General features: G+C 71.9%; 117 protein-coding genes, 6 tRNA genes and 1 pseudogene (1 of these 124 running past the window's edge). 59 read left to right on the forward strand and 65 right to left on the reverse strand.

Annotated features, from left to right (window positions below):
• The first annotated feature begins 695 nt into the window (after positions 1-695).
• Positions 696-908 (forward strand): hypothetical protein, encoded by a 213-nt coding sequence (locus ABD332_RS09665; protein WP_344501468.1) that lies wholly within the window; start codon positions 696-698, stop codon positions 906-908.
• Positions 909-942: 34 nt separating this feature from the next.
• On the opposite strand, the gene ABD332_RS09670 is transcribed toward ABD332_RS09665, so the two are convergent.
• The 7 genes from ABD332_RS09670 to ABD332_RS09700 all read right to left on the reverse strand — a co-directional run bounded on the left by ABD332_RS09670 (position 943) and on the right by ABD332_RS09700 (position 7,336).
• Positions 943-1,737, reverse strand: coding sequence for a carbon-nitrogen hydrolase family protein (locus tag ABD332_RS09670; protein ID WP_344501469.1), 795 nt, complete (start codon positions 1,735-1,737; stop codon positions 943-945).
• Between the two features lie 16 nt (positions 1,738-1,753).
• Positions 1,754-2,587, reverse strand: a complete 834-nt coding sequence (locus tag ABD332_RS09675; protein ID WP_344501470.1) for an EamA family transporter — start codon at positions 2,585-2,587, stop codon at positions 1,754-1,756.
• Positions 2,588-2,751: 164 nt separating this feature from the next.
• Positions 2,752-4,047 carry an ATP-dependent Clp protease ATP-binding subunit ClpX gene (gene clpX, locus ABD332_RS09680; RefSeq protein WP_344501471.1) on the reverse strand — a complete coding sequence of 432 codons (1,296 nt, stop codon included), beginning with the start codon at positions 4,045-4,047 and terminating at the stop codon, positions 2,752-2,754.
• Positions 4,048-4,320: 273 nt separating this feature from the next.
• Positions 4,321-4,980: an ATP-dependent Clp protease proteolytic subunit gene (locus tag ABD332_RS09685; protein ID WP_344501472.1), complete on the reverse strand. Its 660-nt coding sequence runs from the start codon at positions 4,978-4,980 to the stop codon at positions 4,321-4,323.
• Between the two features lie 11 nt (positions 4,981-4,991).
• Positions 4,992-5,642 carry an ATP-dependent Clp protease proteolytic subunit gene (locus ABD332_RS09690; RefSeq protein ID WP_344501473.1) on the reverse strand — a complete coding sequence of 217 codons (651 nt, stop codon included), beginning with the start codon at positions 5,640-5,642 and terminating at the stop codon, positions 4,992-4,994.
• A 174-nt stretch (positions 5,643-5,816) separates the two neighbouring features.
• Entirely contained in the window at positions 5,817-7,187 is a 1,371-nt protein-coding gene (tig, locus tag ABD332_RS09695; protein ID WP_344501474.1) for a trigger factor, read from the reverse strand.
• Positions 7,188-7,262: 75 nt separating this feature from the next.
• Positions 7,263-7,336, reverse strand: a tRNA-Pro gene (locus ABD332_RS09700).
• 142 nt (positions 7,337-7,478) lie between these two features.
• Here ABD332_RS09700 and ABD332_RS09705 point away from each other — a divergent pair.
• A tRNA-Gly gene (locus tag ABD332_RS09705) sits at positions 7,479-7,549 on the forward strand.
• Between the two features lie 236 nt (positions 7,550-7,785).
• Here the strand turns inward: ABD332_RS09705 and ABD332_RS09710 are convergent.
• Positions 7,786-8,598 carry an SDR family oxidoreductase gene (locus ABD332_RS09710; RefSeq protein WP_344501475.1) on the reverse strand — a complete coding sequence of 271 codons (813 nt, stop codon included), beginning with the start codon at positions 8,596-8,598 and terminating at the stop codon, positions 7,786-7,788.
• 128 nt (positions 8,599-8,726) lie between these two features.
• Here ABD332_RS09710 and ABD332_RS09715 point away from each other — a divergent pair, with 128 nt between their 5' ends.
• The 9 genes from ABD332_RS09715 (at position 8,727) to ABD332_RS09755 (ending at position 14,198) form a co-directional block, all read left to right on the forward strand.
• Positions 8,727-9,374 (forward strand): DUF2625 family protein, encoded by a 648-nt coding sequence (locus ABD332_RS09715; protein ID WP_344501476.1) that lies wholly within the window; start codon positions 8,727-8,729, stop codon positions 9,372-9,374.
• Positions 9,375-10,127 (forward strand): alpha/beta fold hydrolase, encoded by a 753-nt coding sequence (locus tag ABD332_RS09720; protein ID WP_344501477.1) that lies wholly within the window; start codon positions 9,375-9,377, stop codon positions 10,125-10,127. It begins immediately after the preceding gene.
• Between the two features lie 11 nt (positions 10,128-10,138).
• Positions 10,139-10,540, forward strand: coding sequence for a YciI family protein (locus ABD332_RS09725; RefSeq protein ID WP_344501898.1), 402 nt, complete (start codon positions 10,139-10,141; stop codon positions 10,538-10,540).
• Positions 10,524-11,711, forward strand: coding sequence for an RNA polymerase sigma factor (locus ABD332_RS09730; RefSeq protein WP_344501478.1), 1,188 nt, complete (start codon positions 10,524-10,526; stop codon positions 11,709-11,711). The genes ABD332_RS09725 and ABD332_RS09730 overlap by 17 nt, the downstream gene beginning before the upstream one ends.
• 90 nt (positions 11,712-11,801) lie before the next feature.
• On the forward strand, positions 11,802-11,957 hold the full coding sequence (locus ABD332_RS09735) for a hypothetical protein (RefSeq protein WP_344501479.1): 156 nt from the start codon (positions 11,802-11,804) through the stop codon (positions 11,955-11,957).
• Between the two features lie 99 nt (positions 11,958-12,056).
• Positions 12,057-12,491: a hypothetical protein gene (locus tag ABD332_RS09740; RefSeq protein WP_344501480.1), complete on the forward strand. Its 435-nt coding sequence runs from the start codon at positions 12,057-12,059 to the stop codon at positions 12,489-12,491.
• A gap of 48 nt (positions 12,492-12,539) precedes the next feature.
• Positions 12,540-12,731, forward strand: a complete 192-nt coding sequence (locus tag ABD332_RS09745; RefSeq protein WP_344501481.1) for a hypothetical protein — start codon at positions 12,540-12,542, stop codon at positions 12,729-12,731.
• Positions 12,732-12,845: 114 nt separating this feature from the next.
• Positions 12,846-13,643, forward strand: coding sequence for a hypothetical protein (locus ABD332_RS09750; RefSeq protein WP_344501482.1), 798 nt, complete (start codon positions 12,846-12,848; stop codon positions 13,641-13,643).
• A 66-nt stretch (positions 13,644-13,709) separates the two neighbouring features.
• Positions 13,710-14,198, forward strand: coding sequence for an SMI1/KNR4 family protein (locus ABD332_RS09755; RefSeq protein ID WP_344501483.1), 489 nt, complete (start codon positions 13,710-13,712; stop codon positions 14,196-14,198).
• 15 nt (positions 14,199-14,213) lie between these two features.
• On the opposite strand, the gene ABD332_RS09760 is transcribed toward ABD332_RS09755, so the two are convergent.
• Both ABD332_RS09760 and ABD332_RS09765 read right to left on the reverse strand, forming a co-directional pair.
• A complete protein-coding gene (locus ABD332_RS09760; protein ID WP_344501484.1) occupies positions 14,214-14,963 on the reverse strand; it encodes a tyrosine-protein phosphatase in 750 nt (249 codons plus the stop codon).
• Positions 14,960-16,648: a serine/threonine protein kinase gene (locus tag ABD332_RS09765; protein ID WP_344501485.1), complete on the reverse strand. Its 1,689-nt coding sequence runs from the start codon at positions 16,646-16,648 to the stop codon at positions 14,960-14,962. The genes ABD332_RS09760 and ABD332_RS09765 overlap by 4 nt, the downstream gene beginning before the upstream one ends.
• 119 nt (positions 16,649-16,767) lie before the next feature.
• Between ABD332_RS09765 and ABD332_RS09770 the strand changes: the two genes are divergently transcribed.
• Complete coding sequence (locus tag ABD332_RS09770) at positions 16,768-17,994, forward strand: GNAT family N-acetyltransferase (RefSeq protein ID WP_344501486.1); 1,227 nt, start codon at positions 16,768-16,770, stop codon at positions 17,992-17,994.
• A gap of 664 nt (positions 17,995-18,658) precedes the next feature.
• A complete protein-coding gene (locus ABD332_RS09775) occupies positions 18,659-19,081 on the forward strand; it encodes a hypothetical protein (RefSeq protein ID WP_344501487.1) in 423 nt (140 codons plus the stop codon).
• 284 nt (positions 19,082-19,365) lie between these two features.
• On the opposite strand, the gene ABD332_RS09780 is transcribed toward ABD332_RS09775, so the two are convergent.
• The 5 genes from ABD332_RS09780 to ABD332_RS09800 all read right to left on the reverse strand — a co-directional run bounded on the left by ABD332_RS09780 (position 19,366) and on the right by ABD332_RS09800 (position 22,033).
• Complete coding sequence (locus ABD332_RS09780) at positions 19,366-19,839, reverse strand: ribose-5-phosphate isomerase (RefSeq protein WP_344501488.1); 474 nt, start codon at positions 19,837-19,839, stop codon at positions 19,366-19,368.
• A 13-nt stretch (positions 19,840-19,852) separates the two neighbouring features.
• Positions 19,853-20,041, reverse strand: coding sequence for a hypothetical protein (locus ABD332_RS09785; protein WP_344501489.1), 189 nt, complete (start codon positions 20,039-20,041; stop codon positions 19,853-19,855).
• A gap of 56 nt (positions 20,042-20,097) precedes the next feature.
• Positions 20,098-21,264, reverse strand: coding sequence for a DUF1015 family protein (locus tag ABD332_RS09790; protein WP_344501490.1), 1,167 nt, complete (start codon positions 21,262-21,264; stop codon positions 20,098-20,100).
• Positions 21,265-21,281: 17 nt separating this feature from the next.
• The gene (locus tag ABD332_RS09795) at positions 21,282-21,458 is read right to left on the reverse strand and encodes a hypothetical protein (protein WP_344501491.1); all 177 of its coding nucleotides are present in this window, start codon (positions 21,456-21,458) and stop codon (positions 21,282-21,284) included.
• Positions 21,459-21,628: 170 nt separating this feature from the next.
• Complete coding sequence (locus ABD332_RS09800; protein WP_344501492.1) at positions 21,629-22,033, reverse strand: ATP-binding protein; 405 nt, start codon at positions 22,031-22,033, stop codon at positions 21,629-21,631.
• A gap of 151 nt (positions 22,034-22,184) precedes the next feature.
• On the opposite strand from ABD332_RS09800, the gene ABD332_RS09805 reads away from it, so the two are divergent.
• The gene (locus tag ABD332_RS09805; RefSeq protein ID WP_344501493.1) at positions 22,185-23,117 is read left to right on the forward strand and encodes a cation diffusion facilitator family transporter; all 933 of its coding nucleotides are present in this window, start codon (positions 22,185-22,187) and stop codon (positions 23,115-23,117) included.
• Here ABD332_RS09805 and ABD332_RS09810 read toward each other — a convergent pair.
• From ABD332_RS09810 to ABD332_RS09820, 3 genes are read right to left on the reverse strand one after another with little or no spacing between them, the layout of a single operon-like run.
• A complete protein-coding gene (locus ABD332_RS09810) occupies positions 23,085-23,402 on the reverse strand; it encodes a DUF3817 domain-containing protein (protein ID WP_344501899.1) in 318 nt (105 codons plus the stop codon). The genes ABD332_RS09805 and ABD332_RS09810 overlap by 33 nt on opposite strands.
• A 13-nt stretch (positions 23,403-23,415) precedes the next feature.
• Positions 23,416-23,781: a hypothetical protein gene (locus tag ABD332_RS09815; RefSeq protein ID WP_344501494.1), complete on the reverse strand. Its 366-nt coding sequence runs from the start codon at positions 23,779-23,781 to the stop codon at positions 23,416-23,418.
• A gap of 25 nt (positions 23,782-23,806) precedes the next feature.
• Positions 23,807-24,436, reverse strand: coding sequence for a mycothiol-dependent nitroreductase Rv2466c family protein (locus ABD332_RS09820; protein WP_344501495.1), 630 nt, complete (start codon positions 24,434-24,436; stop codon positions 23,807-23,809).
• Positions 24,437-24,596: 160 nt separating this feature from the next.
• Between ABD332_RS09820 and pepN the strand changes: the two genes are divergently transcribed.
• On the forward strand, positions 24,597-27,188 hold the full coding sequence (gene pepN / locus ABD332_RS09825) for an aminopeptidase N (RefSeq protein WP_344501900.1): 2,592 nt from the start codon (positions 24,597-24,599) through the stop codon (positions 27,186-27,188).
• 308 nt (positions 27,189-27,496) lie between these two features.
• Here pepN and ABD332_RS09830 read toward each other — a convergent pair whose 3' ends face one another.
• Together ABD332_RS09830 and ctaJ are read right to left on the reverse strand one after the other, a co-directional pair.
• A complete protein-coding gene (locus ABD332_RS09830) occupies positions 27,497-27,901 on the reverse strand; it encodes a DUF5130 family protein (RefSeq protein ID WP_344501496.1) in 405 nt (134 codons plus the stop codon).
• The gene (gene ctaJ / locus ABD332_RS09835) at positions 27,888-28,190 is read right to left on the reverse strand and encodes an aa3-type cytochrome oxidase subunit CtaJ (RefSeq protein ID WP_344501497.1); all 303 of its coding nucleotides are present in this window, start codon (positions 28,188-28,190) and stop codon (positions 27,888-27,890) included. The genes ABD332_RS09830 and ctaJ overlap by 14 nt, the downstream gene beginning before the upstream one ends.
• 116 nt (positions 28,191-28,306) lie before the next feature.
• Here ctaJ and kynU point away from each other — a divergent pair, with 116 nt between their 5' ends.
• Complete coding sequence (kynU, locus tag ABD332_RS09840; RefSeq protein WP_344501498.1) at positions 28,307-29,542, forward strand: kynureninase; 1,236 nt, start codon at positions 28,307-28,309, stop codon at positions 29,540-29,542.
• A gap of 5 nt (positions 29,543-29,547) precedes the next feature.
• Here kynU and ABD332_RS09845 read toward each other — a convergent pair whose 3' ends face one another.
• Positions 29,548-30,090 (reverse strand): HNH endonuclease, encoded by a 543-nt coding sequence (locus ABD332_RS09845; protein ID WP_344501499.1) that lies wholly within the window; start codon positions 30,088-30,090, stop codon positions 29,548-29,550.
• Between the two features lie 211 nt (positions 30,091-30,301).
• Here ABD332_RS09845 and ABD332_RS09850 point away from each other — a divergent pair, with 211 nt between their 5' ends.
• The 5 genes from ABD332_RS09850 (at position 30,302) to ABD332_RS09870 (ending at position 35,982) form a co-directional block, all read left to right on the forward strand.
• The gene (locus tag ABD332_RS09850; protein ID WP_486303840.1) at positions 30,302-31,327 is read left to right on the forward strand and encodes a mechanosensitive ion channel family protein; all 1,026 of its coding nucleotides are present in this window, start codon (positions 30,302-30,304) and stop codon (positions 31,325-31,327) included.
• 233 nt (positions 31,328-31,560) lie between these two features.
• Positions 31,561-33,150, forward strand: coding sequence for an MFS transporter (locus tag ABD332_RS09855; RefSeq protein ID WP_344501501.1), 1,590 nt, complete (start codon positions 31,561-31,563; stop codon positions 33,148-33,150).
• Positions 33,147-33,557, forward strand: a complete 411-nt coding sequence (locus ABD332_RS09860) for a globin (RefSeq protein WP_344501502.1) — start codon at positions 33,147-33,149, stop codon at positions 33,555-33,557. Before ABD332_RS09855 ends, ABD332_RS09860 begins: the two co-directional genes overlap by 4 nt.
• Before the next feature lie 75 nt (positions 33,558-33,632).
• Positions 33,633-34,886 (forward strand): delta-60 repeat domain-containing protein, encoded by a 1,254-nt coding sequence (locus ABD332_RS09865; protein WP_344501503.1) that lies wholly within the window; start codon positions 33,633-33,635, stop codon positions 34,884-34,886.
• 166 nt (positions 34,887-35,052) lie between these two features.
• Entirely contained in the window at positions 35,053-35,982 is a 930-nt protein-coding gene (locus tag ABD332_RS09870; RefSeq protein ID WP_344501504.1) for a hypothetical protein, read from the forward strand.
• A gap of 48 nt (positions 35,983-36,030) precedes the next feature.
• On the opposite strand, the gene ABD332_RS09875 is transcribed toward ABD332_RS09870, so the two are convergent.
• From ABD332_RS09875 to ABD332_RS09890, 4 genes are all read right to left on the reverse strand, one after another.
• A tRNA-His gene (locus ABD332_RS09875) sits at positions 36,031-36,106 on the reverse strand.
• 53 nt (positions 36,107-36,159) lie between these two features.
• A complete protein-coding gene (orn, locus tag ABD332_RS09880; RefSeq protein WP_425552165.1) occupies positions 36,160-36,777 on the reverse strand; it encodes an oligoribonuclease in 618 nt (205 codons plus the stop codon).
• A gap of 59 nt (positions 36,778-36,836) precedes the next feature.
• Positions 36,837-38,567, reverse strand: a complete 1,731-nt coding sequence (locus tag ABD332_RS09885) for a hypothetical protein (RefSeq protein WP_344501506.1) — start codon at positions 38,565-38,567, stop codon at positions 36,837-36,839.
• 1,212 nt (positions 38,568-39,779) lie between these two features.
• Entirely contained in the window at positions 39,780-41,555 is a 1,776-nt protein-coding gene (locus tag ABD332_RS09890) for a copper resistance CopC/CopD family protein (RefSeq protein WP_344501507.1), read from the reverse strand.
• Positions 41,556-41,686: 131 nt separating this feature from the next.
• Here ABD332_RS09890 and bcp point away from each other — a divergent pair, with 131 nt between their 5' ends.
• The 7 genes from bcp to ABD332_RS09925 all read left to right on the forward strand — a co-directional run bounded on the left by bcp (position 41,687) and on the right by ABD332_RS09925 (position 46,729).
• Complete coding sequence (gene bcp / locus ABD332_RS09895; RefSeq protein ID WP_344501508.1) at positions 41,687-42,160, forward strand: thioredoxin-dependent thiol peroxidase; 474 nt, start codon at positions 41,687-41,689, stop codon at positions 42,158-42,160.
• 58 nt (positions 42,161-42,218) lie between these two features.
• A complete protein-coding gene (locus ABD332_RS09900) occupies positions 42,219-43,793 on the forward strand; it encodes a circularly permuted type 2 ATP-grasp protein (protein ID WP_344501509.1) in 1,575 nt (524 codons plus the stop codon).
• A gap of 8 nt (positions 43,794-43,801) precedes the next feature.
• Positions 43,802-44,749 (forward strand): alpha-E domain-containing protein, encoded by a 948-nt coding sequence (locus ABD332_RS09905; protein WP_344501510.1) that lies wholly within the window; start codon positions 43,802-43,804, stop codon positions 44,747-44,749.
• Entirely contained in the window at positions 44,746-45,588 is an 843-nt protein-coding gene (locus tag ABD332_RS09910; protein ID WP_344501511.1) for a transglutaminase family protein, read from the forward strand. Before ABD332_RS09905 ends, ABD332_RS09910 begins: the two co-directional genes overlap by 4 nt.
• A 24-nt stretch (positions 45,589-45,612) precedes the next feature.
• Positions 45,613-45,685, forward strand: a tRNA-Leu gene (locus ABD332_RS09915).
• Between the two features lie 52 nt (positions 45,686-45,737).
• A complete protein-coding gene (locus ABD332_RS09920; RefSeq protein ID WP_344501512.1) occupies positions 45,738-46,469 on the forward strand; it encodes a DUF7873 family protein in 732 nt (243 codons plus the stop codon).
• Between the two features lie 111 nt (positions 46,470-46,580).
• Positions 46,581-46,729, forward strand: a tRNA-OTHER gene (locus ABD332_RS09925).
• A 136-nt stretch (positions 46,730-46,865) separates the two neighbouring features.
• Here the strand turns inward: ABD332_RS09925 and ABD332_RS09930 are convergent.
• Genes ABD332_RS09930 through ABD332_RS09940 form a run of 3 tightly spaced genes read right to left on the reverse strand, consistent with a single transcriptional unit; the run spans position 46,866 to position 48,913 of the window.
• Positions 46,866-47,357, reverse strand: coding sequence for a hypothetical protein (locus ABD332_RS09930; RefSeq protein WP_344501513.1), 492 nt, complete (start codon positions 47,355-47,357; stop codon positions 46,866-46,868).
• A gap of 27 nt (positions 47,358-47,384) precedes the next feature.
• Positions 47,385-48,074, reverse strand: a complete 690-nt coding sequence (locus tag ABD332_RS09935) for an HAD family hydrolase (RefSeq protein ID WP_344501514.1) — start codon at positions 48,072-48,074, stop codon at positions 47,385-47,387.
• A gap of 38 nt (positions 48,075-48,112) precedes the next feature.
• Positions 48,113-48,913 carry an MOSC domain-containing protein gene (locus tag ABD332_RS09940; RefSeq protein WP_344501515.1) on the reverse strand — a complete coding sequence of 267 codons (801 nt, stop codon included), beginning with the start codon at positions 48,911-48,913 and terminating at the stop codon, positions 48,113-48,115.
• 107 nt (positions 48,914-49,020) lie between these two features.
• Between ABD332_RS09940 and ABD332_RS09945 the strand changes: the two genes are divergently transcribed.
• The 7 genes from ABD332_RS09945 to hutH are packed head-to-tail and all read left to right on the forward strand — an operon-like array spanning position 49,021 to position 57,458.
• Positions 49,021-49,869 (forward strand): MurR/RpiR family transcriptional regulator, encoded by an 849-nt coding sequence (locus ABD332_RS09945; protein WP_344501901.1) that lies wholly within the window; start codon positions 49,021-49,023, stop codon positions 49,867-49,869.
• A 13-nt stretch (positions 49,870-49,882) separates the two neighbouring features.
• Positions 49,883-51,532 (forward strand): urocanate hydratase, encoded by a 1,650-nt coding sequence (gene hutU, locus ABD332_RS09950; protein WP_344501516.1) that lies wholly within the window; start codon positions 49,883-49,885, stop codon positions 51,530-51,532.
• Between the two features lie 2 nt (positions 51,533-51,534).
• The gene (locus ABD332_RS09955) at positions 51,535-52,740 is read left to right on the forward strand and encodes an allantoate amidohydrolase (protein WP_344501902.1); all 1,206 of its coding nucleotides are present in this window, start codon (positions 51,535-51,537) and stop codon (positions 52,738-52,740) included.
• Positions 52,737-54,086: a formimidoylglutamate deiminase gene (locus tag ABD332_RS09960; protein ID WP_344501517.1), complete on the forward strand. Its 1,350-nt coding sequence runs from the start codon at positions 52,737-52,739 to the stop codon at positions 54,084-54,086. Before ABD332_RS09955 ends, ABD332_RS09960 begins: the two co-directional genes overlap by 4 nt.
• The gene (locus ABD332_RS09965; RefSeq protein WP_344501518.1) at positions 54,083-54,775 is read left to right on the forward strand and encodes a hypothetical protein; all 693 of its coding nucleotides are present in this window, start codon (positions 54,083-54,085) and stop codon (positions 54,773-54,775) included. Before ABD332_RS09960 ends, ABD332_RS09965 begins: the two co-directional genes overlap by 4 nt.
• The gene (gene hutI / locus ABD332_RS09970) at positions 54,772-55,941 is read left to right on the forward strand and encodes an imidazolonepropionase (RefSeq protein WP_344501519.1); all 1,170 of its coding nucleotides are present in this window, start codon (positions 54,772-54,774) and stop codon (positions 55,939-55,941) included. Before ABD332_RS09965 ends, hutI begins: the two co-directional genes overlap by 4 nt.
• Positions 55,938-57,458 carry a histidine ammonia-lyase gene (gene hutH / locus ABD332_RS09975; protein ID WP_344501520.1) on the forward strand — a complete coding sequence of 507 codons (1,521 nt, stop codon included), beginning with the start codon at positions 55,938-55,940 and terminating at the stop codon, positions 57,456-57,458. The genes hutI and hutH overlap by 4 nt, the downstream gene beginning before the upstream one ends.
• Positions 57,459-57,640: 182 nt before the next feature.
• On the opposite strand, the gene rdgB is transcribed toward hutH, so the two are convergent.
• The 6 genes from rdgB to ABD332_RS10005 form a co-directional block, all read right to left on the reverse strand.
• On the reverse strand, positions 57,641-58,237 hold the full coding sequence (gene rdgB / locus ABD332_RS09980; protein ID WP_344501521.1) for an RdgB/HAM1 family non-canonical purine NTP pyrophosphatase: 597 nt from the start codon (positions 58,235-58,237) through the stop codon (positions 57,641-57,643).
• A complete protein-coding gene (rph, locus tag ABD332_RS09985) occupies positions 58,234-58,962 on the reverse strand; it encodes a ribonuclease PH (protein ID WP_344501522.1) in 729 nt (242 codons plus the stop codon). The genes rdgB and rph overlap by 4 nt, the downstream gene beginning before the upstream one ends.
• Before the next feature lie 13 nt (positions 58,963-58,975).
• Positions 58,976-59,791, reverse strand: coding sequence for an SGNH/GDSL hydrolase family protein (locus tag ABD332_RS09990; RefSeq protein WP_344501523.1), 816 nt, complete (start codon positions 59,789-59,791; stop codon positions 58,976-58,978).
• The gene (locus ABD332_RS09995) at positions 59,788-60,903 is read right to left on the reverse strand and encodes a glycosyltransferase (protein WP_344501524.1); all 1,116 of its coding nucleotides are present in this window, start codon (positions 60,901-60,903) and stop codon (positions 59,788-59,790) included. The genes ABD332_RS09990 and ABD332_RS09995 overlap by 4 nt, the downstream gene beginning before the upstream one ends.
• Entirely contained in the window at positions 60,900-62,039 is a 1,140-nt protein-coding gene (locus ABD332_RS10000) for a glycosyltransferase family 4 protein (RefSeq protein ID WP_344501525.1), read from the reverse strand. Before ABD332_RS10000 ends, ABD332_RS09995 begins: the two co-directional genes overlap by 4 nt.
• Positions 62,040-62,105: 66 nt before the next feature.
• A complete protein-coding gene (locus tag ABD332_RS10005) occupies positions 62,106-62,858 on the reverse strand; it encodes an MBL fold metallo-hydrolase (protein ID WP_344501526.1) in 753 nt (250 codons plus the stop codon).
• 315 nt (positions 62,859-63,173) lie between these two features.
• Here ABD332_RS10005 and ABD332_RS10010 point away from each other — a divergent pair, with 315 nt between their 5' ends.
• Positions 63,174-63,521 (forward strand): hypothetical protein, encoded by a 348-nt coding sequence (locus tag ABD332_RS10010; RefSeq protein ID WP_344501527.1) that lies wholly within the window; start codon positions 63,174-63,176, stop codon positions 63,519-63,521.
• A gap of 6 nt (positions 63,522-63,527) precedes the next feature.
• Here ABD332_RS10010 and ABD332_RS10015 read toward each other — a convergent pair whose 3' ends face one another.
• The 6 genes from ABD332_RS10015 to ABD332_RS10040 all read right to left on the reverse strand — a co-directional run bounded on the left by ABD332_RS10015 (position 63,528) and on the right by ABD332_RS10040 (position 67,817).
• Positions 63,528-64,478 (reverse strand): PLP-dependent cysteine synthase family protein, encoded by a 951-nt coding sequence (locus ABD332_RS10015; protein WP_344501528.1) that lies wholly within the window; start codon positions 64,476-64,478, stop codon positions 63,528-63,530.
• A 6-nt stretch (positions 64,479-64,484) separates the two neighbouring features.
• A complete protein-coding gene (locus tag ABD332_RS10020) occupies positions 64,485-64,796 on the reverse strand; it encodes a MoaD family protein (RefSeq protein ID WP_344501529.1) in 312 nt (103 codons plus the stop codon).
• Positions 64,797-64,862: 66 nt separating this feature from the next.
• Entirely contained in the window at positions 64,863-65,354 is a 492-nt protein-coding gene (locus ABD332_RS10025; RefSeq protein WP_344501530.1) for a M67 family metallopeptidase, read from the reverse strand.
• 80 nt (positions 65,355-65,434) lie between these two features.
• Entirely contained in the window at positions 65,435-65,935 is a 501-nt protein-coding gene (locus tag ABD332_RS10030) for a DUF2017 domain-containing protein (RefSeq protein WP_344501531.1), read from the reverse strand.
• A gap of 85 nt (positions 65,936-66,020) precedes the next feature.
• Positions 66,021-66,317, reverse strand: a complete 297-nt coding sequence (gene clpS, locus ABD332_RS10035; RefSeq protein ID WP_344501532.1) for an ATP-dependent Clp protease adapter ClpS — start codon at positions 66,315-66,317, stop codon at positions 66,021-66,023.
• A gap of 15 nt (positions 66,318-66,332) precedes the next feature.
• Entirely contained in the window at positions 66,333-67,817 is a 1,485-nt protein-coding gene (locus tag ABD332_RS10040; protein ID WP_344501533.1) for a dynamin family protein, read from the reverse strand.
• A 159-nt stretch (positions 67,818-67,976) separates the two neighbouring features.
• Between ABD332_RS10040 and ABD332_RS10045 the strand changes: the two genes are divergently transcribed.
• The 4 genes from ABD332_RS10045 to ABD332_RS10060 all read left to right on the forward strand — a co-directional run bounded on the left by ABD332_RS10045 (position 67,977) and on the right by ABD332_RS10060 (position 73,062).
• On the forward strand, positions 67,977-70,601 hold the full coding sequence (locus ABD332_RS10045) for a LuxR C-terminal-related transcriptional regulator (protein ID WP_344501534.1): 2,625 nt from the start codon (positions 67,977-67,979) through the stop codon (positions 70,599-70,601).
• Between the two features lie 14 nt (positions 70,602-70,615).
• Positions 70,616-71,902 carry a nicotinate phosphoribosyltransferase gene (locus tag ABD332_RS10050; protein ID WP_425552166.1) on the forward strand — a complete coding sequence of 429 codons (1,287 nt, stop codon included), beginning with the start codon at positions 70,616-70,618 and terminating at the stop codon, positions 71,900-71,902.
• Entirely contained in the window at positions 71,899-72,471 is a 573-nt protein-coding gene (locus ABD332_RS10055; protein ID WP_344501536.1) for an isochorismatase family protein, read from the forward strand. Before ABD332_RS10050 ends, ABD332_RS10055 begins: the two co-directional genes overlap by 4 nt.
• A gap of 213 nt (positions 72,472-72,684) precedes the next feature.
• Positions 72,685-73,062 (forward strand): STAS domain-containing protein, encoded by a 378-nt coding sequence (locus ABD332_RS10060; RefSeq protein ID WP_344501537.1) that lies wholly within the window; start codon positions 72,685-72,687, stop codon positions 73,060-73,062.
• 2,289 nt (positions 73,063-75,351) lie between these two features.
• Here the strand turns inward: ABD332_RS10060 and ctaD are convergent.
• Together ctaD and ABD332_RS10070 are read right to left on the reverse strand one after the other, a co-directional pair.
• Complete coding sequence (gene ctaD / locus ABD332_RS10065) at positions 75,352-77,088, reverse strand: aa3-type cytochrome oxidase subunit I (RefSeq protein WP_344501538.1); 1,737 nt, start codon at positions 77,086-77,088, stop codon at positions 75,352-75,354.
• Positions 77,089-77,227: 139 nt separating this feature from the next.
• Positions 77,228-77,566 carry a hypothetical protein gene (locus ABD332_RS10070; protein WP_344501539.1) on the reverse strand — a complete coding sequence of 113 codons (339 nt, stop codon included), beginning with the start codon at positions 77,564-77,566 and terminating at the stop codon, positions 77,228-77,230.
• 251 nt (positions 77,567-77,817) lie between these two features.
• On the opposite strand from ABD332_RS10070, the gene ABD332_RS10075 reads away from it, so the two are divergent.
• From ABD332_RS10075 to ABD332_RS10090, 4 genes are all read left to right on the forward strand, one after another.
• Positions 77,818-78,822, forward strand: a complete 1,005-nt coding sequence (locus tag ABD332_RS10075; protein WP_344501540.1) for a LacI family DNA-binding transcriptional regulator — start codon at positions 77,818-77,820, stop codon at positions 78,820-78,822.
• Positions 78,823-78,862: 40 nt separating this feature from the next.
• Positions 78,863-79,456 carry a transcriptional regulator gene (locus ABD332_RS10080; RefSeq protein ID WP_344501541.1) on the forward strand — a complete coding sequence of 198 codons (594 nt, stop codon included), beginning with the start codon at positions 78,863-78,865 and terminating at the stop codon, positions 79,454-79,456.
• 156 nt (positions 79,457-79,612) lie between these two features.
• Positions 79,613-80,359, forward strand: coding sequence for a carbohydrate-binding protein (locus tag ABD332_RS10085; RefSeq protein WP_344501542.1), 747 nt, complete (start codon positions 79,613-79,615; stop codon positions 80,357-80,359).
• A gap of 174 nt (positions 80,360-80,533) precedes the next feature.
• Positions 80,534-81,493 (forward strand): acetylxylan esterase, encoded by a 960-nt coding sequence (locus ABD332_RS10090; RefSeq protein ID WP_344501543.1) that lies wholly within the window; start codon positions 80,534-80,536, stop codon positions 81,491-81,493.
• Here the strand turns inward: ABD332_RS10090 and ABD332_RS10095 are convergent.
• On the reverse strand, positions 81,490-81,696 hold the full coding sequence (locus ABD332_RS10095; RefSeq protein ID WP_344501544.1) for an RNA-binding S4 domain-containing protein: 207 nt from the start codon (positions 81,694-81,696) through the stop codon (positions 81,490-81,492). The genes ABD332_RS10090 and ABD332_RS10095 overlap by 4 nt on opposite strands.
• Complete coding sequence (locus ABD332_RS10100; protein ID WP_344501903.1) at positions 81,693-82,043, reverse strand: ankyrin repeat domain-containing protein; 351 nt, start codon at positions 82,041-82,043, stop codon at positions 81,693-81,695. The genes ABD332_RS10095 and ABD332_RS10100 overlap by 4 nt, the downstream gene beginning before the upstream one ends.
• Positions 82,044-82,238: 195 nt before the next feature.
• On the opposite strand from ABD332_RS10100, the gene ABD332_RS10105 reads away from it, so the two are divergent.
• The 8 genes from ABD332_RS10105 to ABD332_RS10140 all read left to right on the forward strand — a co-directional run bounded on the left by ABD332_RS10105 (position 82,239) and on the right by ABD332_RS10140 (position 87,867).
• Positions 82,239-82,814 (forward strand): hypothetical protein, encoded by a 576-nt coding sequence (locus ABD332_RS10105; protein ID WP_344501545.1) that lies wholly within the window; start codon positions 82,239-82,241, stop codon positions 82,812-82,814.
• 112 nt (positions 82,815-82,926) lie between these two features.
• Positions 82,927-83,451 (forward strand): hypothetical protein, encoded by a 525-nt coding sequence (locus ABD332_RS10110; RefSeq protein ID WP_344501546.1) that lies wholly within the window; start codon positions 82,927-82,929, stop codon positions 83,449-83,451.
• A gap of 231 nt (positions 83,452-83,682) precedes the next feature.
• Positions 83,683-84,492, forward strand: coding sequence for a M20/M25/M40 family metallo-hydrolase (locus ABD332_RS10115; RefSeq protein ID WP_344501547.1), 810 nt, complete (start codon positions 83,683-83,685; stop codon positions 84,490-84,492).
• Between the two features lie 96 nt (positions 84,493-84,588).
• Positions 84,589-85,206, forward strand: a complete 618-nt coding sequence (locus ABD332_RS10120; protein ID WP_344501548.1) for a response regulator transcription factor — start codon at positions 84,589-84,591, stop codon at positions 85,204-85,206.
• Between the two features lie 47 nt (positions 85,207-85,253).
• Positions 85,254-85,916 carry a phosphotransferase gene (locus ABD332_RS10125; RefSeq protein WP_344501549.1) on the forward strand — a complete coding sequence of 221 codons (663 nt, stop codon included), beginning with the start codon at positions 85,254-85,256 and terminating at the stop codon, positions 85,914-85,916.
• Positions 85,917-86,061: 145 nt separating this feature from the next.
• Positions 86,062-86,283 (forward strand): hypothetical protein, encoded by a 222-nt coding sequence (locus ABD332_RS10130; RefSeq protein ID WP_344501550.1) that lies wholly within the window; start codon positions 86,062-86,064, stop codon positions 86,281-86,283.
• A gap of 43 nt (positions 86,284-86,326) precedes the next feature.
• On the forward strand, positions 86,327-87,199 hold the full coding sequence (locus ABD332_RS10135) for a dioxygenase family protein (RefSeq protein ID WP_344501551.1): 873 nt from the start codon (positions 86,327-86,329) through the stop codon (positions 87,197-87,199).
• 11 nt (positions 87,200-87,210) lie between these two features.
• Entirely contained in the window at positions 87,211-87,867 is a 657-nt protein-coding gene (locus tag ABD332_RS10140) for an MOSC domain-containing protein (protein WP_425552184.1), read from the forward strand.
• Here the strand turns inward: ABD332_RS10140 and ABD332_RS10145 are convergent.
• Positions 87,857-88,390, reverse strand: a complete 534-nt coding sequence (locus tag ABD332_RS10145; RefSeq protein ID WP_344501553.1) for a hypothetical protein — start codon at positions 88,388-88,390, stop codon at positions 87,857-87,859. The genes ABD332_RS10140 and ABD332_RS10145 overlap by 11 nt on opposite strands.
• A 12-nt stretch (positions 88,391-88,402) precedes the next feature.
• A complete protein-coding gene (locus ABD332_RS10150; RefSeq protein ID WP_344501554.1) occupies positions 88,403-89,368 on the reverse strand; it encodes a glycoside hydrolase family protein in 966 nt (321 codons plus the stop codon).
• Positions 89,369-89,470: 102 nt separating this feature from the next.
• Between ABD332_RS10150 and ABD332_RS10155 the strand changes: the two genes are divergently transcribed.
• Positions 89,471-91,699 carry a putative bifunctional diguanylate cyclase/phosphodiesterase gene (locus ABD332_RS10155; protein WP_344501555.1) on the forward strand — a complete coding sequence of 743 codons (2,229 nt, stop codon included), beginning with the start codon at positions 89,471-89,473 and terminating at the stop codon, positions 91,697-91,699.
• Between the two features lie 104 nt (positions 91,700-91,803).
• On the opposite strand, the gene ABD332_RS10160 is transcribed toward ABD332_RS10155, so the two are convergent.
• The 6 genes and pseudogenes from ABD332_RS10160 to ABD332_RS10185 form a co-directional block, all read right to left on the reverse strand.
• Entirely contained in the window at positions 91,804-92,409 is a 606-nt protein-coding gene (locus ABD332_RS10160) for a thymidine kinase (RefSeq protein ID WP_344501556.1), read from the reverse strand.
• A 71-nt stretch (positions 92,410-92,480) separates the two neighbouring features.
• A pseudogene (locus ABD332_RS10165) lies at positions 92,481-92,702 on the reverse strand (hypothetical protein); the annotation flags it as partial.
• Between the two features lie 146 nt (positions 92,703-92,848).
• Complete coding sequence (locus tag ABD332_RS10170; protein WP_344501557.1) at positions 92,849-93,628, reverse strand: hypothetical protein; 780 nt, start codon at positions 93,626-93,628, stop codon at positions 92,849-92,851.
• A 62-nt stretch (positions 93,629-93,690) separates the two neighbouring features.
• Entirely contained in the window at positions 93,691-94,470 is a 780-nt protein-coding gene (locus tag ABD332_RS10175) for a hypothetical protein (protein ID WP_344501558.1), read from the reverse strand.
• Positions 94,471-95,235: 765 nt separating this feature from the next.
• Positions 95,236-95,308 (reverse strand) — tRNA-Ala (locus ABD332_RS10180).
• A 72-nt stretch (positions 95,309-95,380) separates the two neighbouring features.
• Positions 95,381-95,935 carry a YqgE/AlgH family protein gene (locus ABD332_RS10185; RefSeq protein ID WP_344501559.1) on the reverse strand — a complete coding sequence of 185 codons (555 nt, stop codon included), beginning with the start codon at positions 95,933-95,935 and terminating at the stop codon, positions 95,381-95,383.
• A 328-nt stretch (positions 95,936-96,263) separates the two neighbouring features.
• Between ABD332_RS10185 and ABD332_RS10190 the strand changes: the two genes are divergently transcribed.
• Complete coding sequence (locus tag ABD332_RS10190) at positions 96,264-97,049, forward strand: S-methyl-5'-thioadenosine phosphorylase (RefSeq protein ID WP_344501560.1); 786 nt, start codon at positions 96,264-96,266, stop codon at positions 97,047-97,049.
• A 124-nt stretch (positions 97,050-97,173) separates the two neighbouring features.
• Here ABD332_RS10190 and ABD332_RS10195 read toward each other — a convergent pair whose 3' ends face one another.
• From ABD332_RS10195 to ABD332_RS10210, 4 genes are all read right to left on the reverse strand, one after another.
• Positions 97,174-98,178 (reverse strand): sensor histidine kinase, encoded by a 1,005-nt coding sequence (locus tag ABD332_RS10195; RefSeq protein WP_344501561.1) that lies wholly within the window; start codon positions 98,176-98,178, stop codon positions 97,174-97,176.
• A complete protein-coding gene (locus ABD332_RS10200; RefSeq protein WP_344501562.1) occupies positions 98,171-98,851 on the reverse strand; it encodes a response regulator transcription factor in 681 nt (226 codons plus the stop codon). Before ABD332_RS10200 ends, ABD332_RS10195 begins: the two co-directional genes overlap by 8 nt.
• 62 nt (positions 98,852-98,913) lie before the next feature.
• On the reverse strand, positions 98,914-99,309 hold the full coding sequence (locus tag ABD332_RS10205; RefSeq protein WP_344501563.1) for a hypothetical protein: 396 nt from the start codon (positions 99,307-99,309) through the stop codon (positions 98,914-98,916).
• A gap of 67 nt (positions 99,310-99,376) precedes the next feature.
• The gene (locus tag ABD332_RS10210) at positions 99,377-99,826 is read right to left on the reverse strand and encodes a MarR family winged helix-turn-helix transcriptional regulator (RefSeq protein WP_344501564.1); all 450 of its coding nucleotides are present in this window, start codon (positions 99,824-99,826) and stop codon (positions 99,377-99,379) included.
• Between the two features lie 61 nt (positions 99,827-99,887).
• On the opposite strand from ABD332_RS10210, the gene ABD332_RS10215 reads away from it, so the two are divergent.
• The 3 genes from ABD332_RS10215 (at position 99,888) to ABD332_RS10225 (ending at position 102,738) form a co-directional block, all read left to right on the forward strand.
• Positions 99,888-101,438, forward strand: a complete 1,551-nt coding sequence (locus ABD332_RS10215) for an MFS transporter (RefSeq protein WP_344501565.1) — start codon at positions 99,888-99,890, stop codon at positions 101,436-101,438.
• Between the two features lie 311 nt (positions 101,439-101,749).
• Positions 101,750-102,049 (forward strand): hypothetical protein, encoded by a 300-nt coding sequence (locus ABD332_RS10220; protein WP_344501566.1) that lies wholly within the window; start codon positions 101,750-101,752, stop codon positions 102,047-102,049.
• A complete protein-coding gene (locus ABD332_RS10225; protein WP_344501567.1) occupies positions 102,046-102,738 on the forward strand; it encodes a hypothetical protein in 693 nt (230 codons plus the stop codon). The genes ABD332_RS10220 and ABD332_RS10225 overlap by 4 nt, the downstream gene beginning before the upstream one ends.
• 207 nt (positions 102,739-102,945) lie before the next feature.
• Here the strand turns inward: ABD332_RS10225 and ABD332_RS10230 are convergent, their stop codons facing one another.
• A complete protein-coding gene (locus ABD332_RS10230; RefSeq protein ID WP_344501568.1) occupies positions 102,946-103,674 on the reverse strand; it encodes a substrate-binding domain-containing protein in 729 nt (242 codons plus the stop codon).
• Between ABD332_RS10230 and ABD332_RS10235 the strand changes: the two genes are divergently transcribed.
• Positions 103,627-103,815 carry a hypothetical protein gene (locus tag ABD332_RS10235; RefSeq protein ID WP_344501569.1) on the forward strand — a complete coding sequence of 63 codons (189 nt, stop codon included), beginning with the start codon at positions 103,627-103,629 and terminating at the stop codon, positions 103,813-103,815. The two genes, ABD332_RS10230 and ABD332_RS10235, sit on opposite strands and share 48 nt — an antisense overlap.
• 85 nt (positions 103,816-103,900) lie before the next feature.
• On the opposite strand, the gene ABD332_RS10240 is transcribed toward ABD332_RS10235, so the two are convergent.
• The 8 genes from ABD332_RS10240 to ABD332_RS10275 all read right to left on the reverse strand — a co-directional run bounded on the left by ABD332_RS10240 (position 103,901) and on the right by ABD332_RS10275 (position 110,581).
• Positions 103,901-105,199: a WD40 repeat domain-containing protein gene (locus tag ABD332_RS10240; protein WP_344501570.1), complete on the reverse strand. Its 1,299-nt coding sequence runs from the start codon at positions 105,197-105,199 to the stop codon at positions 103,901-103,903.
• On the reverse strand, positions 105,189-105,677 hold the full coding sequence (locus ABD332_RS10245; RefSeq protein WP_344501571.1) for an RNA polymerase sigma factor: 489 nt from the start codon (positions 105,675-105,677) through the stop codon (positions 105,189-105,191). The genes ABD332_RS10240 and ABD332_RS10245 overlap by 11 nt, the downstream gene beginning before the upstream one ends.
• A 42-nt stretch (positions 105,678-105,719) precedes the next feature.
• Positions 105,720-106,703, reverse strand: a complete 984-nt coding sequence (locus tag ABD332_RS10250) for an aldo/keto reductase (RefSeq protein ID WP_344501572.1) — start codon at positions 106,701-106,703, stop codon at positions 105,720-105,722.
• 73 nt (positions 106,704-106,776) lie between these two features.
• Positions 106,777-107,970, reverse strand: a complete 1,194-nt coding sequence (locus ABD332_RS10255; protein ID WP_344501573.1) for a hypothetical protein — start codon at positions 107,968-107,970, stop codon at positions 106,777-106,779.
• The gene (locus tag ABD332_RS10260) at positions 107,967-108,488 is read right to left on the reverse strand and encodes a SigE family RNA polymerase sigma factor (protein ID WP_344501574.1); all 522 of its coding nucleotides are present in this window, start codon (positions 108,486-108,488) and stop codon (positions 107,967-107,969) included. Before ABD332_RS10260 ends, ABD332_RS10255 begins: the two co-directional genes overlap by 4 nt.
• Positions 108,489-108,561: 73 nt before the next feature.
• Entirely contained in the window at positions 108,562-108,855 is a 294-nt protein-coding gene (locus ABD332_RS10265) for a dihydrofolate reductase family protein (RefSeq protein ID WP_344501575.1), read from the reverse strand.
• 380 nt (positions 108,856-109,235) lie between these two features.
• Positions 109,236-109,841, reverse strand: coding sequence for a pentapeptide repeat-containing protein (locus tag ABD332_RS10270; RefSeq protein ID WP_344501576.1), 606 nt, complete (start codon positions 109,839-109,841; stop codon positions 109,236-109,238).
• Positions 109,842-109,852: 11 nt separating this feature from the next.
• A complete protein-coding gene (locus tag ABD332_RS10275; RefSeq protein ID WP_344501577.1) occupies positions 109,853-110,581 on the reverse strand; it encodes a metallophosphoesterase in 729 nt (242 codons plus the stop codon).
• 124 nt (positions 110,582-110,705) lie between these two features.
• Here ABD332_RS10275 and ABD332_RS10280 point away from each other — a divergent pair, with 124 nt between their 5' ends.
• A protein-coding gene (locus tag ABD332_RS10280; RefSeq protein ID WP_344501578.1) for a DUF5937 family protein crosses the window boundary here: on the forward strand, positions 110,706-111,446 show its 5' portion. It continues 258 nt past the right edge of the window; 741 of the gene's 999 nt are visible here — the first part of the coding sequence; its start codon is at positions 110,706-110,708; its stop codon lies off the right edge, out of view.

Consider the following 111,446-nt stretch of genomic DNA (forward strand, 5'->3'; position numbering starts at 1 on the left):
GGCAACAAACAATCGTTTGTCACCAAAGGAATCCTCGGACACGACAACAAAGCCATGTCACGGGGTCAATCAATTGGCACTGGCTTAACAAGCACCCTGTTGAGTTCTCAAACAACCAACACACACCGCTGAAGCTCGCTCAGTTGAGCTTGCCTCATCCGGGGCAACTTCTCTACTTTACCAGGTCGCTCGCCGTTGTCAAGTCCGTATTTCCGGGCTATTCAACTTCAAGCGGCTTCCCGAGCATAACAAGGACACCGTTTCCGGTGATCTTGTTTCGGGAGATCCAGTAGGACCGGCCGGCACTGGAGCGTGTCGCTCGCTTGCCCGCCCGGCTCCCTGCCGGCTTTGTTACTTTACCAGCTCGTTCCTGCCTGTCAAGTTCGCGTTATCCGCTTGTCGACCTTCTGGAACGTTTCCCGCACACGCCAGCCACACCGTTTCCGGTGTGGAGACCTGCTCGGGATTCCGACTGGACCGGCCGGCTCGAGCCTCTCGGCTTTCACCCGCCCGGCTCCCTGCCGGCTGGATCAACTTACCTGGCCGGCTTCGCGATCGCAAATCCGGCTTACACCGGTTGAAACCGCACCACCCAGGAAGAAGTCCGGCGAACCGGTCGTTTCCGACCAGTCCCTCGGACCTGGAGAACCGTACGGGGAACGGCGAACCCGCGTCAAATCGGGGAGGATGACGGCATGACGCCGAGCCCCCACGCGGACGCACTGCTGGACATGCTCTTCCCGCTGTGGCAGTTCGTCATCGGGATCGCCGTGGCGTTGTTCGTGGTCGTGGCCACCTATCGGCTGGCGATGCGCGGGCCTTCACGGATGCGGGCCGCGATGCTCGTCACGGGCGCGGCGATCGTCGGGATCACCGTCGTCGGCATCCTGAGCAACCGCCACGCCTGACCCGGCGGCAACCGCCGGGCCGGCGCGGGGAGGGTCAGAGCCGGCGGTTGGCCAGGCTCGGCAACGTGGCGCGGATCTCCGCGAGCCGCGCGAAGTCGAGATCGGCGAACGTGACGCCCACGACATCGGGCGCCAGGGCGACGACCGTCCCCCAGGGGTCGATCACCATGCTGCGCCCGAAGCAGGTGCGGTCGGGGTCGTGGTTGCCGACCTGCCCGGCGGCCAGCACATAGCACTGGTTCTCGATCGCGCGGGCACGCAGCAGCGGCTCCCAGTGGTCGCGGCCCGTGTGGAGCATGAACGCCGCCGGCACCACGAGCACCGTCGCACCGTCGATCGCCAGCTGCCGGTACAACTCGGGGAAACGAAGGTCGTAGCAGATCGACAGGCCGAGAACGGCCTCGTCGACGTCGAGCAGCGTGGTCTGCGTGCCGGGCGCCACCGTCGCGGACTCGTGATAGGAGACGCGACCGGGGATCTCGACGTCGTAGAGGTGGATCTTCCGGTAGGTGCCGGCGAGTCCGCCCTGGCGGTCGAAGACGAGCGTGGTGTTGTACGTGTGCTCGGGGTCGGGCCCGACCTCGTGGAAGGAGCCGGCGTGCACCCACATCCCGAGCTCGCGCGCGGCGTCGGCGAAGAAGGCCGCGAACTCCCCGTCGATCGCCTCCGGCTTCGGCGCCCCGTCGGCGCGGCCGAGGTAGTCCACGTACTCCGGAAGCACCGCCAGATCCGCACCGCCCGCGGCGGCACGCTCCAGCAGGGTCCTGGCCACCCTCAGGTTGTCGGCCCGGTCGTCACGGGCGTTCAGTTGACACACCGCTACGCGCATACCCTCAGCCTATCGATCAGGCGGCGGTCAGGACGAGAGCAGCGGCGGCCAGACCGAGCCCGGTGATCTGCAGCGGCCGCATCCGCTCCCGGTCGACGGCCATCGCGAGGAAGACCGTGCTCACCGGGTACAGCGACGCGATCGGCGCGGTGATGCTCAGCATGCCCCCGCGGACGGCCACGAGGTAGAACGCGTTGGCGGTCACGTCGAACGCGCCGGCGGTGCTCGCGAGCGCCACCGACGTCCGGTCCATCCGCAGCGGCACGCGCATGACGCGCATCGCCACGAGGAGCCCGGCGACCCCGGCGACGCGGCCCGACAGCAGCGGCCACATCCCGGACGCGTGCGACGTCTGGGCGATGAGGGTGAAGTACCCACCGAACAGCAGCCCGGCGCCGAGCGCGGCGACGATCGTCCCCCGCGGGACGGTGACGCCGCCGGTCGGGCCGGCGCTGACGAGCGTGATGGCGACGACGGCGAGCACCGCGCCGCACAGGGCGAGCGCCGACGGGCGCCGGTCCAGGACGAGGCCGAGCAGCAGCGGCACCGCGGCCGTCGTCGTGGCGGTCAGCGGCGCGACGACCGACATGGCGCCGCCGGCGAGACCGCGGTAGAAGACGACGAGACCCGCGACGCCGACGACGCCGGCCGCGGCGCCCCACGTGAGGTCGGCGGCTGCCGGCAGGCCCGGGCGGGTGACGATCAGCCAGCCGACGACCAGTGGGATGCCGGCCAGCTCGGCCACGAGCGCGATGCCGAACGAGTCGGTGCGCTGACTCGCCTTGCCGCCGGCGAAGTCACCCGCACCCCAGACGAGCGCGGACACGGCGGCGAAGACGAGTGACAACACGCCGAGAACGCTATTGGTTGTTATCGTGCACCGCCACCGCGTTTTCCGTCGCGTTGCTGGCAGTGTGATCCGTATTCCGTTGCTCAGGTCGTACACATGCCGCAAACGCCACAAAGAGAAGCGCCGCCCACCCGTGGGGGTGGACGGCGCCGCGTCTCGTGCGGCTAGGCCGACTTCTCCTCGCGGTCCGCGCGGCGGCGGCCGGCCCGGTGGGCGGCGAGGTCGCGGGGAACGATGGTCGGGATGACCTTCTCGAGGACGACCTCGCGGGTGATCAGCACGCGGGCGATGTTGGGGTTGCTGGGCACCTCGTACATCACGCTGAGGAGCACTTCCTCCATGATCGCGCGGAGGCCGCGGGCGCCGGTGCCTCGGAGGATCGCCTGGTCGGCGATCGACTCGAGGGCCTCGGCGTTGAACTCCAGCTCGACGCCGTCGAGCTCGAACAGGCGCTGGTACTGCCGGACGAGCGCGTTGCGCGGCTCGGTGAGGATCTTGACCAGTGCGTCGCGGTCGAGGCTCTTGACGCTGGTGATCACGGGGAGGCGGCCGATGAACTCGGGGATGAGCCCGAACTTCAGCATGTCCTCCGGCATCACGTCGCCGAAGCTGTCGTCGAGCGTGCGGTCGGTGATCGAGCGCAGGTTGGCGCCGAAGCCGGTGCCGCCCTTGCCGACGCGTGCCTGGACGATCCGGTCGAGCCCCGCGAACGCGCCACCGCAGATGAACAGCACGTTGGACGTGTCGATCTGGATGAACTCCTGGTGCGGGTGCTTGCGGCCGCCCTGCGGCGGCACGTTGGCGACCGTGCCCTCGATGATCTTCAGCAGCGCCTGCTGCACGCCCTCGCCGGACACGTCCCTGGTGATGCTGGGGTTTTCCGACTTGCGGGCGATCTTGTCGACCTCGTCGATGTAGACGATGCCGGTCTCGGCGCGGCGGATGTCGTAGTCCGCGGCCTGGATCAGCTTCAGCAGGATGTTCTCGACGTCCTCGCCGACATAGCCGGCCTCGGTGAGCGCCGTGGCGTCCGCGATCGCGAACGGCACGTTGAGCATCCGGGCCAGGGTCTGCGCCAGGTGGGTCTTGCCGCAGCCTGTGGGGCCGATCAGCAGGATGTTGGACTTCGCGAGCTCGACGCCGTCGCTGGAGTTGCCGCCGGACTCGGCCTGGACCCGCTTGTAGTGGTTGTAGACCGCCACCGCGAGGGCCTTCTTGGCCTGGTCCTGCCCGACCACGTACTGGTCGAGGAAGGCGCAGATCTCCATCGGCTTGGGCAGCTCGTCGAACTTGACGTCACCCGACTCGGCGAGCTCTTCCTCGATGATCTCGTTGCAGAGGTCGATGCACTCGTCGCAGATGTAGACGCCCGGTCCTGCGATCAGCTTCTTCACCTGCTTCTGCGACTTGCCGCAGAAGGAACATTTCAGTAGGTCGCCGCCGTCGCCGATCCGTGCCACCTACGATCTCCCTGCATTCGGCCGGACTGACTGCCCGGATCGCGTCGCGCCTGTGCTTCGCGCTTTGCGCGCTTTGCGCTTTTGTTCAGCTCACGTGCGCGGCTTGCTGCCGGTCGCCGCTTGCGTCTTGCGTCGTGCGTGTTGCTTCGTGCTGCCTCGACGTTACCTGGTGGTCGGCCGTATTCCGACCCCCTGAGCGGTGGTGTCTTTCCGGATGGCCACATCGGCCCGCCAGACCGTGAGGTGAGGCGGGCCGACCGTGAACCTTGTGGGCTACGCCCCGGAAGCGACCAGCGCCGACTTCTTGCGGCTGACCAGGATGTTGTCGACCAGACCGTACTCCTTGGCCTCGTCGGCCGTCAGGATCTTGTCGCGGTCGATGTCCTTGCGGACCTTGTCGATCGGCTGCCCGGTGTGCCGGGACACCATCTCCTCGAGGTTCGTGCGCATCCGCATGATCTCGCGGGCCTGGATCTCGATGTCGGACCCCTGCCCGTAGCCGCCCTCGGTGGCCGGCTGGTGGATGATGATCCGCGAGTTGGGCAGGGCCAGCCGCTTGCCGGGCGTGCCGGCCGAGAGCAGGACCGCTGCGGCGCTCGCCGCCTGGCCGAGGCAGACCGTCTGGATGTCGGGCCGCACGTACAGCATCGTGTCGTAGATCGCCGTCATGGCCGTGAACGAGCCACCGGGCGAGTTGATGTACATGATGATGTCGCGGTCCGGCTCGTTGCTCTCCAGCGTCAGCAGCTGCGCCATCACGTCGTTGGCCGACGCGTCGTCGATCTGCACGCCGAGGAAGATGATCCGGTCCTCGAACAGCTTGTTGTACGGGTTGGTCTCCTTGATCCCGTACGACGTGCGCTCCACGTAGGACGGGAGGATGTAACGGTTGTGCACCTCGCGCATCGCCGGGGGCAGGCTCAGATCGGTCATCGCTTCGCTCCTCAAGCCAGGGTTCCGGCGCCTTCCGGAGCCTGCTGGGCCCCGGTGATCACCTTGTCGATGAAGCCGTAGTCGCGCGCCTCTTCGGCGGTGAACCAGCGGTCGCGGTCGGAGTCGGATTCGATCTGGTCCAGGCTCTGCCCCGTGTGGAACGACACCCGCTCCTGGAACATCCGCTTGGTGTAGAGCATCTGCTCGGCCTGGATGGCGATGTCCGAGGCCGTGCCGCCGATGCCACCCGAGGGCTGGTGCATCATGATCCGCGCGTGCGGCAGCGCCATGCGCTTGCCCGGCGCGCCGGCGCACAGCAGCAGCTGGCCCATCGACGCCGCCATGCCCATCGCGACCGTCGCCACGTCGTTGGTGACGAACTGCATGATGTCGTAGATCGCCATGCCCGAGTAGACGGAGCCACCGGGCGAGTTGATGTAGAGCCAGATGTCGCGCTCCTCGTCCTCGGCGGCGAGCAGGAGCATCTGGGCACAGATCCGGTTGGCGACCTGGTCGTTGACCTCGCTACCAAGGAAGATGATGCGCTCCTTGAGCAGCCGGTTGAACACCGAGTCGTCGAGCGTCAGGCTCGAGTCCGCGCCCCGACCGCGCCCCGAGGGCGCGGGACTGACTGGCGACGCTGGAATATGCAGGTCGGTCATGGCAGCCCTTCGCAAGAGTCTTGTACTTGCCGACCCTAACCGGTGTTGGGAGCGGGAGCTTCCCATGCTCACCGCATTTCGCTATGAGCGCACCGTGGTCGGCCGGGCCCGTTGTGCGTGCTTTGCCGCGTTGCGTGCCTCCACGCTGCGGCTCGGGCCCGGCCGGCTCCCAGATCAGTGGTTGTGACCCTCGTGGTCACCGTGGTCGTGGCCCTCGTGCTCGTCCACCGGGCCGCGCAGGTCGTCCAGCGACAGGGCGGTGCCCTCCGAGTCGACGATCTTCACCCGCTCGAGCACCACACCAAGCGCCTTGCCCCGCCGCACGTCGCCGAAGACCGCACCGGCGACGCCGGCCTGGACCAGCTGGTCGTAGTACTGCTGCGGGCCGACCCCGGCACGCTGCGCCCGGTGCACGATCTCGTGCCCGAACTCGTCGTCGCTCACCTGGATGCTCTCGGCGTCGGCCAGGGTGTCGAGCACCAGCTGCACCTTCACGCCCTCGACGGCCGCCTCGTTGAGCTCGGCGTCCATCTCTTCCTCGGTCTTGCCCTCGGTCGACAGGTAGTCCTCGAACGACGCACCGATGCGCTGGAGCTGGTCGTTCATCGACTCCTTGCGCGACTCCACCTCGTCCTTCACCACGCCCTCCGGCGCGGGGACCTCGGTGGCCTCGATGACGGCCTTCAGGGCCAGGTCACGAGCCGAGTAGAGCTGCTCCATCCGCTTCACCCGGGTCAGCCGGGTGCGCAGGTCGTCCTTGAGCTCGTCGAGCGTGTCGAACTCGCTCGCCAGCTGCGCGAACTCGTCGTCGACCGGCGGCAGCTGCTTGTCCTTGACCGACTTCACGGTCACCGACACCTCGGCGTCGCGCCCCTCGAAGTCGCCACCCACCAGCTGCGTGGTGAACGTCGTCGACTCACCCGCCGACATCCCCGCCAGCACGTCGTCGAGCCCCGGCACCAGCTGACCGCTGCCCACCTCGTGGGAGATGTTGGTGGCGCTGCCGCCCGGCACCTCCTCGCCGTCGACCGTCGCGACCAGGTCGATCTGCACGAAGTCGCCGACCAGCGCCGCCCGCTCCACCGTCTTCAGCGTCGCGAACCGGTCCCGCAGCCCCTTGAGCTGCTCGTCGACGTCCTCCTCGCTCACCACGAGCGCGTCGACCGTCACCTGGATCTCCGACAGGTCCGGCAGCGTGATCTCGGGCCGCACGTCCACCTCGGCGGTGAACTTCAACGGCTGCCCGTCCGCGAACTCGGTGATCTCCACCTCGGGCCGGCCCAGCGTCTTCACCTCGTGCTCACGCACCGCGGCCAGGATCTGCGTCGGGATGACCTCCTGCACCGCCTCGTTGAGCACGGCACCTCGCCCGACCCGCTGGTCGATGACGGCGGTCGGCACCTTGCCGCGGCGGAACCCGGGAATCACGACCTGCGAGCCGATCTCCCGGTAGGCCTTCTTCAAGCTGGGCTCCAGCTCGGCGAACGGCACCTCGATTTCGAGCCGCACGCGCGTCGGGCTCAGGGTCTCGACGGTGCTCTTCACAGAACTTCTCCTCATGGGTCGCGGTCAGCCGCTCCAACGGCTGGGGTGGACTGGCGGCTGCCTGGTATGTCCCGGTCGGGGTGGCGGGATTTGAACCCACGGCCCCTCGCTCCCAAAGCGAGTGCGCTACCAAACTGCGCTACACCCCGGTGCTGTGCGTCGGCAAGTGTATGCGTTGGGTCTGACAGTCCGCCGCTCGGTATGGCGGTGTCGCACTGCATGGACCCGCCATATGCCCTCCGGCGGAGGATTCGGTACGCTGGGAGGCGCACCCGGCAGCGCTGGGAGCACGCGGGCGTAGCTCAATGGCAGAGCTTCAGTCTTCCAAACTGACGGTGTGAGTTCGATTCTCATCGCCCGCTCTTAGCTCTTCAAGCAGGTCACAGGCTCCATCGTCCCACTGCCGCGACCTGCGCCTCTCACCCTTGGGCCGTTAGCTTCTCGCCCGCGCCCTGCTGATCCTCCGCACTCATCGCCCGCGGCGATCTCACGCGGCCCTGGTCGCTCGCGCGTGCCGGCGCTCCGGATCCCTGGTGCGCCGGCATCCGGGTTCCTCGTGCCTGTCAGGTCATCGACAGATCACCCCGTGCTGAGAAAGTCAGACGGAGACGGGGCGGGCGTTCAGGAGGGCGGTGTGGTCGCGGGCGGCGGCGTCGAGGAGGGCCTGCCAGGCGTCGGCGCCGATGGGGAGACGGGTGGGGCGGGCGTCGGAGGCGATCAGGCGCAGGACCTCGGTGGCGAAGAGGGACGGCGGGTTGGCCATCGGGAGGTCCTTCATGGCGCGGGTGCCGGCGAGCATGGGGGCGGTGACCGCGCGGTACGTGTCGAGGTGGTCCGACTCGGTCAGCGTGGCGCCCCACTCGGTGGCGAAGCAGCCCGGCTCGACGGCGACGACGTGGACGCCGGTGCCGGTGAGCTCCTGGGCGAGGGTCTCGACCATGCCTTCGAGGGCGTACTTGGCGGCGGCGTAGGCGCCCAGGCCCGGGTACGCGAGGCGGCCCGCGGTCGAGGAGACCATGACGACGTCGCCGTGGCCCTGGGCGCGCATGAGGGGCAGGACGAGGCGGGTCAGGCGCCAGGGGGCGAAAAGGTTGGTGGCGAACTGGGCCTCCAGCTCGGCGTCGGTGACCTCCTCGACGGCGCCGAAGTGGCCGTAGCCGGCGTTGTTGACCAGGACGTCGATGCCGCCGAAGCGGGCGACGGCGGCGTGGATCGCGTTGTGGCAGTCGTCGGGGTCGCGCACGTCGAGCGCGCAGGTGGCGAGCGTGCGGGGGTATGCCTCCCGGAGGTCCTCGAGCGTCGACGGCCGGCGGGCGGTGGCGAGGACCTGCTGTCCTGAGGCGGCGACGGCCTCCGCGAGGGCGCGGCCCAGGCCGGTGGAGCATCCGGTGATCAGCCAGCGGCGAGTCATGCCCGACATCGTGACGCTGAGTACGCGGCACAGGACAGAGCGAGAACGTGAATGATCGTCATTCATCACCGGAAATCCGTCGTTCGTGAATGCGAACGCGGCGGGGCGGGGCGTCGTACAGTTGCGGAATGCGCTCGCTCGCCGAGCTGATCTCCGAGGACCGGTCGGCGTGGGCCGAGGTCGAGGCGGCGGTCAGCGGGTCACCGTTCGCGGTGGAGATCCTGCCGACCGATCCCGACAGGGCGGCATCCAGCCTGGAGCGGCTCCAGGTCACCACCAAGTCGTGGCTCGGGTCGCTGGTGTACCTGTCCGGCGGGCTGGTCATCGACGACGGCTGGCTGCGGATCCTCGGCTCCGGACACCCCGAGCGGCGGCTGCCGGACATCCACACGGTCAACGCCGGGTTCGAGGGTGCGGGGCTGGTCGTCGCGCAGGACGTGATGGGCGGCGAGTTCGTGTGGCGGCAGGGTGACGGTCCGTCACCGTCGATCCACTACTTCGCGCCCGACACGCTCGGCTGGGAGGACCTCGGCCTCGGGTACACCGACTGGCTGTACGCGATGCTCGGCGGCGCGATCGACCAGTTCTACCTGAGCTGGCGCTGGCCGGGCTGGCAGGACGAGGTGGCCGCGGTGCCGTTCGACGCCGGGATCCACACGCTGCCGCCGCTGTTCGCCGCGGAGGGCAAGGACGTGGCCGAGGTGAGCCGCCGGCCGGTCCCGATGACCCAGCTGGTGAGCGTCCTGCACGACTTCGCCGACCAGCTCGGCGCGTAGGTGGAGCTGCACCATCGCGACCAGGGCCCGCGGGACGCCCCTGCGGTGGTCCTGCTGCACGGCGGGGGCAGCCGCGGCGCGACCTGGGACCTGTTCACGCCGGCGCTGATCGAGGCCGGGCACCGGGTGGTCGTGCCGGACCTGAGAGGTCATGGAAGCAGTCCGCGCTCCCGCCGGTACACGCTGAACTCCCACCGCGACGACGTGCTCGCGCTGCTCGACCGGCTCGGTCTGGACCAGGTGACGCTCGTCGGGCATTCGCTGGGCGGGTTCGCCGCGTCGCTGGTCGCGCAGGAGTGGCCGGACTGGGTCACGCGGCTGGTCCTCGAGGATCCGCCGGCGCCGCCGCGCATCTGCGAGGGCCGGTTGTCGCTGGGCCGGCTGTTGCTGCTGTCGATCGGGACCGCCGACCCGCGCCGCCGGTACGACCGGCTGGCGCTGACCTCCGCGATCGCGCAGCTCAGGCAGGCGCAACCGCAGTGGTGGGACGCGCTGCCGGCGATCACGGCGCCGACCCTGCTGCTGTCCGGCGGGCCCGCGAGCCACATCGCGCCGGCGCGGCTGGCCGAGGTCGCGGCGCGCATCCCGCGCTGTGAGCTGGTCACCCTCCCGGTCGGGCACCGCATCCACAGCACGGCCCCGGACCGGTTTCGCGAGACGGTCATGAAGTTTCTCGGCGATGCTGTCCGGGACGGCGCGCCCGCTCCGACGTCTCCGGCGTCACCGGTGGACGGTGCCGTTCGAGAGGAGTGACCGTGAAGTACATGATCCTGACGTACGCGTCGCAGCGGGACTACGACGAGATGGCCGGCAAGCCCGGCGACGCCCCGGTCTGGACCGCCGAGGACTTCGCCGCGATGGGCGAGTTCATGACGAAGTTCAACCAGGAGCTCGAGGCGGCCGGCGAGCTGGTCGAGACCCGAGCCCTGGGCGCCCCGGTGCACACCCGCCGCATCGGCGGGACGCCGCCGCTGGTCACCGACGGGCCGTACGCGGAGACGCAGGAGGTCCTCGCCGGGTACTGGATCGTCGACGTCGACAGCTTCGACCGGGCCACCGAGATCGCCTCCCGGCTCGGCCAGTGCCCCGCGCCGCCCGCGGCCGCCGCGACGGCCTACGCCGACGTGCGGCCGATCATCGAATCCGGCGATGAGATCGGTCTCTGAGGACGCATCAGGGGACCTGCTGCGTTCACTCGCGCCGCAGGTCCTCGGCGCTCTCGTGCGCCGGTACGGGCACTTCGACCACGCCGAGGACGCCGTGCAGGAGGCGCTCATCGCGGCCGCGGCGCAGTGGCCCGCCGGCGGCGTCCCCGAGTCCCCGCGCGGCTGGCTGATCACCGTCGCGTCGCGGCGGCTGACGGACCTGCTGCGCAGCGAGCAGGCACGGCTGCGCCGCGAGGCCGAGTGGGTGCCCCCGCCGCCGTCGGGCGCGGCGCACGACGACAGCCTGATCCTCCTGGCGATGTGCTGCCACCCGTCGCTGACCCCGCCCGACCAGATCGCCCTGACGCTGCGGGCCGTCGGCGGCCTCACCACCGTCGAGGTGGCGCGGGCGTTCCTGGTGCCGGAGGCGACGATGGCCCGCCGCATCAGCCGCGCCAAGCAACGGATCAAGGCCAGCGGCGTGCCGTTCGCGCTGCCGTCCGGCTTCTCCGGCGCCGTGCTGCACGTGCTCTACCTCATGTTCAACGAGGGCTACGCCGCCACGACCGGCCCGGACCTGCACCGGCCCGATCTGGCCGCCGAGGCGATCCGGCTGGCACGGCTCGTGCACCGGCTGATGCCCACCGACAGCGAGGTCGCCGGGCTGCTGGCGCTGATGCTGCTCACCGACGCGCGGCGGCCCGCCCGCACCGCGCCCGACGGCACCCCCGTCCCCATGGACACGCAGGACCGCACCCTCTGGGACGCGGCGCTGATCGCGGAAGGTGTCGCCCTCGTCACGGCGGCGCTGCCCCGCGGCCCGGTCGGCCCGTATCAGCTGCAGGCGGCGATCGCGGCCCTGCACGACGAGGCCCCCACCGCCGCCGAGACCGACTGGCCGCAGATCGTCGCACTGTACGAGCTGCTGCTGACCCTGACGGACAACCCGATGGTCGCGCTGAACCACGCGGTGGCGGTGACGATGGACTCGGGCCCCTCCGCCGGCCTGTCGCTGCTGTCGTCGCTGAGCTCCCTGGCGGGCGATCACCGTTTCCACGCGGTGCGGGGGCATCTGCTGGAGATGAGCGGCTCGCTCGCGGACGCCCGCGACGCCTACACGAAGGCCGCCGGCCTCACCGGCAGCGTGCCCCTTCGCCGGTACCTGCACACCCGCGCCGCCGCGTGCCAATGATCGGACGGTCCGGCACGTAGCGGGCGTTCCTCCTGGTCAATTCCATGATCCGGCTGATTTCGAACGCCTGTTCGACTACTGTCCCCACTCATGGAGATCACCTGCACCGCCGTGAAGCTCACCCCGACCGCCACCGGCGACGTCCCTGTCCGCTGCTCGAAACACCCCGACCACGTCGCTGCCGGCGACCCGGTCCACGAGTCCCGCGTCGGCGTCTTCCCGGTCCGCTGGACCTCCCAGGAATGACCGGCGCTGTCCGAACGTACTGGATCCTTGACTGAACGTGAATCCGATGACGTCCGCGCGACCGATCAACGATGGCGCTCCGCGGCGGAAGATCAGCGCATGAGCCGTCGCCGCCTCACCGTCGCCGTGATCGTCCTGCTCGCCCTCGCCGGCTGCGGCTCCACCGCGAAGCCGGGCACCCAGTCCGTGGCCGCGGCCGGCTCCGCGTCGCCGTCGGTGTCCGCGTCGGTGTCCGACTCTCCGTCTCCGTCTCCGTCTCCGTCCCCGTCCGCGTCGCCATCTGCGTCCGTTGCCGCGTCTGTACCGGCGACCGGCGTCCCCGCGCCGAAGACGACGACCGGCGCCGCGAAGCCGACCACGACGAAGCCGGCGCCTCCGAAGACGACCGCCCCGGCCGGCGGCGGCAACAACAACGTCCACCCGGGCGCCTTCTGCTCGCCCGAAGGTGCGATCGGACACACGTCGACCGGAACGCTGATGCGCTGCACCCGTAAGCCGGGCGAGGACCGCGCCCGCTGGCGCGCGGCGACCTGATCGCCGCAGCCCGGCGCGGGAGGCACCGCCGCCGCCTAGGCTTGATCCGTGCAGTCCGACCGTGCGAGCGAGCTCCGGGCGCGGCACCGGGAGGCCGGATCCCCACCGTGCGCCCACGCCGACCTCGCCAAGGAGTACTACCTCGGCGCCCAGACCGGCGACTACATCTGCACCGCGTGCGGGCGCGAGTTCGGCAGCGTCGCCGAGCGCGACGCAGCGGTGAAGAAGGACACGACCTGACGATCGCCTCGCCGCGATGCTTGACCTACGGCGAGGCATCCGCATGGACGGCGAAGCCTGCGAGCTGGGGCTGGCCCGCCGGCGGGACGGCGCGGCCGTATCGATGCTGGTTTGATGATCGGCGTGGCGAAGGATCTATGGTGGCGGATCGGTGTCCCCGCGGTGGGGCTGGTGGTCGCCATGGCGGTGGGGTGGCGGCTGGCGCACGGCGTCGTCGCGCCCGTCGTCGTCTGCGCATGGCTGCCCCTCGCCGCGTGGTGCCTGTTCGCGCCCCGCATCCGGGCGGCGCTGCCGATCGCGCTGGTCCTGCTCGCCGCGATCGCCACGATCCGGTGGACGCTGCCCGGGCAGCCCGGCGACCGGAGCATGGCGATCGTCGTGCCGACCCTGATCTGGTACCTCGTCCCCGGCGGTGTCGCGCTGCTGGTGGCGGCGACCCGGCGGTCCCAGCCGTTCCGGACCGTCCCCACGCTGGTCGCCTGCGGGGCGCTGGGGCTCGCCTGCGGCGTCGGTGTGCTCTCGTGGAACCAGGTCGGCGAACCGTCGCCGGACGAGCTGTTCCCGTTGCCCGCCGGGCTGACCGCGACCAGCGCCACCGGGCCTGACGGAGCCGACGGCTGCGACCAGGGCGGCCACGCCTGCTGGACGTACTACCGCGTCACCGGCACCGCGGGTGACTCCACCGCCGCCCTCACCGAGCGGCTCCGGCGGCACCTGCAGGAGACCAAGGGATGGGGCACCTTGGCGGTGCCGGGCGGGGCCTCGTCCGAGTCGTGCCGCCCGGTACGCCGCCTCGGCCAGTCCGCCACGACAGACCTCTGCGTCGCCGTGACGAGTGACCCGGCCGGCACCCCCGACCGCCCGGCCATCGGCGTGGAGCTGTCCATGTCGAAGATCGGCCGCGCGCCCTGAAGCTCGTGTCGCCCGCCGATGCGTGTTCGCGGAGTACCTCTGTTCGCCTGCCTAGGATCTCCGCTCGTGGACATCGCAACACTGCTGCGGGAGATCGGGTCGCGGGCCGGATGCCGGGTGTTCCCGCCGTCCGGCCCGATCCGGATCGAGCCGCACCACACCGCACCGCGGGACGTCATCGACTTCTATGCCGCATGCGGCGGCGCGGAACTGTTCGCCGACGAGTTCCACGGCGCGCTGATCCTGCCTCCGGACCGGGTCGTCAAGGCCAACCCGGCAATCGTTCGGGAGGAGTTCCCGGACGACCCGTCGGACGCCTGGTATCTCATCGCCAAGACCAACGACAGCTCGTATTCGTACATCTCCGCCGATTTCGGCGACATTCACAGTGGCCGCTGCTACGACAGTTCCTGGGACCAGCACGGCATCGTCGGGTCCATGGATGTCGTGGCGAGCAGCTTCACGGACCTGCTCGAGTGGATGCTGCGCGCCGAAGGGCGGGCGCTGCACTGGGACGACCCGTCGTTCCCGCGGCTGGGCGACGCCTACGACTGAGCGGGCCGGGACGGTTCAGGCGACCAGCGCGGCGCGCAGGGCGGACAGGTCGTCGTCCTTCAGCCCGTACGTGTGGGCCCAGTCCTGGATCGAGCCCCAGCGGTCCTTCACCAGCTCCAGCGTCCGCAGCATCATCGTCGCCTCGGGGGTCCAGTCCAGGACGGAGGCGGGGCGGGGCGGGAGGCCGAGGCGGTCGACGACGACCGAGACGCGCTCGTGGATGCGCGGCATCGCGGCGGCCGTGGCGGCGTAGTCGGCGGCGATGACCTCGTCTGGGACGCCCAGGAGGCCGAGGACCACCGCGGCCAGCACGCCGGTGCGGTCGCAGCCGGCCTCGCAGTGGAAGACGGCCGGCAGGGTCGAGGAGGTGGACAGGAGGCGGACCGTGGAGGCGAGGACGTCGCCCTTCTCGGTAAGCATCGCAACGTAGTGGCCCACGAGGTCGGCGGCGCCGCTGACGTCGGCGATCGGGGCGGAGACGTAGTCGACGGGGGCGGTCTCGACGAACCCGCGGCCCAGGTGGGCCACCTCGTACTCGCCGCGCAGGTCGATGACGGTGGCGACGCGCAGGTCCTTCAGGAGGTGGGTGGCGTCGGCGCCGGTGGCGTAGGCGAGGGAGTCGCTGCGGAAGAGGCGGCCGGGGCGGACCGCGCCGCCGGCGGCGGGCAGGCCGCCGAGGTCCCGGAAGTTGATCAGGCCTTCCAGGGTGTGGGTGGTGCGGCGGCGCCGCCAGCGTCTCCCCCGGCCGGGCTGCCAGCGCCTCACCCGGACAGGCCCGTCAGCCAGGTCCAGAACTGCATGAACCAGCCGACCTCGCGCAGGTAGGCGACGCCCGCCCCGGCCAGGAAGAGGCCGGTGAGCGCGTGGGCGCCCTTCGCGCTGCGGCGGATCCGGCCGAAGCGCTGCTCCAGGACGAGCCGGCCAACGAGCCGGGTGAGGGTGAACACACCCGCGGCGACGGCGAGGACGACCAAGAACGCGATGAAGGGGCCGCTGAGGCTGCCGTCGCTGTCCAGCGCCCAGAGGCCCCAGCAGATGAACGCGATGAACGCGCCGGTGCCGGTCAGCTCCCAGCCGATCTTGAGGGTGCGGGCGCGCTCGCCGGGCTCCGGCCGGTACATGGGGCGCTCGATCTCGGGATCGGAGGGCATCATGCCGGTCGGGTCGGGCGCCGGCCGGTGCACGACCTTGGCCCGGCCGCGCATCTGCGGCACGCCGGCATCGGAGACGGCGACGCCGGTCGCGCCGGGCGACACCGGTACACCGGACACAGGCGGTGCGGAGACAGGCGGTGCGGAAACGGGCGGCGCGGTGTAGAACGCGGTCGGGGCCGAGGAGCCGGCGCGAAGGGCGACCAGCTCCCGCTCCAGGCGTTCGATGCGCTGGTACGCGTCGGTCTCGGTGCCCGTGACGGACGGCCTGGCCCGGCCGACGGCCCGCGACGTCTCCGACGCCTCCGGCTCGACCCAGTCGCAGCCGACGTCGGGCAGCCCGGACCGGCGCACCAGCTCCGCCAGGTGGGCCAGCCACGACGGCAGCTCACGGGTGTCCGGGCGCTCCGCCGGGCGGTCGGCGAGCGGCGCGTGCAGGTGGTCCCGCAGGGCCGGGATGCGCTCCAGCAGCGGGTGGCGCCGCAGCACGTTCCACTGCGGCGGCGAGGCCTCGTGCGGGTTGCGCTGGTCGGTGCGGCCGTCGACCCGCGGATACGCACCGGTGACCATGAAGTAGGCGACCGCGCCGTAGCCGTGCACGTCGTACGCGGGACCGACGTACTTCACGCCGCCGAACGCCTCCGGGCCGCCGGACTCCGGGGTGTAGGCGATCTGGGTGATCTCCTCCTCGCGGAAGTACCGGGCGCCGGTGAAGTCGATCAGGCGCACCTCGCCGGTCGCGAGGACCATGAGGTTGGACGGCTTGACGTCCATGTGCAGGACGGCCGTCGCGCCGGATTGCTGCGGGTAGTGCAGCGCCTGCAGCACCGACCCGAGCGTCTTGAGCGCGCCGACGGCGTTGAGCCGGCGGCCACCGGGCGCCATGCCGGCCCGCTGCGCGATGTACTCGCGCAGGTTGACCCCGTGCAGGTAGTCGTAGACCTGGTACGGCACGGCGTCACCCGGCGCCGGCCGCTCCCCCGGACGGTGCGGTGGCGGCCCGTAGAAGCCGTCGGCGCGCCGGCAGATGCCGCCGACACCCCGGTTGTTGAGGTCCATGAGGGCGGCGTCGCCCTTGTCCCACGAGCGCAGCTCGTCGGCGATCGGCCGCTGCGGGTCGATCCGGAAGACCTTCACGGTCATCGGCGCCGACGTCACCCCGCCGCAGATGCGCACCGCGCGATAGACGTCCGCCTGACCGCCCGAGCCCAGATGGGCGACGAGCCGATAGCGCTGGAACGTCTCGGGCAAAGGGCTCGCCGGACCACATACCAGGTCCAGCAACGCACCCTGCGTCATCGTGCGACTCCCCCCAGACAGACTTCCGCCCCCGGATACTTGCCGTCGGTCACTTCCGAGAGTAACCACGCCACGAAATCGGTCGCGCTCAGTGGAGGTCACGAGGTAGACACGACTGCGTGACCGGATACACGCTGCGCGCCGCGACACCCGCCGACCTTCCCGCCATGCGCGAGGTGATCCGGTCCAACTTCAACGGGCTCGGCGCCCCCGACCCGGGCAGCAAGCTCCACCTGGTGCTCGACCTGGCGCGGTACCTGCTGACGGAGTCGGACGGGCGGATCGTCGGCACCGCCGGCGCGCTCACCCGCGACCTCGCCGTGCCGGGTGCCGTGATCCCCGCCGCCCACGTGACCGCGGTGACCGTCTCCCCCGTGCACACCCGCCAGGGCCTGCTGCGCCGCATGATGACCGAGCAGCTCACCACCGTGCCGGAGGCGGTCGCGGTGCTGTGGGCGTCGGAGGGGCGCATCTACCAGCGGTTCGGCTACGGCCTCGCGTCGCAGAACGTCACCATCCGCGCCGACCGCCGTGAGGTCGCGATCCGCGGCACCATCGGCACCGGCGCGGGGCACCTGCGCGGCGCGGCGCCCACCGAGGTGCTCAAGGAGCTGTCCGAGGTGTACGCCCGGTCGCTCGCCGGCCGGCCCGGCCTGTCGTCCCGCAGCGACGCCTGGTGGACGTTCCTCACCACCGACCTGGAGTCCGAGCGCGACGGGCACACGGCGACGCGTGCCGTGCTGTTCGAGAACGCGGACGGGGTCGTCGACGGGTACACCCGCTACCGCGTCCGCAGCCAGTGGGACGACAACGGCCCGAAGGGCGAGGTCAACGTCGTGGAGCTGGTCGCCGCGACGCCCCACGCCTACGCCGCGCTGTGGCGCTTCCTGCTCGGCGTCGACCTCACCCGCACCGTCGTCATGGGCCTCTCCAGCGTCGACGAGCCGATCTTCCACATGGTCGACGAGCCCCGCCGCCTGGCCGGCAAGGTCGGCGACGGCCTGTGGCTGCGGATCGTGGACCTCCCCCGGGCGCTGACCTCCCGCAAGTACGCCGCCCCCGTCGACGTCGTCATCGAGGTCACCGACGCCCTCCTGCCGGCGAACGCGGGCCGCTGGCGCCTGCGCGCCGGCGCCGGAGGCGCCCTGGTCAACTGCTCCCCCACCGACGCCCCCGCCGACCTCACCTGCGACATCCTCGAGCTCGGCGCCGCATACCTCGGCGGCACGACCCTCGGCACGCTCGCCGCCACCGGCCGCGTCCAGGAGCACCGCCCCGGCGCGGTCGCCGCGGCGAGCACCGCCTTCGGCTGGCACGTCGCCCCCGTATCGATCGAGATCTTCTGATCCCTCTGCTCCGGGCCCCGGAACGGGTAGGGTCTGTGCTGTGGGTGGGATCCAGCGCCGGCGGCGCCGCATGCGGCATCACCAACCGGTGACCACCGACGCCCAGCCACCCGCCATGGACGACCTGGACCCCGCCGCCGACACCGCTCCCGATGCGTCTGCGGCCGATGTACGACCAGCTGCCGCCACCCCCTCCGACGCCCCGCCGGCGGACATGCCTGCGGCGGAGCCGACGACGACGGAAGCAGCGGTGACGGAAGCGGCGACGGCTGGGCCGACAACGGCGGAAGCGGCGACGGCGGCCAAGCCCCACGCGCCCGTGCCCCGGCCGCCGATCCACCCCCCGGTCAGCACCCAGCCGACCTCCGGCCCGCCGGCCGCCGCCGCTCAGCCCGCCGTCTCCCCGGCAGATCTCGCATCGGCCGGCCGCTCCTCCGGCAGCGGCCAGGACGCCCCCTCACCCCCGCTACCGCTCGGCGCTCCTCCGCTGCCCGGCAGCCCTTCACATGGGGCGGGACCGAGCGCCACGCCTCCGCAAGGGGCGGGCGCGGCACCCTCGCCGAGCGTCCTGCCTCCGCAGGGAGCGGGACCGAGCGCCGCTTCACCGCAAGGACCAGCGCCCGCGCCGAGCGCCACGCCTTCACAAGGACCCGAAGGCACGCCTGTGCCGAGCGTCGCCCCGACCAGCCCGGCCCCGCCGAGCCCGGCCCAGCTCGCGGAGCTGTCGGGCGCGTTCGCCATGACCGCGAACGTCCACGACCCCGAAACCGCGGACACCGACCCCCACCACCACGCCGACCGGCACCCCGGCAACCCCAGGGACGACCAGGACCGCGACCACGACCACCACCACGACACCCACCACCATCACCACCACCACGACGAGGTGGTCTCCGAACGCGGCCTACGCGGCCTCGTCGGCGGCGGCGCGTCCCAGGTGAGCGTCTCCGCCGCCATGCGCGCCCGCGACGCCGCCCGCCCCACCGACGACGACCTGGCCGCCGCCGAGCGCGACCTGCAGATCATCCGCCGCGGCTGGGTCCCCCGCGAAGAACTGACCCGCCCCGGCCACCGCCCCCGCACCTGACCGGCCGGCCCCAACGACACGCAACACAGACGTTGGTCAATGCGCAGGTTGCGGCCCTCCACACAATGGACGGCGCACGGCCACCCCACCCGCCGACAGGGCGCAGCACAGACGTTGGTCAATGCGCAGGTTTGCGGCTTTTGTCCCATAGACAGTGCGCGATCCACCCCCGTTTCAGAGATCGAATTGGGGGTGGATCGCGCAGCGTCGATTCGGAAAAGGGGCATTTCAGGGCATTGACCAACGTCTGTACAAGAGCAGAGCAGCGCAGGGCAGAGCGGCTGTCAGGACTCGGGCAGGGGTGGCAGGACGCGGGTGGTGTCGTAGTCCAGGACCTGCGCGATCCGGCGGGCGTGCCGCTCGTTGCCGGAGAAGGACGTGGACAGGAACGCTGTCACGAGGGCGGTGGCCTCGTCGAGCGTGTGCTGGCGGGCGCCGACGGCCACGATGTTGGCGTCGTTGTGCTCGCGGCCGAGGCGGGCGGTGTCCAGGTTCCAGGCCAGGGCGGCCCTGACCCCGAGGACCTTGTTGGCCGCGATCTGCTCCCCGTTGCCCGAGCCGCCGATGACGACGCCGAGGCTGCCGGGGTCGGCGACGACGCGGGCGCCGGTGTGGAAGCAGAAGGCCGGGTAGTCGTCGTCGGGGTCGAACTTCGCCGGGCCGACGTCGACGACCTCGTAACCCTGCAGCTGCAGGGCGCCGACCAGGTGCACTTTCAGCTCATAGCCGGCATGGTCCGAACCAAGATAGACGCGCATACCGGGAAGTCTGTCAGAACTGGATCAGGCCCAGGCAGGAACCCACCACCAGGGCGAAACCGACGAAGAGCAGCCCGGACACCCATCCGGCGGTGGCGCCACCGGTGAGGCCCCAGTGCCGCCGCCGGTCCCAGACGAGGGCGGCGGCGGCGAAGGCGCCGATACCGAAGGCGGCGACCATCGCCGCGATGAAGATCTGCATGTGCACACCCCAGGCCGTAGACGAAGCGGCCTAGTGTCTACCACGATCGGGTGAAGCTACGACAGTTGGGCGACGACCAGCCCGGCGCGTGCTTTCGGGGTGAACCAGGTGCTCTTGCGGGGCATCTTCTGCCGGGCGAGGTTGACCGCGACGAAGTCGTCGACGGTGACGGGGGCGATGAGCACGGCCAGCTCGGCGCGGCCCGCGTCCACCTCGTCACGCAGCCACGACGCGGGATAGTCGCCGCCGACGTACGTGATGCGCTTGTCGCCCGGGTCGAGGCCGAGGGTCTCGGCGAAGAGCCGGCGCTCGACGAGGGCGTGGTCGAGGTTGTCGATGACGCCGCCGTCCGCGTCGCGGGGAAGCTCGACGGACCAGGCGCCGTCCCGCGTGTACAGGTGGACGCGCCCACCGGAGGCCGGCACCTCGGCGGCGTCCAGCGCGGTACCGCCGAACGACACGCCGCCGGGGAGCTCGGAGACCAGGCGGTTGTAGGGCTGGATCGCCACCGACTCGGGCGTGGTGACCACGGCGAGGAAGCGCGGGTAGCCCGCGGTCTGCGCGGCGAGGCTGCGGTGGTTGCCGTCGGCGACGACGAGCTCACCGCCGCCGGCCAGCGCCAGGAGCCGGTCGCGGGTCGTGCCGGCGCCGACGGCCCAGATCTCGTGGCTGCGGCCGGCGGGGTCGATGTCGGTGACCGCGGGGCTGCCGGCGTGGGTGACGGCCTGGGCGATGGCCGCGTGCAGCGCCTCGCCGTGCGCGGTCTGCAGCAGGAGCACCGGCGACAGCAGGTGCTGGGTGGCCTCGGCGAGGGCGACCCGCTCGCGGACCTTCTCGATGAAGACGTCCTCGTTGCGGATCACGGCGCCGGGCTCGTCGGCGCTGGTGGAGATCTGGTCGGTGGCGACCATGCACCACAGGCCGTAGGCCCGGGCGCCGTCGGGCGACGTGATCCGGTACAGCACGACCACGTCGTCGGCTGCGGTGTAGTGCCCGGCGTCCTTGGCAGCCTGGAGGCGGCTCACGGCGTCGGGAAGACTGTCGGTGAAGGAGCGGTCGACATTGTCCGGCGCCCGGTGGGGCATCTCGATGGCGAGCGCGCTGGACGGGTTGGCCGCGATGATCGCGGTGATCTCCGCGTCGTCGGCGAACTCGTCGTAATTCTGCGCGCCGGTGCCTCCGGCGGACAGCCAGGCGTGGGCGATCGGGTACGCAACCGTCATGAACGAAACGGTATAGCTCAGACATCCCGCGGGGAGGTGCGGGGGACGGTGCGTCCCGCGATGGTGGACGCGCTGACCACGACCGGTGGAGCCAGCAGCGCGATGACGTCGTCGGGCAGGTCGGGCAGCTCCTGCTTCCAGGCGCGTTCCTGCACCGTCCAGCGGGTCTCGACGGGGATGGTCGGCGTGGTCATGATGTTGAGCCCTCCGGCTTCGTTGGGTGACGTTGCACACTGCGCAACGGTGCCCAGATGCGCCGGAGTCGCACCGGCTGTGCGGCTCCATTGCAGACCCGCTCGCCGATCGACGGCATGGTTCCGTCCAGAAAATCACCAGGATGAGCAGGAGCGATCAAAGGGTGAGGTCAGGCGGTCGCCGGGGTCACCCTCGTCAGCATCTTCACGATCCGCAGCGCCACCCCGTGCGGCTGGTGGCGGCGCAGCTCGACCATGTCCGCGAGGGCGTGGATGATCCGCAGCCCGCGGCCGTTCTCCGCGATGTCGGGATCCGCGGACGGCTCGGACTCCGGGGAGGCGGCGGCGACGTCGGACATCCCGATCCCCTCGTCGACGACGTCGATGACGCAGCGGTCCTCGTGGATCGTGACGGTGACCTGGTAGTCGGCGCCGGCGTGCTCTACAGCGTTGGCACAGGCCTCCCCGACGGCGAGTCCGATGTCGTCGCGGCAGTCCCGGGTGACGGAGAACACGCCCAGCGCGGCGTCGAGAACGCGGCGGGTCAGCGGGACGGTGGACCGATCGCGTGGCAAAGAGAGTGTCAGCTGGATTTCCATGCCCACGGACCAGCCCTCCTTCATCGCACTGCAACGTCGTACTGATTAGATGCCCCGGCTCACGGCGACAGAAACGGGCGCCGCAACCGCTGCCGTCATATAGCGAAGCACGCATAAGATGGCTGGCATGGGGCACGACCACGATCACGACCACCACCACGCCCCGTCGGCCGACGCCGACCGGCGGCTGCTGAGTGTCGCGCTGGCGCTGATCACCGGCTTCATGGCGGTCGAGGTGACCGTCGGCGTCATGGTCGACTCGCTGGTGCTGCTGTCCGACGCGGCGCACATGCTGTCGGACGCCGCGGCGATCGCCCTCGCCCTGTTCGCGACCCGGCTGGCGGCGCGGCCGCCCTCGGGCGGGTTCACGTTCGGGCTGAAGCGCGCCGAGATCCTCTCCGCGCAGGCAAACGGACTGACCCTGCTCCTGCTGGCCGTCTGGATCGGCTACGAGTCGGTGGTCCGGCTGGCGCACCCGCCGTCGGTGGGCGGCGGCGCGGTCCTGGTCACCGCCCTGGCGGGCGCCGCCGTCAACCTGCTGGTGGTGTGGATCCTCCGCCGGGCCGACCGCTCCAGCCTCAACGTCGAGGGCGCGTTCCAGCACGTACTGACGGACCTGTTCGCCTTCGTCGCGGCGGCCGTGGCCGGTCTGGTCGTGCTGCTCACCGGCTTCCACCGGGCCGACGCGATCGCCTCGCTGGTGGTGGCGGCGCTGATGGTGCGCTCAGGGCTCGGGCTGGTCCGCGAGTCGGGCCGGATCTTCCTGGAGGCCGCGCCGGCCGGGCTGGACCCGGCGGCGCTCGGCCGCGAGCTGGTCGGCGTGCCGGGCGTGGTCGAGCTGCACGACCTGCACGTCTGGCAGGTCACCTCCGGCTATCCGGCGCTGTCCGCGCACGTGCTGGTGGCGCCGTCGGGCGACTGCCACGCGGTGCGCGAGGCGATCGAGGAGCGGCTCCGGGAGCGGTACGCGATCGAGCACACGACGCTGCAGGTCGACCACACGCTCGACACCGAGCACTGCGCCGACTCACACGGCGCTTCCTACAAGGGGTCGGGCTGACTGGACCCGGCGGGTCACGACCCGCTCGGCCACGAACGACAGGAACGGCACCGTGCCGGCCAGCAGCACCAGCAGGGTGAAGCCGAGCTTGAACTTCGCGCGGCGGGCCAGGTCGGCGGCGAGCACCAGGTAGGCCATGTAGAGGAAGCCGTGCGCGGGGCCGACGAGCGCCACGATCGTCTCCTCGTCGGCGGCGTACTTCAGTACGGTGCCGACGGTGAGCACGACCAGCAGCACGCCGACGATCCAGGCGATGATCCGGAAGCGCACGAGCGCGTTGTTCAAGGGCACGGGAACCTCATCCTGGGAAGTCGCCGGGGCGGCGGTCGGGATTGGCGGCGAGCCAGGCCAGCATGCGGTTGTACTCGGCGAGCTCTGGATCATCGTCGGCGGTGGCGGGCCTGGGCGCGGGCCGTGCGGCCCTGGGGCGCAGCGGCTCCTGGGTCTTCACGGGCCTCGGCCCGAGGACGTCCCGGACGGCCCGCACCCACAGAAACACCACAAAAAGCGCAAACAGCGGCCACTGTACGGTGTAAGCCCAGCTCAGCATGTTGCCGGCGGCCGCCCGCTGATACTGCCAGCGACCGGCGACCAGGCACACGGCCACCCCGGCGAGTGCCAGGACGTGCCAGAGCACCCACCGAGGAGTCAGGAACCGCCGCACAGGTAGGCAGCCTACCGCTTCCGCATCAGTCGAAGACCGGCCCCACGTCGCGGGTCCGCTTGATCTCGTAGAAGCCGGGCGTGCCGGCGACCAGGAGCGTGCCGTCCCACAGCCGGCCGGCGGCCTCACCCTTCGGCGCCGGCGTGACGACCGGGCCGAAGAACGCGATCAGCTTGCCGTCCTCGCCCGGCACGTGGATGACGGGCGTGCCGACGTCCATGCCGACCGGGTTCATGCCGGCGAAGTGACTCTCCCGCAGCTGCTCGTCGAACTCGGTGGAGTCCGCGTACCCGGCGAGCTGCGCCGGCAGGCCGGCCTCGACGAGCGCGGCCTCGTACAGCTCCGGGCCGAGCTCCTGCTTCTCGTGGTGGATCCGGGTGCCGAGCGCCGTGTACAGCGGGCGGAGCACGTCGTTGCCGAACTTCTGCTCGGCGGCGATCGCCAACCGGACCGGCCCCCAACCCTTGGCCAGACCCTCTTTGTATCGGTCCGGCAGATCGTCGCGACCCTCGTTGAGGATCGACAGACTCATGACATGAAACCGCACGTCAACTGGGCGAACCTGCTCCACGTGGAGCAGCCAGCGGGAGGTGATCCAGGCCCACGGGCACCGCGGGTCGAACCACATGTCTGCGATGATGCGCTCTTCTGCCATTGGCGGCGACACCTCACTCGAAAAGGCCCTACAGCAACGCTACTGAAAGAGTCGGGAATCCGATTCGATCCTTACGTCCTGTGGGTCTCGGGTGCCAGGCGAGCTTGGGGTGACCTGAGCCACTCCTCCGGTGTCCGCCATGGACGTGGAAGACTCTGAGATGGCGCCGTCGACGGGGACGGCCACAGCGAACGACAGGAGACGACACGTGGCCGGTGTACGCAACCTACGCCAGGTTGAGGCGGTCGACCGGGCCCGCCTGCTCGACGTTGCGGCGTACGACATCAGTCTCGACCTGACGGACGGCGCCGGCTACCCAGGTGAGGGCACGTTCCGCACGACCACCGAGGTGCGCTTCTCGTGCACCGAGCCGGGTGCGGAGACCTTCATCGAGCTGGCCGTCACGGAGGTGCTCAGCGCGACGCTCAACGGCGCCGTCGTGGACACGTCCGCGTGGTCCCCGCAGACCGGGCTGCGCCTGCCCGGCCTCGCCGCCACGAACATCCTCATCGTCGAGGCGATGGGCACCTACTCGACGACCGGCCAGGGGCTGCACCGCAGCGTCGACCCGGTCGACAAGGAGGTGTACCTGTACAGCCAGTTCGAGACGACCGACGCGCAGCGGGTCTATGCCTGCTTCGACCAGCCCGACCTGAAGGCCAGCTTCACGTTCCACGTGACGGCGCCGGCGCACTGGCGGGTCATCTCCAACATGGCGCCGGAGCGGCGCGACGGCCTCACCGTGCACTTCCCGCCCACGCCGCGGATGAGCACCTACGTGACGGCGATCTGCGCCGGTCCCTACCACGAGGTCCGCGACAGCCACGACGGGATCGACCTGGGCGTGTTCTGCCGCCAGTCGATGAAGCAGTACCTGGACGCCGACGACATCCTGCTGATCACCAAGCAGGGCTTCGACTTCTTCCACCAGGAGTTCGGCATCCGGTATCCGCTGCCGAAGTACGACCAGGTGTACTCGCCGGAGTTCAACGCGGGCGCGATGGAGAACTTCGGCTGCGTCGTGCACGCCGAGCAGCACTACATCTTCCGCTCCCCCGTCACCGACTTCGAGTACGAGCAGCGCGCCAACACGATCCTGCACGAGCTCGCCCACATGTGGTTCGGCGACCTCGTCACCATGCGCTGGTGGGACGACCTGTGGCTCAACGAGTCGTTCGCGGAGTGGGCCAGCCACTGGTGCAACACCCGCGCGACCCGCTTCACCGACGCGTGGACGACGTTCCTGTCCATCCGCAAGAACTGGGGCTACCGGCAGGACCAGCTGTCCTCCACCCACCCCGTCTACTGCGAGATGCCCGACGTCGAGGCGGTCGAGGTCAACTTCGACGGCATCACTTACGCCAAGGGCGCGAGCGTCGTCAAGCAGCTCGTCGCGTACGTGGGGATCGAGGCCTTCACGACCGGCCTCCGCGCGTACTTCCAGCAGCACCAGTGGGGCAACGCCACGTTCGACGACCTGCTGTCGGCCCTGGAGACCGCCTCCGGCAAGGAGCTGCGCAAGTTCGCCGCGCAGTGGCTGGAGACCGCGCAGGTCAACACCCTGCGCCCCGAGCTGACCATCGCCGCCGACGGCACGTATGAGCAGGTCGTCGTCGTGCAGGAGGCGCCCGCCGCCTACCCGACGCTGCGCACCCACCGCATCGGCATCGGCCTGTACGACGTGACCGACGCCGGCCTGATCCGCCGCGAGCTGGTCGAGGCCGACGTCGACGGCGAGCGCACCGAGATCACCACCCTCGCCGGCCGCCCCGCCGCCGACGTCCTGCTGCTCAACGACGACGACCTCACGTACGCGAAGCTGCGCCTGGACCCGCGCTCGATGGACACCGTCGCCGACCACATCCTGGGCATGGACAACTCCCTGGCCCGGGCGCTGGTCTGGACCGCGGCGTGGGACATGGTCCGCGACGCCGAGCTCGCCGTGCGCGACTACATCAAGCTGGTCGCTTCGGGCCTGCCCGCCGAGCGCGACATCAACCTGGTCACCGCGACCATCCGGCAGGCGCAGTCGGCGCTCGTCTTCTACGCCGACCCCGCCTGGGCCCCGGAGGGCTGGCGCGTCCTCGCCGCCACCGCCCGGGTCGCCCTCCGCAACGCCGAGCCCGGCAGCGGCTTCCAGCTCGCCTGGGCCCGCTCGTTCGCCGCGGCCGCCCGTACCCCCGAAGACCTCGCGGTGCTGACGGGCTGGCTGGACGGCGTCGACGTCCCCTCCGGTCTCACCATCCAGGCGGACCTGCGCTGGGGCATCCTGCACGCCCTCATCGCCAACGGCGCGGCCGACCCGGCCCAGATCGAGACCGAGCTCGACCGCGACCGCACCGCCAGCGGCGAGCGCCAGGCCGCTCTCGCCCGCGCCCTCGTCCCGACCGCCGAGGCGAAGACCGAGACCTGGCGCCGCCTGGTCGAGGACCACCACCTGCCGAACTGGCTGCAGCGGTCGCTGCTGCAGGGCTTCCAGCACTCGGCGCAGGTGTCCCTCACCGCACCGTTCCTGCCCGCGTTCTTCGACGCCCTGACGACCGTCTGGGAGAACCGCGACTCGGAGCCGGCCGCCGAGTTCGTCGAGCTCGGCTACCCGTCGTTCCAGGTCAGCGAGGACACGGTCGCCCGCACGGAGGCGTGGCTCGCCGAGCCCGGCCGGCCCGCGCCGCTGCGCCGCCTGGTCGGCGAGGGCCGCGACGGCATCGTCCGCGCCCTGAAGGCCCGCGCCAAGGACGCCGCCGCCGACTGACCCGCTCCCCCCGCCCCGTGATCCGGAAGACTTTGTGTCGCCCTGACAGCGCAAGGTCTTCCGGATCACGGGGCAAACGCGAGCGCCTGCGAGCCGCGAAGGCTGGGCTGAATTCCGTGATCCGGAAGACTTTGTGTCGCCCTGACAGCACAAAGTCTTCCGGATCATTGGCAGCGGCGGCCTCGGGGCTTATTGCCCGTGATCCGGAAGAGTTTGGGTCGGGCTGACAGACGCGTGGAAGGGCGGAAAACGCCGAACGCGCGGCGGATCCTCTGAAAGAGGGCCCGCCGCGCGTGTGTAAGCAGCGGTCAGTGGCGGCCGGCGTGGTCGGCGAGCTGGGACAGGCCGGCGACCAGGCCGGCGGCGAGGTCGCCGCCGCCGAAGGCGGCCGCCATGGACAGGGCGGCCAGCTTGGCCGCGCGGTCCGGGAGGCGGCGGCGCGCCTCGCCGCCGGTGATGATCTCAAGGATGCGCTGGTTGGGCGACACCGCGATGAGCACGGAGTGCGGCGGGTCGGCGAGCTGGCCGTGCAGCTGCTCGGCGTGGCCGCGGACGGGCTCGTCGAGGTCGCCGACGTAGATGCTGAAGGTGAGGCCGGTCGAGGAGTCGGCCAGGCGCAGCGCCTCGTCGAGGCGCAGCAGCTGGCGCGTGGTGAACGGCCCGTTGAGGACGTCGGGCTGGCCCTTCAGGCCAGCTCCGTTACCACCGGTCACTTGCGCCTCCCATGGCGTGCGGCTGCGCCCGGTCGCCGGACCACTCGGTCACGGCCGGCGCACCCGCGGTCAGCTCGGCCCGCCGCGCGCCGGTGAGCTCGCGGGCCTTGGCCGCCTGCGTCACCTGCTCGGGCACGGACAGGAACCAGACCGGCGTGAACTCGAACGGCCGGCCCGGCCGGTAGCGCCGGGCGCGCCGGGCACCGCCGGCGTAGTTGGCGCCCGCGATGAGCACGATGACCACGGCCGGGATGCCGGCGAAGATCAGCGTCGTCTCGATGATGGACAAGCTCAACGCCCCCAGGCGTCGAAGGGACTAAAAGACCGGCTTCACGTTAGCGGTCCACGATGACCAGCGCGTTGCCGGGGGTCTTGCCGATCTTCGCAGACGATACCGTCGGGGCCATGGACCTCAGCCGCCAGTATGCCGAAACGCGTGACGCACAGGACCCGATCGGTCACTTCCGCGCGCGTTTCCACATCGCCGACGAGCAGCTCGTGTACTTCGACGGCAACTCGCTCGGCCGGCTTCCGCTCACGACGCGTGACCGGCTGCGTGACGCGGTCGACCGGGAGTGGGGCGGCGAGCTCGTCCGCGGCTGGGACAGGTGGATCGACCTGGCCGGACAGGCCGGTGACGTGATCGCCGAGGGGGTGCTGGGCGTCGACCAGGGCGAGGTCGTCCTGTCCGACTCGTCCAGCGTCAACCTGTACAAGCTGGCCTCCGCGGCGCTGGACGCGAACCCCGGCAGACGCGTCATCGTGACCGACGACGACAACTTCCCCACCGACCGTTACGTGCTGGAGGGCCTGGCGTCGGCGCGGGGCCTCGAGCTGCGGGTCGTGCCGACCGACATCGACGAGGGCATCGACCCGGCGCGGGTCGCCCGGGCGCTGGACGACGACGTGGCGCTGGTGTGCCTGTCGCACGTGGCATACCGGTCGGGTGCGATCGCCGACATGGTGGCGATCACCACTGCCGCGCACCGGGTGGGGGCCCTCACACTGTGGGATCTGTGCCACTCCGCCGGTTCGGTGCCGGTGCCGCTGCGGGAGTCGGGGGCGGACCTGGCGGTCGGGTGCACGTACAAGTACCTCAACGCGGGGCCCGGCGCTCCGGCGTTCCTGTACGTGCGGCGCGACCTGCAGCAGCGGCTGCGGCAGCCGATCTGGGGCTGGTTCGGCCAGCGGGACCAGTTCGCCATGGGCGCCGGCTACGACCCGGTCGAGTCGATCGGGCGCTTCCAGGTCGGCACGCCACCGATCCTCGGTGGATACGCCGCGCTGGAGGGCGCCAGGATCACCGCCGAGGCCGGCATCCGGAGCCTGTACGACAAGAGCGCCGAGCTCACCTCGTACGCCATCCGACTCAGCGACGGGCTGACGCTGGCCTCCCCCGTGGATCCGGCACGGAGGGGCTCGCACGTGACCTTCCACCACCCGCAGGCGTGGCAGATCTGCCAGGCGCTGAAGGCGGCCGGGGTCGTCCCCGACTTCCGGACCCCGGAGCGGCTACGGATCGGGCTGGCGCCGCTCTACACCCGCTTCGTGGACGTGTGGGAGGGCATGGCGCGGCTGCGCGACATCCTGACCAGCGGCTCCTACCGTGAGTTCGCAGCAGCCGCCGGCCGGGTGACGTGATGCGGTCAGGCGGCGAGCTGCTGGCTGTCCATCGGCATGTCGAGCCAGTCGGCCCAGCGCGGGTCGGGGGTGCGGTGACCGAGGACCCGCCACGCGACGCCCTTGGGCGCATGCGGGCTGGCAAGCAAACGCCAGCCGAGTTCGGCTGGCGTTTTGTCACCTTTGGTGTGGTTGCAGCGGGCGCAGGCGGCGACCACGTTGTCCCAGGCGTGCCGCCCGCCACGGCTGCGTGGCATCACGTGGTCGATGGTCTCGGCCGGGCCGCGGCAGTAGGCGCACCGCCAGCCGTCGCGGGCGAAGATGCCCCGGCGCGACAGGCCTATGTGCGTGCGGTACGGAACTCGCACGTAGCGCGTGAGCCTGACCACGGAAGGCACGGGAAGCTCGTTCATCGCACTGTGCAGGATGCCCTCACCGTCAGCGACGCAGACCGCCTTCGAAGTGAGGACCAGGATGGTGGCACGTCTGACAGACACGACACACAGCGGCTCGTAGGTGGCATTCAAAACCAGCGCACCCGATACTCGTGCGGGTCGTATGTCAGGCATCGCCGTCCCCCTAGTGCGTGAAGGAAACTCCCTGGAGAAGGTCTGTATGGCGGGCCACCGAGGTGGGGGTCCGTGCGCTAATCGTCCCTGATAGATCCTCGGATTGCACGTACTATTTGCGGCCGGCGAGTGAACCTTCGCCCACCGCACCGAGTGTTTGTGTGGACTTCCCCCGGTTCGCACCGTTTGCAAGGAGTGCTTGTTGAGCAGCGTGCTCGCCCTCGCGCCAACCCCGGCGCCCGCGCCCGATCCCACTCCGAGCTGCTCAGACAACGGGTTCTGCGAGTTCGTCTACGAGCAGACGAAGATCACCTGGTTGGCCGAGAGCAGCTACTGGGTGCTGGTCAAGCCGCTGACCATCGTGCTGATCATCGTCCTCGCGTTCCTGGTCCGCTGGGTGATCCACCGGGCGATCGACCGCCTCATCAGGCACACGGTCTCGGACAACGAGACCGGCGGCTCGCTGCTGCGCCCGCTGCGCCGGCGGCTGCCCAACGCACTGACCGCGCCGTGGGAGCGGCGCAACCAGCGGGCCCGGGCGCTCGGCTCGGTGCTGCGCAGCATCGCCTCGGCGGTCGTGTTCAGCATCGCGGCCATGCTGGTGCTCGGTGAGATCGGCCTCAACCTGGGGCCGCTGCTGGCCAGCGCCGGGATCGCCGGCCTGGCGATCGGCTTCGGCGCGCAGAACCTGGTGAAGGACTTCATCGCCGGCCTGTTCATGCTCCTGGAGGACCAGTACGGCATCGGGGACGTGGTCGACATCGGCGAGACCGTGGGCACCGTCGAGGCGGTCGGCCTGCGGATCACCACGATCCGGGACGCGGGCGGCGTCGTCTGGTACGTGCGCAACGGCGAGATCGTCCGGGTCGGCAACAAGAGCCAGGGCTGGGCCGTGGTGAACATCGACGTGCCGGTCGGGTTCGTCGCGGTCGACCAGGCCACCGCGGTGCTGCGCGAGGCTGCCACGACGGTCGCGGAGGACCCCGACTTCGTCGACGACTTCATCGACCCGCCCACCGTGCTGGGGGTCGAGCAGCTCACGGTCGAGGGCGCCGTGCTGCGCACGACCGTCAAGACGTCGACCGAGGCGCAGTGGCGCGTCGGCCGGGAGCTGCGGCGACGGCTCACCGAGGCCCTGGAGAAGGCCGGGATCACGGCGCAGATCAACGCCTCGCGCATGTTCATCCGCCCGCCTGCGGACGGCGGCCCCGACGGCGGCCCGGGCGGACCGACCTGACTCTGACCATACCGATGGTTTTGCCCGATCTTGCGGTCACTTGCGGCCAGCCCACTGGGTAGGGTCGCGCATCGGGTGGCTAGTCGGTTATCGTCCGTTCGTTCAGGTGCATCGCTGCACAGTGTCCCGGTCCGGCGTCGTTCGACCCCTCTCGACGCCGACAAAGGCCGGCTCGGCCGCGCCCGCGAACGCTCGACGCCGCTGTCGTGACCGATGGAAAGGGGGCTCCACCGGTGTCTGATCCCGACGAGTCCGCCGAACGCCCGGCCGGCGCCTGGGAGGTGCTGGCCGACCGCGAGTACCGTGCGGTGTTCACCGCCAGCGCACTGTCCTGGTTCGGCGACAGCGCCGCCCGGGCGGCCGTCATCGCGCTGGTCTACCAGCGCACGGAGTCACCGATCGCGTCGGCGGCGGCGTTCGCGATCAGCTACCTGCCGTGGCTCGGCATCGGCGCGGTGCTGTCGGCGATCACCGAGCGGCACTCGTACCGCAAGATCATGATCCTGTCGGACCTGATCCGGATGGGCATCATGACCGCGCTCGCGGTCTTCGGCGGCCTGCCGGTCGGCGCCCTGATCGGCCTGCTGTTCATCAGCGCGCTGCTGAGCCCCCCGTTCGACAGCGCCCGCTCCGCCCTGCTGCCGCGCATCCTGCAGGGTGAGCGGTACGTCACCGCGCTGACCCTGCAGCGCACGTCCGGCCAGTTCGCGCTCATCGCCGGGTATGCGGTGGGCGCCGCGCTGACCGCCGTAGACGCCCGGTACGCGCTGCTGCTCAACGCCGCCAGCTTCGGCCTCTCCGCCCTCCTGGTGGCGGTCCGGGTGCAGGAGCGCACGCCGAGCCTCACCGCCGACAAGCGCACCAACCTGCTGCGGGAGAGCGCCGAGGGCTACACGGTCGTGTTCCGCTCGCCGGTGATGCGCTCGATCGCGCTCATCGTCTTCTGCGGGGTCTGCTTCGGCGTCGTGCCCGAGGGTCTCGCCGCGGCCTGGTCAGCCGACCTCGCCGGCGGCCCCAACGCCGTCTACCTCGGCACGATCATGGTCGCCGCGGCGGTCGGCTTCGTCGCCGGCAGCATCGTGATGACCTGGCTGGTCAAGCCGCAGCGCCGAAACGCCTTCATCCGGCCGTTCTCCCTGCTCACGCCCCTGGCGCTGGTGCCGGCGCTGTTCGACCTCAACATCTACGGGGTCCTCGCGATGACCCTGATCTCCGGCGCCGCCCTGTCGGGGACCCTGCCGGCCACCAACGGGCTGTTCGTGCAGGTGTTGCCGCCGGCGTACCGGGCGCGCGCGTTCGGCGTGATGCAGAGTGGCGTGCACCTCATCCAGGGCGGCTCGATCCTCTTCACGGGCTGGCTCGCCACCCACAACCCGCTGCCGCAGGTGGTCGGCTACTTCGCGATCGCGGGCGTGGTCGTGATGGCGGTCATCGTCGCCACCTGGCCGGCCCACGCCACGATCGCCGACGCCGTCGCCGCCAACAAGGTCCAGGTCGCGGCCGACGCGCACGCCGCCAGCCCCGGCGGCGACGAGGACTTCGGCGAGGTCACCATCGACCTCGGCCGCGCGCCGCTCGCGGCCCGCCGCTCGCGCCCGTCGCCCGGTCCGGCACAGCGCCGGACGCCCAGTGCCGAATCCAGGGCCGAATCCAGGGCCGAATCCAGCGCCGACCCCGACGCCGCGGAGCGCGGCCCGGCGCAGCGCCGGATGCCGGTCTCCGACCCGGAGGAGCGCACGGTCGACCTCAGCGAGCGCACGACGGACCTCGGTGCGCTCCCGCCGCGCTCGTTGAGCCGCGGTCGCGGCATAGTTGACGGGTGACGTCCTCCCCGAACTTCTACGAGCTCGTCGGCGGCGAGCCGACGTTCCGCAAGCTGGTCGACGAGTTCTATGCCGGCGTGGCCGACGACCCGATCCTGCGACCGCTGTATCCGGAAGAGGACCTGGGGCCGGCGAACGAACGGTTCCGCCTCTTCCTGATCCAGTACTGGGGCGGCCCCAGCACCTATTCGGAGGCCCGTGGCCACCCCCGGCTGCGGATGCGGCACGCGCCGTTCGTGATCGGCCCGGCCGAGCGCGACGCGTGGCTGCGGCAGATGCGGCGGGCGGTCGACGCGATCGCCCTGGAGCCCGAGGCCGAGGCCGTGCTGTGGGAGTACCTGGAGCGCGCCGCGCACTTCATGGTCAACGCCCCTGAGGACGGCCATATCGGACACATCGTGTCTTAGGTAACTTTCCTTCGTTAGTGGGGTATGCGCCCCATGTTGGGCGCTTCCCCTGGCACTGACGAAGGAGCCGCACGTATGCGCCGACGATTGATCGCCGCCGCCGCTACCGCACTGGCCGCGCTCGCGGTCGCGATCCCCGCCTCGGCGGCGCTGAACCACGCCACGACCGTGTCGACGAACCCCGCCGACAACACGCCGAACGTCCTGGACGGCGAGGTGCGCGCGTTCGCGCTCGTCGGGGACGTCGTCGTGGTGGGCGGCGACTTCACCACCGTCGTCCCGGCCGGGAAGAGCGCGAAGCTCAAGCGCAAGAACATCTTCGCGTACCGGGTGGCCACCGGCGAGATCCTGCCGTTCGCGCCGGAGGCCGACGACGCGGTCCTCACGCTCGCCGCCGGGCCAAACAACACCGTCTACGCCGGCGGCGCGTTCAAGAAGATCGGCGGCGGTGCGCAGCGTGGCCTCGCGCAGCTCAGCCTCGCCGACGGCAAGCGGGTGCCGGCGTTCACCGGTGAGATCAACTGGGGCGACCTGCGCAGCCTCGTCACGTACGGGCCGTGGCTCTTCGCCGCCGGCTCGTTCTCCTCCATCGGCGGCCAGAAGCGGGCCGGGCTGGCCCGTCTCAACGCCACCAGCGGCCTCGCCGACACGACGTTCGACGCCAGGCTCGCCGCGCCGAACCTGACCCGGGTCAAGCTCGAGGACCTGGCCATCAGCCCCGACGGCAACCGGCTCGCCGCCGTGGGCGCCGTGGAGCAGGCGTTCGGCCAGTACCGCGCCCAGCTGGTCGTCATCGAGAACGCGTCGAACTCGGCCCGGCTCGCCGACTGGTACACCGACGTCTACACCAAGCCGTGCCGCGCCGGCTTCGAGACCTACCTGCGGGGCGTCGACTTCGACCCGACCGGCACCTACGCCACGGTCGTCACGACCGGCCGCAAGTGGGGCGACCACCTCATGTGCGACACCGCCGCCCGCTTCGACCTGCGCGGCACCGGCCTGCACAAGCCGATCTGGACCAACTGGACCGGCGGCGACTCGCTGTACTCCGTCGCCGACACCGGCGCGGCCGTGTACGTCGGCGGCCACCAGCGCTGGATGGACAACCCGTTCGGCAAGGAGACCGCCGGCAAGGGCGCGGTCAGCCGGCCCGGTATCGCCGCGATCAGCCCGGTGAGCGGCAAGGCCACCTCGTTCAACCCCAAGCGGGAGCCGCGGGGCGTCGGCGCCAGGGCGCTGCTCGCGACCCCGTACGGCCTCCTGGTCGGCTCCGACACGGAGAAGATCGGCGGCGAATGGCACGCCAGGCTGGCGATGCTCCCCTTGTAGACGTATCTGGTTCGCACGGCCCCCGTCTTGTTGGACGGGGGCCGTTTTCGTGTGTACGCGTGGTCACACTCTCCGCGACGACCAGTCGAATGTCGGACACGCGTCGGTGCACGCGGCTACGGCGGCGAATAGTTTTGAGGAGCATGGATGCGAAGGGACGGAACCAATGGCATCGCAGGGCTATCGCGACTGGATCAGAGCCGGCCGGCCGTACACCCTGATCCGCCCGGCACGAGCGGTCCAGGCGGCGCTGCTCAAGCACGGCATCACCGTCTGGGACTTCCCGGACGAGGGCCACCAGAAGGCAGAGCCGCCCGAGGACCACACGCCCTACTCGACGACGGGCTTCCCGGGCCAGAACCAGCGCTGGAACGCCCGCGGCCTGGACATCATGCCGCGCTCGGACTCCAAGGCGCACCGCAAGGAAAACGCCGACATCGCCCGTCAGATGATCCGCGACCGCGACGCCGGCGTGCCGGGCGCCATGTGGATCAAGTACATCAACTGGACCGACGAGGACGGCGCCTGCCGCCAAGAGCGGTGGACGAGCAGGAGCAACCAGTTCCAGCGGACCACCCGGTCCTCGACCGACAGCGGACACGTGCACGTCTCGGGCCGGTCCGACGCCGACAACGACGCCCGAGCCGACGGCTACGACCCACTCGCCCGCATGCGCGGTATGACAGGAGACGACATGAACCTCGGCGACCGGATCACGATCCCGCTGTACGAGGCGCCCGACGGCGTTCCGCTGCCGACCGGGCCCGAGACGCTCGACGTGGCGACGATCCTCGGTGGCGCCCACCGCCGGGCGTACATCGCCATGCACCTCGCCCAGCAGGCCCGTGACGAGGCCCGGGCCGCGTCCGTGGCGGACGCGCAGCGGGACCAGGCGGCGATCGCCGCCATCCAGGCGCTGACCGCGATCATCCAGGCCGGCGGCGGGACCGTCGACACCGCGCCGATCCTCGCCGAGATCCGCGCGGTCCGCGAGGAGACCCATGCCGAGGTGACCCGGCTGCAGGAGGAGATCAACGCGCTGAAGGCGCAGAACGAGTCGCTCGCCACGGCCCTGGCGGCCGCGAACAAGGACTGAAAACAGTTCGGCCCCGGTCCTTCCGGACCGGGGCCGAACTGTCCTACATGGGGTGACTGATGGGATTTGAACCCACGACACCCGGGACCACAACCCGGTGCTCTGCCAACTGAGCTACAGCCACCATGAACGTGCTCGCCAATAATAGGGCATGAGCACGGGCATACGTCGACTGGGTTAGCGCGCGCCGGTGTCGGTTTCCCGGCTCAACTCCGCCCCGATCGCCTTCGCCGCCTCCACGTCCGGCCCCGGCAGCGGCACGAACAGCGTCCGGCGGTAGTACTCGAGCTCCCGGATGCTCTCCCGGATGTCCGCAAGCGCCCGGTGGGCGAGGCCCTTCGGCGGCTGGCCGAAGTACACCCGCGGGTACCACCGGCGGCACAGCTCCTTGATCGAGGACACGTCGATCATCCGGTAGTGCAGGTGGTTGTCGAGCCGCGGCATGTCCCGCGCCAGGAACCCCCGATCGGTGGCGATCGAGTTGCCACACAGCGGCGCGGTGCGCGGATCGGGCACGTGGGCCGTGATGTAGTCCATGACGAGGTCCTCCGCCTCCGCCACGGTGACCGCCGACGCCCGCACCGCGTCGGTGAGCCCCGACTTGGCGTGCATGTCGCGCACCACGTCGAGCATGCCGTCCAGCAGCGCGTCCTCCGCGTGGATCACCACGTCGACGCCCTCGCCCAGCACGTTGAGATCCGGGTCCGTGACCAGCGCCGCCACTTCGATCAGCGCGTCCTTCCCCAGATCGAGCCCCGTCATCTCACAGTCGATCCAGACCAAAAGATCACCCACGCCCCACAGCCTAGTGTTCATCTGGCCGACTTCTCACACTCCACATCTCCTCGTTACCTTTATCCTTCGGTCCAGACCCGCCGAACGTGGTGCGGCTCACGTTCCGCCGGGGAACCGTCACCGCGAGGTGGCCGCCTCTTCCTGCCCTCCACCGCGACCGGCGCCCAGGTGAACTGCAGCTCGATCGGCGGCAGCTTCGGCAGCGGCGGCAGCGCCAGGGGCCCCGGGGCGTCGTCGTCGAGCGCCTCCGCCGGAGCGGGGCGGTCCAGTTCGGTCTCCGCGAGGCACTCCTCAGCAGCGGTCCGACGCTTTGTCCGCGGCGTCTCCTGTACAGCGGCCGCCGCATCCGGGGCGTCTTCGCCGTCGGCCGCCGCTTCCTGCCGCGCCTCACCCTCGGGCTCCGTGGCCTGGGCCGCCGGGTCGTCGACCGGCTTGTCCGTCACCACGACGCCGATCACGGTGGTCTGGCGGTCGGCCTCGTCCGTCTGGCTCGCCACCGCGACCGCGACAACCGGGACGTCCCCGCTCTGCTCCGCCGCGGCCGCCTTGCCGGTCTCGGTTTCGGTTGCCTTGTCGGCCTCTGGGGTTTCGCTGGGTTCGTTCGCCTCGCCGGTTTCCGGCATGTCGCGGTTCTTCGGCACGACGGGGTTGAGCAGGGCGGCGATCGGCTCCGACAGCGTCGACAGGTTGCGGCGCAGGCCCGCCCGGCTCTTCGTCGGCTGCGACGGCAGCGTCGGCAGCACGAGCCGCTCCTCCGCGCGCCGCGGCGGCCAGGCGAGGACCAGCAACGCCAGCAGGAACCCGGCCGCCCCGAGCATGAGCAGCCCACCGGCCGTCGGCCCGATCCACGCCGGCGCCAGCCGCGCCGTCACCGTCGCGTCAATGCCGGCGGTGCCGTCCGCGTTCATGACCACGAGCGCCAGGTGCCGCCCCCGCAACGCCGACGGCGACCAGGACAGCTCCGCCGCCCCACCGGCCGTGACGCTCTTCGCCAGCCAGAACGTCTGCTCCCCCGGCGTCCCGCTGCCCACGTTCGGGTTCCCGGCCGCGCCGCCGCTCGTCACGGCGTTCGGGTCGCTCACGTTCGGGTCGGCGGCGGTCGCGCCGGGGACCTCGGACCCCGCCGTGCCGGGCGCTGTCACACCGGGACCCGCCACGGCCGGCCCTGTGGCACCGGGCTCGACGTCACCGGGACCTTCGGCACCAGGCGCCGCGGTGCCGGTCTCGCCGGCACTGGGCTCTCCGGCGCCAGGACCTTCGGTGCCGGGGACGGTCGCGTCGGGGGTCACCGCGCCAGGAACCGCGGGCCCCGTCATCGCCGGGTCGCTCGCGCCGCCCTGCGCCTGCCCGGCCTGGGACCCGGCGGTGCCGGGCTTCCCGGCCTTCGCCGCGGCCGCCCGGGTCTCGAACTCCGTGAACTCGACCGGCAACGGCCCCCGCGCCAGCCGCACCCGGTCGATCCGGGCCTGCACCTTGCCGTCGAGGTACTGCCCCACCGCCGCTTCCGGAGCCAGCCCGATGAACAGGGGGCCGCTGGAGCCGACCGCCGACAGGCTGAGCGTCGTCTGCCCACCCCGCGCGAACGGCGCATCGGCTCGCAGCAACGCGTCGACGTCAGGCACCACCACCGCGCGCCCCCCGGAACGCAACCGCTCCAACCGCGCCGTGAACGTGTCATCCCCCGCACGATGCTCCATGGCCACCCAGAGTCCGCCCCCAGCCAGCCCCAGCGGCACCGCGATGAGCAGCAACAGCGCGCCGACACCTGCCCGAACCAGACGCACGACCATGGCAGCGGCCCCTTCCCCCAGCAATCCGAAGCTGACAATACCGCCAAAAAACCCGCGAATTACCTTCTTTCGCTGCAAACCCACCAGGCGGCGCCGAATTACCCCGCCCATGCACAAAGATCCCGATCCACCGCCCTGACCAGCACCTCCCCACACCAGAGCAGGCCGTCGATCCCCACCCTGTCCCGCGCCAGCCACCACCGCACCGTGCCCCCGCCCCCACCACCGCGGCGCCCAGCACGCGGCACCCACCGCCCCAACACCCCGCGGCGCGTTGATCGAAGTCTGGATCCGGCCATCCCGACGACCACTCCTGTCCTTCGATCAAGCCAGCAGCACGAGAACCGGCAAACGGCAGCCCGAGGTCCAGCAAGCCAGCAGCGAGGATCGGCAAGCCGACGGCACGAGGGTCAGCGTTGCGCAGGTGGCGCCCAGGCCCACCACTGCGCCGTGCCGCCACACCAACTGCGACGGCGCCCAGCACTCACCGCCTCGACACCCAGCAACGTGGTGATCAAAGTCCGGATCCGGCCGTCCCGACGACCAGATCTGTCCTTCGATCAACCCAGCCGCCCAAGCACCACCAGCAAGCCAGCGGCGAGCGTCATCTGGCAAGCGGCACGAGAATCGGCGGGCCCGCGGCACAAGCACCGGCAAGCCAGCAGCACGAGGACCAGCAAGCCAGCAGCGAGGGTCGGCGTTACACATGTGGTGCCCTGGTCCGGCAAGCAGCGATGTCCCCCGCCCAAAGCTGGCGACCCCCACACGGACGCGCCGCTCAACCCACTGCACCGCCACGGACGCACCACTCAGCCCACGGCGACGACATGGACGCGATGGACGCGTCGCGCCGGCCACGGGCGCCGCCACATCCGCTGGCACACCGATCAACTGCCGGCACCCCGAGCACAGGCAACGGGTGCACGGCAGCCGACCCGGAGCTCGGCGCTCGCGGGAACCCCGAAGCCCGCACATCGTCAGCGCAGACCCGACCGGCCAGCACAGCAATCAACCAGCCAGCGCCGCGATCAACGGCCAGCCCAGCGGCACCGGCCGACGACCGGCCCTGCAGGGCCAGCCAGCATCGCGATCAACGGCCGACCCAGCGGGACCGGCCAACGACCCAACCCAGCGGGACCGGCCAACGGCCCAACCCAGCGCGGCCAACCAGAGCCGCGCAGGGCCGAGCAGGGCGAGGCCAGCGGGCGGGTGTCAGCTGCGGATCGGGACCTGGACGGCGATGGTGGTCTGGTTGAGTTCGTCGACGCGGACGGTGAACTTCAGCTCCCACGTCCCCGCCGGCGTCAGGGTCACCGAGCCGGTGGCGTGGTCGGGGGTGATGGGCAGGGTCGGCAGGACGATGGGTTCGATGCCCTTGGCCGGCAGGGCGGCGGTCGCCTTCCACTCCGCGACGGTCTGCGGGCCCGAGCCGTCGGGCTTGAGGGCATACAGGTGGACGGTGTTGGGGCCGACGCGACCCGGGGAGACGTCGACCTCGAGCTTCACCAGGTTGGTCGTGACGGTGGTGGTGAAGGGGCCCTCCGCCCCGTTGTCGCCGGCCGCCACGCTGCGGGCCGGGCTCGTCTGCACCAGCACGGACGTGAAGCCGAGCACCACGACGGCGATGAGCACCTCGATCAGCACCGCCCGCCGCAGCCGGGCCCGGTCGGCAGGCTCGGCCGGAGCGTCGGCGACCTCCTCGGAGTCGGACAGGTCGGCCAGGTCCTCCGAGTCATCGGGGTCGCCAGGGTCATCGGAGTCGTCGAAGTCGGACGGGTCCGTGGCGGCGGGCGTGGGGGCCGGCGTGAAGCGGCGGTTGGTGATGCTGCGGGAATAGGCCGCGACCCCCAGGATCACGGCCAGGAGGCCGGCCTTGACCATGACGAGGCGGCCATACGTCGTGCCGGTCAACGCGTCCAGGGTGCCGATCTCGACGAGGGCCTGCGCGGTGCCGGCGAGGACCAGCACCGTGATCGCCAGCAGCGCCCAGCCGGACCACACGGGCACGATCGCGGTGAGCTCGCGGGTGTCGGCGCGACGCAGCAGGAACGCGAACAGCATCAGCAGGCCGCCGAGCCACACCGCCATCGCGGCGAGGTGCGCGGCGTCGGCGACGACGGTCAGCGTCGGCACCGGCGAGGCGCTCGGGTGCCCGGAGATCGGCCAGGTCGCGAGGCCGACGACGCCGAGGATGACGAGCAGCGTCTGGTCGATCTTGCCGGCGCGGCCGGCGATGAGGGGGCGCAGCAGCACCGCGACGGCGATCGCGACGGCGATGCGGATCAGGTGGGCGGCGCCGAACGTGGTGCCGAGCACCTCGCGGGCGGCGGTTGAGGATACGTCGAACAGGGAGGTGCCGGAGGTGTACGGGATCTGCAGGTACAACTCCAGGGCGGCGCTGAAAACGAGCAGCCCGGCGCCGGTCAGGGCCACCCTGCCGGGGTCGCGGGCGGAGAGCCGCCGGGGCCAGAGGGCGAACAGGACCAGCGTCGGGCCGACCAGCAGGATCAGGCCGGCGAAGCCGATGAACCGCGCGACGGACATCGCGTTCTTCACCACGGCGTCGGTCTTGACGTCGGCGCCGGCGTCGTTGCCGCCGGGCACGGCGGAGACCTGGCCGTAGGAGAAGCTGTAGCCGCCGCTCACGGGATGGCTGTCGGCGGAGATGACCCGGTAGCTGACGAGGTAGGTGCCCTTCGGGCCGCCGGACTTGAGCGGGATGACGAGCTCGGTGTCGCGCGCGGCGGGCTTGCCCGTGTCGGCTCGGCTGCCGTCGGGCGCGATGACCCGGATCTTGTCGGCGACGATGCGCACGGGCTCGCTGAAGGTGAGCGTGATCTCGCCGGGCAGCTGGTCCACGACCGTGCCGGCGACGGGCGCGGTGCGCTCGATGATCGCGTGCGCGCCCGCGGGCGAGGCGGGGAGCAGCAGGATCAGCAGCGCCCCGAAGAGCGTCGCCAGGGGGATGGACCAAGCGCGGCGGGTCATGCCGACCATGATTTCGCGAATTTCTCGGAGATGCTGCCGCGGGGGTCGGGTTTATACGATCCGTCACGTTGCCGGGACGCACCGCTATGCGCCGTCATGGATGTCACCGTCGCGCGATAGAGTGCCGAACCATGACGACCACACGCCTGGAGCCGGGTGACACCGCTCCCGATTTCACGCTGCAGACGGATCGCGACGAGCCCCTGTCGCTCGCCGACCTCCGGGGGCGCAAGGTCGTCCTCTATGCCTATCCAGCGGCGATGACGCCCGGCTGCACCAAGCAGGCGTGCGACTTCCGTGACAATCTCGCCTCGCTCAAGGCCGCCGGCTACGAGATCGTCGGCATCTCGCCGGACTCCCCGGCGAAGCTGGCCCAGTTCCGCGAGCGCGACGCGATCACGTTCCCGCTCGTGTCGGACCCGGACCGGGCGGTCCTCAAGGCATATGGCGCGTTCGGCGAGAAGCAGAACTACGGCCGCACGGTGCTGGGCGTGATCCGCTCGACCTTCGTCATCGACGAGAAGGGGCAGATCGAGCGCGCGCTGTACAACGTGAAGGCCACAGGACACGTAGCGAAGCTCCGCCGGGACTTAGGACTGGACTGACGCGTCGCGCAAACACATCGGTAATGCGGCTGAAACGGGCCGTGCCTAGCCTCTCGCCATGGCGGACATCTTCGACGACTATTCGATGTCCGGGGCCATGTTCGAGGCGTGGGACGAGATGTTCGAGCGCCCCGGTCTGCCGCGGTCGCCGTACCGTTCGCTGTTCGCCGCGCTGCAGCCGCTCGCCCCGGCCGACCTGAGGTTCCGCGCCGACCAGCTGGCCCGGGTCTTCACGGACCGGGGGGTCACGTTCGCCTATGCGGGCGAGGAGCGTCCCTTCCCGCTGGACCTGATCCCCCGGATCCTCGACGCCCACGAGTGGGACCTGCTGACCGCGGCCGTGCAGCAGCGGGTCAAGGCACTCGAGGCGTTCCTCGCCGACATCTACGGCGCCGGCCGCGTGTTCGCCGACGGCGTCGTGCCCCGGAAGCTGATCACCACCAGCGCGCACTTCCACCGCCAGGCATACGGCATCGAGCCGGCCAACGGGGTCCGTGTGCACATCAGCGGCGTCGACCTGATCCGGGACGAGGAGGGCAGGTTCCGCGTCCTGGAGGACAACCTGCGCATCCCGTCCGGGGTGTCGTACGTGATCGAGAACCGCCGCGCCCTGACCCACACGATGCCGGCGTTGTTCGCCGAGGCGCGGGTCAGGCCGGTCGACGACTACCCGGCCCGGCTCCTGGCGGCGCTGCGGGCCGCGGCGCCGGAGGGCGTCGAGGACCCCACGGTGGTCGTGCTGACGCCGGGCGTCTACAACGCCGCGTACTTCGAGCACGCGCTGCTCGCCCGGCTGATGGGCGTGGAGCTGGTGGAGGGGCGCGACCTCGTCTGCAGCGGCAACCGGGTCCGGATGCGCACCACGCAGGGCGAGCGGCCGGTGCACGTGGTGTACCGGCGGGTCGACGACGAGTTCATCGACCCGTTGCACTTCCGGCCCGACTCGGTGATCGGCTGCCCGGGCATCGTCAACGCGGCCCGCGCGGGCCAGGTCACGCTCGCCAACGCGGTGGGCAACGGCGTCGCCGACGACAAGCTCGTCTACACGTACGTGCCGGACCTCATCCGGTACTACCTGTCGGAGGAGCCGCTCATCGACAACGTCGAGACGTACCGGCTGGACGACCGCGACCCGGAGGTCCTCCACGACGTGCTCGGCCGGCTCGACCAGCTCGTGCTGAAGCCGGTCGACGGCGCTGGCGGCAAGGGCATCGTGATCGGCCCGCAGGCGTCGGACGAGACCCTCGCCGCGCTCAGGACGCAGGTCGAGCGGGACCCGCGGGGCTGGATCGCGCAGCGGCCGGTGGCGTTGTCGACGTCGCCGACGCTGCTCGGGGACCGGGTCGCGCCGCGCCACATCGACCTGCGGCCGTTCGCGGTCAACGACGGCGACGAGATCTGGCTGGTGCCCGGTGGCCTGACCCGCGTCGCGCTGCCGGAGGGCGCGCTGGTCGTCAACTCCAGTCAGGGCGGCGGTTCCAAGGACACCTGGGTGCTCGCGCATCCGACCGACCCCGCGCCGTCAGTACCGCAGAAACACAAACTGCCAGAGCCGCGTGAGGCCGGTGGCGGCCCCCGCGACTCCGGCCCGGCCGCCGCGCAGCTCGCCGGTCAACAGCAGCAGCAACAGTAGGAGGGGCCGTGCTCAGCCGCATCGCGGAGTCCCTGTTCTGGATCGGCCGCTACGTCGAGCGTGCCGACGACACCGCCCGCATCCTCGACGCGTTCCTCGGCCGGCTCCTGGAGGACCCGTGGGCCGACGAGGACGCCGCGTGCCGGACGCTGATGTCGGTGCTCGGCGCGCCCGCGCCGCAGGACCGGCGGATCACCACGGGCGACGTGCTGGAGCTGCTCGCGTTCGACGCGGAGGACCCGAGCGCGATCTCCGGCGCGATCGTCGCCGCCCGTGACAACGCGCGCGGTGTCCGCGAGACGATCTCCAGCGAGATGTGGGAGTGCCTCAACGTCACCTGGCACACGCTCGCGTCCCGGCGGGTCGCGGCTGAGCGGCTCGGACCGACCGTGTTCCTCAGCTTCGTCCGGGAGCGTTCGGCGGTACTGGCGGGGCTGGCCGAATCCACGATGAGCCGCGACGACGGATGGCGGTTCCTCGTGCTGGGGCGCAGCCTGGAGCGCGTCGACATGACCGCACGGCTGCTGTCGATCCAGACCAACACCACGGACGAGATCACGGGCTGGCGGACCGTGCTGCGCTCCTGCGGCGCCGACGAGGCGTTCCTGCGCACCCACGGCGGCACGTTCGACCCGCAGCGGGTCACGGAGTTCCTGCTGCTGGACCGGCTGTTCCCGCGGTCGGCGCTGCACGCGCTGGGCACCGCCGAGCAGTGCCTGCGCGAGCTGGCGCCGACGACCGAGCGGGCCGGCGTCACCGACGCGGCGCGCCGGCCGATCGGGCAGATCCGCACGCGGCTCGAGTACGCCGACACCGCCACCCTCCTGGCGGAGCTGCCGCAGCACCTGCGGGCGCTGCAACAGACCTGCGCCACGGCCAGCGCGGCGATCACGGCCCGCTACTTCCCGCAGTCAACCCCCGTCACCTGGGGCACCGTCGCATGGGGTGGATCATGAGTTGGCGTCTCAAGATCAGGCATGTCACCGGCTACCGGTACGCGGGCACCGTCTCCGCGTCCTACAACGAGGCGCGGCTGACCCCGCTGACGCTGCCCTGGCAGACCACGCTGTTCAGCCAGGTCGAGGTCACGCCGGGGGCGACGACCTACCGGTACCACGACTACTGGGCGACGCAGGTGACCGCGTTCGACCTGCACCGGCCGCACCAGCAGCTGCGGGTCGTGTCCAGCAGCCTCGTCGAGGTGACGCCGCCGCCCCGGCCGGTCGTCGACCTCGGCTGGTCGGAGCTGGCCGCCGACGCGGTCCTCGACACCCACGCGGAGCTGCTGACGGAGCGCCCGCTGACGGCCGTCGACGCCGATCTGGCCGGTGAGGCGTGGGACGCGGTCGCCGGCAGGTCGCCGAAGGCCTCCGCCGAGGCGTTGTCGCATTGGGTACGGGAGAACGTCGCCTACGTGCCCGGATCCACCGGCGTGCAGACGAGCGCCCAGGAGGCGTGGAAGCTGCGCAAGGGGGTCTGCCAGGACATCGCGCATTTGACCGTCGGGCTGCTGCGGGCCAGGGGTGTCCCGGCCCGGTACGTGTCGGGTTATCTGCACCCGAAGGCCGAGGCGGAGATCGGCGAGACGGTCGCGGGGCAGAGCCACGCCTGGGTCGAATGGTGGGCCGGCGATTGGACAGGCTTCGATCCCACGAACGGGATCCCGGTCGGCCCGCGGCACGTGGTGGTCGCCCGGGGCCGCGACTACGACGACGTGCCGCCACTGCGCGGCGTCTATCACGGCGCGCCGAGCAAACACCTCGGGGTCACCGTCGAGATCACGCGCCTGGCCTGAGTAGAGTGATGCCCGGTCATACGCGGGGCCGTAGCCCAATGGCAGAGGCACACGGTTTAGGTCCGTGCCAGTGTGAGTTCGACTCTCACCGGCCCCACGTTTATCTCGGATGAATTTCGTCGTACCCGGCTCGTACACTCGGCCGCATCATGACGAAGCTGAATCAGATCATCGCGGTCGAGAAGGGCGTCAAGTCGCGCTCCTTCCAGGAACTGACCGACGCGCACCACGTGCTGCAGAAGCCCGCCCTGCTCGCGGGCATCGCGCGCACCTACCGCCCGAAGGACGAGGAGGGCGAGCAGCTGCCGCCCGAGTCCACCCGCGTGCAGGTCAAGGCCGACGAGATCCTGCGGCAGACCGCCACCATCCTGACCCGGCTCTTCGACGTCACCGCGACGAAGGACTGGACCAACTGCGTCGCCCGCGCCGACGTCGTCGTCGACGGCACGCCGCTGCTGCGGGACGTGCCGGTGTCCTACCTGCTGTTCCTGGAGAAGCAGCTGGTCGACCTGCTGACGTTCGTGCGGAAGCTGCCGGTGCTCGACGCGTCCGAGTCGTGGGTGTATGACGCCTCCGCGGACTGCTATGCGACCGAGCCGACGCAGACCACCCGGACCAAGAAGATCCCGCGCAACCACGTGAAGGCCGAGGCCACGGAGAAGCACCCGGCGCAGGTCGAGGTGTACTACGAGGACGTCGTGATCGGCTACTGGAAGACCGTGAAGTTCTCCGGCGCGCTGCCCGCCCAGCGGGTCAACGAGCTGGTGGAGCGGGTCGAGAAGCTCCAGGCCGCGGTGAAGTTCGCCCGCGAGGAGGCCAACGGCGCGGAGGTCGTGCAGCAGGAGGCCGGCGAGAAAGTGTTTCGCTTCCTCTTCTCCTGACGACTAAGATCGGTGGTGCGCAAGGAGCGCAGACTGAACCTGAGGCTCAGTTTTGACAGGTGCGCGCGGTGTCAATGTGAAGGTTCGATTCCTTCCGCCGTCACTCGTGACGGCGTAGCCCAATGGCAGAGGCGGCCGCGGGAGCCGAAACACAAACTCAACTTCTCGCTCCAGTCTGAGCATTCGCCGTTCAACACCGGATCGACCGATCGCAGACCTCGTCGTCGAGGCTACGGGTTCAACTCCCGTTCGGGCCTCCAAGCACGGCCCGATAGCTCAATCGCAGAGCGCGACGCCTTCAAGCTGATCTGCGATCTTAAACGTGCCGGTGTGTGCAATTGGGCGGCAAATCGAGGCCCGGGGATGGATACTCCCCGGGCTTCACCAATTCCGGCGTCAGCGGGCGCTGCTGCGCATCCGGTTCAGGGCCGCCTCGGCCTCGTCGGGGTCGTCGACGCTGACCGTGAACTGGCGACCGGCGAAGTCGAACAGGAGCGCCGGCCCTGACCGTACGATGACCGCCCGGCCGCGACCGGGAATCCAGGTCCACCCCCATCGCTGGGCGATGCTGGACTGCACGTCGACGGCGCGCAGGCTGTTGACCATGCGCAGCGGCACCTGGATCGGCGGCATCGGCAGCAGCCCGTGCCGGATGCGGACGTTGTACATGCTGATCTGCACGCTGACGTGCGCCATCGCGGCAGCCCAGACCAGGGCGGCGAACGCGGCGACGAACAACAGCGTGGCGGCCGCCAGGGTCTTCGGCCGGTCGAACGGGTGCTCCGGGAAGAGCGTCACGGCCGCCGCGGCGCAGGCCACCGCCACGAGGGCGCCGACGCCGGCGCGGCGGTGCCCGATCGCCTGTCCCGACCAAAGCAGAAACGACACGGGCGTTGTTCTACCAGAGGCGCCGCCTCATGCGGCGCGGGCCCTGATGGCGTCGGCGAGGTGGGTCAGCGACTGCACGACGGCGTTGCTGCCCTCGCCGCCGTGCAGCATCTTGCGGGGCTCGCGGATGCGTTCGACACCGATGGCGTGGGCGCCGGCCCGCTGCGTGGCGGACATGGCCGAGAAGGTCGCGCACACCACCGCCGTCTCGCCTGGGTGGGCGCCGATCGCCTCCAGTACAGGAGCCATCGTGCGGACGGCAGGGTGTCGCATCGCGAATCCCCGGCCCAGTGCCGGCCCGACCAGGGCGCGCAGGCCGTGGTGCTGCAGGAAGCGACCCACCGCCGACTCGCTGTGCGGTGCGTAGACGGTGACGGCGCGGCCGGTGGCGCGGCAGGCCTCGAGGAGGGCGGGCGCGCCGGCCGTGATCGGTGCCTGCCCGGCCGCGTCGAGCTCCGCGTCGTGGACGAGCTGCTCGGCGCGCCTGCCGAGGTCCTCGCCCGCGGTGTACGCCTCGGCCAGCATGTCGAACGGGTTGCCGCTCACGCCGACCATGATCGACATCTGGTGGCCGGTGTCCAGCAGCATCTCGCGGATCTGCCCGGCGACGGCCTCGGGCTCGGGCAGCAGGTTGCCGAGCACGCTGAACGTCAGCACCACGTGCCCGGTCCGGTCGAGGATCTCGGCGAGGTGGGGCCGGACCCGCAGGGGCGTCACCCCTTGATCATGACCCGCCACCCGCCCCGCCGGGTCCGTTATGCCACGATCACCTCGTCGCCCACAGCGATCTTGCCCTCGTGGTCCGGGATGAGGTTGACGCCGAACAGCAGGCCTTCCGGGAAGCGGCGGCGCTCGCCGAGCACGCGCAGCGGCTGGCGGCCCTTCTCGCCGGTCTCCGGGTCGATGGTGGTCAGGACGCAGCGGCTGCACGCCTTCGGCACCCGGAACGACACGTCGCCGATGACGACCCGCCGGCCGATCCAGGTGTCCTCGGCCCAGGCGGTCGCGCCGCCGACGACCACGTTGGGCCGGAAGCGGGTCATCCCGACGGGCTCGTCGCCGCCCTCGACCAGCCAGTCGTTGACCGCGTCGAGCGAGGCCGCGTTGGCCAGCAGCAGCGGGAAGCCGTCGGCGAAGCTGACCCGGTCGCCGGGCTCGCTGTAGTCCGGCTCGACCGGGCGGCGGGTCGGGTCGTCGAGCCAGACGAGGCTGACGGGGCGGCCGATCACGCCGGAGACCCACCGGTCGGCGGCCTCCCCGGCCGGCGTGGCGGCGATCGACAGGAAGAAGTGCCGGACGTCCGTGGTGGCGCCTCGCGGCGACGGAACCCACAGGTCCGGGGCGCCGGGCGCCCGCAGTGTCAGCCCGCCGTCGCGCGGCTCGGGCCGGATGCGCCCGAGGGCCGGGGTGTCACGCTGGGTGACGAGCTTCGCGTCGCCGTCGACGACGAGCCAGCGGCGGTCGCCGGCCAGCCCCCACGGCTCCACCTCGGCGGAGGCCGCCTCCACTCGATAGCAGCTCTTGACGGGGTAGGTAGCCAGGTAGGTCAACCGCACGCCGCGAGCGTCGCACGCCGACCCCGTGGTTAGGCAACACTATGAATGAGTTGATGCGCTTGACTCGATCATGAATGTACTCTTACATTCGGGCGGTGACATCGGAGATGGAGCGGCGACTGCTGGAGCTGTTCGACGGGCAGCGGCTCACGCCCGCCCAGCGGCGCATCGCCCGCTGCCTGGTCGACAACGCCGGCCAGGCCGGCTATCTGTCCAGCGGCGACGTGGCCACGCTCGCCGGGGTGAGCCAGCCGTCGGTCACCAGGTTCGCCACGGCGCTGGGCTTCGACGGCTATCACGCGCTCCGCGACGAGATCCGGGTCACGTTCGACGGTTACCAGCACCGCCCGCCCCGCGACGACGAGCCGGTCGAGACCGAGACCAACCAGTTCCAGCAGGCGCTGGGCGCCGAGATCGCCAACCTGCAGCGCCTCGCCGACGCGCTCGCCGACCCCAAGCCGCTCGCCGAGGCGGGCCGGGTGCTCATCGGCAGCCGGCCGCTGCCCGTGTTCGGCATGCGGGCCGCCCGCGCCCTGGCGACGGCGTTCAGCTACTTCGCCGCCAAGGTCCACCCCGACGTGCGGCCGCTGCACGAGCACGGCAGTCTGCTGGCGGATCGGCTGGATCAGGCACGCGCGGCGGGCGCAGTTGCGATGCTGGCGTTTGTGCTGCCCCGGTATCCGCGCGAGGCGGTCGACGCGCTGCGGGAGGCACGTGCCGCCGGTCTCACCGTCGTGACCGTCACGGACTCGCCGGTCAGCCCCGCCGCCGCCGAGTCCGACATCGTCCTGCCCGCGCCCGTCGGGTCGCGGCTGGTGTTCGACTCCCACAGCGCACCGACGGCGATGGTGACGATGCTGCTGCAGGCCATGTGCGACGCCGCCCCGACCGAGACCCAGGCCCGACTCGAGGCGTTCGAGCGGGCCGCCGCCACCCGCCAGGTCTTCCTGCCCTAACCCGAGGAGTTCGATGGAGACGGTCCGTGCCCCTCGCGGCACCAAGCTGACGGCCCGGGGCTGGCAGCAGGAAGCCGCGCTGCGCATGCTGATGAACAACCTCGATCCCGACGTCGCCGAGCGGCCGCAGGACCTGGTCGTCTATGGCGGCACGGGCAAGGCGGCGCGCGACTGGCCGTCGTTCCGCGCGCTGGTGCGCACGCTCACGACGCTGGCGCCCGACGAGACGATGCTGGTGCAGTCCGGCCGCCCCGTCGGCGTGCTGCAGACCCACGAGTGGGCGCCGCGGGTGCTGATCGCCAACTCCAACCTCGTCGGCGACTGGGCGACCTGGCCCGAGTTCCGGCGCCTCGAAGCGCTCGGCCTGACCATGTATGGGCAGATGACCGCCGGCTCCTGGATCTACATCGGCACCCAGGGCATCCTGCAGGGCACCTACGAGACGTTCGCGGCGGTGGCGGCCAAGCGCTTCGGCGGCACCCTCGCCGGCACGCTGACGCTCACCGCGGGCTGCGGCGGCATGGGCGGCGCCCAGCCGCTCGCCGTCACGATGAATGGTGGCGCCTGCCTGATCGTCGACGTCGACCGCACGCGTCTGGAGCGGCGGGTCGCGACCCGCTATCTCGACGTCATCGCCGACTCGCTCGAAGACGGGGTGCGGCTCGCGGTCGAGGCGCAGATCGCCCGGCGGGCGCTGTCGGTCGGCGTCGTCGGCAACGCCGCGCTGCTGCTGCCCGAGCTGCTGCGCATGGGCGTGCCGGTCGACATCGTCACCGACCAGACCTCCGCGCACGACCCGCTGTCCTACGTGCCGAGCGGGGTCGATCCCGGCGACGCCGCCGACTACGCGGCGAAGAAGCCCGAGGAGTTCACCGAGCGGGCCCGCCACTCGATGGCCCGCCACGTCGAGGCGATGGTCGGGTTCCTCGACGGGGGCGCCGAGGTCTTCGACTACGGCAACTCGATCCGCGGCGAGGCGCAGCTGGGTGGTTTCGACCGGGCGTTCGCGTTCCCCGGCTTCGTCCCGGCGTACATCCGGCCGCTGTTCTGCGAGGGCAAGGGCCCGTTCCGCTGGGCCGCCCTGTCGGGCAACCCGGCCGACATCGCCGCCACCGACCGGGCCGTGCTCGACCTCTTCCCCGACAACGACTCGCTGCACCGCTGGATCCGCATGGCCGGCGAGCGGGTCGCGTTCCAGGGGCTGCCCGCCAGGATCTGCTGGCTCGGGCAGGGCGAGCGCGACAAGGCCGGCCTGAGGTTCAACGAGATGGTCGCCGACGGCACCGTCGAGGCGCCGCTGGTGATCGGCCGCGACCACCTCGACACCGGCTCCGTCGCCTCGCCCTACCGGGAGACCGAGTCGATGCGCGACGGCTCCGACGCGATCGCCGACTGGCCCCTGCTCAACGCGCTGGTCAACACCGCCTCCGGCGCGTCGTGGGTGTCGATCCACCACGGTGGCGGCGTCGGGATCGGCCGCTCGATCCACGCCGGGCAGGTCTCCGTCGCCGACGGCACGGAGCTCGCCGCGCAGAAGCTCGCCAGGGTCCTGACCAACGATCCGGCGATGGGCGTGCTCCGGCACGTCGACGCCGGCTATGACGAGGCCACCGAGGTCGCCGGGCAGACGGGGCTGCGGGTGCCGATGGGAGAGACGTCATGACGATGACCGGTGAGCGGTTCGCGGCGCTGTGGGGTTCGCTCAGCCCCATCGGCATGGCCGGCGGCGACGGCGGCTACCTGCGGCACTCGTGGACGGACGCCGACATGGTGTGCCGGGAGTGGTTCATCGAGGAGGCGATCGACCGCGACCTGGAGGTGGAGGTCGACCGCAACGGCAACCTGTGGGCCTGGTGGGGCGCCCCCGACGGCGAAGGCGCCGTCGTCACCGGCAGCCACCTCGACTCGGTGCCGCACGGCGGCGGCTATGACGGGCCGCTCGGCGTCGTGTCCGGGCTGCTCGCCGTCGACCGGCTCCGCGAGCGGGGCGTCACACCGACCCGCCCCCTGGCCGTGGTGGTCTTCACCGAGGAGGAGGGGGCCCGCTTCGGCGTGCCGTGCCTCGGCTCCCGCCTGCTCACCGGCGCGTTCGACCCGGCGCAGGCGCTGCGGCTGCAGGACCGCGACGGGATCCACCTGGCCGAGGCGATGGGCAAGGCCGGCCTCGACGTCGACACGCTCGGCCCCGACCCCGACCGGCTGGCCCGCATCGGCGCCTTCGTCGAGCTGCACGTCGAGCAGGGCCGCGCCCTCGACGTGCTCGAAGCCCCGGTCGGGGTGGCGAGCGGGATCTGGCCCCACGGGCGCTACCGGCTCGACTTCTCCGGCGAGGGCAACCACGCCGGCACGACCCGGATGCTCGACCGGCACGACCCGATGCTCACCCTCGCGCACACCGTCCTCGCCGCCGACGAGACCGCCAGGGCGCACGGCGCCCACGCCACGGTCGGCCGGGTGGACGTCGCGCCCAACGCGACCAACGCGATCGCCGCCCGCGCCTCGGCGTGGCTGGACGCGCGCGCCGCCGACACCGACACCCTCGACCGGCTCGTCAACGCGATCCGCCAGCGCGCCGAGGAGCGCGCCATGCACGACGGCACCCATGTCGCCCTGCACCCCGAGTCGGTGACCGGGGAGGTGGCCTTCGCCGGCGACGTCAGCCGCCTGGCGGCGCTGGAGCTCGGCGCCCCGGTCCTGCCGACCGCCGCCGGCCACGACGCGGGCGTCCTGTCGAAGCACGTCGACACCGCCATGCTCTTCGTCCGCAACCCCACCGGCATCTCGCACGCCCCGCAGGAGTCGGCCACGGACGCGGACTGCGCGGCCGGCGTCGAGAAGCTCACCGATCTCCTGGCCCGGCTGTGCCGATGACCCCTTCCACCGCCCCGCCGCGCTTCCACTGCGAGTGGGCGTGGCTCGCGGACGGCCTCGCGGCCGACGTGCTGATCGAGGTGGCCGACGGGCGGTTCACCACGGTCACCCCCGGCGTGCCGCTGGCCGCAGGGCTCGACGTGGTCTGGTTGCCGGGGGTGACGCTGCCGGGGTTCGCCAACGCGCACTCGCACGCGTTCCACCGGGCGCTGCGCGGGCGGACGCACGGGGGGCGGGGCACGTTCTGGACGTGGCGCGAGCAGATGTACGCGGTGGCCGCCGCGCTGGACCCCGACTCCTATCACCGGCTCGCCCGGGCCGTGTACGCCGAGATGGCCCTGGCCGGCATCACCTGCGTCGGCGAGTTCCACTACCTGCACCACGGCCCCGACGGCACGCCCTACGACGAGCCCAACGCGATGGGCGAGGCCCTGATCGCCGCGGCCGCCGACGCCGGCATCAGGATCACGCTGCTGGACACGCTGTACCTGACGTCGAGCGTCGACGGCAGCCCGCTGGAAGGGGTCCAGCGCCGCTTCGGCGACACCGGCGTCGACAGCTGGGCGGACCGCGTCGGCCGGCTCGCCGCACGACCGCACGCGAAGATCGGCGCCGCGGCGCACAGCGTGCGGGCCGTTCCGGCGGCGGCGCTCACCGAGCTCGCCAGGCACACCGAGGGGGTGCCGGTGCACGTACACCTGTCGGAGCAGCGCGCGGAGAACGATGCCTGCCTGGCGGTCCACGGCCGCACCCCCACGGAGCTGCTCGCCGACCGCGGGCTGACCGGGCCGCGGGTGACCGCCGTCCACGCGACCCACCTCACCGACACCGACCGCACCGAGCTGGGCGACTCCGGCACCGGGGTGTGCTTCTGCCCCACCACCGAGCGGGACCTCGCCGACGGCATCGGCCACGCCCGCTCGCTGACCGACGCGGGCAGCCCGCTGTCGCTCGGCAGTGACAGCCACGCCGTGATCGACCCGTTCGAGGAGGCGCGCGGCGTCGAGATGCACGAGCGCCTTCACACCGAGCACCGCGGCCACTTCACCGGCGCCGACCTGATCACGGCCGCGACCGCCACCGGCCACGCCGCCCTCGGCTGGACCGACGCGGGCACCATCACCCCCGGTGCCCGCGCCGACCTCGTCACGGTCTCGCTGGCCTCCCCCCGCACCGCCGGCTGCGATCCGGCCGCCGTCATGTTCGCCGCGACCGCCGCCGACGTCCGCCACGTCGTCACCGACGGCCGCGTCATCGTCCGCGACGGGGCCCACCTCACCGTCCCCGACGTCGGCGCCGCCCTGACCGACGCCCTCCACACCACACTCACCGGCAGCCGGCGATGACCCCCACACCCGCCACCCTCACCACCCACAGCAGCGCACCCGCCGCCGCGAGCCTCACCGCGACCGCCGCCAGCCGCCACATCGCCGTCGCCAGCCGCGTCGTCGTCCGCAGCGGCACCTGCCCCGCCGTCCCCGACGTCGGCGCCGCCCTCCACATCACTCATCGGCAGCCATCAATGGAATCCGCACCCGCCATCATCGCCACCCACAGCGACGACAGCGGAGAACCTGCTGCCGTGATCTTCGCCGCCACCGCCGCCGCCACCGCCAGCCGCCACGTCGCCGTCGACAGCCGCCTTGCCGCCGTCGACGGCCGCGTCATCGCCTGTGACGGCGCCCGCCCCGCCGCGTCCGGTGTCGGCGCAGCACTGGCCGGCGCGCCGGCATCCGCTTCGATCGGCGGGCGGCCGGCGCTGCACCGCCCCGGGCGGGGAACCGCGACCCGCGTAGGTCGACGGCGGCGGTCGCCAGCGACGAGGGCGACGCCCGCCACCGGCTTCAACACGGCCCGAACCACCACGCCGACCAGGGCAGCGGTCAGAGCGACGCTCACCGCCGGTTTCAGCGCGGCCCGAGCCACCACGCCGGTCAGGGCAGGCGGGAGAGCGACGCTCGCTGCCAGTGGCCTGGGCGATGGTCGTCGCACCGTGCGGGGTGTCGGCGACGTGGGGATCGGGGGGCGGGGATGAGGTCGATGCTCGTCACCAACATCGGTGAGCTGGTCACGTGTGTGCCGGGGCAGGGTGAGGGGCCGCTCGGGATCAGGCGGCAGGCGGCGCTCGTGGTCGACGATCGCAAGGTGGCGTGGATCGGCCGGGCGGCCGACGCGCCGCCGGCTGACGGGCGGGTGGACGCGGGCGGGGGTGCGGTCGTGCCCGGGTTCGTCGACAGCCACGCGCACCTGGTGTTCGCCGGTGACCGGGCCGGGGAGTTCGCCGCCAGGATGGCGGGTGAGCCGTACACGGGCGGCGGCATCCGCACGACGGTCGGGGCGACCAGGGCGGCCGGTGACGAGCAGCTGCGGACCAACGTGGCGCGGCTGCGGCAGGAGGCGCTGCGGCAGGGCACCACCACGATGGAGATCAAGTCCGGGTACGGGTTGACGGTCGCCGACGAGGCGCGGTCGTTGCGGATCGCGCGGGAGTTCAGCGCCGAGACGACGTTCCTGGGGGCGCATGTGGTGCCGGCCGAATACGCGGGACGGACCGACGACTACGTGAGCCTCGTGTGCGGTCCGATGCTGAGCGCCGCCAGGGGCGCCGGGGCACGGTGGGTCGACGTGTTCTGCGAGCGGGGGGCGTTCGACGCCGACCACTCCCGCGCGATCCTGACCGTCGGCGCCGCCGCGGGGCTCGGCACCAGGATCCACGCCAACCAGCTGACCGCCGGGCCGGGGGTGCGGCTGGCCGTCGAGCTCGGGGCGGCGTCCGCCGACCACTGCACGCATCTCACGCCCGAAGACATCGACGCGCTCGCCGGGTCCGCGACGGTGGCGACGCTGCTGCCGGGGGCGGAGTTCTCGACCCGGTCGCCGTACCCGCCGGCGCGGGCGCTGCTCGACGCCGGCGCGACGGTCGCGCTCGCCACGGACTGCAATCCGGGTTCGTCGTACACGACGTCGATGCCGTTCTGCGTGGCGCTGGCCGTGCGGGAGATGGCGATGACGCCGGCCGAAGCGCTCCTCGCGGCCACCGCCGGCGGCGCCGCCGCACTGCGCCGCGACGACGTCGGGCAGCTGCGGGTCGGCGCGCGCGGCGACCTCGCGATCCTCGACGCACCGTCGTTCCTGCACCTGGCGTACCGGCCGGGTGTGCCCCTCGTATCCACCGTCATGCTCAATGGGGAGCTGGTTTGATCACCGTCACCGCTTCAGGCATCACCCCCGCCGACCTCATCGCGGTCGCCCGGGGCAACGCGCGGGTGACCCTCGCGCAGGACGCGCTCGACGCGATGCGCACCAGCCGGTCGATCGTCGACGCCATCGAGCGTGACGGCCGGCCGGTGTACGGCGTCTCGACCGGCTTCGGCGCGCTCGCCAACACGTTCATCGCGCCGGAGCGCCGCGCCGAGCTGCAGCACGCCCTGATCCGCTCCCACGCCGCCGGCATCGGCGCGCCCATGCCGCGGGAGGTGGTGCGGGCGATGATGCTGCTGCGCATCAGGTCCCTCGCCATGGGGCGTTCCGGTGTACGGCCGGAGGTCGCGTCCGCCCTGGTCGACCTGCTGAACGCGGACATCACGCCATGGGTGCCGGAGCACGGCTCGCTGGGCGCGTCCGGGGACCTCGCGCCCCTGGCGCACTGCGCCCTCGTGCTCATCGGCGAGGGCTGGGTGCTCGCCAAGGACGGCGCCAGGATCAGCGCCACCGACGCGGGGGTCAGCCCGATCGCCCTGTCGTCGAAGGAGGGCCTGGCGCTGATCAACGGCACCGACGGCATGCTCGGCATGTTGTTGATGGCGATCGCCGACGCGGCCCACCTGTTCACGATGGCCGACGTCACCGCCGCGCTGTCGATCGAGGCGATGCTGGGGTCGGACCGGCCGTTCATGCCCGAGCTGCACACGATCCGCCCGCACCCCGGGCAGGCCGCCTCCGCCGCCAACCTGCACCGCCTGCTGCAGGACTCACCGATCATGGACTCGCACCGCGACGACCATGAGCACGCCGTGCAGGACGCGTACTCGATGCGGTGCGCGCCCCAGGTCGCCGGTGCCGCCCGCGACACGCTCGAGTTCGCGACGACGGTCGCCGCCCGCGAGCTGCGCTCGATCGTCGACAACCCCGTCGTCCTCACCGACGGCCGGGTCGAGTCGACGGGCAACTTCCACGGGGCGCCGCTCGGGTTCGCCGCCGACTTCCTCGCGATCGCCGCGGCCGAGGTGGGCGCGATCGCCGAACGCCGCGTCGACCGCATGCTCGACGTCTGCCGGTCGCGTGACCTGCCACCGTTCCTCACGCCCGACGCGGGGGTCAACTCGGGGCTGATGATCGCGCAGTACACGGCGGCGGGCATCGTCGCCGAGAACCGGCGCCTCGCGTCCCCGGCCAGTGTCGACTCCCTGCCCACGTCGGGCATGCAGGAGGACCACGTCTCGATGGGCTGGGCCGCGACCCGCAAGCTCCGCACCGTCCTGGACAACCTGTGCAGCATCCTCGCGGTCGAGCTGCTGTCCGCGGTACGGGGGCTGCAACTGCGCGCTCCGCTCACCCCGTCGGTGGCGGGCAGGATCGCGATGGCCGCGGTCGAGGAGCACGCCGGCGGGCCGGGCCCTGACGTGTTCCTCGCCCCGGTCCTGGAGGCGGTGCGGGCGACCGTCTCGGGCCCCGCCCTGCGCGCCGCCATCGAGCGGGAGGTCGGCACCCTGGCCTGAGGGCCGTCGCCGGCGCTGCCCGCGGCGCGCTCAGACACGGGTCGGGGCGGCACGTGATGCGATGTGTCCGCTCCGGCCACCGAGCGCGGCAGGATCTTCCGCCTCAGGTCGAGCGGCAGGAAACGCTGGGGTGCCGGAGCATCCGGGGGTTCCTGCCGCTCACGCGGGTGAGGACGGGTGGGTCAGAGGGTGGCGGCCAGGGCGCGGAAGGCCTTGCCGCGGTGGCTGATGGCGTCCTTCTCGGCGGGGGGAAGCTCGGCGGTGGTCAGCTCGTAGCCGGCGGCGACGAAGATCGGGTCGTAGCCGAAGCCGCCGTCGCCGCGGGGGGACCTGATCAGGTGGCCGGGCATCTCGCCGCGGAAGACCTGCTCGCGGCCGTCGGGCCAGACGAGGGCGGCGGCGCAGACGAAGGCGCCGCCCAGGTGCTCGTCGGGGACGTCGGCGACCTGGGCCAGGACGAGGCGGAGGTTGGCGCCGTCGCGGTCGGGGGTGCCGCTGGGCAGGCCGGACCAGCGGGCGCTGAAGACGCCGGGCATGCCGTTGAGGGCGTCGACGGCCAGGCCGGAGTCGTCGCCGACGCTGGGCAGGCCGGTGATGGTGGCCGCCTCGCGGGCCTTGAGCAGGGCGTTCTCCTCGAAGGTGAGGCCGGTCTCCGGGGACTCCGGATACGGGGGCACGTCGTCGAGGCCGACCAGCGAGACGTGCGGCGCGGCCTCGGCAAGGACGCGGCGCAGCTCGACGAGCTTCTTCTGGTTGCGGGTCGCGAGCAGCAGCTTCATCCGGCGATCGCCTTCTGCTGGAGGGTGGTGAGCTCCGCGCAGCCGAGGGCGCCCAGGTCGACGAGGAGGTCGAGCTCGGCGCGCGAGAACACGGCCTGCTCGCCGGTGCCCTGGACCTCGACGAAGTCGCCGGCGCCGGTGCAGACGACGTTCATGTCGACGTCGGCGATGACGTCCTCCTCGTAGCAGAGGTCGAGGCGCGGCTCGCCGGCGATGATGCCGACGCTGACGGCGGCGACGGAGCGGTGCAGGACCTGCGCGGGCTTGCCGGCCAGCTTCTTGTTGGCGGCCAGGTAGGCGACGGCGTCGGCGAGGGCGACGTAGGCCCCGGTGATGGCGGCGGTGCGGGTGCCGCCGTCGGCCTGCAGGACGTCGCAGTCGAGGACGATCGAGTTCTCGCCGAGGGCCTTGAGGTCGATGCAGGCACGGAGGCTGCGGCCGATGAGGCGGGAGATCTCGTGGGTACGGCCGCCGATCTTGCCCTTGACGCTCTCGCGGTCGTTGCGGGTCGTGGTGGCGCGGGGCAGCATCGCGTACTCGGCGGTGAGCCAGCCCAGCCCGGAACCCTTCCGCCAGCGGGGCACCCCTTCGGTGACGCTGGCCGTGCACAGCACCCGGGTGTTGCCGAACTCGATGAGCACCGACCCTTCCGGGTGCATGCTCCACTGGCGGGTGATCGATACGGGCCGAAGTTGATCTGCTGCGCGAGCATCCGGACGAGCCATGCGTCCAGCCTAGTCAAACCACCCGGTCGGGCAGCGACAGGCCCGGGGGGAGCTCGGGCGCGAGGTCGGCGGACAGGTTGCCGGCGTCGCGGCCCAGCAGCTCCGTGACGGCCAGGCCGAACAGGCCCGGCAGCAGGTCCGTCGAGCGGCGGATCATCCAGCGGGTGCCCTGGGTCGCCATCCACCACGCCTGCGCGGTGCGGGTCGGCGGCGGGCTGCTCGGCGCCGGGTCGGGGCGGGTGCCGATACCGCCGCCGAGGCGGGCCGCGAGCAGGTCGAAGAACGAGCAGGCGAGGAAGCGGTGCCCCCGTTCGCTCGGGTGGAGGCGGTCGACGCTCCACATGCGGCGGTCGTACGAGTCGGTGTTGCCCGCGGCGTCGAAGTGCACGGTGGCGTGCCGGGCGGCGACGAGGTCCGCGGCGGCGTTCAGGTCGCGCATCCGCCGGGCGAGCGGGCGGGCCAGGGGGCCGGGCAGCCCGAACATGCGGCCCGGGTCCGGCAGCCGGATGGTGAGGACCTCGGCGCCGGTCGCGCGGAGGGCGGCGACGGTGCGCTCCAGGTTGCGGGCGACCCGCGTGGCGTCGAACGGGCTGCGCAGCGTGTCGTTGGTGCCGACGAGGACGGCGGCGACGTCGGGGCGCAGCTCGAGGGCGCGGGGCAGCTGTTCGGTGACGACGTCGGCGCTCTGGGCGCCGCTGCGGGCGATGTTGTGCAGCCGGGCGCCGAGCGCGGCGGCGAGGATCGGTGCCCAGCCGCGCCAGGAGCCGTCGGGCATCCTGTCCCCGAAGCCGACGGTGGTGGAGTCGCCGAGCGCGACGAAGACGGTCACGGCACACCCGCCGAGACGGGGACGTCGTGCACGGCGAGGAACCCGGCGACGGCCGCCGGCCAGGAGTACCGCTCGGCGCGGTCCCGGGCGGCCCGCCGGCGCTCGTCCGCGGGTCGGGCCAGCACCTCCAGTACACCGGCCGCGAAGTCCGACAGGACGGCCGCTCCGGCACCGCCGATGACTTCGGGCAGGGCCGATGCCGAGGACACGACGACGGGCGTCCCGCAGGCGAGGGCCTCCAGCGCGGCGAGGCCGAACGTCTCGATCGGGCCGGGGGCGAGGACCACGTCGGCGGTGGCGAGGAGCGAGGCGACGGCGGTGCGGTCGGCGACGAACTGCATGAAGTGCACCGCGTGCCCTGCGTAGTTCTCGGCCAGCTCCTGCAGCCGGGGGCGCAGCGGCCCGTCGCCGGCGACGACCAGGGCCGCGTCGACGCCCTGGGCGCGAAGGGCGATGAGGGCCTCGACGGAGCGTTCGGGGCGCTTCTCGGTCGAGAGCCGGCCGCAGTGCACCAGCAGCACCTGGCCGGGGGCCGCGAACTGCGCGCGCAGGGCCGGCGACGCCCGCGAGGGGTGGAACAGGCCGAGGTCGACGCCGAGCGGGACGCGGACGAGGTTGCCGGCGCCGATCCGGTCGAACTCGGCCGCGGCCCAGGCGGTGGTGCACAGGATCTGGTCGTAGGCGCGGTGGCTGCGGGCGTTGAGCAGGTCAGCGCAGGCCGCCCCGACCGGCCCGGCGAAGCTGAGCAGCCCGGCGAGGCTCTCGTGCGACACCATGACGGCGGGGATGCCCCGGTCGCGGGCCCAGCGGCCGGTCCAGCGCAGCGTGAACCGGTCGGAGACCTCCAGCCGGTCGGGCTGGAGGCGGTCGAGGAGCTTGGCGAGGCGGCGCCGGTGGATGAGCACCCGGTAGCCGCCGGTGCCGGGCACGACCGGGCCGGGCAGCGTGATCACCCGGCCCTGCGCGTCGGACACGTCGGAGTGCTCCTCGCCGGGCACGATCAGGATCGACTCGTGGCCCGCGGCGACGTAGCCCTCGCCGAGGGCGCGCAGGGCGGTGCGGAGACCGCCGGACCGGGGCATGACGAAGTTCGCCAGGCGGACGATCCTCACGCGGACACCGCCGGCACGGTCACCGGGACGACGGAGGTGTAGTGCCGGATCAGCTCGTCGCCGACCGCCGACCAGCTGCGGGCCGCGACCGCGACGCGGGCGGCGAGGCCCATCGCCTGCCGGCGCTCGGGGTCGGCGACCAGGTCGGTGACCGCGTCGCGCAACGCCAGCGCGTCGCAGGGCGGCACCAGCAGCCCGGTGCGGCCGTCGTCCACGAGGTCGAGCGGGCCGCCCTGGGCGGGGGCGACCACCGGAACACCCGATGCGAGGGCTTCCTGGACCGTCTGGCCGAACGTCTCGAAGGGCCCGGTGTGGGCGAACACGTCGAGGCTGGCGTAGAGCCGGGCGAGCTGGTCGCCGCGGCGCTCGCCGAGGAAGGCGGCGCCGGGCATGGCACGCTCCAGTGCGGCGCGGGCGGGGCCGTCGCCGACGACCACGACGCGGACGCCGGGGATGCGGCTCAGCGGCGCGAGCAGGTCGACGCGCTTCTCCACGGCGAGCCGGCCGACGTAGCCGACGAGCACGGACCGGTCGGTGCCCAGCAGGGCCCGGCGGAGGGCGGCGCTGCGGCGGCCGGGGTCGAAGCGGGCGGCGTCGACGCCGCGGCGCCACAGCCAGACCCGCTCGATGCCGTGGCTGTGCAGGGCCGTGGCGGCGGCGGTGGACGGTGCGAGGGTCCGGTCGGCGGCGTTGTGGATGCGGCGCAGCCACCGCCACGCGGCCTGCTCGCCGAGGCCGGAGTGGTAGTACAGGCGGGCGTAGGCGGGGACGTCCGTCTGGTACACGGCGACGGTCGGCAGGCCGAGCGACGCGGCGACCGTCATGCCGCGGGCGCCGAGCACGAACGGGCTGGCCAGGTGGACCAGGTCGGTGCGGTGGGCCCGCAGCGCGGCGGCGAGCCGACGGCTGGGCAGGCCGAGCCGGAAGGTCCCGTAGCCGGGGGTGGCGACCGAGGGGACCCGGATGATCTCGTACGGGAAGGCGCCGGTGACCGACCGCGCCCCGGAGGAGGGCTGAGGGGCGATCACGAGGGGCTCGTGGCCTCGCGCGACGAGGTGTTCGGCGACCCGTACGACGGAGTGGGCGACGCCGTTCACATCGGGCGGGAACGATTCGGTGACGATCGCGATCCGCATGCCGACACCATGGGGTCGGCGACCGTGCATGCGGCCACCATCGACTGACCAAACGGCGAACGCTGCCTAAATGTCGTACCTCGCGCCGGGCCGGACGATGTCGATCGGCCCGTCGAACGCGGCCTGCGCCGCCTCCAGGGTCAGCGCCTCGCTCCCCCACGCCGGCACCAGGTGCGTCAGCAGCAGCCGGCCGACCTCGGCCTTGGTGGCGTGCTCGGCCGCCTCGCGCCCGGTGAGGTGCAGGTCCGGCGGGTTGTCGGCGCCGTCGAGGTAGCTCGCCTCGCACAGGAACAGGTCCGCGCCCTGGGCGAGGCGGATCAGCTGGTCGCAGGCGGCGGTGTCGGCGGAGTACGTGATGACCCGGCCCCCGTGCTCGATGCGCACGCCGTAGGTCTCTATCGGGTGGTTGACCCGGTCGACGGTGACGTGGAGCGGGCCGATCGGGAAGCTGCCCGGCTGCAGCGAGTAGAACGTGTAGACGTCGCTGATCGCCATCGGCTCGTTCTCCCCGCCGTACGCGGCGGAGATGCGCTCGGGCGCGGCGACCGGCGCGTAGACGGGCAGCGGCGGCAGCGGGCCGGACGGTGCGTAGCGCCTGGCCACTATGTAGGAGCACGCGTCGAGCATGTGGTCGCAGTGCAGGTGCGTGAGCAGGATGGCGTCGACGTTGTAGAGGCCGGAGAACCGTTGCAGCGTCGACATCGACCCGGGGCCGAAGTCCACCAGCAGCCGGAACCCGTCCGCCTCGACGAGATACGCCGAGCAGGGCGCCTCGGGTCCCGGGAAGCTGCCGGCGCAGCCGAGAACGGTGAGCCTCATGCTTCCCCTAAGAACAACGCGGGCGCGCCACTGTGGATCACGCCGGTCAGGTGAGGATAGTTCGTCAACCCGGGGTGCCGGATGACGGCACCGGCACAGCAACCGGGCGCGGACGGACTGCACCGGCGGGGGTTGCCCGGCCGGTTGCTGCCGATGGGCAAGTCCGTCACGTGGCGCAGCCTACGCCGGACTGGCAGGCAAGGCTGAACGATCGGACGGCAGATGTCGCCAACGTGACAGGGTCGCGTGACGCCGGGCGCCCGGGCTCGTTGGGATTCGTAAGCCACCAAACGACCCCGGGCAACAGGAGTGGACGTGACCGTCGAGGTGTCCAGGACCAAGCGGCTGCGGCAGCAGCTTCCCGACGCCTTCCGGCTGCCGACGGACCGCGACCCGGCGCCGGAGCCGCGCCACCTCGCCGCCGTCTGCGGCTGGGCGGCGCTGCTCGGCCTCGGCGGCATGGCGGTGGCGCTGCGGGCGTTCGTGGGACTCGTCAGCGCGTCCCGGGGCTGGTACGCGCCGACGGTCATCGTCATCGGGCTCGTCGGCCTGGCGTGCACGATCGCCGCGTTCGCCAGCGTGCACCAGCGGCGCCTGCCGTTCGCTCTGCTCGGCGCCGCTTCGGTGAGCCTGCTGCTCGGGTGGATCGTGACGGGCCTCTAGGCCGCTCTAAGCCCACAGCTGGCCGTCGAGGGCCGACTCGGCGTCGGCGAGGGTGCCGCCATACGCGCCGGTCGACAGGTACTTCCAGCCGCCGTCGGCGACCAGGAACACCACGTCGGCCCGCTTGCCGGCCTTGAGCGCCTGGTGGGCGACCGCGAGGGCGGCGTGCAGCACCGCGCCGGCGGAGAAGCCCACGAACATGCCCTCGACCTCGACGAGCTGGCGGGTCCGCAGCACCGAGTCGCGGGTGCCGACGGAGAAGCGCCTGGTGAGGACGGTCGCGTCGTACAGCTCCGGGACGTAGCCCTCGTCGAGGTTGCGCAGCCCGTAGACCAGCTCGCCGTAGCGGGGCTCGGCGGCGATGATCTCGATGTCCTCGACCTTCTCGCGAAGGTAGCGCCCGATGCCCATCAGCGTGCCCGTGGTGCCGAGACCGGCCACGAAGTGCGTGATGGTCGGCATGTCCCGGAGGATCTCCGGACCGGTCGTCTCGTAGTGCGCCCGGGCGTTGGCCTCGTTGCCGTACTGGTAGAGCATCACCCAGTCGGGATGCTCCGCGGCGATCTCCTTCGCGACCGCGACGGCCCGGTTGGACCCGCCGGCGGCCTCGGAGAAGATGATCTCCGCGCCGTACATCCGCAGCAGCGCGGTGCGCTCCGACGAGACGTTCTCGGGCATGACGCAGACCAGGCGGTAGCCGCGCAGCTTCGCCACCATCGCCAGGGCGATGCCGGTGTTGCCGCTGGTCGGCTCGATGATCGTGTCACCGGGGCGGAGGCGGCCCGCTTCCTCGGCCGCCTTCACCATCCACAACGCGACCCGATCCTTCACGCTGCCCGTCGGGTTGCGGTCCTCGAGCTTGGCCCAGAGGCGGACCTCCGGGCTCGGCGACAGCCTGGGCAACCCGATGAGCGGCGTGTTTCCGCACGCCTCGAGCACCGACTCGTAGCGCGCCACGACAGATCAGCCCCGCAGGGCGTGGGCGGCCGCGAACGCGAACGCGCCACCCGCCACGGCGGGCAGGATCGTCACCGAGTCGCCGTCGTTGAGCTTCGCGTCGAGCGCGCCCAGGAAGCGGACGTCCTCGTCGTTGACATAGACGTTGACGAAGCGGTGCAGGCCACCCTCCGGGGTCAGCAGGCGGGCCTTGATGCCCGAGTGCCGGCTGTCCAGGTCGGCGAGCAGGTCGGCGATGGTGTCACCGGCACCCTCGACGGTCTTGGCACCGCCGGTGTAGCTGCGCAGGATGGTCGGGATGCGAACCTCGATAGCCATGATCATTTCCTCTTGTGTACGAGCGGTGAACTGGACGACTGGACATGGTGCGACGGCAGGCGGCGATCAGCTGCCTGCGCGACACTCGTAGTCGACGGTCGTCGGGCTCTGCCCGAAGAGATATGACTGGACGGCGTGTGAGTCCACGACTGCATTAACTACCTGAACCGGCTCTTCGGTGACGGCTCCGTCCACGATGCGGAACGACCTGATCTCGGTCTGCTCCGGGTCGCGGGTCGAAACCAGCAGATAGTGCGCATTCGGCTCACCCGCGAACGACACGTCCGTCCGCGACGGGTAGGCCTCGGTGGCGGTGTGCGAGTGGTAGACGACCACCGGCTCCTCGTCCGCGTCGTCCATCTCGCGCCACAGCCGCAGCTGCTCCTTCGAGTCGAACTCGTAGAACGTCATGGAGCGGGCGGCATTCTCCATCGGCACGTGCCGGACCGGAGTGTCCGAGCCGGCCGGACCCGCGACGATCCCGCACGCCTCGTCGGGGTGGTCCCGGCGGGCGTGCGCAACGATCGCGTCGAGGATCGCGGCGTCGATGGTCAGCACGCCCCACAGCCTACCGAAACCTGAAGGCAACTCGCTCGTGACCGCGCTCACGCCGCCCGCGCCGCGCTCCGCCCGGGCAGCTACGCCATCAGCGCGCCGACGAGGCTCTCCTGGAGGTAGGTCAGGTACTGGTACACCGACAGCTGCCCGACCCTCGTGGAGGTGGGGTCCTTCAGGATCGCCTCGTCGAGCTCCGCCTCGACGTCGACGTCGTCGTCGTCGATCCCGAGCCGGGAGCCCAGCGTCAGGCGGACGTCGGTCAGCGCGCGCAGCCACGCCTCGGCCTGCTCCTCGTCGAGTGCGACCTCGCCGCCCTCCACCGGCAGCACGTCCAGCAGCAGCGCCGCCTGCTCCAGCTTCGCCGAGCGGAGGTCGTCCTCCAGGTAGCGGCGCAGCTCCTCCGAGGCGGCGGCGTCGTCGCGGTACATGTCGGGGAAGAGCCGCGCGATCACCGGGTCGGCGCGGTCGAACCCCTCCGACAGCAGCGTGATGACCTCGAGCATGACCTCGTTGAGCACCGCGGCCTCGGCAGGGCCGAACCGGGCGATGCACACGGTCCCGTTGCGAACGAACATCGTCATGCCGCCACCTCCGCTGCGCTCCGGCGGCGGCCCGACCTGACGCTGTGCCCCCGGTGCCCGGCTCCAGCGCTGCGCTCCGGACCTGTCACGACTTGTCCACCGTCGCCCACAGCCCGTAGGCCTGCAGCCTGGAAGCGTCGTACTCCATCTTCTCGCGTGGCCCGCTGGACACGATCGCCTTGCCCTTTTGGTGCACGTCGAGCATCAGACGCTCGGCCTTCTCCCGGCTGAATCCGAACAGTTTCTGCAGGACCCATGTCACGTAGCTCATAAGGTTGACCGGATCGTTCCAGACCACGGTCACCCACGGACGGTCGGTCTCGGGCACCTCATCAGCCTCGAGACGGGTCTCTTCGATCGGTACGACCTGCGGCGCCGCCATACCAACATGGTGCCATCAAGCGAGCAGCACGCCATGGTCGACCGCATCCCCACCGATGGCGGCCAGTGCCTGACGCAGTGCCGTGTAGCGCTCGCCCAGCTCGTGACCCATCTCGACCTCGATCTCGCGCAGCGCGTGCTGCAGCCAGCGCCGGCAGTCCTTCTTGTCCGCGTGCTTCGGCGGCCCGCCCGGCGCGCTCTTCGGCTGCCACAGCGCGTAGCAGCTGGCGTTGAGCGCGACGCCCAGCGACGGCAGCACCTGGCCGGCCGGCTCGCCGCCGCCGACGGCGCAGAGGTTGTCCACCGCGGCCGCGCCGGCCATCGAGGCCACCGCCGAGGTGGCGGTGAGCAGCAGCGCGTGGTCGCGGTCGCGCCCGTCGTCGCGCAGGGAGTCGACCGCCCGGCGGGCCGCGGCGGCGATCCTGGCCAGGACGACCTCGTCGGGCGCGGTGTCCAGCAGCTCGGTGAAGACCGCGGCGATCACCTCGCGCGTGTCGTCGCGCAGCTGGCGGGTGGTGCGCACGGACAGCGCGTGCAGCTCGCGGTCGAGCACGTACGGCAGCTCCGGGCAGCCCTTGCCGGAGCCGAGCTCCTGCACGCACCGCACGTGGATGGTCGCCAGGTCGATGGAGACGCGCTGCACGGCGGCGACCCGCCGGTTGGCGATCTCGCGGTCGAGCAGCTCCTGCCACTCGTCGCCGGCGCGGGAGACGGTCGCGGCGGCGACCCCGACCGGCGCGGGCCGCACCTCGCCCCAGGTCTCCAGCTCGTGGCGCAGCTCGGCGACGCCGAAGACGGCCTCCGGGTCCAGCGACACCGGGAACCAGGGTGCGGACGCCAGGCGCTGGCCGCGGGAGGCGAGCAGCGCCCGGTTGGCGACCAGCATCTCGGGCCAGGCGTCGTGCTGGTCGATGCGGGTGAGCACGAACGCGATCCGGCCGGCCCGGTCCGCGGCGGCGGCGAGCAGGTCCAGGTCGGCGCGGGCGAGCGGGGCCGCGGCGTCGACGACGAACAGCAGCCCGAGGCCCCGCTCGGCGGCGTCGAGCACGATCTCGGCGTTGGCGGCATCCAGGCCCCCGCTGCCGGGCGTGTCGACCAGCGCGACGCGCTTGAGCAGGCTCGAGGAGTGGTTGATCTCGATGCGGCGGGCGGGCCGCGTCGGGCCGGGCCGCGGGTCGCGCTGGCCGGGGACCAGGGCGGCACGCGCCTCGCGGTGACCCGGGACGAACACGCGGGTCTCGGCCTTGTCGCCGTGCCGGAAGACCAGCCAGGCGTCGCCCGCCGGAGCCGGCTCGGCGCGCCGGATCAAGGCATTGAGCAGGGCTGTCTTGCCGCTGCGGGGCGAGCCGGCGATCACCGCGAAGCTGCCGACGCCCGCCGCCTGACGGGGCTCGGACTGCCGCTGACTTCTGCTGCCGCGGACCGGCATGGCGGACACTGGCCCCCCGGGCGTCGTGACTGTCAGATCGATCAGCGGCGCCTGCATGACCCCAGACCCCATGTGCGACCTCCTCGTGCACGGCCGGTAAGCATCGGAACGCTACGTGAACAGCCACTTACGGAGGCAGTACTCGAGCTACTCAACTGAGACCAAACGCACTACTCAAGTTCAAACATCGGCGGGTACGCGCAGTAATCGACCTATCGATATGCTGCGACGGTGCCCCCCTGGAGCTTTGTCGGTCGAAACGCTGAACTGGTCCGCCTCGCCGAGGCAGCCACCGGCTCAACCGGTCGCGGACTAATTCTGGGCGGCCCGCCAGGCATCGGCAAGAGCCGATTGCTGCGCGAGGGTGTCAACGCCCTCGACCAGGACAGACTCGCCGTCTGGACGGCGACCGCCAACGCGGCGACGGCGGGCCTACCGCTGGGCGGCCTGGCCCAGGTGCTGCCACCGGACCAGCCCTCTGGCGGCTCGCCGGCCGGCCTGCTCCGCTGGGCCGTCGACGCGCTGCACCGGCAGGCGGCCGGCCGGCCGATCGTCGTCGCCATCGACGACGCCCACCTGCTCGACCCGTTGTCGGCCGCGCTCGTGTACTACGTCGCCAGGTCCGAGAACGCGACGGTGATCGGCACCGTGCGCACCGGCGAGCCCGTGCACGACCCGATCAGCGCCCTGTGGAAGGACGACCTGGTCGAGCGGATCGAGCTGACCCCGCTGACCCTGCAGGAGACCTCCGACCTGCTCCAGCAGGTGCTCGGCGGCCCGGTCGACTCGGCCTCCGTCGACCGGCTCCAGCAGCTGTCGCAGGGCAACGCGCTGCTGCTGCGCGAGCTGGTCATCGCCGCGCACGCCAGCGGCGAGATCATCGAGAGCTACGGGATGCAGCGCTGGACGGGCAAGGTCGACCTCGCCCCCACGCTGACCGAGGTGGTGGACGCCCGCATCGGCAAGCTCACCCCGCAGGAGCGGGCGGTGCTGGAGCTGGTCGCGTTCGGCGAGCCGATCGGGCTGCCGCTGCTGGTCAACGCCACCGACCTGAACACCGTGGAGACCGCCGAGGAGCGGCAGCTGATCCGCGTCGTCGTCGAGGACCGCCGCACCACGGTCCGCCTCGCGCATCCCCTGTACGGCGAGGTCGTGCGCCGCCGCTGCCCCGTGACCCGGGTCCGCCGGCTGCTCGCCGACCTGGCCGGCCTGGTGGAGGACAGCGGCGCCCGGCGCCGCGACGACCTGCTCCGCGTCGCCGTCTGGCGGCTGGACAGCGACACCGCCCGCGACCCCCAGCAGCTGCTCATGGCGTGTCGGCTCGCGTTCGCCACCTATGACATGGCCCTGGCGATGCGGCTGGGCAAGGCCGCCCTCGCGGCCGGCGGCGGGTTCGACGCCGCAGAGACCCTCGCGACGATCCTGATGTTCGTCAACATGCCCGAGGAAGCCGTCGCGATCCTCGACGCCAACCAGGACCAGACCGTCGAGGAGTCCCAGCGCAGCCGGTGGCTCGCCATCCGGCACATCACCGCCCAGTGGGGTCTCGGCGACCCGGACACCGTCGACGACATCGACCGCAAGGCGCACGAGCTGAGCGACCTGCGCGAACGCTCCCTGGTGCTGGCCGTGGAGTCGACGATGCGGCTGCACCGGGGCGACAACGCCCAGGCGCTCACCCTCGCCCGCCAGGTCCTCGACAGCGCGGCCAGCGCCCCCGGCCCGCGGGCCCTCGCCCGCAGCAACATGGCCCAGCTGCAGGCCATGCGCGGCACACCGGTGCAGACCGTCAAGGCCCTCGCGGCGGTCGACGCCGAGGCGGCGCAGTGGCGGGTCGAGCTGCCGTACTTCCAGCTCGGCATCGAGCTCTCCCGCGGCACCGCCATGATCCTCGCCGCCGACCTGGAGGCCGTCGACGCGATCGTCGCCGCCGAGTTCGCCGGCATGGCCGACGCCGGCAACTTCAACATGGGCTCCGGCTACCTGCAGATCGTCCGCGCCCAGGCGGCCCGCCTCCGCGGCCGGCTCACCGAGGCGGCCCGGGCCGCGTCGCAGGCCTGCGCGGCCCTGGCCACCGGCAAGGTCTTCGTCGCGCTCGCCCACGCCGAGCGGGCGCACGTCGCCGCCCTCACCGGGGACGCGGCCGGCGCCGCGGAGGCGTTCGCGATCGCCGAGGCGTCGCACTACCGCTCGATGGAGGTGCTGTACCCGTGGCTCGAGGAGGCCAGGGCGTGGGTCGCGGTCGCCTCCGGTGACGTGCCGACCGCCGCCGAGGTCCTGCGGCTGCTCGCGGCCCGCACCCGCGGCGACGGGTTCGCCGCGCACGAGATGTCCGCGCTGTACCACCTGGGCCGGCTCGGCTTCGCCCGCGAGGTCACCGACCGGCTCGACGCGCTGTCGCACACCGTCGAGGGCCGCATCGCCCCCTCGATGGCCTGGCACGTGCGGGCGATGGCCGGCGAGGACGGCGGCAGCCTCCTCGCGGTCGCCGAGGAGTTCGCCGACCAGGAGCTCAACCTGTACGCCGCGGAGGCCGCCGCCGGTGCGGTCACCCTGCTGCGGAGCATCCGGTCGCCGCAGACGCCACGGGCCGCGCAGCGCCTCGCCGAGCTGCGGGTCCTCTGCCCGTCCGCGGCCACGCCGGCGCTGGTCGTGCCGCAGCCCATGCTCACCGGCCGCGAGCGGCAGATCGCCCGGCTCGCCGCCGCCGGTGTGCCGTCGAAGGAGATCGCGGACCAGCTGTACCTGTCCTCCCGCACCGTCGACAACCACCTCATGCGCGTCTACGCCAAGCTCGGTGTGACGGGGCGCGCAGAACTGGCCGCCGCCCTGCGCTCGCTGCCACCCGAGGAGTGAATAGTCTTGGTGGCGTGACGACAAGCGCGCTGCTGACCGACCACTACGAGCTGACGATGCTGTCGGCGGCGCTGCGCGACGGGACCGCGTCGCGCCGCTGCGTCTTCGAGGTGTTCGCCCGCCGCCTCCCGACCGGGCGGCGGTACGGTGTCGTGGCCGGCATCGGGCGCCTGCTCGCCCACGTGCAGGACTTCCGCTTCGACCCCGCCGACGTCGAGTTCCTGCAGTCCCGCGGGATCGTCTCCGCCGACACCGCCGAGTGGCTGGCGGCCTACCGGTTCACCGGCGACATCGACGGCTATGCCGAGGGCGAGCTGTTCTTCCCCGGCTCGCCGATCCTCACGGTCAGCGGCACGTTCGCCGAGTGCGTCGTGCTGGAGACGCTGATCCTGTCGGTCCTCAACCACGACAGCGCGATCGCGGCCGGCGCCGCCCGCATGGTCACCGCCGCCCGCGGCCGCTCCGTGATCGAGATGGGCTCCCGGCGCACGCACGAGGAGGCCGCGGTGGCCGCGGCGCGAGCCGCTTATCTGGCCGGGTTCGCGTACACCTCCAACCTCGAGGCCGGCCGGCGCTACGGCATCCCGACGACCGGCACCGCCGCGCACGCCTTCACGCTGCTGCACGACACCGAGCAGGCCGCGTTCGCCTCCCAGGTCGCGACGCTCGGCAAGCAGACGACGCTGCTCGTCGACACGTACGACATCGCCCAGGGCATCCGCAACGCCATCGAGGTCGCGGGCCCCGACCTGCGGGCCGTGCGCATCGACTCCGGCGACCTGTCCGTCCTCGCCGCGCACTCCCGCGCGCTCCTGGACTCCCTCGGCGCGACCGAGACCCAGATCATCGTCTCCGGCGACCTCGACGAGTATGCGATCGCAGCCCTCGCGGCAGAGCCCGTCGACGCGTACGGCGCGGGCACGGCCGTCGTCGTCGGCTCCGGCGCCCCGACCGCCGGCCTGGTCTACAAGCTGGTCGAGGTCGACGGCCGCCCGGTGGTCAAGCGCTCGGAGAACAAGGGCACGGTCGGCGGCCGCAAGACCGCCGTCCGCCGGCACAAGCCGACCGGCACCGCGACCGAGGAGGTCGTCGTGTCGATGGGCACGCCCACCGCCGAACCCAACGACCGGCTCCTGCAGCGGGCCTTCGTCCGCGGCGGCGAGCTGGTGCCCGACCTGCCCGACCTCGCCGCCTCCCGCGAGCACCTGCGCCAGTGCCTCATCTCGATCCCCTGGGAGGGGCTGAAGCTGTCCGCCGGCGACCCGGCGGTTCCCGTCCAGATGCTTGGGGGCTCCCTGTGACTCGCGCCTTGATCATCGTTGACGTGCAGAACGACTTCTGCGAGGGCGGCTCGCTCGCCGTCGGCGGCGGCGCCGGCGTCGCGGCCGCGATCTCCGCCGCCGTGGCCGGCGGCGCCTGGGACCACGTGGTGGCCACCCAGGACCACCACATCAGCCCCGCCGGGCACTTCGGCGACCCGCCGGACTACGTGTCGACGTGGCCCGTGCACTGCGTGGTCGGCACCGGCGGCGTCGACTTCCACCCGTCACTGGACGTGTCCCGCGTCGAGGCCGTGTTCACCAAGGGCGAGTACTCGGCGGCGTACTCCGGCTTCCAGGGATCATCGTCCGGCGTCGACCTCGCGTCCTGGCTCCGCGCCCGATCGGTCTCCGAGGTCGACGTGGTCGGCATCGCCACCGACCACTGCGTGCGAGCGACTGCCATCGATGCGAAACGCGAAGGCTTTGTTACATCTGTGCTGCTGGACCTCACCGCGGGCGTCGCCCGGCCCACGGTGGACGCCGCCCTTGCTGAGCTGCGCACCGCTGGGGTGACCCTTGTGGGTGAACCGGTCGTATCGGCAAGCTGACCATCCGGTGGATGGCACACGACTGGACTTGCCGTGTAACAACCGACGTGTACCGTCATCCCGGCAAGCGGTTCCGCACCCGACGTGAAGAATTCTCACCTCACAACGTAAGGACCACCTACACGGAGCGTGGCGAAACAGGGAAGACTTCGCTACGCTTGCGGGACCTCGAAGGGTCGTCCATGGTGGACGACTCAGCACCAGGAGGGTCACGTGAAGTTGTCGATCGAAACTCGCCCCTCGGATCAGCGCGAAGCACTGCTGACCTTGAGCGGCGAAATCGACTATGAGACCGCTCAGGAGCTTCGCACAGCGGTGAGTTCAGTGCTCGACGGCAACATCGACACGCTCGTCATCGACCTCGCCGGCGTCACGTTCCTCGACTCCACCGGCATCGGCACCCTCGTGGTCGCCAAGCGCATCTGCCACAGCATGGGCGTCAAGCTGCACATTCGCCGACCAAACCCGTTCATCGCGCGGCTGTTCGCGGTGGTCGGGGTCAGCGACATCCTCGGGGTCCCGATCCCGCCGGGCACTGTCTCCGGCCGGCTTCCCCAGCCCCGCGAGCGCGGCGTCACCCAGCCCGCCTGACACCACCAGGGCAACGCGACCCGGACCTTGGACCCCGCACGTCCAAGGTCCGCGCTGCCTCCTCCCCTGCCTCTGCGGTCGCCGGTTTACGCCCCGCAGCGGCCTGCTGAGCGCTCCGCAGCCCCCTTCCCGCAGCGCCTCACCCCGCCCACCGTTCACTACGCCCCGTCACCCACCCACGGCAACCGTCCCGCTACGGAATGGTAGGACGACTCCCCGCCGCCCCGTGATCGACTGATACGTCCGGTCACCATGACAACCCGAACCACCCCTCGATCACTGATCACGGCTCCCCCAAGCGCTCGACGGCTGCCTGAGTCCCGCCAAGACTCGAACCGCCCCGCCCGGCGCCGACCCCCACGCGGCCGTCCCACCACCCCACACTCGAGCGGCGCCCTGTCCGCCGTCCCACCGATCGACCCCACGACGCCGCCGTGATCGAGAGATGACACCGGCCGGTCCACATCCCATCGCCCACGACCCCAGCGACACAGGACGACACAGCAGGCCCCCAGCGCAATCGCGAGTGGAGCTCTCGGACTCCCTCACCCAGACACCGCCACGGAGCACCCGCCGACATAGCGGCACGAAGCCGAAGCACCACGAAGCGTGAGCCGAAGCGAAGCGGACACCACAGAGCCCAAGCCGCCTCGGAGCAGGATCCAGCGCGGAGCGACGCGGAAGCGGTGCACGTCGTTGACGCGTGAAACCGCCCTCTGGCCCGGAACCCGCCCACGGCCAGGGGTCACTTTCAGCCGCCGTCGACAGCAGCCAGGCTGCACGGAAGCCGAAGTCGACGTGAGCCGGCACCGAAGCAGCGCGAACACCACCGCAGAGCGGACGCCGGCTCGAGAGCTGGCGCGGCTCGGAGCCAGCGCCGGATCAGGAGCCTGCGCGGAAGCCGGTGCCTGTCGTCGACGCGCGAACTGACCCCTTGCCCTGGAACCCGCCCGCCATCAGGGAGCCCGTACACCGCCGATGACAGCGCGAAGCAGGAGCCACCACGGCGCAGTAGCCAGGCTGCACGGAGGCCGAAGTCGACGCGAGCAGGCACCGAAGCGGCGCGAACGCCACCGCAGAGCGCAGGCCAGCTCGGGACCTGAGGCGGCTCGAAAGCCAGGGCCGACCCAGGAACCGGCGCGGAGGCCAGCATGTGTCATCGATGCGCGCACCCGGTCCTTGGCACTGGAACCCGCCACCGCCAGGAGGCACATGCAACCGCCGCTGACAGCGCGGCGCAGGAGCCGGGCAGCGCGGGAGCCGGGCAGCGCGGGAGCCGGGCAGCGCGGAAGCCGGGCAGCGCAGAAGCCGGGCAGCGCAGAAGCCGGGCAGCGCGGGAGCCGGAGTTGGCGTGAGCGAACGCCACCAAAGCGGAGCGGGCACCGCCGCAGCGCGCAAGCCGGCTCGGGGACCGGCCCAAGTGGAGCGGAGCCGGCCTGGCCCGGAAGCCGACACCACCGCGAAGCGGAGCGGACATCACGCGAAGTGCAAGCAGGCATGAGGCAGACCAAGAACCCGCACGGCACGACTCGGGGACCGGCACCGGCAAAGCGGAGCGGAAGCCAGCCCGGAGCAGAAACCGACACCACCGCGAAGCGGAGCGGACCACCGCGAAGCGCAAGCTGGTGCGCCGCAGCCCAGGAACCAGTGCGGCGCAAGGAACCAGTGCAGAGGCCGAGCCGAGTGGAAGCCGGTCCAGAGCGGAAGCAGGCGAAGCGCAAACCTGGTGAGACATGGCGCGACGTGCGGGCGGCCCGGGACGGGAGCCAGTGCGGGGCAGGAGCCGGCGCAGGAACCAGCGCGGCGGGCACGGGATTGGAGCCGGAGCGGGATGGGAGCCGGAGCGGATGGGAGCCGGAGCGGGCGGGAGCCAGGCCGGTTAGGAGCCAGCGCGGCTCAGGAACCAGCGCAGGCGGAGCGGGGCGGGAGTCGGCGCGGCGCAGGCACCGGCGGGCGGAGCGGGGAAGGGTGGGGTGGGAGCCGGCGGGCCGCACGAATCAGTGGCGGGCGGAACAGTGCGGAAGCCGGCGCGCAGGCACCGGGGCGGGAAGCGACGTGGCGTGGCGCGAGGCAGAAAGCGGCACGGCGCGAGGCGAGAAGCAGCGCGAGGCGAGAAGCAGCGCGAGGCGAGAAGCAGCGCGAGGCGAGAAGCAGCGCGAGGCGAGAAGCAGCGCGAGGCGAGAAGCGGTCGGTTGGAGGTGGAAAGGGAGCAGCCCCGGCCGCGGGGCCTCCGGGAGGAGGCGGGGCGGGCCAGGGCTGCGTCCTGGTGGAGCTAGGAAGGAACGCGCGTCAGTGCTGTTCCTCATAGGTGGCGCCGCCGTCGGCCTCGTGGCTGAGGGGGCGGGCGCCGCCGGTGGGTGGGGCGTCCAGGGAGTGGCCTGGGGCGTGGGCCGGGAAGCGGGCGTCGAAGGCCGGGCGCTCCGAGCGGATGCGCGGCATGCTGTCGAAGTTGCGCAGCGGGGGCGGGCAGGAGGTGGCCCACTCGAGGGACATGCCGTGGCCCCACGGGTCGTTGACCTCGACGACGCGGCCGGTCTTGTAGGACTTCCACACGTTCCAGAGGAAGGGCAGCGTGGAGAGGCCGGTGATGAAGGAGCCGATGGTCGAGACCGTGTTGAGGGTGGTGAAGCCGTCGGTCTCGAGGTAGTCGGCGTAGCGGCGGGGCATGCCCTGCGTGCCGAGCCAGTGCTGCACCAGGAACGTGGTGTGGAAGCCGATCGTGGTGAGCCAGAAGTGCACCTTGCCGAGGCGGTCGTCGAGCATCCGGCCGGTCATCTTCGGGAACCAGAAGTAGACGCCGGCGTAGACGGCGAACACGATGGTGCCGAAGAGCACGTAGTGGAAGTGGGCGACCACGAAGTACGTGTCGGAGACGTGGAAGTCGATCGGCGGACTCGCGAGCAGAACGCCGGAGAGGCCACCGAAGAGGAAGGTCACCAGGAAGCCGATGGCGAAGAGCATCGGTGTCTCGAAGGTGATCTGGCCCCGCCACATGGTGCCGATCCAGTTGAAGAACTTCATGCCGGTCGGGACGGCGATGACGAAGCTCAGGAACGAGAAGAACGGCATGAGCACCTGGCCGGTCGCGAACATGTGGTGGGCCCACACGCTCATCGACAGGGCACCGATCGAGATGGTCGCGCCGACGAGGCCCTTGTAGCCGAAGACGGGCTTGCGGCTGAAGACCGGGATGACCTCCGTGATGATGCCGAAGAACGGCAGCGCCACGATGTAGACCTCGGGGTGGCCGAAGAACCAGAACAGGTGCTGCCAGAGCATCGCGCCGCCGGTCTCCGCGTCGTAGACGTGGGCACCGAGGCGGCGGTCGGCCTCCAGGGCGAGCAGCGCGGCGGCCAGGATCGGGAAGACCATGATGACCAGGACGCTGGTGACCAGGATGTTCCACGTGAACATCGGCATGCGGAACATGGTCATGCCGGGCGCGCGCAGCGTCAGGATCGTCGTGATCATGTTGACGGCGCCGAGGATGGTGCCGAGGCCGGAGAGGACCAGGCCGACGATCCACAGGTCGGCACCGACGCCGGGCGAGTGGATGATGCTGTTGAGCGGCGCGTAGGCGAACCAGCCGAAGTCCGCGGCGCCGCCCGGCGTGATGAAGCCGATCAGCGTGATCGACCCACCGAACGCGTAGAGCCAGTAGGCGAACGAGTTGAGCCGCGGGAACGAGACGTCGGGCGCGCCGATCTGCAGCGGCGTGATGTAGTTCGCGAAGGCGAACACGATCGGCGTCGCGAAGAACAGCAGCATGATCGTGCCGTGCATCGTGAACAGCTGGTTGTACTGCTCCGGGGAGAGGAACTGCAGCCCCGGCCGGGCCAGCTCGGCGCGCATCAGCAGCGCCATGAACCCGCCGATCATGAAGAACACGAACGACGTGGTCAGGTACATCAAGCCGATCTGCTTGGCGTCCGTCGTGCGCAACAGCCGAGCGAACGCCGAGCCCTTGACCGGCTTGTGCACCGGCCAAGGCCTGGTGACGATCGGCTTTGGTGCAACGGTGGTCACGAAAGGCCTCCTGAGGCTGTTGAACCCGCTGGCGAGCCAGCTCCGCGAGGTGGCCTGACGATCGACGGCGCGATCAACACGTCACCTCGGAGGCAGAATAGTCTCCCGGTCCGACACAAAATCGCTGGGGGCACAAGACCTAGCGGGTGGCAGGCGTGGCGCCACCCGCCGCGCCGAGGTTGAACGTGATCGCGCCGGCCGCGATGGCCGCGAGCACCAGCAGGATGACGCCCCAGAAGATCAGCCGGTCCGCCGCGGTCGGCTCCTTCCAGGCACTCGAGATCCGGGCACCGACCGGCACCGCGGGCGACAAATCCGAAGTGTCCGATCCATCCGAAGACAGGACGGAAGGAGACGGACCGGCAGCGGGAGCGGGGGCAGGACGAGCGGGCAGCGCACGGAGCAGAATCAGGGTCGCGCCCGCAAGGACCAGCAGGACGCCCAGGACGGCAATGATGACGGCGATCCAGTCACGCATCGCAGATCTCCTGACTGAGGGGGGGTTGATGCCAAGCAGGCTAGGAGATCCACGCAGGTCACGCCAGAACCCCCCGCGACGCCCCGAGGAGCACCCCGGTCGTCCGCGCGTGAAAACCCGGTGAAATTTACAGTCGAAACCCCGGTAGTGAAACCTGGCGGCAATCTCGTGTTGACAGTGCGGAAACCGTGTACGACGCTCGGCATGGAAGCGCTCCCAAAATCGACGCCTTGCTATCCGAGGAGGTCGCGATGTCGATTACCGCCGCTGCCGAACACCCCACCCTCGCCCATGTCGCCGCGCTTGCCGGTGTTTCTTCCGCCACCGCCTCCCGCGTGCTCAACGGCTCCGCCCGAGTCAGCCCCACCGCACGACAGCAGGTCCGTGACGCCGTCGACCGGCTCGGCTACGTCAGGCAGCGCGCCGCCCGCGCCGTCGACCGCCGCCCCCGCTCGGTCGCCGCCGTGGTCTGCGAGCCCAACGCACGACTGTTCGCCGATCCGTTCTACTCCCGCGTGCTCGCGGGCGCCAGTGCCGCGTTCGCCGAGCGCGACATGCCCATGCTGCTCGCCGCAGGCGAACGACCGGCGTCGCTGCAGCGGTACCTCAGCAGCGGCCACATCGACGGGGTCCTGCTGATCTACTGCCGCAGCAGCCACCCCCTGGTCGTGACGCTGCCCGCGCTCGGCGTGCCGGTCACGCTCATCGGCCGCCCGCTGCAGACCAGCACGCTGCCGTACGTCGACGCCGACAACAAGGGCGGCGCCCGGCAGGCCGTGGAGCACCTGGCGCGCACCGGGCGGAAGCGGATCGTCACGATCGCCGGGCCGCCGGACGTGTCCGCCGGCGTCGACCGGCTCGCCGGATTCCGCGAAGGCCTGGAGCGGGCCGGCCTGGAGCCGGGGCCGATCGCGTACGGCGACTTCACCAGGCCGGCCGGCGTCCACGCCATGACCAGGCTGCTCGACCACCGGCCCACCCTCGACGCGGTGTTCGCCGCGTCGGACCTGATGGCCGTCGGGGCGCTGCACGCGCTGCGCCAGGCCGGCCGCCGGGTGCCGGAGGACGTCGCCGTCATCGGCTTCGACGACCTGCCCCTCGCGGCGTTCACGCAGCCGCCGCTCACCACGATCAAGCAGCCGGTCGAGGAGATCGGCGCGGCCGCGGCGCGGCAGCTGCTGGCGCTGATGAACGCCGACAACCCGGAGCCGTCGCCGGTGCTGCCGACCACGCTCGTGCGCAGGCAATCCGCATGAGAGCGCATCCAAGCGGGGCCGCCGCGACGAACAGAAGGGTATGCAACGGCTACTGGAGGCGGCCCGGTCGCTCGACACCGGCACGGTCGCGCGCACCGTCCGGGAGCTGATGGACGACCACGGCGTGGCCGAGGTCTGGACCAGGGTGTGCGTCCCGGCGCTGCACCACGTGACCGGCGACGTCGCCGTCGAGCACGCCCTCAGCCAGGGCGTCGCGCACGGCCTGGACCTGGTCAGCGCGCCGCGGCACGACGACATCAGGACCAACCACGTCCTGCTGGCGTGCGCGCCCCGCGAGGCGCACTCGCTGCCGCTGCGCGCGCTGGCCGCGGCGCTGTTCGAGCGCCGGATCGGCACGTTCCTGCTGGGCGCGGAGGTGCCGTGGAGCGCGCTGCGGGCCGCGGTCCACCGCACGGTGCCCGGCACCGCGATCGTCTGGTCGCAGCAGCCGGGCACCGCCGACCCGGCCATGCTGCTCGCCCTCGCGGCGAGGTTCCCGGCCACCCGGTTCGCGGTGGCCGGACCGGGCTGGGACCCCGCGCCGGCCGGTCTGCCGCACCTGACGTCCATCGAGGACGCCGTTTCCGCGTGTGTACCGGTCGCCGCCGGCCGGCCCCCGGACGCCGACTGGTAGCCCCACGCCTGACCTCCATCGAGGACGCGTGTGTACCGGTCGCCCCAGCCGCCGACTGGTAGAGCCGCGCCTGACGTCCATCGAGGACGCATGTGTACCGGTCGGCCTCCCGACGCCGACTGGTAGCGCCGCGGCCGAACCGATAGCGTGCCGGGCATGATCGAGCTGGGGCCGCCGGCGTACACGGGACGGCGCCGGGCAGGCATCGGCGGTCAGCCACGGTTCGTGTTCGCGGCGGTGCTCGTGCTGCTCGCGCTGGTCGCGCTGCTGCTGCGGGTCATGGCCGGCGGCGGCGACCGGCCGGAGGCACAGGCGACGATCGAGCCGCCGGGCCCGGTCGTGCCCGTCGAGCCGGGCAGCGCCGCCGCACAGACGACGGCCGCCGCCGCGTCCCCCAGCGCGAAGGCGAGCCACAGCGCGTCACCGTCCTCGTCGCCGAAACCGTCGACGACCCCGTCGGCCTCCCTCCAGCCGCCGGCGCCGAGCGCGAGCGGGAGCCCGAGCGCCGCCGGTACAGCGGCGACGACGGTCGAAGCGGAGGCCGCCGCGAACCGCAGGCCCAGCCAGATGACGGTGCGCGAGGTGTCGTCGGCCTCTGGCGGGCGGGCGGTCACCGGGGTCGGCAACAACCGGGTGCTCACGTTCACCGGGGTCACCGCCGAACGGCCCGGCGAGGCCACCGTCACCGTCGCCTACCTGTCGACCGAGGACCGCTCCTGCTGGCTGCGCACCGGCCGCGGCAACTGGCAGCAGGTCCGGTTCCCCGCCAGCGGCGGCTGGGACCGGGTCGCGACCGTCACACTGACCGTCCGGCTCGAAACGGGCCAGAACACGATCGAGGCCGGTAACACCACCGGCAGATGGTGTCCCGACCTCGATCGCATCACCGTTGCCCCCCGCTGACCACCCCAGCCGCGGCAACATGATGTGGAACGTTTGGCGTGACCGTGCGCCGGGTGGACCATCCAGGGAGGCTTCCGGTTTTGTCCGGCGCCGGTCACATGAACAAATATGCGGGCCGGACCTGAGTCGCACCCGTAATCGCGCTGGGAAGTTCCTGGTAATAGGGTCCCGGACATGGCGCTCTTCGACCTTCCCCTCGCCGAGCTGCGGCAGTACCGCGCAGCGACCCCCGAGCCCGCCGGCTTCGACGCGTTCTGGGCCGAGACCCTCGACGAGGCGCGCCGGCTGGCCGCCCCCGCGGTGCTCACGCCGGCCGACACGGGCCTGCGGGCGGTCGACACCACCGATGTGACGTTCACGGGATTCGGCGGTCAACCGGTCAAGGCCTGGCTGAGCCGCCCCGCCGGAGCGACCGGACCCCTTCCGGTGGTCGTGGAGTTCATCGGGTACGGCGGAGGCCGGGGCTTCCCCCACGACTGGCTGCTCTGGTCCGCCGCCGGCTACGCGCACCTGGTGATGGACACCCGCGGGCAGGGCGGCGGCTGGCGGTCCGGCGACACCCCCGACCCGGACGGGTCCGGCCCGCAGGCGCCCGGCTTCCTCACCCGCGGCGTCCTCGACCCGCACACGTACTACTACCGGCGCCTGATCACTGACGCGGTCCGGGCCGTCGAGACCGCCAGGGCGCTGCCCTTCGCGTCCGACGTGCTGGTCAGCGGGATCAGCCAGGGCGGCGGGCTGGCGCTGGCCGCGGCCGGCCTGAGCGACGTCGCGGGCGTCATCGCCGGCGTGCCCTTCCTGTGTGACATCCGCCGCGCCGTGACGATCACCGACCGGGCGCCGTACGCCGAGTTCGCCGCCTTCTGCCGGCTCAACCCCGCCCGCGCCGCGCAGGCCCTCGCCACCGTCGACCACGTGGACGGCGTGCACTTCGCCGCGCGGATCACCGCACCGGCCCTCCTGTCGGCGGCGCTGATGGACCTGACGTGCCCGCCGTCGACGGTGTTCGCGGCGTACAACGCGCTCACCGGCCCCAAGGAGCTGGAGCTCTACGAGTGGGACGGCCACGACGGCGGCCAGGGCCACTTCGCCGCCCGCTCGGTCGCCTTCGCCAACGCGCTGTTCGGGCGCTAGGCGACCCGGAACGACTCGCCGAGGGTGTGCACGACGTCGCCGCGGTGCAGCTGGCGGCCGCGCCGGGTGTCGACCTCGCCGTTGACGGTGACCTCGCCGTAGGCGATGAGGTCCTTGCCCTCCCCTCCGGTCTCCAGCACGTCGGCGAGCTTCAGGAACTGACCCAGCCGGATCATGTCGCCACGGATCTGGACATCTCTCATCGGGCACGCTCCAGCAGCGTCAGCATCTCGGGCAGGTCGAAGAACCGGGCCGTGTCCAGCGCCGACGGCCCGCCCGCGGCCGGGTCCGCGCCGGCGTCCAGCAGCGCCCGCACGGACTCCTCGGACCGGCGGAACACGGCGGCGGCGAGCGCGGTCTGCCCGCGGTCGTTGGCCCGGCCGGTGTCGGCGCCGCGGGCCAGCAGGGCCGCGACCGTCGCCGGGTGGTTGTGGTACGCGGCGAGCATCAGCAGCGTGTCACCCTTGTCGTTGGTCAGGTTCACCGGCAGCCCGGCGTCGACATTCGCCGCGAGCTCGTCCGCCGCACCCGCACGGGCCAGGTCGAACATCTGATGCGCGAAGTCGATCACCGCCGGGTCGATCGGTTCACTCACGTCATCACCTCCGCTGCGCTCCGGCCGCCGCCGCGAGCCAACCCCCGAACCCCCGAAGCGTAGCTGTCAGGCAGCCGACCGCCGGACTCCGAACCCGCCGCGCGCCGCCCCCGTGTCACTGGGCAACGCTGCGAACAAGGAGACGCCGACATGCGCAAGATGATCCTCACCCTCGCGGTGGCCGCCGCGGCCGCCCTGTCGCTCACCGCCTGCGACTCGATCGACCTGACCAAGCAGGACCAGGCCGCCACGGGCGCCGAGGCTCCCGCCGCCGCGGAGACCGGCAACGGGACGCCGGCGGCCGCCGGTACCGCCGCCGCGACGACGGCCGCCGCCACCGTGGCCGGTGTCAAGGTCCGCGACGACGCCACGCTCGGCAAGGTGGTGACCGACTGGAAGGGCTGGACGCTGTACCGCTTCGAGAAGGACACCCCGAAGCCGTCGAAGTCCACCTGCGAGGCGGACTGCCTGGCCAAGTGGCCGTACGTGCCGTACGCCGAGAACATGAAGATCGAGGGTGTCGACCAGAAGCTGATCGGCAAGGTCACCCGCGCCGACGGCGCGCTGCAGCTCACCATCAACGGCTGGCCCGCGTACCGGTTCGCCGGTGACGCGAAGGTCGGCGAGACCAAGGGCCAGGGCGTGGGCGGCGTGTGGTTCGCCTTCACGCCCGAGGGGAAGAAGGCCCAAGCCGTCACCGGGGACAGCGGCAACGGCGGGTACTGAACCCCTCCGGTCACGCCGGCTCCCGCCCCCCGTCGGGAGCCGGCGTGGCCGTGTTGTGCAGATCTCGTGACGAGGGCTCTCCCGTCCCGGAGGAGCGGCCTACGCTGCGGCCATGACCACGCGGCGGAAGATCCGCATCTGGCTCGTGCTGTTCCTGACCGGCCTGATCGCCAGCGGGGTGACCGCCTTCCCGCTCGAGCACGAGGTGCACTGGCTGCGGTCGGTGCTCGACCGGTTCGACGCCGCGCCCGACGCCCTCGTCGCCTGGATCCAGCGGGTGGATCAGGGCATCACCGAGACCAACGACCGCTATCCGTTCATCATGTACGGCACGGACTGGCTGGCCTTCGCGCACCTGGTGATCGCGGTCGCCTTCTGGGGTCCGCTGCGCGACCCGGTCCGCAACATCTGGGTCATCGAGTTCGGCATGATCGCCTGCGTCGGCGTGGTGCCCCTCGCCCTGTTCGCCGGCCCGGTCCGCGGCATCCCCGGCTGGTGGACCGTGATCGACATCTCGTTCGGCGTGTTCGGCATCGTGCCCCTGATCATCGTCCGGCGCCTGATCAAGCGGCTCGAGGCCGAAGGCACCCACCTTGCTCCCGAAAAACCGTTGCAGCCGCTCGGCGGCCGTGGCTAGGTTGGTCGTACACGGGAAAGGAGGTGGTCCAACGTTGTGTAGCAATGGGACTCGTGAGGTGACTGTCCGCTAGCCGCCGTCCTCTGGACTCGCATTTCGTGCGGCCGCCCGGATGGCGGCACGGCGAATACGAGACAGTTTCCCAGCCCCCGAGGCTTTCCGGTGTCAGTCCAGCCGGCCCGCGCGCAGTCAGCGCAGGAACCTCGGGGGCTGTTCCATATCCTGATGCACATGATCTCCGCCGACCGTCTCCGCGACCACGTCGCCGCGCTCGTCGCCCACGGACCGCGCTGCGGCGACCTGCCCGGGGTGCCCGCCGCGCTGCGGTACATCACCGATGAGCTGAGCGGGCTCGGCCTCGTCGTGCGGGTCGAGCGGTACGGCGGCGAACTGCACGACGTGAACCTTGTCGCCGAGATCGAGGGCGGCACCTCCGACGACGCCGTCGAGCTCGCCGCGCACTGGGACACCGTCGACACCACCCCCGGCGCCGACGACAACGCCAGCGGCGTCGCCGGCGTCCTGGAGGCCGCCCGCGCCCTGCGCGACCTGGACCTGCCGGCGCGCACGATCCGCTTCTGCCTCTTCGGCGGCGAGGAGGACGGCTTCAAGGGCAGCACCGCCCACGTCCGCCAGATCACCCCCGACACCGAGTCGATCATCTTCGAGATGATCGGCCGCACGTCACCGACCCAGTCCTCGCCGTCGTTCCTGCTCGACCCGCCGACGGTCGGCGACTTCATCGCCCTCATCGCCAACCCCGCCTCGGCCGGCCTCGCCGACGCGTTCGCCTCCGCCGCCGCGCCGCACCTGCCGACGTTTCCCCTGGTCATGCCCACCGAGGCGATGGAGGTCGTGCTGCGCAGCGACCACGTGCCCTACTGGAACTCGGGCCGCCGCTCGCTGCTGGTCACCGACACCGCCGAATACCGCAACCTCGACTACCACGCGGCCACCGACACCCTGGACCGCCTCGACCTGGAGTTCGCCGCGAAGGTCACCACCGCCGCCGTCCGGACCATCACCCGCCTCGCCGGCTGACCCATCCGCCATCGATGTGATTCAGATCACCTGACTCTGGGTGAGGGCGCCGTCCCTCCACCGGCCCGCCGCCCCTGATCTGGCAGCATCCCTGCCGTGAGTCCGACGCCGATACGGCTGCTGATCGCCGACGACCAGGCGCTCGTCCGCGGGGCGCTCGCCGCGCTGCTCGACCTCGAGCCCGACCTCTCCGTCGTGGCGGAGGTCGGGCGCGGCGACGAGGTGGTCGCCGCGGCCAGGGAGCACCGGCCCGACGTGGCGCTGCTCGACGTGGAGATGCCCGGCATCGACGGGATCGCGGCCGCCGCCGCGCTGCGCAAGGCGATGCCCGGCTGCAAGGTGCTGATGGTGACGACGTTCGGACGGCCGGGGTACCTGCGGCGGGCGATGGCCGCCGGGGCGTCCGGGTTCGTCGTCAAGGACACGCCGGCCAGGCAGCTCGCCGACGCCGTGCGGCGCATCGCCTCGGGGCTGCGGGTGGTGGACCCGGCGCTGGCGGCGGAGACCCTCGCCAGCGGCGACAGCCCGCTGACCCCGCGCGAGGCCGACGTGCTCCGGGCGGCCCGCGAGGGCGGCACGGCCGCGGACGTCGCCGGGCAGCTCGGGCTCTCGGAGGGCACCGTGCGCAACCATCTGTCGGCGGCGATCGGCAAGACCGGCGCCCGCACGCGTGCCGAGGCCGTCCGGCTCGCCGAGGAGAACGGCTGGTTGTGAACGGGCACGGAAACCGCGATGTAAGGAGCAACCAGTAGGGTGGGTGCATGACGGCACTCCTGGCGAGCGGTCGCGACGCGGACGTCTACGCCATCGACGAGCGGCGGGTGCTGCGTCGCTACCGGCAGGGCGGCGACGTGACCGCCGAGGCCGCCGTCATGGAATATGTCAAGGATCACGGCTTTCCGGTTCCTCGCGTGTACGAGGCGACCGGCGCCGACCTGATCCTGGAGCGGCTCGACGGCCCGACAATGCTGCAGGCGCTCGCCGACGGGTCCCTCGACCTCCGCGACGGCGGCACGGTGCTCGCCGACCTGCTCGACCGGCTCCACAAGGTGCGCGTGCGGACCGCGAAGGACCCGGGCACCCGGATCCTGCACCTCGACCTCCACCCGGAGAACGTGGTGATGACCGAGGGCGGGCCGGTCGTCATCGACTGGCGCAACAGCACCGAGGGCCCGCCGGAGCTCGACGTGGCGATGAGCGCCCTGATCCTCGCCCAGGTGGCGATCGAGCCTGGGCACGAGTTCGCGGAGCGGGCCGAGGTGTTCCTCGACGTGTTCCTGTCGTGCACGAAGGACAACCCGCTGTCGCAGCTGGAGGCCGCGGTCCGCCGCCGCGGCGCCGACCCGGGCGTGACCGCCGCCGAGCAGTCCCACCTGCACGAGGCCGCCATACTGGTCACCACCCTCGCCAGGGCCCACCACTGAGCGGCGACCGGCCCGCCTGACCTCTCTCGAAGGCCGCCGGGCGGCGACCCGCCCGCCCGCTCGATCGAAGCTCGTCGAGCGGCCCCACAGACTCACCTCCCGCAGGCGACGCCCGGCCCGCACCGGCGACGGCAACCTTCATGCCATGGAGGAACTCTTCGTCCGGCAGGTCGACATCGGCATCGCCGAGATGGACGTCGCCGACGGCGACCAGCTGACCACCGCCCGCGTCGTGGTGGAGCACGCCACCGCCACCGACGGTCGCGGCGGCCCCGAGCGGCAACTGCTGCTCGTGTACGGCGCCGAGGAGACCCCAGCGGTCGCCGAGGCCCTACTGAGAGCAGCGGAGACCGCCATCACACCCTGACGCACATCTTGTTGAGCGCTCAACTACTTGCTACATTCGACGTATGAGTACGCTGCCCGAGCTGGACCGGCATCTTGCCACCGCGATCCCGGCCAGCCGGGACCAGCGCGCCTGGACACCCGACGACGGCGCGCTGCCGAGCATCTACCTGAGCCACGGCGCCCCGCCGCTGCTGGAGGACGGCCCGTGGATGCGGGAGCTGTTCGACTGGGCCGCCGGCCTGCCCAAGCCGAAGGCCATCCTGATCGTCAGCGCCCACTGGGAGTCCGCCCCGCTGAGCGTGTCCGGCACTGCCGCGGGCACGCCACTGGTCTACGACTTCGGCGGGTTCGCGCCGCACTTCTACCAGTTGCAGTACGCGACCCCGGACGCGTCCGACCTCGCCCGGCGGGTCGCCGCCGCGATGCCCGACTCGGAGCCGGTGCACGAGCACCGCAGCCGCGGCCTCGACCACGGCGCCTGGGTGCCGCTGATGGTGATGTACCCGCTGGGCGACGTCCCCGTGCTGCAGCTCAGCCTGCCGACGCACGACCCGGACCGGCTCCTGGAGCTCGGCCGCCGGCTGCGCTCGCTGCGCGAGGAGGGCGTGCTGATCATCGGGTCCGGGTTCATGACGCACGGCCTGCCGTTCCTGCGCCGCGAGCACTGGCTCGGCACCGGCGGGACGCCCGGCTGGTCCGCCGACTTCGACGCCTGGGCCGCCGAGGCCCTCGCCAAGGGCGACCTCGACACGCTGACCAGGTATGCCAGCCTCGCGCCCGGCATGCCGTTCGCCCACCCGACGGTCGAGCACTACACGCCGCTGTTCGTGACGCTCGGCGCCGCCGACCGGCCCGACGCGCCGGCCACCACCGTGATCGACGGCTACTTCATGGGGCTGTCGAAGCGATCCGTGCAGGCGGGCGCTAGCGTCTGACCGTGGCCTACCTGATCTCCGTCAACGCCGGCACCCCCACCCCGACCGACCACTCGACCGAGCCGGTGACCGGCATCGACAAGCGCCCCGTCGAGGGTGCGGTCCTCGTGCTGGTGCCCGGCCCGGAAGGCACCGCGCCGACCGGGATCGCCGGTGACGTGGTGTGCGACCTGCGCGTGCACGGCGGACCGGACAAGGCGGTCTACGCGTACGCGCGGGAGGACCTCGACCGGTGGGAGCGGGAGCTCGGCCGGGAGCTGACCGGCGGCGTCTTCGGGGAGAACCTGACGACGTCCGGCCTGGACGTCACCGGCGCGCGGATCGGTGAGCGCTGGCGGATCGGCGGCGAGGTGCTGCTGGAGGTGGCGTCGCCGCGCATCCCGTGCCGCACGTTCGCCGGCTGGCTCGACGAGAAGGGCTGGATCAAGCGCTTCACCGACCAGGCCGAGCCCGGCGCGTACCTGCGCGTGCTGCGGCCCGGCACGATCCGCGCCGGCGACCCGATCGAGGTCGTGCACTCCCCCGGGCACGACGTGACGATCGGGCTGGCGTTCCGGGCGCTGACCGCCGAGCCCGCACTGCTGCCCCGGCTGCTCGCCGCGGACGAGCTGCCGGAGCGCACCAAGGAGAAGGTGCGGGCCAGACTCGGCCAGCAGCTCAGCCAGTAGGCAGGACCAGCGCGTAGGCCCGCGGGAAACCCAGCCGCGGGATCCTGTGCTGCTGGATCTCCTCCAGCGTCACCTCGCGGACCTGGCCGGAGCCCGGCTCGAAGCAGCGCAGCACCGTCTCCTGCGGGTGGGCGGTGATGAGCACCCAGTGCCGGGGCACGCCCTGGCCGACCAGCATGGCGACGGGCCAGCCGGTGTCGACGGCGGCGGTCACGTCGCTCAGGCGGTCGTTGCGGCCGCGGAATCGCCGCCACCCGTACCGCGTGCCCAGCTCCGCGGTGTGCCTGGAGATCGTCGCGGCGACGCCCCACGGGGTCGTCCCCAGCTTGCGGGGCCAGATCCGGTTGGCGGCCTCGTGGATGCGGTGCTGCTCGGCGCCGTAGTCGGCGACGCCATCCGCGTACTGGGGGTCCAGCAGCGCCGACGCCACCATGGCGACGGTGGGTCCACACGTGAACCCGTCGGTCTGCCGGACCCCGGTCCGTAACTCAGCGGTCGTGAAATCGACGCCCCAGGCAAGCATGCCCGGTTTGTATCAGACGGCGCGGGCCACCGCTATCTTCGTGCCGGAGCGCTGGCCCGCCTCGTAGAACATGTACTGCACGCCGCCGTCGGTGCCGAACGACGGCGCCGCGGAGCGGTTGTTGTCCGGCGCTCCGGACAGCGCGGCATGGAAGACGCCGAGGTGGACCTCCTTGTCGAAGTTGTTGCCGACCTCGGTGAGGAACATGTCGCCCGACGAGCCGTGGTAGACGACGTACGTGGTGTTGTTGCGGTACAGCAGGTGCGGGCCGCTCAGGTCGGTCTGCCCGTCGGCGGCGGGCGACACGAGCGGGTTGGGGTCGAACTGCCACGACTTGCCGTCGGCCGACCAGCCCCAGAAGATCCGCCGGCCGCTCTTGAGGCCCATGAAGACCATGACGTACTTGTTGCCGAGCGCGGCGATGCGGTGCTCGAAGACCCGCGCGTAGGTGGTCTCCGTGGTGCCGGGCACCATCGCGGTGGTCAGCACGGTGCCGTAGTAGGTGAAGTTGATCCCGTCGCTGGAGATGGCGAGCCGGGTCGTGGTGTTCTCGCCGTGGTAGTACATGAAGAACTGCCTGGTCGAGGCGTTCCACACGACGTGCGGCGACGACACGTGACTGACCGAGTAGTGCGGCGACCAGGTCCGGCTGATGATCGGGTTCGCCGGGTACTCGGTGAACGGGCCCGCGAGGGAGTTGCCGTAGGCGAGGCAGATCCCGCCGGGCGCGTCGTGCGGGGCGTAGTAGAGGTAGTAGCGGCCGCGGGCGCCGCTGATCTTGTCGTACATCCCGCGGATGCAGGGGAAGATGAGTTCCCCGGTCGGGTTGTAGGCCAGGTTCGCCGGGAGCGGCTGGCCGAGGTACTTGTAGGTGGGGAATCCGGCCGGGGCGGCGGCGGACGCGATGCTGGGGATGGCGAGTGCTCCGGCGAATCCGGCGGCACCGGCCAGCACCTGGCGGCGGTTAACAGGTGACATGCGACCGAGTCTGAGGAAAGCCCGGCGCTCAGCACAAGAGGATAATACGTATTATCTGCCAGAGGCCTCAACCGCCGCGGCGACCCTGCCGATAACCAACGCGTGGAGACTCGGGGGGCCAGGCCGCTCTGGCTTGCCTGGCTGCTGATCGGCGGCCTGGCCGCGGTCGCCTGCCCGCTGCTGCCTGACGGCACCTACGCCGCCGACTTCGGCTTCGAGGTCGTCGGGCTCTTCTCGGTCACCATGGTGCTGCTCGGGGTGCGGCGCAACCGGCCGCCCCGGCGGGCGCTGTGGTTCTGGTTCGCCGGCGGCCTCGCCACCTTGGTCCTCGGCGACGTCACCTGGGCCATCTACCAGCACGTGCTGCACCGCAGCCCGTTCCCGTCGCTCGCCGACGTGTTCTACCTCGGCGCGTACCCGCCGCTCGCCGCCGGCCTGTGGCTGCTGCTGCGCCGGCACGGCCGCGACGTCGCCGGGCTGATCGACGCGTGCATCGCCGCCGCCGGCACCGGCCTGCTCTTCTGGGTGTTCGTGATGCGGCCGGTCGCCGAGCTCGCCGGCGTGTCGCTCCTGCAGCGGCTGATCTCCCTCGCATACCCGGCCGCCGACGTGCTGCTGCTCGTGCTGCTGGCCAGGATGCTCGCCGGCCGTGCCACGAAGACGGCGAGCTTCTGGCTACTGGCGGCCAGCATGACGCTGATGTTCTGCACCGACGTCGCCTACTCGCTGGTGTCGACCTACGACATCCTTGCCGGCGGGGTCCTCGTGGTCGGCTGGCTGATGTCGTACGTCTGCCTCGGCGCCGCCGCGCTGCACCCGTCGATGCGGGTCATGGACGAGCCGTCCGACGCCGTCGACACCGCCCTGTCCCGGCGCCGGCTCACCGTGCTCGCGGTCAGTTCGCTCGTCGCACCCGCCCTGCTGCTGGGGCAGGGCGTGGCGGGCGGCGGGCGGATCGACTGGCTCGCCATCGGCACGGTCGCGGTCGTGGTGTTCCTGCTGGTGCTGGTGCGCATCGCGGGCCTCGTCGGCAAGGTGCAGGATCAGGCCGACCAGCTCAGCGAGCTGGTCATGCGCGACGACCTGACCGGGCTGCCCAACCGGCGGTTCCTGGAGGAGCTGATCCGCGACGAGCTCGACGCGGGCACCGTGCCGCAGGTCGCGTTCATCGACCTCGACGACTTCAAGCGCATCAACGACGGCCTCGGCCACGCCATCGGCGACCAGCTGCTCGTGGCCGTCGGCAGGCGGCTCGGCACGGTCCTGCGCCCCAGCGACGTGGTGGCCCGCCTCGGCGGCGACGAGTTCGCGGTCCTCATGCCCGACACCGGCCCCGTGGCCGCCGACGCGATGGTCACCGAGCTCGCCACCGCGCTGCAGGAGCCGGTGTTCGCCGGCGACCAGCACCTGCTCGTGCAGGCGAGCATCGGCGTCGCCGACGCGGCGGGCACCCGCGACCCCTTCGAGCTGCTGCGCCGTGCCGACGTCGCGATGTACGCCGCGAAGGAGGACAAGACCCGCCAGCAGCGCTTCCGGCCCGAGCTCGACCAGCGGGCCGCGGCGCACGCGCAGCTCGGCGCGCAGCTGCGCGAGGCGCTCGACCAGGGGCAGTTCCAGCTGGTGTACCAGCCGATCGTGGCGCTGCCGCACGGGCAGATCGTCGGCGTGGAGGCGCTCATCCGCTGGCACCACCCGACACTCGGCTTCATGAGCCCCGCCGACTTCATCCCCGTCGCCGAGCGCAACGGCCAGATCGTCGAGCTCGGCGCCTGGATCCTGCTCGAGGCCTGCTCGCAGGGGGCGGCGTGGATGGCCACCCTCGGCGACGCCGCGCCCGGCAAGGTGTCGGTCAACGTCTCCGCCCGGCAGCTCGCCGAGCCCGACTTCCCGGAGGTGGTCGCGGCGGTGCTGGCGGCGACCGGCTTCCCCGCGGACCGGCTGGCGATCGAGGTCACGGAGACGGCCGTCTTCGGTGGCGGGCGCGCGATCGAGGCCCTGGACGCCGTCCACGAGCTGGGCGTGCGGATCGCCCTCGACGACTTCGGCACCGGCCACTCGTCGCTGGGTCTGCTGCAGACCTGCCCGGTCGACATCCTCAAGGTCGACAAGTCCTTCGTCGACGACATCACGATGGCGGGCCGGCACTCGGTGATCGCGACCGCGCTCATCAACGTCAGCGACGGGCTCAACCTCGACGCCATCGCCGAGGGCGTCGAGACGGCGGAGCAGGCGCAGGAGCTGTACCGGCTCGGCTACCGCTTCGCGCAGGGCTACCACTTCGGCCGCCCGGTCGCGCAGCCGTCCTTCGCCCTGGCCTCCGCCGCGGCCTGACCTCCGGGCTCCTGCCGCGCCGACCTCCTGGCGCGGTCTGGCGGGCTTGCGGCCCGGAGTTCGCCAGCGGGCGCCCGCCTTCCGTGGCCGCGGCGGCCGGCGCGCTACGCGGTGACGCCCGCGGTCTCCTGCTGGCGGGGCAGGGTCCGGGCCGCGGTCGCCGGCAGGACGACGCAGGTCCTGCAGCGGGCCTCGTACGTGTACGTGCCGTCGTCGGGCAGCGCGGTCGACGGGGCCAGCTCGCGCAGCATCGGCTCGCCGTGCTCGAGGACCTGCGTGTAGACGGCGCTGAAGCCGCGGCACACGTCGCACACGGCGCGCCGGTAGGTCACCGACGCGGGCCCCAGCTCCAGCAGCGCCCGCACCGGCGCGAACAGCTCGCCCCGGTGATCCAGGTCGATCCCGGCGGCGACGACCCTGGTGCCGCGCTCCAGCAGCGTCCGGACGACCGCCATGTCCGACATGGCGAACATGTGCACCTCGTCGATGCCGACCACGTCCACGTCCCCGTCCAGCGCCGAGGCGAGCGAGCTCGCCTTCACGGTCGCCAGGGCGGCCCCGCTGCGCGACACGACCCCGGCGTCACGGACGTGCCGCGCGCTCTGGAACACCCGGTGCCGCACGTCGGTGAACTGCAGCGGCGACAGCAGGCTCACCAGCTCGAGGGACTTGCCACTCTTCATCGGCCCGAGAATGACGGTCAGATCCACGGCGGCCAGGCTACCGCCCCGACCGGCCCCGCTCACGTGTTACGGCTCACCTACGGCTCATCCCGTGTCGCTCAGCCCACCTGCCAGAGCGCGCTGACGGGGACGGCGCGGAGCTTGGGGCCGAAGGGCAGGGTCGCGGTGCCGGTGTAGAGGACGACGCCGACGATGAAGTCGTCGCCGAGCCTGTCGCCGAGGCGGCGCAGCCCGCCGAAGTCGTCGGCCTTGACCGTGGACGAGGCCTTCACCTCGATGCCGACGACCTGGCCGCGACGGTTCTCCAGGACGGCGTCCCTAGCACCAGACTTTCGATCCGCGGCGGTTTGCTTTTCGATTTGCGCGCGTTTGGCTTTCGGTTTGCGGCACCGCATGCCGCCGGTTCGCGGCCGGGCGCCGGCAGGCGTCGGCGTGGCGGCAGGTGGACCCGGTGACGGGCAGGTGGTCAGGCGCCGGTCAGGGCCAGGTCGGCGCCGGCGCGGATGCCGGGGCCGGCGACGGTGGTCAGGTGGCCGTCGGCGTCGGCGTGCACGACGCGGGCGCTGGCGTGGTAGCGGATGTTGAGGTTCTCCGCGAAGTGCCGGCCGTTGAGCAGGCCGCCGGCGGCCATGACGGTGGCGATGTCCAGGGCCCAGTACCGGTGGCCCTGGTGCCCGTCGCGGTAGTGGACGGCGACCTCGCCGGACAGGTAGGCGTCGTAGACGACGCGGACGCCGAGGTCCATGTGCAGCGCGACCAGCTCGTCGCCCGCGGCACCCGGCGGCAGGTCGACGCTCGCGGACTCGACGGTGCCGGTGCCCCAGTCGTGGGTGTAGTCGAGGCCGGCGGCGCCGGCGGGGAACGTGATCGCGTAGCGGACCGGCGTCGTCGGGCTGACGCCGCCGACCGGCGACCACAGGTGCGTGGCGGTGCAGGTCAGGCGGGTGCCGGCGCCGGCCAGCGGGACGCTGACCGGCATGGAGCCGACGCCGGTGACGGAGGCGCTCTGCACGACCAGGGTCGTGGTGACCGGTGACCAGTCGTGCGAGCGGTGCAGGAACCCGTCGAGCTGCGCCAGATCGGGCCGCTCGCCGAGGCACGCCGTGACGGCCTCCGTGAGCGCCTCGCCGGACAGGCCGAAGAGCTCCGTCTCCTCGGCGGTGACCGGATGGTGGTCGGCGCCGGTCGCGTTGACGCTGGACGAGGCGTAGCAGAGCCCCGCGATGATCGACAGCTCGATGCCCATGACCGCCCCCTAGGTTGTAACGCCGCTGTTACGAAGCGTCCCACCCGTGCCGGAGGCCAAGGTCACGAATGCTGAAACCGCACCGAAGAGGAGCGCAGCGAGGCCTGGCGCGGTGCGGAGCGGACCTGCAGCGTCGCGCTGAACGCCTCGTCGTCGAGGCTGCGCTTGGACGACGCCGCCAGGTCGGCGGCCGCGGCGGCCTCCCGCTCGAGCGTCGAGGCCTGCTGGTACGCGCGGAACAGCCGGTCCCGGATGATCCGGCGCATCCGCAGCTGCTGCGCGAACGGGTGTTCCGTCGGGTCCCAGCCGTTGCGGTGCATGAGGGCGTCGGCGAGGTGCGCGGCGGACAGCTCGCCCCGCTGGTGCGCCGCGTTGACCATGCGGACCATGTGCTGCCGCCGGGTGTCCGGGTCGTCCTCGGTGAGCGGGAACGCCTGCGCCCGCTCCAGCCGCCGGACCCCCTTCTCGGCCTCCTCGTAAGCCCGCCACGCCGCCTCCTGCGTGCGCTGCGCGGCCTCCCACTCCTCCCGCCGGCGCCCGGCCATCACCGAGGTCCGGGACGCCGCGACGGCGACCTCATCGCTGTACCGCTGCAGCTCCTGAAGCTCGGCGTTCTTGCGCTCCATGGCGAGCTGCCGCTCCCGGGCGGCCTCCGGGTCCCGGATCGCCTTGCGCAGCCGGGCCCACCAGGACGGCCGCCCGGACCGCCCGGCCTTGGCCTCCTGGCGCTTGGACAGCAGGGTCAGAACAACGAACGTGACGAAGACGGCGGCGAGCAGCGCGGCCCAGATCGCGAGCGCTTCGCGCATCCCGTGAGCAAGGTCCTGCAGAGCGGCGTCCATGAATGCACCTCGAGGGGGGATCGAGCGGCGAGAGGGGGACGTCTCAAACCCAGGCGCGAGGCGGCGCCCGCCCAGCGACAGCCCCCACGGCGAACGCGTCGAGAACCACCGCGACGACAGCAGATGTACCAGTAGCCGGCGCGACCCCGGCCGGAAATTCAGGCGCCGAGCTGATGACTGCGGGCAGCGCCGCAGACGATGCACGTACGGCGTTCCCCGAGGCGACCCGCACGGCCCCCGCAACGGGCGGCGCCCCCCGATCCACAGTGGACGCCGGCAGCGCGGGCGTGAACCCCGCGCCCAGAATCACCGCACACAACGCCAACGCCAACCGCCGCACGCCACGCCGCAGGCGGCTCGCAGGCGCAACGACGTACATGACTCAAACATGCCCTGCGAAGATGAAGGTCGCAACATGGGAACGCGCACCGTGACCTGTCCCACGCGCCGGTCCACGCCGCCACCCGTACACCACCCGACAGACGAAACGGAGCCCCGACGACACAAACGTCGCCCCCGAACCGGTCTTGTGGGAGTGTCGGGCGGGGCAAGGCTCCCCCACCGGGGAGCACCGGCAAAGCCGGTACGCGGGAAATCATCGAGCGCTGATGCGAAACGTCGCCCCCGAACCGATCTTGTGGGGGTGTTGGGTGGAGCAAAGCTCCCCCACTGGGGAGCACCGGCGAAGCCGGTGCGCGGGGAATGACGACATCACCAACGCGAAACGGCGGACCCGCCGTGAGCAGGGTCCGCCGATTGATGGAGTGGAGACGAGGGGACTCGAACCCCTGACCCCCACACTGCCAGTGTGGTGCGCTACCAGCTGCGCCACGTCCCCATCTTCGTGCCCCGGTCTTGCGGGCACTCACGGAATAGTACACAACCTTGGAGGGGGTCTCACACCGGGTATCTAGTTCTGCGTCGGGTCGGCCGGGTAGTGGGCGACGGCGGCCATGAGCCCGCCCTGGCGGCGCAGGACCATGTGCCAGAGGTCGTCCGGGCGGGGGGCGAAGGCGTCGCTGGGGAGGGCGTCGAAGACGAACCAGGAGCCGCTCTCGATCTCGCGCTCCAGCTGCCCCGGGGACCAGCCCGCGTAGCCGGCGAAGACGCGGACGCCGACGACGCCGGCGACGAGGAGGTCGGGGTCGCCGGAGAGGTCGACGGTGCCGACGGCGCCCGAGACGCGGTTGAAGCCGGCCAGGTCCTCGACGCCGGGGCGGGTGCGGGCGAGGCAGATCGCGGCCTCGGGCTGCACGGGGCCGCCCTCGAAGACGACGGGTGGCTCGCCGGCCAGGGCGCCCCAGCCGCCGAGGACGTCGGCGACCTGGACCTCGGTGGCACGGTTGAGGACGACGCCGAGGGCGCCGCCTTCCTCGTGGGCGACGACGAGGACGACGGTGCGTTCGAAGTTGGGGTCGCGGAGCGCGGGCGTCGCCACCAGCAGCCGGCCGGTCAACGACTCCATCGCCCTCCCTCGACGCTGTTTCGACGTGCCCCGCCCGCCGGAGCTCCCCCTCCGGGGTGATCCCCTGCCGGTCGGCGCTCCGAACATCCCACCGGCCTGGTCAGCACCACCCGAAGAACCGGACGAACCGCCACCCGGCGAACCGGACGAACCGGAGTCGCCGGACGAGTCTGACGGACGGAACTGTTCCATCCCACCGAGATCCCCGTATGAAGACATCAGCTCCACCAGCAGACATGACGGGCCGCGCGGTTGAGGACGAGCCGGGGTGCGAGCGTCATGTCTCGCACATTAGCCTGACCCGCCGCTCGCGGTTAGGGTCTGTTGCGTGACCTCACTCGCGGACGTTGCCGTCATCGGTGGTTCAGGGCTGTATGCGCTGCTCGACGACGCCGAGGAACATGTGCTCGACACGCCGTTCGGCGCGCCGTCGGATCCGGTCACGGTGGCGACGGTCGGCGGGCGGCGCACGGCGTTCCTGCCCCGGCACGGCAAGGACCACCGGTTCCCGCCGCACAGGATTCCCTACCGGGCGAACCTGTGGGCGCTGCGGGAGATCGGGGTGCGGCAGATCCTGGCCCCGTGCGCGGTCGGCGGGCTGCGGCCTGAGCTGGGGCCGGGCACGTTCGTGGTGCCGGACCAGCTGATCGACAGGACGTCGGGGCGGGTGCAGACGTTCTACGACACGGGCGCAGTGCACGTGAACTTCGCCGATCCGTATTGCACCGACGGGCGGGCCGTCGTGAAGAAAGTTGCAGCGGAGCACGGGATCGACACGCACGACGGCACGATGGTGGTCGTCGAGGGGCCCCGGTTCTCCACCCGGGCGGAGTCGCGGTGGTACACCGCGATGGGTGGCGCTGTCGTGAACATGACCGGCCACCCGGAGGCCGTCCTGGCCCGGGAGCTGGCGCTGTGCTACACGTCGATCGCGCTCGTCACCGACCTCGACGCGGGGGTCGAGGGTGACCACGGGGTGACGATGGACGAGGTGTTCGCGGTGTTCGCGGCCAACACCGAGCGGCTGCGGAAGGTGCTGCTGGACGTGGTCCCGGCCCTGCCCGAGCTGCCCGACGACCCGTGCCAGCACGCGCTGGACGGCATGCCGGTCTAGCGGGCCGGCGGGCCGGTCTCCAAGGACCGACGGGCCGGTCTCACAGCCGGTCTCACAGCCGGTCTCACAGCCGGTCTCACAGCCGGTCTCACAGCCGGTCTCACAGCCGGTCTCAAAGGCCGGTCTAGGGGAACCGCACCACGAAGCGGCAGCCGTCGCCCTCGTTGGCGACGGCGACGTCGCCGTGGTGCGCCTCCACGAGGCCGCGGACGATGGCGAGGCCCAGCCCGCCGCCGGCCTCCCGGGTCGGGGTCCTGGCCGCGGTACCGCGGAAGGCCACGTCGAACACGCGCGGCAGATCCGACTCGGGGATGCCGCCGCACGTGTCGCTGACGGCGAGCCAGCCGCCCTTCGTGTCCTGGCCGCCGGTCACGGCCACGGTGCCGTCGGGCGGCGTGTACCGGATGGCGTTGCGGATGAGGTTGTCGACCACGCGGGACAGCTCCGGGACGGACCCCTGGATGGTCGGCCACCCGTTCGACGACGCGGTGAGATGGATGCCGGCTGCCGCCGCGAGCGGCGTCGCGGTGGCGATCGCGTCGGAGACCACGTCGCCGAGGGGCACCTCGGACAGGGTCAGCTGCAGCGCGCCGGCGTTGATCCGGGACAGCTCGAAGAGGTCGTCGACGAGCGCGGCCATCCGGTCGGTCTCGGCGCTGATGCGACGGTGGTAGTCGGCGACGGTCGACGGGTCGGAGACGACGCCGTCCTCCAGGGCCTCGGCCATGGCGCGCAGCCCCGCGAGGGGCGTCCGCAGGTCGTGCGAGACCCAGGCGACCAGCTCGCGGCGCCGGGCCTCGGCCGCCCGCTCCCGCTCCCGCGCCTCGGCGGCCCACATGCTGGCCCTGGCGAGCCGCCCGCCGGCCCAGAGCCCGGCGGCGAGGCTGACGGTGGCGGCGGTGCCGACGACGATGAGCAGCACGTGCAGGTCGTGGTCGGAGATGAACATCTCCATGGAGGCGCCGACGATCCCGGCGAGCACGCTCAGGACGGTGACGAGCAGCAGCACCACGATGTGCGCGGTCACGGAGCGGCCCCGCAGCGGCCCGCGCAGGACGAGCAGCCCGGCGACGGCGACGGCCAGCGAGCAGCCGAGGGCCATCAGGAACGTGAGGAGGACGTCACGCATATTCGTACCGGTAGCCGACGCCCCACACGGTGAGGATGCGCCGCGGCTCGGCCGGGTCGTCCTCGACCTTCTCCCGGAGGCGTCGCATGTGGACGGTGACGGTGGACTGGTCGCCGAAGGTCCAGCCCCACACCTGCTGGAGCAGCTCGGCGCGGCGCAGGACCCGGCCGGGGTTGCGCATCAGGAACACCAGCAGGTCGAACTCGCGCACGGTCAGCGCCAGCGCCTCGCCGCGCAGCGTGGCGGTCCGCCGCTCGGCGTCGACGCGCAGCTCCCCGTCGACGAGCGTCTCCTCGACCGGGGCCGGGACGGCCCGGCGCAGCACCGACTGGACCCGCAGGACCAGCTCGCGGGGTGAGAACGGCTTGGTGACGTAGTCGTCGGCGCCCAGCTCGAGGCCGAGGACGCGGTCGGACTCCTCGCCGAGGGCGGTCAGCATGATGACCGGCAGCGTGCGGTCCTGCGCGCGCAAGCGCCGGCAGACCTCGAGCCCGTCGATGCCGGGCAGCATGAGGTCGAGCACGACGAGGTCCGGTCGTTCGGCGTCGTACGAGTCGAGCGCCTGCCGGCCGTCACCAGCGAGCGCGACGGTGAACCCTTCGCGTTCCAGGTATCGCCGCACCACGTCGCTGACGGTCGGGTCGTCGTCGACGACCAGCACACGTTGCCCCATCACCCGAGCCTAGAGCGCCCGGAAGCGCCTTCGGAATCACCGGGCGAGCCGTAAGCGAACCGTCAGGTCTCGCCGCCCAGGTCGGTCTCGTACGCCTCGTGCAGCAGGTCGGCGCCGCGCTGCCGGTGCTGCCACACCTCCCGGATCAGCCGGGCCGCGTCCTCGCAGACCACCTCCGGGCGGACGCCGCCCGCACCGAGGTGCCCTTCCAGGTCGTCCAGGGCCTCCCAGACGGTCTCGTGCTCGTCGACCAGACCGTAGAGTCCCCGCGCAAGCCGGGGCGCGTCGCCGAGGACACCCGCGTAGAGCCCGGACGGGCCCTCGGTCTCCCGGACGTGGGCGGCGAACGCCGCCTTGAGCTGAGCGACGGCCTGACTGACCGCCGGGCGCCAGGCCGGGTCACCGGCCGGCGTCTGTATCGCGTGCTCCACCCGTTGTATGCCACCGAGCAGTTCCATGGGACGCACCTCCGCCGCGGCTACGTCAGTCCCTCCATGGTGTGACCTGGAGCACAATTTGTCCAGGCTAAAGCGTCGAAATCTCCTCATTCACCCCGGCCGAGGCGCCGGCCATCCGGTGCAGCCACGTGGAGACCACCGCCAGATCCGCCTCACTGAACCCGGCCGAGAGGCGGGCCTCGACGGCCTGCACGGTCGGCAGCGCGGCCTCCAGCCGCTCCAGCCCGAGCGGGGTCAGCATGATCTGCTGCGAGCGCCGGTCGGTGGGGTGCTGGCGCCGCTCGACCAGGCCCGCGCGCTCCAGGCCGCCGAGCATCTCGTTGGCCGACTGGCGGGCGGTGGACACCTTGCGGGCGACGTCGGCGACCGACATGCCCGGCGACTCCCGCAGCAGGAGCAGCGAGGCGAACTGCGCGACCGAGAGGTCGTGCTCGACGAGCGCCTCGGCGACCACGCCGCGCAGGCTCAGCCACGCGTGCCGGACGAGAAACGTGGAGCAGGCTTCGTCGGTACTCACGGGACCATTGTGCGCCGTGCCAGTATTGACAGGAACCTGACGTTATTGCCACAGTGAAGCCATGACCGTCAGGGACCTGTCAATAAAGCTACCCCAGCAGCGTCGCGTGCTGTCGGTGCTCGTCTTCGCCGCGGTGCTGATCTGGATCGACACGACCATCCTCGGCATCGCCCTCGAACGCATCGCCGACCCGCGGGCCGGTCTCGGCGCGACCCCCGGCGAGCTGCAGTGGGCCGTCGGCTCGTATGCGCTGCTCTTCGCCACCGCGCTGTTCGCCGCCGGCGCGCTCGGCGACCGCTACGGGCACCGCACGATCCTCGCCGCCGGCCTGGCGATCTTCGGGGCCGCCTCGGTCTGGGCCGCCTGGGCGGGCGACGCGACCGGCCTGATCCTGGCCCGCGGCCTGATGGGGCTCGGCGGGGCGATGATGATGCCGACCTCGATGGCGATCATCGGCGCGACGTTCCCGGCCGAGCGGCGCGCCGGCGCGATCGCGGCCTGGTCGGCGTCCAGCGGCGTCGGCGTCGCGCTCGGCCCGCTGCTCGGCGGCGTGCTCGTCGACCACTTCTGGTGGGGGTCGGTGTTCCTGGTCAACCTGCCCGTCGTCGCCATCGCCCTCACCGGCGTCCTGCTGGTCGTGCCCAACCCGAAGCTCGTGCAGCGGCGCCGCCCCGACCCGCTCGGTCTGGTGCTGTCCACCGGTGGCCTGGCGCTGCTGGCGTACGGGCTGATCGAGGCCGGCCAGAACACCGACTGGACCCGCTGGCAGGTGTGGGCGACCACGCTCGCCGGTCTCGTGGTGCTCGCGCTGTTCACGGTCGTGGAGTGGCGCTCGGCGGAGCCGTCGTTCGACCCGCGCCTATTCCGCAACGGCCGCTTCAGCGCCGGCAACGTCGCCCTCGCCACCCTGTTCTTCGGCATCACCGGCCAGATGTTCTACGGCAACTTCTACCTGCAGGGCGCCCTCGGCATGTCGGCCCTGGAGACCGGCCTGGCGTTCCTGCCGGGCGCGATCGGGGTCGCCGCCGGCTCCGGCATCGGCGCGCGGCTGGCGAAGCGCTTCGGCGTCGGCCCCGTCAGCGGCGTGTCGCTGCTGGTGGTGGCCGCGGGCTTCCTGGCCAACCTCACGTTCGACCTGGACACGCCGCTGCTGTGGTTCTGCGCCGTCGGGTTCGTCAGCGGGATCGCGATGGGCATGGCCATCGCGCCGACCGTCGCCGCCGTCATCGCGGTGCTGCCGCTGGACCGCATGGGCGCCGGCTCGGCGGTCAACAACACCGTCCGGCAGGTCGGCAGCGTCCTGGGCATCGCGCTGCTCGGCACGATCCTCGCGAGCACCTACCGGGACCGGATCGCGCCCGCCCTCGCCGGCCTGCCGCCGTCCGCCCGCGACGCCGCCGCACCGTCTGCCGAGCACACCCGCGCGGTCGCGGAGCAGCTGCACCGGGCCGACCTGGCCGCCGCGGCCGACGACGCGTTCGTGACCGCGATGCACGTCACGGCCGCCACCGGCGCTCTCGTCGCCTTCGCGGGTGGCGTACTGCTGCTGGCGGCGTTCCGCAGCAGGAAGTCCACTGTGGAAGATCAGCGGGTCTTGTCACCGACGGGTTGAGGCCCGACGATGACCACATGCCGGCAAACCGGGGGGTTGCGGCCGCACTTGTGCTGGCCGGGGGCTTGGCGATCGCATCGGCGGTCCTCGCCGGATGGGGCCCGTGGCGGTTCGTCGCGCTGATCCCGCTCGAACGACCCTCCAGGGCGATCGCGGTGCTGGTCACCGGGGTCGCCCTGGTCGCTGCCGGCCTCCTGCGTTCTTTCCTGCCGGCTTCGTTGGCTTCTTTGGCTTCGTTGCCTTGGTTAGCTTCGTTGCCTTGGTTAGCTTCGTTGGCCTGGTTGGCTTTGTTGGCTTTGTTGGTGGGCGTCGTGATCGCCGGCTTGGACGCGGGGCCGGCCACGGTCGCCGAGTCGGGCGACGGCCGGTTCACGCTGGTGGCGTACGACCGCGACCACCGCCACTACGTCTTACGCACCACCGGCCCGTTCGGCCGCGAGGGCCGCACCGACGTGGCATGCACCGCTCCCGGCGGCGTCCAGGTGCGGGCCGTGCGGTTCTCCGACGGGCGGCAGGTCGCGTTCGACACCTCCGACGGCCTCACCTGGCAGGTCGGCTTCTCCCCCGGCAGCCTCCGGCCGACCAGGATCCTGGACTGGTGCACCCGATGATGCCCCACTGGGGCACTGGCCTCGCGCGCCGCTGGGGTGCCATCGCCCTCACCGTCCTCAGCGTCGCGGCGCTCGTGACCGTCTCGGCGGGCCTGCTGACCGCGTCGGTCGCACCGTGGCGCTTCGTGCGGTTCATCCCCTTCGAACGCCCCGCCGGCTGGATCCCGGTGGCCGTGACCGCCGTCGCCGGACTCGTGGCGGCCGGATGGCTCGGCCTGCGCACCCCCGCCGTCAGGAGGGCCGTCACCGGCTTCGGCACGGTCGCGGTGCTCCTCACGGTGTGCGCCGGCGCCGCCGCCAACGTCGGCAGCGTCCTGGCCGGCGACCCGGCACAGGCCCCGGCGAAGCTGGTCGCGGCGACCGGCGACGGCCTGGAGCTCGTCGCCCACCTGGCGGACCAGCGGCACTACCGGCTGCGCACCACCGGCCCGTTCGCCCGCGAGGGCACCACCGACGTCGCCTGCACCGCCCACCAGTCGGAGCAGGAACGCCCCGACGTCGAGGCCCCGCCGGACAACACCCACCCCCCGATGATGCCGGCGGTCCGGGTGGAGTCGGCCAGGTTCCCCGACCCCACGCACCTGGAGCTGACCACCACCGACGGCCGCACGTGGACGATCCGCATCAACGGCGTCAACCCCGACCGCACCCTCGACTGGTGCGGCCGGCGCTCCGACGAACCCCGCTGACCCCTCGCCACGCCGGCATTATGATGGGTGGCACCACCGACAAGAAATTTGGTCGGTGGTGCTAGGCTGAGGGACAAGAACGCGGCGGCACCGGCCCGGCTCCCGTGCCATCACAACAGGCCCGGCGCACCCGTCGAACTCCGCGAAAGGCGAGCAGGGGGACAGGAACAGGAAGCGGCGCGCCGGGCGGTACGCGCGAAAAGGCCGTCAGCAGGCCGTCGATGCTCTGACCTTGAGATCGCACGGGACCCGGATGAGCTCGTGGTGCTGTGGCGCGCCGTTGATCGCGGCGAGCAGCAGGCTGCCGGCGGTCCTGCCCATCTCGTGCAGCGGCAGCGCCACCGTGGTCAGCGGCGGGCGCTGGTGCACGGCCAGGGACCGGTCGTCGAAGCCGACGACCGCGACGTCGCCGGGGATCCGCAGGCCCCGCTCGTGGATCGCGGCGAGCGCGCCGGTGGCCAGGTCGTCGCTGGCGCAGAAGATCGCGTCCGGTGGCTGCGCCGCGGCGAGCATCGACTCGGCCAGGGCGAAGCCGTCCTCGGGCGACCACGACGGCGAGTGCCGCACGAGCGCCGGGTCGAGGGCGAGGCCGGCCTCCTGGACGGTGACGGTGAGCCCGTCGAGCCGGTCGCGGGTCGCGTCCCACGAGGCCGGCCCGTTGATGAACCCGATCCGCCGCCGGCCGATGTCGATCAGGTGCCGGGCGGCGAGGGCCGCGCCGCCGCGGTCGTCGGGCAGCACGCTCGGCACGGGCTCGGAGGTGCCGTACTCGTACAGGAACACGTACGGCGTGCCGGACAGCGGCAGGGCCGGGCCGGGGCGCGGGCGGACCCGGTTGCCCGACATGATGATCAGCCCGTCGACCTGGCGGTCGATGAGCCGGCGCAGGTGCTTGCGCTCCTTCTCGGGGTCGCCGTAGCTGTTGGCGAGCAGCACAACCCGCACTGGCGGCTGCCGGTCCGCGAGGGCGTCCTGCCGACGCTGACCGTCGTCGACGACACGCTGGACGCCGCACCCGAGCGGGTGGCACTGATCGTCCAGGACGCCCGGGAGTACGCCGCGAAGTACCTGACCTGACAAACCCGAGGACTCCCGGTGGCGGCCGGGATATCACGGCGGCGGCGCGGCCTGAGCACCCGCGCCGCCGCCGCCTTTCTGCACATCAGCGGCCGCGAGGTCGCCCCGTGGCCCTTCTCCGGGACCACAGCAGCCAGCCCAGGCCCACGACGGCGATGGCGGCCGCGGCGGTGGTGAGGCGGAGCCAGACCGGCCACGGGCCGCGGTCGGGGTCGCCGCCCGGGGCGACCCGCGCCGACGGCAGCAGCGCGGTGGCAGCCTGCAGGTCGTAGGTGGTGGAGCCGTCGGCGGTGGTCAGCGGGCGCAGGTCCGGTCCGCTGACCGTGCGGTGCTCGGTGGCGCCGCCCTGGGTGACCAGCGGCCGGTCCTGCGCCGCCCAGCCGACCAGCGCGATCTGCTCCTTCGTGACGATCGGCGCGGGCGGCGGGGTCCGGTCCGCCGGGCTGGTGGGCAGGAACGTGATCGTGCAGTCGAGCTTGCCCACGCCGGCGTTGTCGGCGACGGCGAGCCACCGGCCGTCCGGCGACCAGGCGGCCTGCCCGGCGATCAGCACGCCGAAGCCGACGGGGTCGAGTCCGGTGACGACCTCATCGTCGGTGAGGTCGAGGATGCGGATCGCGCGCCGCGGCTCGACCTCCGTGTCGGGGGTTCCCTGCACGGCGAGCCGCCGGCCGTCGGGGGAGAACGCGGCGGCCGTCGCCACCGTCGCGAGCCTGGTGGAGGTGCCGGTCGTGAGGTCGAGGACCGCCGATTCGGTGTCGCCCACGGTGTACGCGAGGCGGGTCCCGTCAGGTGACCAGGCCAGCGGCTGGACCGCCCCGGTGCCGGAGGTCGCGCTGGTGGCGGTCACGCCGGTGCGCAGGTCGACGACGGCGACGTCGGCGGCGGCGGCGATGCTGCCGACCGCGACCCGCGTGCCGTCGGGGGCGAGCAGCGCCGGCGCGTCCTGCCAGGTGCCGAGCTCGACGGGGCCGCCGCGCCGCTCGGCCTCGTCGAGCCGGCGGTACGTGTGCCCGTCGGTGCTCAGCACGACCGTCTGCAGGGTGTGCAGCCAGCGCGGGCCGTTGCTGCCCTGCACGTACATGAGGAGCGCGGGGCCGGGCGGTGCCTCGGACACCGGGGCGGTCAGCAGCGACAGGCCCGCGAGGCGGGTCGGCAGGACCGTCCCGTCGGTGGGCGCCGCCGGCTGCGCCAGCAGCCCCGGGCCGAGCGCCGCCGCGGCCAGTACACCCAGAACTCCGGCGGCACTGAGCAACGGACGCCACCGGCCCGGCTTCGTCGTGGCCCGCGCCATCAGCACGGCGACGTCCGGGGGGTCGACGGGGACGGCGTCGGCGATGGAGCGGACGGCCGCGCCGACGCGGGCCTGCGGGTCAGACGACATCGAGGTCCTCCTTGATCGCGGTCAGCGCCCGGTGCAGCAGCGACTTGACCGTGCCCGGGCGGCAGCCGAGCGCGGCGGCGATCTGCGCCTCCGGCAGGTCGAGGTAGAACCGCATGAAGACGGCCGCCCGCTGCCGCGGCGAAAGCTTCCGCAGCGCGGCCCGGACGACCTGGGCGTCGGGTGTCGTCTCGGCGCTCAGCTCCCGCGAAGCGGTGGCGTGGCGGCGCTCCAGCCGGCGGCGGCGCACCCACGATGTGCACCGCGACACCACCGCCCGGCGCAGGAACGGCACCGGCTCGCGGACCTGGTCTCCGCGGCGGAACCACTCGATGAACGCCTCCTGTGCGACGTCCTCGGCCGCGGCGAGGCTGCCCGTCGTCAGGTACGCCAGCCGGACGAGCGCCGGGTAGTGCACGGCGTACACCTCCCGGAAGGCCTCCTGGTCGAGGCCCTCCGGGGCGGGATCGTCAGTCACCACGGTCACATCGTGCAGGCGCACGAGGTGCCGGGTCGGTTCCGGCTACCTTCCCATGAGTTTTTCGACGTCGGCGAGCTCCGACGCGGCGAGCGGCCCGTGGACGAGCGCGCCGGCGTTCTCCTCGACCTGCGCGACGGTGCGGCAGCCCGGGATCGGCACGGTCCGGCCGCTGTACGCCCACAGCCACGCGAGCGCACCCTGGGCGAGGGTCCGGCCGCCGGACGTCAGGACGTCACGGACGGCGTCGATCCTGTTCAGGAACTCCGCCGCCGGGCGCCCGTCGGTGAAGTAGGTCATCCACTCGGGGCTGAGCCCGCGGACGTCGTCCTCCGGCAGCTTCGACTCGGCGGTGTACCTGCCGCCGAGCAGACCCATCGCGAGCGGCCCGCGGATGATGACGCCGAGGTCGTGCTGGTCGGCGACGGGAATCACGCCGAAGGAGCCCCGCAGCACCGAGAGGTCCGCCTGGATCGTGGTGCAGTGGACGCCGGCCTCGGCGAACGCGGTCGCCCGCTCCGGGAAGTCGGTGCTCCACCCGTACGCGCGGATCAGGCCCTGCTCCACGAGCGCCTCGAGGGCCGGGATCAGGTCCAGCGCCTGCGGGATCGGCAGGCCGTTGATGTGCAGCTGGTACAGGTCGATGTAGTCCGTGCCGAGCCGCCGCAGCGATTCCCGGACGGCCCGCCCGACCCCCTCGGGCGTGCCGTCGTCGGGGCCGACCTGGCGGGTCTGCTCGTCGAACGTGCCACCGAACTTCGTGGCGATGACCGCCTGGTCCCGTCTTCCTTGCAGGGCCGTGGCCAGGATCTTCTCGCTGTGCCCGGCGCCGTAGACGTTGGCGGTGTCGAAGAACGTGACGCCCAGGTCGAGCGCCCTGCGGATCGCCCGGATCGACTCGTCGTCGTCGACCTCGCCCCAGCCGAGCGGCTGGTCCCCGGCCCAGAAGGGCCCGCCGATCGCCCAGCAGCCGATCCCCAGCGCGCTGACCTCGATGCCGCTGCGGCCCAGTTTCCTCGTTTCCGTCATGGTCGTCAGGCTGCCAGCTGGAGCGCGCTCCAGGTCAACTCGTGCAGCTCCACGTGACCGCGACCGGCTCCGCTCAACTCGTGCAGCTCCAGGTGACCGCGACCGGCTCCGCGTTCATCGTGCTGCCCCGGCTGGACAGGTATCCGGCGACGACCGTCCCGTCGTCGCTGAGCGCCTCGACGGTCAGCATCGCCGTCTTCTCGTCGTACCCGGCCGGCAGCGGCAGCTTCTGCGTGGTGCCGTCGGGCGCGACGATCGTCTGCTCGCCGGCGATCCGGCCCTGGGCGTTGACCACCCACATCAGGCCGTCCGCCATGTCGAACTGGCCGGTGCGCAGGTTCCACCGCGGCGCACCGATGAACCGGCCGCCGCCGCGGGCCGGATCGTCGTGCCCGGCCCAGCCGACCACCCAGCCGTCCCGGATCGCCTTGGCGCTGTACGTGGTCGCGGGCTTACCGTTGACCTGCGGCTGCGGCAGCTGCTGGACGGTGCCCGCCGGCGACCAGACGTAGCCCAGGTCCGCCTTCGCCTCGCCGCCGACCAGGGCGCCGACCACGGTGCCGTCCTCGTCGATGCCGGTCGCCTTGCCGGTCATGCCCTTCGCCGGCGTCGCCAGCATCGTCGGCTGCGCGTCCGGCGACGCCCACATCGCCGCCCTGCCCTGGACCGACCCGACGATGACCCCCCGTTCGTTGATCGCGAACGCCTGGGCGTCAGTACCGGCGAGCTTGCTGAACTTCCCGTCCTTGTACACCCACGCCGTGGTCGTGTCGGCGGTGGTGAAGCTGGTGCCGACGAGCACGCCCTTGGAGGTGGCGTCGTACAGCGTCGGGTCGTCGCCCGGCATGGGCACCTTCCGCAGCTGCCGGTCCTCCCACACGACGGTCGACGGGTGCCCGCTCTCGTAGGTGCGGCCGACGATGTACCTGCCGGTCGGGTCGGACCCGCTGACGACCGCCTTCCCCTCCGCGAGCTTCTGCACCTCGCACCCTTTCGGACCGGTGCTCCGGCCCGGTTCCTGGTTGGGGCTCGCTCCCGTCACGGCCGGCTTGTCCGCTCCGCCGTCCGTCACCGCGGCCCATCCGGCGACCGCCACGATGACGGCCGTGGCGCCGGCGCCCGCGATCCGCACCCGCCGGTGGTGCCGGTCCCCGTCGGCCATCGCCCGCGCGACGTCCACCGTGGACGGTCCCATCGGCCGCCCACCGGCCAGCGGCCGCAGCAGCGCCGCACCGTCCTGTTCGTGCTCGTGCTCGTGCACCGTCATCGTCCTCTCCGCATCTCGGCCGGTTCGGCCTCCTCGACGTACCTGCGCAACGTCGCCAGCCCGCGGGCGGTCTGGCTCTTGACCGTGCCGGGCGAGCAGTCGAGCATCGCGGCGACCTCGTCCACCGGCAGGTCACACAGGAACCGCAGCACCAGCACCGCCCGCTGCCTGCGCGGCACCCGGGCGAGCGCGGCCCGCAGCACGACGGCCTCCTCGACCCGCTCCGCCGCCGCGCTCCGCGGGTCCGGCGCGTCGGGTGGCTCCGCCGTCAACCCGACCCGGAACCAGGTCCGCCGCCGCTCGTCGACGAACCCGCGGACGACCATCGTCCGCACGTACTGGTCCAGGTGCTCGACGTCCCTGATCCGCTGCCACTTGACGTACAGCTTGGTGATCGCCTGCTGCACGAGATCGTCGGCGCGGTGCTCGTCCCCGCACAGGATGTACGCCAGCCTGCGCAACGACGGCATGGCGCCCGTCACGTACTCGACGTACTCGCGCTTCGCCTCGGCCCGCATGCCCGCCCTCCCTGGTGTCGCGACTTCAACGCGTCCCAGCCCGCTCGCGGTTGCACGGTTTCCGCCAGAAGTTTCAGCACCGCAGCCGGTAGTCCAGGTGGGTAACACCCCGACCCACGATGATCGTCGGCTCCTCGACCTTGGCGGGCTTTCCGGCGTGTACGAGTTCGCGGAGCACCTGGACACCACCCGGGACCAGGTTGATCCGCAGCTCGTCCAGCAGTCCCGCGTCGAGGCACTGGCGGGCTACCTGTCCCGGCCCGACCCCGACGATCCCGCCGCCGGCGACCGCGACGGCCTGCTCGTCGGCGCGCCTGTACTGGCCGGCCCCGCTGTCTTGCACGCCGACGACGACCTTCTTGTCCACAAAAGTGACGGTCTTCCGGCACGCGGCCTCCTGCGCTCGCGAGCCTCTGATGCGAGGACCTCTGACGGAGGACCTCTGACGCGAGGAGTTCTGGCTCGCGGGCTTCTGGTGCGCGGTCTTCTGGCGCGGGGACCCCCAGCTCGCGGGCTTCTGGTGCGTGGGCGACGTCGTCACGCTCGGGGGAACGGGTGCGGCCCTGACCGCCAAGCCCAGCCCCGCCGAACCAGGCCACGCCCAGCCACGCCGGCCCGGCCCTCGCCGCAACCGGACCGCATCAAGCCCAGCCCCCGCGCCAAACCAGACCACGCCCAGCCCAGCCCAGCTCAGCCCAGCCGCGTCGCGGTGGGGCGGACCGTGCCGGGGGCGGGGCAGTTGGGGGGTCAGGCGGGACGGACGTCGAGGCCTAAGGCGACCGCGATCATCGCCGCCTGGTCGGTCGTGATGATGGCGTTGCGGAGCTCGGTGGTCAGGGGGTCGAGGCCGGACAGGTCGCTGCCGCGCAGGTCGCAGCGGGTGAGGTCGGCCTTCTGGAGGGCGGCGCCGGAGAGGTCGACGTCGCGGAAGGTGGCGCCCTCGCAGCGGGCGGCGGTCAGGTCGGCCTCGCGCATGCGGACGCCGGTGAACTCGGCGCTGCTGAGCTTCGCGGCGGGCAGGGCGACGAACGACCAGTCGCCCTCCTCGACCTTCAGCAGCTCGAAGGTGCAGCGGTCGAAGGCGCTGCCGACCAGCTTGCAGCGGGTGAAGGTGGCGTCGAAGAAGTTGCAGCCGACGAACGTGCAGTTGAGGAACGCGACGTCGGTCTGCACGGAACAGTTGAACCTGACGTTGGTGAACGTGCACTCGGTGAAGACCGACCGCTCGTTGGTCGCCTCGCACATGTCGACGTCGACGAACGCGACCCCGGAGTGCTCCAGTCCGACGGCGTGGTGGTCGGTCCAGTCGTCGTCGTAGATCGTGGTGTGGGTCAGTGGTCGCCGCTCAGCCATGCCCCACCTTCTCACCCAGGTACGACAAAAAACGTCGTGAGGCGGCCGGCGTCGTACAGGTGGAAGGCCAGCGCGGGTGGCGCGGAGCGGTCCAGGCCGCCGTCGCCCTCCCACGGAAGGACCAGTGTCGATGCCACACCGGGGGCGGACAGCACGGGTACACCGGCGAAGACGCTGGCGGTGGCGCTGTGGACGTGCCCGCACAGCAGCGCGAGGACGTTGGGGTGCCGGGCGATGACCTCGGCGAGCCGGGCGGCCCCGAACTGGCGCACGCGGTCGGCGGCCGGATGGCCGATCTTCACCGGCGGGTGGTGGAAGCACACGAGGGACGGTGCGCCCTCCGCCAGGACGTCGTCGAGCCACGCCAGCGTCTCGTCCGCCAGCCACCCGTCGTCACGCCCCGGGATCGACGAGTCGCACAGCGCGAACACCAGGTCGCCGACCCGCGCGATCTGGTCGACGGGCCCGGCGCCGGCGGCGGCCACGTAGCGGCGGAACTCGGGCCGCGAGTCGTGATTCCCAGGCGTCTGCAGCAGCGGTACGCCGAGCCGTCGCAGCACCGTCGCGGCCGAATACTCCGACGCCCGCCCGTGATCCGCCACGTCGCCCGTGACCAGCACGGCGTCGACGGGCCGGCGCAGGCGCTCCAGGTAGGACAGCACCCGCTCCGCCCGCTCGGCGCTGCGCCCGCCGTCACCGTCGTCGAAGTGGGTGTCGCTGACGTGCGCGATGAGGGTCACCGCCCGACGGTACGACCGCCGCCGACCCTCCTTCGAGATCCAATCGCACCGGCGCGGCCCACGCCCGCGGTGCCCGCCGCCCGACGGTCCGGAGGTCGACGGATTCCTAGGTATCGTGGTTTGGGTGATCGAGCTGTTGTTCGAGCCGGGGGACCTGGCGCGGCTGCGGTTCGCGCGCTCGCCCATGCAGGAGCTCGTGAGCAGCGTGCGGGTCGCCGATCACGCCGAGCGGGTTCGGATGCATCAGCCGTGGGTCAGGTCGGTGCGAGGGGGCGTGTCGGCGCTGCGGCTGGAGCTGCTGCGGGCGGTGCTGGGCGATCCGCGGTACGTGCCGGAGTTCCTGGCGCCGGCGCCGGACCGGATGGACACCAGGTTCGGCGACGAGCTGGCGCGGGTGCGCAGCACGCCGGGTGAGGTGGTGCGGGCGCAGCTGGACCTGCTCGGCAGGCCGCTGCCTGAGGCGTTGCTGCCGTTGTACGAGGACCCGGAGCGCCATCTGGGGCGGCTGGCGGCGGAGATCCAGGCGTACTGGCAGGTCGCGATCGAGCCGGTCTGGTCGCGGCTGGCCGGGCTGCTCGACGCCGAGATCGGACACCGTGCGGATCAGCTGACGTCGGGCGGCATCGTACGGCTGCTGGGAAACCTGCATCCGGAGCTGGAGTACGCCGAGGACGCGCTACGGGTCCTCTGGCCGACGTGGCAGTCGCGGAGCCGGCTGGAGGGTGCGGGGCTGCTGCTGGTGCCGTGCGTGTTCGCGTGGCCGTCGCTGCTGGTCGACACCAGCCCGGAGTGCCCGGCGCTGATCTACAGCCCGCGCGGCGTGGGGCAGGTGTGGGAGGGCGCGGCCCGGGTGGCGGTGCCACCG

The organism is Dactylosporangium maewongense (genome assembly GCF_039531485.1).
In the GTDB taxonomy this organism is placed as follows: domain Bacteria; phylum Actinomycetota; class Actinomycetes; order Mycobacteriales; family Micromonosporaceae; genus Dactylosporangium; species Dactylosporangium maewongense.

Excerpts from the sequence above, each read along its gene's own strand:
- ABD332_RS10135 (WP_344501551.1), top strand. The coding sequence starts at position 86,327 with ATGAGTACGCTGCCCGAGCTGGACCGGCATCTTGCCACCGCGATCCCG.
- ABD332_RS10125 (WP_344501549.1), top strand. The coding sequence starts at position 85,254 with ATGACGGCACTCCTGGCGAGCGGTCGCGACGCGGACGTCTACGCCATC.
- ABD332_RS09790 (WP_344501490.1), bottom strand. The coding sequence starts at position 21,264 with ATGACGGTTGCGTACCCGATCGCCCACGCCTGGCTGTCCGCCGGAGGC.
- ABD332_RS09865 (WP_344501503.1), top strand. The coding sequence starts at position 33,633 with ATGCGCCGACGATTGATCGCCGCCGCCGCTACCGCACTGGCCGCGCTC.
- ABD332_RS10105 (WP_344501545.1), top strand. The coding sequence starts at position 82,239 with ATGCGCAAGATGATCCTCACCCTCGCGGTGGCCGCCGCGGCCGCCCTG.
- ABD332_RS09885 (WP_344501506.1), bottom strand. The coding sequence starts at position 38,567 with ATGGTCGTGCGTCTGGTTCGGGCAGGTGTCGGCGCGCTGTTGCTGCTC.
- ABD332_RS09955 (WP_344501902.1), top strand. The coding sequence starts at position 51,535 with ATGACCGGTGAGCGGTTCGCGGCGCTGTGGGGTTCGCTCAGCCCCATC.
- rdgB (WP_344501521.1), bottom strand. The coding sequence starts at position 58,237 with ATGAAGCTGCTGCTCGCGACCCGCAACCAGAAGAAGCTCGTCGAGCTG.
- ABD332_RS10225 (WP_344501567.1), top strand. The coding sequence starts at position 102,046 with ATGATGCCCCACTGGGGCACTGGCCTCGCGCGCCGCTGGGGTGCCATC.
- clpS (WP_344501532.1), bottom strand. The coding sequence starts at position 66,317 with ATGGCGGCGCCGCAGGTCGTACCGATCGAAGAGACCCGTCTCGAGGCT.
- ABD332_RS10070 (WP_344501539.1), bottom strand. The coding sequence starts at position 77,566 with ATGCGTGACTGGATCGCCGTCATCATTGCCGTCCTGGGCGTCCTGCTG.
- ABD332_RS09740 (WP_344501480.1), top strand. The coding sequence starts at position 12,057 with ATGAGCCGTCGCCGCCTCACCGTCGCCGTGATCGTCCTGCTCGCCCTC.
- ABD332_RS10240 (WP_344501570.1), bottom strand. The coding sequence starts at position 105,199 with ATGTCGTCTGACCCGCAGGCCCGCGTCGGCGCGGCCGTCCGCTCCATC.
- ABD332_RS10020 (WP_344501529.1), bottom strand. The coding sequence starts at position 64,796 with ATGGCTATCGAGGTTCGCATCCCGACCATCCTGCGCAGCTACACCGGC.
- ABD332_RS10000 (WP_344501525.1), bottom strand. The coding sequence starts at position 62,039 with ATGCGGATCGCGATCGTCACCGAATCGTTCCCGCCCGATGTGAACGGC.
- ABD332_RS10005 (WP_344501526.1), bottom strand. The coding sequence starts at position 62,858 with ATGAGGCTCACCGTTCTCGGCTGCGCCGGCAGCTTCCCGGGACCCGAG.
- pepN (WP_344501900.1), top strand. The coding sequence starts at position 24,597 with ATGGCGCCGTCGACGGGGACGGCCACAGCGAACGACAGGAGACGACAC.
- ABD332_RS10115 (WP_344501547.1), top strand. The coding sequence starts at position 83,683 with ATGATCTCCGCCGACCGTCTCCGCGACCACGTCGCCGCGCTCGTCGCC.
- ABD332_RS09690 (WP_344501473.1), bottom strand. The coding sequence starts at position 5,642 with ATGACCGACCTGCATATTCCAGCGTCGCCAGTCAGTCCCGCGCCCTCG.
- ABD332_RS10205 (WP_344501563.1), bottom strand. The coding sequence starts at position 99,309 with ATGGAACTGCTCGGTGGCATACAACGGGTGGAGCACGCGATACAGACG.
- ABD332_RS09780 (WP_344501488.1), bottom strand. The coding sequence starts at position 19,839 with ATGCGCGTCTATCTTGGTTCGGACCATGCCGGCTATGAGCTGAAAGTG.
- ABD332_RS09910 (WP_344501511.1), top strand. The coding sequence starts at position 44,746 with ATGAGTTGGCGTCTCAAGATCAGGCATGTCACCGGCTACCGGTACGCG.
- ABD332_RS10260 (WP_344501574.1), bottom strand. The coding sequence starts at position 108,488 with ATGCGGGCCGAGGCGAAGCGCGAGTACGTCGAGTACGTGACGGGCGCC.
- ABD332_RS09795 (WP_344501491.1), bottom strand. The coding sequence starts at position 21,458 with ATGACCACGCCGACCATCCCCGTCGAGACCCGCTGGACGGTGCAGGAA.
- ABD332_RS09735 (WP_344501479.1), top strand. The coding sequence starts at position 11,802 with ATGGAGATCACCTGCACCGCCGTGAAGCTCACCCCGACCGCCACCGGC.
- bcp (WP_344501508.1), top strand. The coding sequence starts at position 41,687 with ATGACGACCACACGCCTGGAGCCGGGTGACACCGCTCCCGATTTCACG.
- ABD332_RS10270 (WP_344501576.1), bottom strand. The coding sequence starts at position 109,841 with ATGGCTGAGCGGCGACCACTGACCCACACCACGATCTACGACGACGAC.
- ABD332_RS10110 (WP_344501546.1), top strand. The coding sequence starts at position 82,927 with ATGACCACGCGGCGGAAGATCCGCATCTGGCTCGTGCTGTTCCTGACC.
- hutU (WP_344501516.1), top strand. The coding sequence starts at position 49,883 with ATGGAGACGGTCCGTGCCCCTCGCGGCACCAAGCTGACGGCCCGGGGC.
- ABD332_RS10175 (WP_344501558.1), bottom strand. The coding sequence starts at position 94,470 with ATGGACGCCGCTCTGCAGGACCTTGCTCACGGGATGCGCGAAGCGCTC.
- ABD332_RS09890 (WP_344501507.1), bottom strand. The coding sequence starts at position 41,555 with ATGACCCGCCGCGCTTGGTCCATCCCCCTGGCGACGCTCTTCGGGGCG.
- ABD332_RS09870 (WP_344501504.1), top strand. The coding sequence starts at position 35,053 with ATGGCATCGCAGGGCTATCGCGACTGGATCAGAGCCGGCCGGCCGTAC.
- ABD332_RS09820 (WP_344501495.1), bottom strand. The coding sequence starts at position 24,436 with ATGGCAGAAGAGCGCATCATCGCAGACATGTGGTTCGACCCGCGGTGC.
- ABD332_RS10100 (WP_344501903.1), bottom strand. The coding sequence starts at position 82,043 with ATGTTCGACCTGGCCCGTGCGGGTGCGGCGGACGAGCTCGCGGCGAAT.
- ABD332_RS09960 (WP_344501517.1), top strand. The coding sequence starts at position 52,737 with ATGACCCCTTCCACCGCCCCGCCGCGCTTCCACTGCGAGTGGGCGTGG.
- ABD332_RS10030 (WP_344501531.1), bottom strand. The coding sequence starts at position 65,935 with ATGACGATGTTCGTTCGCAACGGGACCGTGTGCATCGCCCGGTTCGGC.
- ABD332_RS09750 (WP_344501482.1), top strand. The coding sequence starts at position 12,846 with ATGATCGGCGTGGCGAAGGATCTATGGTGGCGGATCGGTGTCCCCGCG.
- ABD332_RS09715 (WP_344501476.1), top strand. The coding sequence starts at position 8,727 with ATGCGCTCGCTCGCCGAGCTGATCTCCGAGGACCGGTCGGCGTGGGCC.
- ABD332_RS10085 (WP_344501542.1), top strand. The coding sequence starts at position 79,613 with ATGATCGAGCTGGGGCCGCCGGCGTACACGGGACGGCGCCGGGCAGGC.
- ABD332_RS09765 (WP_344501485.1), bottom strand. The coding sequence starts at position 16,648 with ATGACGCAGGGTGCGTTGCTGGACCTGGTATGTGGTCCGGCGAGCCCT.
- ABD332_RS09725 (WP_344501898.1), top strand. The coding sequence starts at position 10,139 with ATGATCCTGACGTACGCGTCGCAGCGGGACTACGACGAGATGGCCGGC.
- ABD332_RS10145 (WP_344501553.1), bottom strand. The coding sequence starts at position 88,390 with ATGCTTGCCTGGGGCGTCGATTTCACGACCGCTGAGTTACGGACCGGG.
- ABD332_RS10040 (WP_344501533.1), bottom strand. The coding sequence starts at position 67,817 with ATGGGGTCTGGGGTCATGCAGGCGCCGCTGATCGATCTGACAGTCACG.
- ABD332_RS09965 (WP_344501518.1), top strand. The coding sequence starts at position 54,083 with ATGACCCCCACACCCGCCACCCTCACCACCCACAGCAGCGCACCCGCC.
- ABD332_RS09685 (WP_344501472.1), bottom strand. The coding sequence starts at position 4,980 with ATGACCGATCTGAGCCTGCCCCCGGCGATGCGCGAGGTGCACAACCGT.
- ABD332_RS10185 (WP_344501559.1), bottom strand. The coding sequence starts at position 95,935 with ATGGAGTCGTTGACCGGCCGGCTGCTGGTGGCGACGCCCGCGCTCCGC.
- ABD332_RS09845 (WP_344501499.1), bottom strand. The coding sequence starts at position 30,090 with ATGCCTGACATACGACCCGCACGAGTATCGGGTGCGCTGGTTTTGAAT.
- ABD332_RS09665 (WP_344501468.1), top strand. The coding sequence starts at position 696 with ATGACGCCGAGCCCCCACGCGGACGCACTGCTGGACATGCTCTTCCCG.
- ABD332_RS10095 (WP_344501544.1), bottom strand. The coding sequence starts at position 81,696 with ATGAGAGATGTCCAGATCCGTGGCGACATGATCCGGCTGGGTCAGTTC.
- ABD332_RS09920 (WP_344501512.1), top strand. The coding sequence starts at position 45,738 with ATGACGAAGCTGAATCAGATCATCGCGGTCGAGAAGGGCGTCAAGTCG.
- ABD332_RS09670 (WP_344501469.1), bottom strand. The coding sequence starts at position 1,737 with ATGCGCGTAGCGGTGTGTCAACTGAACGCCCGTGACGACCGGGCCGAC.
- ABD332_RS10150 (WP_344501554.1), bottom strand. The coding sequence starts at position 89,368 with ATGTCACCTGTTAACCGCCGCCAGGTGCTGGCCGGTGCCGCCGGATTC.
- ABD332_RS10080 (WP_344501541.1), top strand. The coding sequence starts at position 78,863 with ATGCAACGGCTACTGGAGGCGGCCCGGTCGCTCGACACCGGCACGGTC.
- ABD332_RS10255 (WP_344501573.1), bottom strand. The coding sequence starts at position 107,970 with ATGACGGTGCACGAGCACGAGCACGAACAGGACGGTGCGGCGCTGCTG.
- ABD332_RS10170 (WP_344501557.1), bottom strand. The coding sequence starts at position 93,628 with ATGGGCATCGAGCTGTCGATCATCGCGGGGCTCTGCTACGCCTCGTCC.
- ABD332_RS10195 (WP_344501561.1), bottom strand. The coding sequence starts at position 98,178 with ATGCGTGACGTCCTCCTCACGTTCCTGATGGCCCTCGGCTGCTCGCTG.
- ABD332_RS09900 (WP_344501509.1), top strand. The coding sequence starts at position 42,219 with ATGGCGGACATCTTCGACGACTATTCGATGTCCGGGGCCATGTTCGAG.
- ABD332_RS10250 (WP_344501572.1), bottom strand. The coding sequence starts at position 106,703 with ATGACGGAAACGAGGAAACTGGGCCGCAGCGGCATCGAGGTCAGCGCG.
- ABD332_RS10090 (WP_344501543.1), top strand. The coding sequence starts at position 80,534 with ATGGCGCTCTTCGACCTTCCCCTCGCCGAGCTGCGGCAGTACCGCGCA.
- ABD332_RS10215 (WP_344501565.1), top strand. The coding sequence starts at position 99,888 with ATGACCGTCAGGGACCTGTCAATAAAGCTACCCCAGCAGCGTCGCGTG.
- hutI (WP_344501519.1), top strand. The coding sequence starts at position 54,772 with ATGAGGTCGATGCTCGTCACCAACATCGGTGAGCTGGTCACGTGTGTG.
- ABD332_RS09805 (WP_344501493.1), top strand. The coding sequence starts at position 22,185 with ATGGGGCACGACCACGATCACGACCACCACCACGCCCCGTCGGCCGAC.
- rph (WP_344501522.1), bottom strand. The coding sequence starts at position 58,962 with ATGGCTCGTCCGGATGCTCGCGCAGCAGATCAACTTCGGCCCGTATCG.
- ABD332_RS09945 (WP_344501901.1), top strand. The coding sequence starts at position 49,021 with ATGGAGCGGCGACTGCTGGAGCTGTTCGACGGGCAGCGGCTCACGCCC.
- ABD332_RS09730 (WP_344501478.1), top strand. The coding sequence starts at position 10,524 with ATGAGATCGGTCTCTGAGGACGCATCAGGGGACCTGCTGCGTTCACTC.
- ABD332_RS09785 (WP_344501489.1), bottom strand. The coding sequence starts at position 20,041 with ATGCAGATCTTCATCGCGGCGATGGTCGCCGCCTTCGGTATCGGCGCC.
- ABD332_RS09710 (WP_344501475.1), bottom strand. The coding sequence starts at position 8,598 with ATGACTCGCCGCTGGCTGATCACCGGATGCTCCACCGGCCTGGGCCGC.
- ABD332_RS10200 (WP_344501562.1), bottom strand. The coding sequence starts at position 98,851 with ATGGGGCAACGTGTGCTGGTCGTCGACGACGACCCGACCGTCAGCGAC.
- ABD332_RS10130 (WP_344501550.1), top strand. The coding sequence starts at position 86,062 with ATGGAGGAACTCTTCGTCCGGCAGGTCGACATCGGCATCGCCGAGATG.
- ABD332_RS10075 (WP_344501540.1), top strand. The coding sequence starts at position 77,818 with ATGTCGATTACCGCCGCTGCCGAACACCCCACCCTCGCCCATGTCGCC.
- kynU (WP_344501498.1), top strand. The coding sequence starts at position 28,307 with ATGGACCTCAGCCGCCAGTATGCCGAAACGCGTGACGCACAGGACCCG.